Annotated in this window: 97 protein-coding genes, 2 tRNA genes, 5 pseudogenes and 1 riboswitch (1 of these 105 running past the window's edge); of the genes and pseudogenes, 43 read left to right on the top strand and 61 right to left on the bottom strand. The window is 71.6% G+C overall.

Annotated elements, in window-relative coordinates:
• The 4 genes from ABD371_RS28525 to ABD371_RS28510 form a co-directional block, all read left to right on the top strand.
• Positions 1 to 188 carry the end of an acyl-CoA dehydrogenase family protein gene (locus ABD371_RS28525; protein WP_344483016.1) on the top strand. Its footprint begins 952 nt before the window's first position, so only the last 188 of its 1,140 coding nucleotides appear in the window; its start codon lies off the left edge, out of view; its stop codon occupies positions 186 to 188.
• An 81-nt stretch (positions 189 to 269) separates the two neighbouring features.
• Positions 270 to 965, top strand: a complete 696-nt coding sequence (locus ABD371_RS28520) for a transglutaminase-like domain-containing protein (RefSeq protein ID WP_344483012.1) — start codon at positions 270 to 272, stop codon at positions 963 to 965.
• Positions 965 to 1,633 (top strand): phosphoribosylanthranilate isomerase, encoded by a 669-nt coding sequence (locus ABD371_RS28515; protein ID WP_344483009.1) that lies wholly within the window; start codon positions 965 to 967, stop codon positions 1,631 to 1,633. Before ABD371_RS28520 ends, ABD371_RS28515 begins: the two co-directional genes overlap by 1 nt.
• A complete protein-coding gene (locus tag ABD371_RS28510) occupies positions 1,630 to 2,346 on the top strand; it encodes a beta/alpha barrel domain-containing protein (RefSeq protein WP_344483006.1) in 717 nt (238 codons plus the stop codon). The genes ABD371_RS28515 and ABD371_RS28510 overlap by 4 nt, the downstream gene beginning before the upstream one ends.
• Before the next feature lie 6 nt (positions 2,347 to 2,352).
• On the opposite strand, the gene ABD371_RS28505 is transcribed toward ABD371_RS28510, so the two are convergent.
• Positions 2,353 to 2,949: a hypothetical protein gene (locus ABD371_RS28505; RefSeq protein WP_344483003.1), complete on the bottom strand. Its 597-nt coding sequence runs from the start codon at positions 2,947 to 2,949 to the stop codon at positions 2,353 to 2,355.
• Between the two features lie 144 nt (positions 2,950 to 3,093).
• On the opposite strand from ABD371_RS28505, the gene ABD371_RS28500 reads away from it, so the two are divergent.
• The 4 genes from ABD371_RS28500 to ABD371_RS28485 all read left to right on the top strand — a co-directional run bounded on the left by ABD371_RS28500 (position 3,094) and on the right by ABD371_RS28485 (position 6,303).
• Positions 3,094 to 3,879, top strand: a complete 786-nt coding sequence (locus tag ABD371_RS28500; RefSeq protein WP_344483000.1) for a TetR/AcrR family transcriptional regulator — start codon at positions 3,094 to 3,096, stop codon at positions 3,877 to 3,879.
• 130 nt (positions 3,880 to 4,009) lie between these two features.
• Complete coding sequence (locus tag ABD371_RS28495; RefSeq protein ID WP_344482997.1) at positions 4,010 to 4,870, top strand: NAD(P)H-binding protein; 861 nt, start codon at positions 4,010 to 4,012, stop codon at positions 4,868 to 4,870.
• 75 nt (positions 4,871 to 4,945) lie between these two features.
• Positions 4,946 to 5,389: an ester cyclase gene (locus ABD371_RS28490; RefSeq protein ID WP_344482994.1), complete on the top strand. Its 444-nt coding sequence runs from the start codon at positions 4,946 to 4,948 to the stop codon at positions 5,387 to 5,389.
• Positions 5,390 to 5,415: 26 nt separating this feature from the next.
• On the top strand, positions 5,416 to 6,303 hold the full coding sequence (locus ABD371_RS28485; RefSeq protein WP_381734968.1) for an MBL fold metallo-hydrolase: 888 nt from the start codon (positions 5,416 to 5,418) through the stop codon (positions 6,301 to 6,303).
• A 132-nt stretch (positions 6,304 to 6,435) separates the two neighbouring features.
• Here the strand turns inward: ABD371_RS28485 and ABD371_RS28480 are convergent, their stop codons facing one another.
• The 3 genes from ABD371_RS28480 to ABD371_RS28470 are packed head-to-tail and all read right to left on the bottom strand — an operon-like array spanning position 6,436 to position 8,600.
• Complete coding sequence (locus ABD371_RS28480) at positions 6,436 to 7,320, bottom strand: NmrA/HSCARG family protein (RefSeq protein ID WP_344482987.1); 885 nt, start codon at positions 7,318 to 7,320, stop codon at positions 6,436 to 6,438.
• Positions 7,317 to 8,192, bottom strand: a complete 876-nt coding sequence (locus ABD371_RS28475; RefSeq protein ID WP_344482984.1) for an SDR family oxidoreductase — start codon at positions 8,190 to 8,192, stop codon at positions 7,317 to 7,319. Before ABD371_RS28475 ends, ABD371_RS28480 begins: the two co-directional genes overlap by 4 nt.
• 3 nt (positions 8,193 to 8,195) lie before the next feature.
• Complete coding sequence (locus ABD371_RS28470) at positions 8,196 to 8,600, bottom strand: ester cyclase (protein WP_344482981.1); 405 nt, start codon at positions 8,598 to 8,600, stop codon at positions 8,196 to 8,198.
• On the opposite strand from ABD371_RS28470, the gene ABD371_RS28465 reads away from it, so the two are divergent.
• Together ABD371_RS28465 and ABD371_RS28460 are read left to right on the top strand one after the other, a co-directional pair.
• Positions 8,547 to 8,834 carry a hypothetical protein gene (locus ABD371_RS28465; protein WP_344483098.1) on the top strand — a complete coding sequence of 96 codons (288 nt, stop codon included), beginning with the start codon at positions 8,547 to 8,549 and terminating at the stop codon, positions 8,832 to 8,834. The genes ABD371_RS28470 and ABD371_RS28465 overlap by 54 nt on opposite strands.
• A 3-nt stretch (positions 8,835 to 8,837) precedes the next feature.
• Positions 8,838 to 9,698, top strand: a complete 861-nt coding sequence (locus ABD371_RS28460) for a class I SAM-dependent methyltransferase (RefSeq protein ID WP_344482978.1) — start codon at positions 8,838 to 8,840, stop codon at positions 9,696 to 9,698.
• A 67-nt stretch (positions 9,699 to 9,765) separates the two neighbouring features.
• Here ABD371_RS28460 and ABD371_RS28455 read toward each other — a convergent pair whose 3' ends face one another.
• From ABD371_RS28455 to ABD371_RS28445, 3 genes are all read right to left on the bottom strand, one after another.
• A complete protein-coding gene (locus tag ABD371_RS28455; protein ID WP_344482975.1) occupies positions 9,766 to 10,539 on the bottom strand; it encodes an SDR family NAD(P)-dependent oxidoreductase in 774 nt (257 codons plus the stop codon).
• A gap of 10 nt (positions 10,540 to 10,549) precedes the next feature.
• Entirely contained in the window at positions 10,550 to 11,614 is a 1,065-nt protein-coding gene (locus ABD371_RS28450) for a serine hydrolase domain-containing protein (RefSeq protein ID WP_344482972.1), read from the bottom strand.
• 129 nt (positions 11,615 to 11,743) lie between these two features.
• The gene (locus tag ABD371_RS28445) at positions 11,744 to 12,196 is read right to left on the bottom strand and encodes a nuclear transport factor 2 family protein (RefSeq protein ID WP_344482969.1); all 453 of its coding nucleotides are present in this window, start codon (positions 12,194 to 12,196) and stop codon (positions 11,744 to 11,746) included.
• A 156-nt stretch (positions 12,197 to 12,352) separates the two neighbouring features.
• Between ABD371_RS28445 and fabG the strand changes: the two genes are divergently transcribed.
• From fabG to ABD371_RS28430, 3 genes are all read left to right on the top strand, one after another.
• The gene (fabG, locus tag ABD371_RS28440) at positions 12,353 to 13,138 is read left to right on the top strand and encodes a 3-oxoacyl-ACP reductase FabG (protein ID WP_344482966.1); all 786 of its coding nucleotides are present in this window, start codon (positions 12,353 to 12,355) and stop codon (positions 13,136 to 13,138) included.
• 20 nt (positions 13,139 to 13,158) lie between these two features.
• A complete protein-coding gene (locus ABD371_RS28435; RefSeq protein ID WP_344482963.1) occupies positions 13,159 to 14,112 on the top strand; it encodes an aromatase/cyclase in 954 nt (317 codons plus the stop codon).
• 508 nt (positions 14,113 to 14,620) lie between these two features.
• Positions 14,621 to 15,442, top strand: coding sequence for an AfsR/SARP family transcriptional regulator (locus tag ABD371_RS28430; protein ID WP_344482960.1), 822 nt, complete (start codon positions 14,621 to 14,623; stop codon positions 15,440 to 15,442).
• A gap of 152 nt (positions 15,443 to 15,594) precedes the next feature.
• On the opposite strand, the gene ABD371_RS28425 is transcribed toward ABD371_RS28430, so the two are convergent.
• Positions 15,595 to 15,668: transfer RNA gene (locus ABD371_RS28425), tRNA-Thr, on the bottom strand.
• A 215-nt stretch (positions 15,669 to 15,883) separates the two neighbouring features.
• On the opposite strand from ABD371_RS28425, the gene ABD371_RS28420 reads away from it, so the two are divergent.
• Positions 15,884 to 17,407 (top strand): MFS transporter, encoded by a 1,524-nt coding sequence (locus ABD371_RS28420; protein ID WP_344482957.1) that lies wholly within the window; start codon positions 15,884 to 15,886, stop codon positions 17,405 to 17,407.
• Between the two features lie 31 nt (positions 17,408 to 17,438).
• Here the strand turns inward: ABD371_RS28420 and ABD371_RS28415 are convergent, their stop codons facing one another.
• The 10 genes from ABD371_RS28415 to ABD371_RS28370 form a co-directional block, all read right to left on the bottom strand.
• The gene (locus tag ABD371_RS28415) at positions 17,439 to 18,995 is read right to left on the bottom strand and encodes an alpha/beta hydrolase (RefSeq protein WP_344482954.1); all 1,557 of its coding nucleotides are present in this window, start codon (positions 18,993 to 18,995) and stop codon (positions 17,439 to 17,441) included.
• Between the two features lie 187 nt (positions 18,996 to 19,182).
• Positions 19,183 to 20,388: a DNA polymerase III subunit delta' gene (locus ABD371_RS28410; RefSeq protein WP_344482951.1), complete on the bottom strand. Its 1,206-nt coding sequence runs from the start codon at positions 20,386 to 20,388 to the stop codon at positions 19,183 to 19,185.
• A 109-nt stretch (positions 20,389 to 20,497) separates the two neighbouring features.
• Positions 20,498 to 23,698, bottom strand: a complete 3,201-nt coding sequence (tmk, locus tag ABD371_RS28405; RefSeq protein ID WP_344482948.1) for a dTMP kinase — start codon at positions 23,696 to 23,698, stop codon at positions 20,498 to 20,500.
• Positions 23,699 to 23,959: 261 nt separating this feature from the next.
• Positions 23,960 to 26,878: a type I DNA topoisomerase gene (gene topA, locus ABD371_RS28400; RefSeq protein WP_344482945.1), complete on the bottom strand. Its 2,919-nt coding sequence runs from the start codon at positions 26,876 to 26,878 to the stop codon at positions 23,960 to 23,962.
• Between the two features lie 231 nt (positions 26,879 to 27,109).
• On the bottom strand, positions 27,110 to 27,307 hold the full coding sequence (locus ABD371_RS28395) for a hypothetical protein (RefSeq protein WP_344482942.1): 198 nt from the start codon (positions 27,305 to 27,307) through the stop codon (positions 27,110 to 27,112).
• A 292-nt stretch (positions 27,308 to 27,599) separates the two neighbouring features.
• Positions 27,600 to 29,129: a DUF7059 domain-containing protein gene (locus ABD371_RS28390; protein WP_344482939.1), complete on the bottom strand. Its 1,530-nt coding sequence runs from the start codon at positions 29,127 to 29,129 to the stop codon at positions 27,600 to 27,602.
• Positions 29,130 to 29,263: 134 nt separating this feature from the next.
• Entirely contained in the window at positions 29,264 to 29,824 is a 561-nt protein-coding gene (locus tag ABD371_RS28385) for a small secreted protein (protein ID WP_344482936.1), read from the bottom strand.
• A 227-nt stretch (positions 29,825 to 30,051) separates the two neighbouring features.
• Entirely contained in the window at positions 30,052 to 32,460 is a 2,409-nt protein-coding gene (locus ABD371_RS28380) for a sodium-translocating pyrophosphatase (protein ID WP_344482933.1), read from the bottom strand.
• Positions 32,461 to 32,740: 280 nt separating this feature from the next.
• On the bottom strand, positions 32,741 to 33,178 hold the full coding sequence (locus tag ABD371_RS28375; RefSeq protein ID WP_190120847.1) for an ATP-binding protein: 438 nt from the start codon (positions 33,176 to 33,178) through the stop codon (positions 32,741 to 32,743).
• 91 nt (positions 33,179 to 33,269) lie between these two features.
• A complete protein-coding gene (locus ABD371_RS28370) occupies positions 33,270 to 33,623 on the bottom strand; it encodes an STAS domain-containing protein (protein ID WP_190120848.1) in 354 nt (117 codons plus the stop codon).
• Between the two features lie 79 nt (positions 33,624 to 33,702).
• On the opposite strand from ABD371_RS28370, the gene ABD371_RS28365 reads away from it, so the two are divergent.
• Positions 33,703 to 36,177 (top strand): DEAD/DEAH box helicase, encoded by a 2,475-nt coding sequence (locus ABD371_RS28365; protein ID WP_344482928.1) that lies wholly within the window; start codon positions 33,703 to 33,705, stop codon positions 36,175 to 36,177.
• A gap of 171 nt (positions 36,178 to 36,348) precedes the next feature.
• Here the strand turns inward: ABD371_RS28365 and ABD371_RS35895 are convergent.
• The 7 genes and pseudogenes from ABD371_RS35895 to ssd all read right to left on the bottom strand — a co-directional run.
• A pseudogene (locus tag ABD371_RS35895) lies at positions 36,349 to 36,546 on the bottom strand (Rv3654c family TadE-like protein); the annotation flags it as partial.
• 95 nt (positions 36,547 to 36,641) lie between these two features.
• Entirely contained in the window at positions 36,642 to 36,986 is a 345-nt protein-coding gene (locus tag ABD371_RS28355) for a TadE family type IV pilus minor pilin (RefSeq protein ID WP_381734941.1), read from the bottom strand.
• A 58-nt stretch (positions 36,987 to 37,044) separates the two neighbouring features.
• On the bottom strand, positions 37,045 to 37,254 hold the full coding sequence (locus ABD371_RS28350; RefSeq protein WP_344483087.1) for a DUF4244 domain-containing protein: 210 nt from the start codon (positions 37,252 to 37,254) through the stop codon (positions 37,045 to 37,047).
• A 25-nt stretch (positions 37,255 to 37,279) separates the two neighbouring features.
• Positions 37,280 to 38,005 carry a type II secretion system F family protein gene (locus ABD371_RS28345; protein ID WP_381734971.1) on the bottom strand — a complete coding sequence of 242 codons (726 nt, stop codon included), beginning with the start codon at positions 38,003 to 38,005 and terminating at the stop codon, positions 37,280 to 37,282.
• A gap of 41 nt (positions 38,006 to 38,046) precedes the next feature.
• Positions 38,047 to 38,895 (bottom strand): type II secretion system F family protein, encoded by an 849-nt coding sequence (locus ABD371_RS28340; RefSeq protein WP_381734943.1) that lies wholly within the window; start codon positions 38,893 to 38,895, stop codon positions 38,047 to 38,049.
• A complete protein-coding gene (locus ABD371_RS28335; RefSeq protein WP_344482919.1) occupies positions 38,892 to 40,040 on the bottom strand; it encodes a TadA family conjugal transfer-associated ATPase in 1,149 nt (382 codons plus the stop codon). The genes ABD371_RS28340 and ABD371_RS28335 overlap by 4 nt, the downstream gene beginning before the upstream one ends.
• Complete coding sequence (gene ssd, locus ABD371_RS28330) at positions 40,037 to 41,137, bottom strand: septum site-determining protein Ssd (protein WP_344482916.1); 1,101 nt, start codon at positions 41,135 to 41,137, stop codon at positions 40,037 to 40,039. The genes ABD371_RS28335 and ssd overlap by 4 nt, the downstream gene beginning before the upstream one ends.
• Positions 41,138 to 41,603: 466 nt before the next feature.
• On the opposite strand from ssd, the gene ABD371_RS28325 reads away from it, so the two are divergent.
• On the top strand, positions 41,604 to 42,500 hold the full coding sequence (locus ABD371_RS28325; protein WP_344482913.1) for an HAD family hydrolase: 897 nt from the start codon (positions 41,604 to 41,606) through the stop codon (positions 42,498 to 42,500).
• A gap of 319 nt (positions 42,501 to 42,819) precedes the next feature.
• Here the strand turns inward: ABD371_RS28325 and ABD371_RS28320 are convergent, their stop codons facing one another.
• Complete coding sequence (locus ABD371_RS28320; protein ID WP_344482910.1) at positions 42,820 to 43,668, bottom strand: Fic family protein; 849 nt, start codon at positions 43,666 to 43,668, stop codon at positions 42,820 to 42,822.
• Positions 43,669 to 43,770: 102 nt separating this feature from the next.
• On the opposite strand from ABD371_RS28320, the gene ABD371_RS28315 reads away from it, so the two are divergent.
• Positions 43,771 to 44,766, top strand: a complete 996-nt coding sequence (locus ABD371_RS28315) for an ATP-binding protein (RefSeq protein ID WP_344482907.1) — start codon at positions 43,771 to 43,773, stop codon at positions 44,764 to 44,766.
• On the opposite strand, the gene ABD371_RS28310 is transcribed toward ABD371_RS28315, so the two are convergent.
• Entirely contained in the window at positions 44,744 to 46,114 is a 1,371-nt protein-coding gene (locus ABD371_RS28310; RefSeq protein ID WP_344482905.1) for a polysaccharide deacetylase family protein, read from the bottom strand. The two genes, ABD371_RS28315 and ABD371_RS28310, sit on opposite strands and share 23 nt — an antisense overlap.
• A gap of 281 nt (positions 46,115 to 46,395) precedes the next feature.
• Between ABD371_RS28310 and ABD371_RS28305 the strand changes: the two genes are divergently transcribed.
• The 6 genes from ABD371_RS28305 to ABD371_RS28280 all read left to right on the top strand — a co-directional run bounded on the left by ABD371_RS28305 (position 46,396) and on the right by ABD371_RS28280 (position 54,681).
• Positions 46,396 to 48,732: a bifunctional SulP family inorganic anion transporter/carbonic anhydrase gene (locus ABD371_RS28305; RefSeq protein ID WP_344482903.1), complete on the top strand. Its 2,337-nt coding sequence runs from the start codon at positions 46,396 to 46,398 to the stop codon at positions 48,730 to 48,732.
• Between the two features lie 349 nt (positions 48,733 to 49,081).
• Positions 49,082 to 51,037 carry an acetate--CoA ligase gene (acs, locus tag ABD371_RS28300; protein WP_344482901.1) on the top strand — a complete coding sequence of 652 codons (1,956 nt, stop codon included), beginning with the start codon at positions 49,082 to 49,084 and terminating at the stop codon, positions 51,035 to 51,037.
• 358 nt (positions 51,038 to 51,395) lie between these two features.
• Entirely contained in the window at positions 51,396 to 52,790 is a 1,395-nt protein-coding gene (nhaA, locus tag ABD371_RS28295) for a Na+/H+ antiporter NhaA (RefSeq protein ID WP_344482898.1), read from the top strand.
• 80 nt (positions 52,791 to 52,870) lie between these two features.
• Positions 52,871 to 53,326 (top strand): phage holin family protein, encoded by a 456-nt coding sequence (locus ABD371_RS28290; protein ID WP_344482895.1) that lies wholly within the window; start codon positions 52,871 to 52,873, stop codon positions 53,324 to 53,326.
• Between the two features lie 114 nt (positions 53,327 to 53,440).
• Positions 53,441 to 54,373 carry an alpha/beta fold hydrolase gene (locus ABD371_RS28285; protein ID WP_344482890.1) on the top strand — a complete coding sequence of 311 codons (933 nt, stop codon included), beginning with the start codon at positions 53,441 to 53,443 and terminating at the stop codon, positions 54,371 to 54,373.
• Between the two features lie 119 nt (positions 54,374 to 54,492).
• On the top strand, positions 54,493 to 54,681 hold the full coding sequence (locus ABD371_RS28280) for a hypothetical protein (RefSeq protein WP_229868378.1): 189 nt from the start codon (positions 54,493 to 54,495) through the stop codon (positions 54,679 to 54,681).
• 29 nt (positions 54,682 to 54,710) lie between these two features.
• Here the strand turns inward: ABD371_RS28280 and ABD371_RS28275 are convergent, their stop codons facing one another.
• The 3 genes from ABD371_RS28275 to nth form a co-directional block, all read right to left on the bottom strand.
• Positions 54,711 to 55,910 carry a MarP family serine protease gene (locus tag ABD371_RS28275; RefSeq protein ID WP_344483081.1) on the bottom strand — a complete coding sequence of 400 codons (1,200 nt, stop codon included), beginning with the start codon at positions 55,908 to 55,910 and terminating at the stop codon, positions 54,711 to 54,713.
• Between the two features lie 121 nt (positions 55,911 to 56,031).
• The gene (locus tag ABD371_RS28270) at positions 56,032 to 56,832 is read right to left on the bottom strand and encodes an NUDIX hydrolase (protein WP_344482882.1); all 801 of its coding nucleotides are present in this window, start codon (positions 56,830 to 56,832) and stop codon (positions 56,032 to 56,034) included.
• Positions 56,833 to 56,878: 46 nt separating this feature from the next.
• The gene (gene nth, locus ABD371_RS28265) at positions 56,879 to 57,814 is read right to left on the bottom strand and encodes an endonuclease III (protein WP_381734949.1); all 936 of its coding nucleotides are present in this window, start codon (positions 57,812 to 57,814) and stop codon (positions 56,879 to 56,881) included.
• 246 nt (positions 57,815 to 58,060) lie between these two features.
• Here nth and ABD371_RS28260 point away from each other — a divergent pair, with 246 nt between their 5' ends.
• A complete protein-coding gene (locus tag ABD371_RS28260) occupies positions 58,061 to 58,735 on the top strand; it encodes a Crp/Fnr family transcriptional regulator (RefSeq protein ID WP_190120864.1) in 675 nt (224 codons plus the stop codon).
• Between the two features lie 103 nt (positions 58,736 to 58,838).
• Here the strand turns inward: ABD371_RS28260 and ABD371_RS28255 are convergent, their stop codons facing one another.
• The 5 genes from ABD371_RS28255 to sp36 all read right to left on the bottom strand — a co-directional run bounded on the left by ABD371_RS28255 (position 58,839) and on the right by sp36 (position 62,424).
• Positions 58,839 to 59,723 carry an SPFH domain-containing protein gene (locus ABD371_RS28255; RefSeq protein ID WP_190120865.1) on the bottom strand — a complete coding sequence of 295 codons (885 nt, stop codon included), beginning with the start codon at positions 59,721 to 59,723 and terminating at the stop codon, positions 58,839 to 58,841.
• 151 nt (positions 59,724 to 59,874) lie between these two features.
• Positions 59,875 to 60,705, bottom strand: a complete 831-nt coding sequence (locus ABD371_RS28250) for an MBL fold metallo-hydrolase (RefSeq protein WP_344482873.1) — start codon at positions 60,703 to 60,705, stop codon at positions 59,875 to 59,877.
• Positions 60,702 to 61,565, bottom strand: coding sequence for an NUDIX hydrolase (locus ABD371_RS28245; protein ID WP_344482871.1), 864 nt, complete (start codon positions 61,563 to 61,565; stop codon positions 60,702 to 60,704). The genes ABD371_RS28250 and ABD371_RS28245 overlap by 4 nt, the downstream gene beginning before the upstream one ends.
• Before the next feature lie 209 nt (positions 61,566 to 61,774).
• A complete protein-coding gene (locus ABD371_RS28240) occupies positions 61,775 to 62,263 on the bottom strand; it encodes a RidA family protein (RefSeq protein WP_344482869.1) in 489 nt (162 codons plus the stop codon).
• A complete protein-coding gene (gene sp36, locus ABD371_RS28235) occupies positions 62,260 to 62,424 on the bottom strand; it encodes a Sp36 family protein (RefSeq protein ID WP_190120869.1) in 165 nt (54 codons plus the stop codon). The genes ABD371_RS28240 and sp36 overlap by 4 nt, the downstream gene beginning before the upstream one ends.
• A gap of 178 nt (positions 62,425 to 62,602) precedes the next feature.
• On the opposite strand from sp36, the gene bagA reads away from it, so the two are divergent.
• Together bagA and ABD371_RS28225 are read left to right on the top strand one after the other, a co-directional pair.
• On the top strand, positions 62,603 to 63,565 hold the full coding sequence (gene bagA / locus ABD371_RS28230; protein ID WP_344482865.1) for an ATPase BagA: 963 nt from the start codon (positions 62,603 to 62,605) through the stop codon (positions 63,563 to 63,565).
• Positions 63,562 to 65,058: an ArsA family ATPase gene (locus tag ABD371_RS28225; protein ID WP_344482863.1), complete on the top strand. Its 1,497-nt coding sequence runs from the start codon at positions 63,562 to 63,564 to the stop codon at positions 65,056 to 65,058. Before bagA ends, ABD371_RS28225 begins: the two co-directional genes overlap by 4 nt.
• A gap of 92 nt (positions 65,059 to 65,150) precedes the next feature.
• On the opposite strand, the gene ABD371_RS28220 is transcribed toward ABD371_RS28225, so the two are convergent.
• The gene (locus ABD371_RS28220; protein WP_177149633.1) at positions 65,151 to 65,495 is read right to left on the bottom strand and encodes a WhiB family transcriptional regulator; all 345 of its coding nucleotides are present in this window, start codon (positions 65,493 to 65,495) and stop codon (positions 65,151 to 65,153) included.
• A 493-nt stretch (positions 65,496 to 65,988) separates the two neighbouring features.
• On the opposite strand from ABD371_RS28220, the gene ABD371_RS28215 reads away from it, so the two are divergent.
• The gene (locus tag ABD371_RS28215; RefSeq protein WP_344482861.1) at positions 65,989 to 68,367 is read left to right on the top strand and encodes a transglycosylase domain-containing protein; all 2,379 of its coding nucleotides are present in this window, start codon (positions 65,989 to 65,991) and stop codon (positions 68,365 to 68,367) included.
• A gap of 124 nt (positions 68,368 to 68,491) precedes the next feature.
• On the opposite strand, the gene ABD371_RS28210 is transcribed toward ABD371_RS28215, so the two are convergent.
• On the bottom strand, positions 68,492 to 68,956 hold the full coding sequence (locus tag ABD371_RS28210; protein ID WP_344482860.1) for a GatB/YqeY domain-containing protein: 465 nt from the start codon (positions 68,954 to 68,956) through the stop codon (positions 68,492 to 68,494).
• Positions 68,957 to 69,098: 142 nt separating this feature from the next.
• On the opposite strand from ABD371_RS28210, the gene ABD371_RS28205 reads away from it, so the two are divergent.
• From ABD371_RS28205 to ABD371_RS28195, 3 genes and pseudogenes are all read left to right on the top strand, one after another.
• Positions 69,099 to 70,025: a metallophosphoesterase gene (locus tag ABD371_RS28205; protein ID WP_344482859.1), complete on the top strand. Its 927-nt coding sequence runs from the start codon at positions 69,099 to 69,101 to the stop codon at positions 70,023 to 70,025.
• A 109-nt stretch (positions 70,026 to 70,134) separates the two neighbouring features.
• A tRNA-Pro gene (locus ABD371_RS28200) sits at positions 70,135 to 70,208 on the top strand.
• Between the two features lie 150 nt (positions 70,209 to 70,358).
• Positions 70,359 to 70,730: pseudogene (locus ABD371_RS28195) on the top strand (transcriptional regulator); the annotation flags it as partial.
• Here ABD371_RS28195 and ABD371_RS28190 read toward each other — a convergent pair.
• Positions 70,730 to 71,231, bottom strand: a pseudogene (locus tag ABD371_RS28190) (IS5 family transposase); the annotation flags it as partial. The pseudogenes ABD371_RS28195 and ABD371_RS28190 sit on opposite strands and share 1 nt — an antisense overlap.
• 80 nt (positions 71,232 to 71,311) lie before the next feature.
• Entirely contained in the window at positions 71,312 to 71,602 is a 291-nt protein-coding gene (locus tag ABD371_RS28185; RefSeq protein WP_344482857.1) for a hypothetical protein, read from the bottom strand.
• A 197-nt stretch (positions 71,603 to 71,799) separates the two neighbouring features.
• Here ABD371_RS28185 and ABD371_RS28180 point away from each other — a divergent pair, with 197 nt between their 5' ends.
• On the top strand, positions 71,800 to 72,972 hold the full coding sequence (locus ABD371_RS28180) for a serine hydrolase domain-containing protein (RefSeq protein WP_344482855.1): 1,173 nt from the start codon (positions 71,800 to 71,802) through the stop codon (positions 72,970 to 72,972).
• A 280-nt stretch (positions 72,973 to 73,252) separates the two neighbouring features.
• The gene (locus tag ABD371_RS28175) at positions 73,253 to 74,263 is read left to right on the top strand and encodes a hypothetical protein (protein WP_344482854.1); all 1,011 of its coding nucleotides are present in this window, start codon (positions 73,253 to 73,255) and stop codon (positions 74,261 to 74,263) included.
• A gap of 425 nt (positions 74,264 to 74,688) precedes the next feature.
• On the opposite strand, the gene ABD371_RS28170 is transcribed toward ABD371_RS28175, so the two are convergent.
• The 7 genes and pseudogenes from ABD371_RS28170 to ABD371_RS28140 form a co-directional block, all read right to left on the bottom strand.
• Positions 74,689 to 75,897, bottom strand: coding sequence for a damage-control phosphatase ARMT1 family protein (locus tag ABD371_RS28170; protein WP_344482853.1), 1,209 nt, complete (start codon positions 75,895 to 75,897; stop codon positions 74,689 to 74,691).
• Between the two features lie 118 nt (positions 75,898 to 76,015).
• Positions 76,016 to 76,567, bottom strand: a pseudogene (locus tag ABD371_RS28165) (type I-E CRISPR-associated protein Cas6/Cse3/CasE); the annotation flags it as partial.
• A gap of 104 nt (positions 76,568 to 76,671) precedes the next feature.
• On the bottom strand, positions 76,672 to 77,526 hold the full coding sequence (cas5e, locus tag ABD371_RS28160) for a type I-E CRISPR-associated protein Cas5/CasD (RefSeq protein ID WP_344482851.1): 855 nt from the start codon (positions 77,524 to 77,526) through the stop codon (positions 76,672 to 76,674).
• A complete protein-coding gene (locus ABD371_RS28155) occupies positions 77,523 to 78,872 on the bottom strand; it encodes a type I-E CRISPR-associated protein Cas7/Cse4/CasC (protein ID WP_344482848.1) in 1,350 nt (449 codons plus the stop codon). The genes cas5e and ABD371_RS28155 overlap by 4 nt, the downstream gene beginning before the upstream one ends.
• Positions 78,869 to 79,465, bottom strand: coding sequence for a type I-E CRISPR-associated protein Cse2/CasB (gene casB / locus ABD371_RS28150; RefSeq protein WP_344482845.1), 597 nt, complete (start codon positions 79,463 to 79,465; stop codon positions 78,869 to 78,871). Before casB ends, ABD371_RS28155 begins: the two co-directional genes overlap by 4 nt.
• Entirely contained in the window at positions 79,455 to 81,050 is a 1,596-nt protein-coding gene (locus tag ABD371_RS28145; RefSeq protein WP_344483072.1) for a type I-E CRISPR-associated protein Cse1/CasA, read from the bottom strand. The genes casB and ABD371_RS28145 overlap by 11 nt, the downstream gene beginning before the upstream one ends.
• Before the next feature lie 125 nt (positions 81,051 to 81,175).
• Positions 81,176 to 81,367 (bottom strand): hypothetical protein, encoded by a 192-nt coding sequence (locus tag ABD371_RS28140; RefSeq protein ID WP_344482842.1) that lies wholly within the window; start codon positions 81,365 to 81,367, stop codon positions 81,176 to 81,178.
• Between the two features lie 158 nt (positions 81,368 to 81,525).
• Here ABD371_RS28140 and ABD371_RS28135 point away from each other — a divergent pair, with 158 nt between their 5' ends.
• Entirely contained in the window at positions 81,526 to 85,437 is a 3,912-nt protein-coding gene (locus tag ABD371_RS28135) for a hypothetical protein (protein ID WP_344482839.1), read from the top strand.
• Here the strand turns inward: ABD371_RS28135 and ABD371_RS28130 are convergent.
• Both ABD371_RS28130 and cobN read right to left on the bottom strand, forming a co-directional pair.
• Entirely contained in the window at positions 85,386 to 86,354 is a 969-nt protein-coding gene (locus tag ABD371_RS28130) for a hypothetical protein (RefSeq protein WP_344482836.1), read from the bottom strand. The two genes, ABD371_RS28135 and ABD371_RS28130, sit on opposite strands and share 52 nt — an antisense overlap.
• A gap of 67 nt (positions 86,355 to 86,421) precedes the next feature.
• Positions 86,422 to 90,057: a cobaltochelatase subunit CobN gene (cobN, locus tag ABD371_RS28125; protein WP_344482833.1), complete on the bottom strand. Its 3,636-nt coding sequence runs from the start codon at positions 90,055 to 90,057 to the stop codon at positions 86,422 to 86,424.
• A gap of 54 nt (positions 90,058 to 90,111) precedes the next feature.
• Positions 90,112 to 90,187: riboswitch (cobalamin riboswitch) on the bottom strand.
• Between the two features lie 114 nt (positions 90,188 to 90,301).
• Between cobN and ABD371_RS28120 the strand changes: the two genes are divergently transcribed.
• From ABD371_RS28120 to ABD371_RS28110, 3 genes are all read left to right on the top strand, one after another.
• Positions 90,302 to 91,819: a precorrin-3B synthase gene (locus ABD371_RS28120; RefSeq protein WP_344482829.1), complete on the top strand. Its 1,518-nt coding sequence runs from the start codon at positions 90,302 to 90,304 to the stop codon at positions 91,817 to 91,819.
• A gap of 349 nt (positions 91,820 to 92,168) precedes the next feature.
• Positions 92,169 to 92,795: a precorrin-8X methylmutase gene (locus tag ABD371_RS28115; RefSeq protein ID WP_344483069.1), complete on the top strand. Its 627-nt coding sequence runs from the start codon at positions 92,169 to 92,171 to the stop codon at positions 92,793 to 92,795.
• Positions 92,792 to 94,291 (top strand): precorrin-2 C(20)-methyltransferase, encoded by a 1,500-nt coding sequence (locus ABD371_RS28110; protein ID WP_344482826.1) that lies wholly within the window; start codon positions 92,792 to 92,794, stop codon positions 94,289 to 94,291. The genes ABD371_RS28115 and ABD371_RS28110 overlap by 4 nt, the downstream gene beginning before the upstream one ends.
• A gap of 105 nt (positions 94,292 to 94,396) precedes the next feature.
• Here the strand turns inward: ABD371_RS28110 and ABD371_RS28105 are convergent, their stop codons facing one another.
• Complete coding sequence (locus ABD371_RS28105; protein ID WP_344483066.1) at positions 94,397 to 95,224, bottom strand: cobalt-precorrin-6A reductase; 828 nt, start codon at positions 95,222 to 95,224, stop codon at positions 94,397 to 94,399.
• A gap of 23 nt (positions 95,225 to 95,247) precedes the next feature.
• Between ABD371_RS28105 and ABD371_RS28100 the strand changes: the two genes are divergently transcribed.
• Positions 95,248 to 96,372 (top strand): cobalt-precorrin-5B (C(1))-methyltransferase, encoded by a 1,125-nt coding sequence (locus tag ABD371_RS28100; protein WP_344482823.1) that lies wholly within the window; start codon positions 95,248 to 95,250, stop codon positions 96,370 to 96,372.
• 39 nt (positions 96,373 to 96,411) lie between these two features.
• Here the strand turns inward: ABD371_RS28100 and cobM are convergent, their stop codons facing one another.
• The 4 genes and pseudogenes from cobM to ABD371_RS28080 form a co-directional block, all read right to left on the bottom strand.
• On the bottom strand, positions 96,412 to 97,161 hold the full coding sequence (gene cobM / locus ABD371_RS28095; RefSeq protein ID WP_344482820.1) for a precorrin-4 C(11)-methyltransferase: 750 nt from the start codon (positions 97,159 to 97,161) through the stop codon (positions 96,412 to 96,414).
• Complete coding sequence (cbiE, locus tag ABD371_RS28090; RefSeq protein ID WP_344482818.1) at positions 97,158 to 98,459, bottom strand: precorrin-6y C5,15-methyltransferase (decarboxylating) subunit CbiE; 1,302 nt, start codon at positions 98,457 to 98,459, stop codon at positions 97,158 to 97,160. Before cbiE ends, cobM begins: the two co-directional genes overlap by 4 nt.
• A gap of 135 nt (positions 98,460 to 98,594) precedes the next feature.
• Positions 98,595 to 99,287 (bottom strand): SRPBCC domain-containing protein, encoded by a 693-nt coding sequence (locus tag ABD371_RS28085; RefSeq protein ID WP_344482815.1) that lies wholly within the window; start codon positions 99,285 to 99,287, stop codon positions 98,595 to 98,597.
• A 39-nt stretch (positions 99,288 to 99,326) separates the two neighbouring features.
• A pseudogene (locus tag ABD371_RS28080) lies at positions 99,327 to 99,614 on the bottom strand (ArsR/SmtB family transcription factor); the annotation flags it as partial.
• Positions 99,615 to 99,759: 145 nt separating this feature from the next.
• Between ABD371_RS28080 and ABD371_RS28075 the strand changes: the two are divergent.
• The 3 genes from ABD371_RS28075 (at position 99,760) to ABD371_RS28065 (ending at position 101,593) form a co-directional block, all read left to right on the top strand.
• A complete protein-coding gene (locus tag ABD371_RS28075; protein WP_344482809.1) occupies positions 99,760 to 100,335 on the top strand; it encodes a TerD family protein in 576 nt (191 codons plus the stop codon).
• A gap of 149 nt (positions 100,336 to 100,484) precedes the next feature.
• Complete coding sequence (locus ABD371_RS28070) at positions 100,485 to 101,195, top strand: 4'-phosphopantetheinyl transferase family protein (protein WP_344482806.1); 711 nt, start codon at positions 100,485 to 100,487, stop codon at positions 101,193 to 101,195.
• Positions 101,196 to 101,290: 95 nt separating this feature from the next.
• Positions 101,291 to 101,593 (top strand): DUF6191 domain-containing protein, encoded by a 303-nt coding sequence (locus tag ABD371_RS28065; protein ID WP_344482803.1) that lies wholly within the window; start codon positions 101,291 to 101,293, stop codon positions 101,591 to 101,593.
• A gap of 45 nt (positions 101,594 to 101,638) precedes the next feature.
• On the opposite strand, the gene ABD371_RS28060 is transcribed toward ABD371_RS28065, so the two are convergent.
• Positions 101,639 to 102,487: a class I SAM-dependent methyltransferase gene (locus tag ABD371_RS28060; RefSeq protein WP_344482800.1), complete on the bottom strand. Its 849-nt coding sequence runs from the start codon at positions 102,485 to 102,487 to the stop codon at positions 101,639 to 101,641.
• A gap of 91 nt (positions 102,488 to 102,578) precedes the next feature.
• On the opposite strand from ABD371_RS28060, the gene ABD371_RS28055 reads away from it, so the two are divergent.
• Both ABD371_RS28055 and ABD371_RS28050 read left to right on the top strand, forming a co-directional pair.
• Positions 102,579 to 104,405 carry a S9 family peptidase gene (locus ABD371_RS28055; RefSeq protein ID WP_381734974.1) on the top strand — a complete coding sequence of 609 codons (1,827 nt, stop codon included), beginning with the start codon at positions 102,579 to 102,581 and terminating at the stop codon, positions 104,403 to 104,405.
• Positions 104,406 to 104,432: 27 nt separating this feature from the next.
• A complete protein-coding gene (locus ABD371_RS28050; RefSeq protein WP_344482794.1) occupies positions 104,433 to 105,188 on the top strand; it encodes an SURF1 family protein in 756 nt (251 codons plus the stop codon).
• Positions 105,189 to 105,285: 97 nt separating this feature from the next.
• On the opposite strand, the gene ABD371_RS28045 is transcribed toward ABD371_RS28050, so the two are convergent.
• The 7 genes from ABD371_RS28045 to ABD371_RS28015 all read right to left on the bottom strand — a co-directional run bounded on the left by ABD371_RS28045 (position 105,286) and on the right by ABD371_RS28015 (position 112,148).
• Entirely contained in the window at positions 105,286 to 106,707 is a 1,422-nt protein-coding gene (locus ABD371_RS28045; RefSeq protein ID WP_344482791.1) for a hypothetical protein, read from the bottom strand.
• Entirely contained in the window at positions 106,704 to 107,276 is a 573-nt protein-coding gene (locus tag ABD371_RS28040; RefSeq protein ID WP_190121373.1) for a SigE family RNA polymerase sigma factor, read from the bottom strand. The genes ABD371_RS28045 and ABD371_RS28040 overlap by 4 nt, the downstream gene beginning before the upstream one ends.
• A 643-nt stretch (positions 107,277 to 107,919) precedes the next feature.
• Positions 107,920 to 108,978, bottom strand: a complete 1,059-nt coding sequence (locus ABD371_RS28035; protein ID WP_344482787.1) for an aspartate-semialdehyde dehydrogenase — start codon at positions 108,976 to 108,978, stop codon at positions 107,920 to 107,922.
• Positions 108,975 to 110,246 carry an aspartate kinase gene (locus ABD371_RS28030; RefSeq protein ID WP_344482784.1) on the bottom strand — a complete coding sequence of 424 codons (1,272 nt, stop codon included), beginning with the start codon at positions 110,244 to 110,246 and terminating at the stop codon, positions 108,975 to 108,977. Before ABD371_RS28030 ends, ABD371_RS28035 begins: the two co-directional genes overlap by 4 nt.
• Before the next feature lie 251 nt (positions 110,247 to 110,497).
• Positions 110,498 to 111,154, bottom strand: coding sequence for a DUF5063 domain-containing protein (locus ABD371_RS28025; protein WP_344482781.1), 657 nt, complete (start codon positions 111,152 to 111,154; stop codon positions 110,498 to 110,500).
• Positions 111,147 to 111,746: a recombination mediator RecR gene (recR, locus tag ABD371_RS28020; RefSeq protein ID WP_190120902.1), complete on the bottom strand. Its 600-nt coding sequence runs from the start codon at positions 111,744 to 111,746 to the stop codon at positions 111,147 to 111,149. The genes ABD371_RS28025 and recR overlap by 8 nt, the downstream gene beginning before the upstream one ends.
• A 66-nt stretch (positions 111,747 to 111,812) precedes the next feature.
• Complete coding sequence (locus ABD371_RS28015) at positions 111,813 to 112,148, bottom strand: YbaB/EbfC family nucleoid-associated protein (protein WP_344482775.1); 336 nt, start codon at positions 112,146 to 112,148, stop codon at positions 111,813 to 111,815.
• A 306-nt stretch (positions 112,149 to 112,454) separates the two neighbouring features.
• On the opposite strand from ABD371_RS28015, the gene ABD371_RS28010 reads away from it, so the two are divergent.
• The coding region (locus ABD371_RS28010) for an SLATT domain-containing protein (protein ID WP_344482772.1) at positions 112,455 to 113,105 on the top strand (651 nt) is incomplete at its 3' end.

Here is a 113,105-nt window from a genome sequence, read left to right as displayed (position 1 = left end):
TGGCCAAACTGGTTACCAGTGAGGCGAATGTCGCCTCCGCCCTCGCCGCCCTGCAGATTTTCGGCGGCAACGGCCATATGGCCGAGTACGGCATCGAGGCGGAGCTGCGCAACTCGGTCGGCTCGACGGTCTACTCGGGCACCTCCGAGATCCAGCGCAACCGCATCGCGTCCCTGCTCGGCCTGTGAGCGGGTCCGCTCCGCCGGTGGCACACCGCCCACCCGCGCCCCTGCCCGAAGCTTGAGAACCACGAGCGGAGAGACGTCACCGTGACGACCCGGAACACCGAGGATCCCAGCACCCTGCGCGCCACCCTCTTCCTCGATCACACATCGCCCGAGGTCCACGACTTCGTCGCGGACGCCCTGCCGGCCGGAGCGACCACCCCCACCGCACAGGCCGTCGCGCTCTACTACGCGGTGCGCGACTCCGTCCGCTACGAGGTGTACGACGCCGATCTGTCCCGTACCGGGCTGCGGGCGAGCACGGTGGCACGGACCCGCGTCGGCATGTGCCTGCACAAGTCGGTGCTGTACGCGGCCGGGCTGCGGTCGCTCGGCGTCCCGGCCCGGCTCGTCCTGGCCGACGTACGCAATCACCTGGCCTCGGATCGGCTCATACAGCTGCTCGGCGGCGATGTGTTCCACATGCACTGTTACGCCTCCGTGTTCCTCGACGGCCGTTGGGTCAAGGCGACACCGGTGTTCAACAAGGCGCTGTGCCGGCTGTACCGGCTGACGCCGCTGGAATTCGACGGCACCGCCGACAGCCTGCACCACTCCTTCGGCCCGGACGGCCGCCGTCACATGGAATTCCTCCGTCACCACGGGGAGTTCAACGACCTTCCGTACGAGCGGGTCCTCGCCGATCTGAGGGCGGCACACCCGAGGCTGCTGAGCACGGACGGCAGCGGATTCGCCGAGGGTTCGCTGGTACGGGAAGCCGAGCCGCCGGGGGCCGGATAGTGCTGGTCAAGTTCTGCGGTGCCACCACCGCGGCCGAGGTGACGGACATGGCGGCGGCCGGGGCCGATCTGGTCGGACTGTGGCACGGCGTGCCGGGCGGCCGGTCCGAGCTGACGGCCGCCCGGCTTGCCCGGCTGTCCGCGCTCGCCCTGGACACCGGGCGGCTCAAACCGGTGCTGGTCACCTTCTCGTCCGACGTCCGAGCGCTGCTGGCGGTGGTGGCGATGTCCCGGGTGCCTTGTGTGCAGTTGCACGGCTTCCAAGCCCCCGGGACCGTGCGCGCGCTGCGCCGGGACGGGCCTTCGGGCCTGGAGATCGTCAAGGTTCTCCATCTGCGTCGGGGCGCATGCCTGGAGGAGCGGCTGACCGGTGCCTACGAACGCGCGGGTGCCGACTGCTTCCTGCTGGACACCGTCAGCTCCGACGGCCGGATCGGGAGCACCGCGCAGCCCTTGGACGACATGGCCGTGTCCGCCCTCGCCGACCGCACAGGACTGCCGTTCCTGCTGGCGGGCGGCCTCCACAGCGGCAATCCGGCCGACTTCGCGGGTGCCCGTGCGCACCCCCGCTTCCTCGGTATCGATGTCGACTCAGCGGCGCGTGCCGACGACGGCCTGCTCCGAGCCGACCGAGCGTCCGTCATCGCCCACGCCTGGAGAGCCGCATGAACAACCGCTTCACCGACGCGCTGGCCAAGGCCGACCGGCCACTGATCATGGAGATCAAGCGGCAGGACGCCGACGGCCGGGATCTGCTCGGCGCTCGTGGGGTAGCCGAAACGGTCGAACGGTTCGAGGCCGCGGGCGCGCCCTGTCTCTCGGTGGTCACGGGGCACTGGTTCGGCGGCTCGGAGAACCTGCTGAAGGACGTCGCCGCCCGTACCGCGCTGCCGCTGCTGCGCAAGGACTTCATCACCAACGGGCGTCAGCTGGAGCGGACCCGGGAACTAGGTGCCTCCGCCGTCCTGCTGACCGCCAGGGTGCTGCCGGCGACGGCACTGGCCCGGCTGACCGATCGTGCCCTGGAGCTCGGGCTGACCCCGTTCGTGGAGGTCGCCGACGAGGCGGAGGTCGCGCTCGTGCGGCGCGGATCCGCATGTGTCGTCGCGGTCAACAACAAGGACATCGCCGCCCGGGAACGGCTGCCGGGCGACCCGGCCCGCAGCCGGACGTTGCTGCCGTCGGTGCGTTCCACGGGCACACGTCTCCCGGTCAGTGCGAGCGGGATCGCCGACCCGGTGACGGCGGCCCGGCTGATCGACGAGGGATTCGCCGGGCTGCTCATCGGTACGGGGCTGTTGCGGGCCCCCAGTGTGACGGCCTGGTGTGCCGCTTTCGACGCCGCGCGGAAGGTTCCCGCCCGCGGCCGGCCGGGCGACTGACCTGCTTCAGCGCCGCCTGCTACCGGCCTGGGCGCGACGGCCACGGGCGGTGCGCCCCCAAGGCTTGTAGATCGAGATCACGGCGGCCACGGTGAGCAGGACGAACAGCGCGGGGACGCTCCACAGGAGGAAGTCGGCGACCCAGCCGGGGTTCGGCGGGCCGTCGCCCACATCGGCCGTCCGCTCCGTGGCCGTGGTGACGATCGGATGGATCACAAACCACGCGAAGATCGTCATGAACAGGGTGATGACCCACTTGACGACGATCCACCAGTGCAGCATCAGCCCCCACTTGGTACCGCAGGAGAGCAGGATGCCGGTGACCGCCGCGGTGACGCTGAAGACCGTCACACAGGTGTCGTCGAACACGTACATCGCGTAGTAGACGCCCTTGGCGACGGCGGGGTCGTCCGTGGTGTACCCCATGGTCCCCAGGACCGCCATGGCCAGCGACAGCCCCACCCAGCCGACCGACGTGACGACATGGATGACCAGTGTCAGCTTTCGCGCTCTGCGGCTGAGCTCGAAGCGTTTCTTGGCGGGATGCTGCCGGCGCGCGCCGGGCGGGCCCGCCTTGACGGCCTTGACGGTTTCCGCGGGCACAACGGGAGTGGAAGAGGACAAAGCGTCGCCTCGCTTTCTGCTGGCTCGGGGTGTTGTGTCGAGCGGCGCTAAACTCTTTACGTTGTAAGGAAAACTCGTTACAGCGTACAGGATTACCACTCCGATGTGAGGTCAGGAACCCGAATGACCGAAGGAAACGACCGGATGGATCCGGCGCGCGCCCTGGCCCTGTTGTGGCGTGAGGGACGGGAGCCGGCCCGGCCGGCCCGCGGCCCCCGCCAGGGACTCACCGTCGACCGCATCGTGCGGACCGCGATCGCCATCGCCGACGCCGAAGGGCTGGCCGCCCTGTCGATGCGCAAGGTGGCCAAGCCGCTCGGCGTCTCCGCCATGTCGCTCTACACGTATGTCCCGCGCCGCGCCGAGCTGGTCAACTGCATGCTCGACGAAGTCCTCGGCGAAGCGCCCTCGCTCGAATCCGCCGGCGACTGGCGGCAGGCCCTGGAGCTCTACGCCCGGAGCAGCATGGACATCGCCCGGCACCACCCGTGGGTACCGCCCCTGGTCTCGTCGCGGATGCTGATGGGCCCCCATGAGACCGCCATGTGGGACGGCGTGCTCGGCGCTCTCTCCGGGGTGGGCCTGGACGAGCGGGAGATGCTCTCCGTCGTCCATCTGCTGAACGGCTATGTGCGCGGCGCGGCGCAGCAGTCGGCCGATGCCGAACAGGACGCGCGGCGCTCCGGCCTGAGCTACGACCAGTGGTACGAGCAGACCGGACCGCTGCTGGAGCGGAGGATCACCGCCGCCCGCTTCCCGGCCCTCACCAGGATCTGGAAGTCGGGTGTCTTCGAGGAGCCGGGCGAGGGGCTCGGGCCCGACAGCGGCTTCGAGTTCGGGCTCCAGCGCATCCTCGACGGTATCGAGCAGCGCATCGCCGACCGCGCCGCGGGACGCGCGGACCGCTGAGAAACCCTCCGCCGCCCGCGGGGCCGGCGCTCCAGCGAGCCTCAGGGGGCGCTCCAGTCCAGTTTCCGACCCTGGTCGGGCAACGGACGAAGAAGCCCCGCGGATCTGGGGCCGACAGGGCGGAGCGAATGTGACGGTTTTGGTGACAGGGGCCACAGGATCCGTGGGCCGCCTGGTGATCGACCTCCTGCTCTCCGCAGGCGTACCGGTGCGGGCACTGACCCGGAACCCGGCTGCCGCCGCGCTGCCGGCCGGAGTCGAGGTCCACGAGGGCGATCTACGGCACCCGCACACCCTGCGCGCGGCGCTGGGGGGCGTCGAGCGCCTCTACCTCTTCCCCGTTCCGGAGAGCGCCCGCGAGGTGGCGGCCATCGCGAGGGAGGCCGGTGTGCGGCGGATCGTCGTCCTCTCCTCGTCCTCCGTACTGGACACCTCGGGCGACAACCACAGCGGAGAGCACCACCGCGCTGTGGAGCACGCCGTCGAGGAGTCCGGTGTCGAGTGGACCTTCGTCCGACCCGGCGAGTTCGCGGCCAATGTCCTGTGGAGGTGGGCCGACTCCGTCCGCACCGAGGACGTGGTGCGCGCCCCCTACGGCGACGCCCCCCGAGTGCTGATCCACGAGGCCGACGTCGCCGCCGTGGCCGCAGCGGCGCTGCTGGAGGACGGGCACGCCGGGCGCTCGTACGTCCTCACCGGCCCCGAAACGATCACACAGGCCGACATGGTGCGCGCGATGGCCGAGGCCATCGGCCGCCCCCTCGCCTTCGAAGAGATCACACCCGAAGAGGCCAGGCAGTCCATGGGCACGTTCATGCCCTCGGCGGTGGTCGAAATGGTGCTGGGCTACCTGGCCGACGCCGTCGCCCACCCGCCCGTCCCCGTGGACACCGTTGAACGCGTCACCGGCCGTCCGGCCAGGACGTTCGCCCAGTGGGCGGCCGATCATGCCGCCGATTTCGCTCCGCGGCGCGAGAAGCCCTCCGCATAGCGGCCGGGCTCCCGGCCCGCTCAGCCCCTCCAGTTTCCCACCGCTCCACCTCCACCGATCCGGAAGGAAACCAGCATGTCCACCAGCCTGACCGGCAAGTCCGTCCAAGAACGCAACAAAGAGCTCGCCCTCTCCATGGTCGCGAGCTGGAACCGCGGGGAGGTCCAGGGAATCGTCAAGCACTGGTCCCCGGACGTCCGGCACTTCTCCGAAGACCGCCCTGTGCCCTCTGAGCCCATGATCAAGGCGATGGAGGGCGCCCTCGTCGGCTTCCCCGATCTGCACCTGGAGGTCAAGTCCATCGTCGCCGAAGGTGACCGCGTCTGCCTGCGGATCACCGTGACGGCCAGCCACCAGGGCGAGTTCCTCGGAAAGGCCCCGACCGGGCAGGCGGTGTCCTGGTTCATGTTGGAGGAACTGCTCTTCAACGAGGCCGGGCAGGTCATCGAGCACTACGACGTCGCCAACTACCTCCCGATGCTGGACAAGCTCGGCCTCGCCCCGTCCCACCAGCTGTGACCACGGCGGTCGGGGCCGTCCCGCACATGGTCGAGGTCGCCGAGGGAGTCCACGCGTACATACAGCCCGACGGCGGCTGGTGCCTCAACAACGCGGGGCTCGTCGTCGGCGACGACGGCCAGAGCCTGCTGGTGGACACCGCGGCCACCGAGCACCGCGCCCGGCTGCTGCGCACCGAGGTGCTGTACCGGTCGGCGGCCCCGCCGCGCGCCGTGGTGAACACCCACTTCCACGGCGACCACACCTTCGGGAATTCCCTCTTCCCCGAGGCACTGATCGTGGCCCACGAGCTCACGCGGACCGAGATGGACTCGGCCGGGCTGCGCCTCACCGGGCTCTGGCCCGAGGTGCGGTGGGGCGATCTCTCCATAGCCCTCCCCGACATCACCTACCGGGAGTCGATGACGCTGCACATCGGAGGGGTGCGCGCCGATCTGGTCCACATCGGGCCGGCCCACACCACCAATGACACCGTCGTCTGGCTGCCCGAACGGCGTGTCCTGTTCACCGGTGACCTCGTGATGTCCGGCGTCACCCCGTTCTGTCTGATGGGATCGGTCTCCGGATCGCTGCTGGCGATGGAGCGTCTCCGGGCCTTCGGCGCCGAGACGATCGTCCCCGGGCACGGCCCGGTCGGCGGCCCCGATCTGATCGACCGCAACGAGGCGTACTTCCGCTGGCTCGAGGAGAATGCCCGGCGGGGTGTCGCCGCCGGCCTGTCCCCGCTTCAGCTCGCCCGTGACATCGGGCCGAACCCGTTCCACCTGCTTCTCGACCCGGAGCGTTTGGTGCCGAATCTGCACCGCGGCTACGCGGAGGCACACGGCGCGGCCCCCGGCAGTCCCCTCGATGTCGGCGCGCTCTTCCAGGAGATGTCCACGTACAACGGCGGTCTGCCCGACTGCCACGCCTGAGCGGCGGCCCAGGCCCTTGTCGTCGGTGGCGGACGCGCGGACCGCCACCGGCGAAGAGCCAGGACCCCGAGGAACCAAGCACCTCGCCCCGGACAGGCAGTCCGCCTGTCCGGGGCAGTGTGGTGTCTTCCGCTAACTGATCTCGATGCCTTTGAGATAGCTCGCGAACGTCATCAGCCCCGGGTTCTCGGCCCGCAGAGCGGGGATGTCCGCACGGTAGCCGTACTGCTGGAGCCACTCGAACATCACGGATATCTCAGAGGCGTTGGGAATGTGCGGATTGGCCGCGACCGCTCCCAGGGGAAGTGACTCGAAGCGCGCCGGCAGACCGGTACGTTCCGCGAAAGCCTCGGCCACCTCGGTCGCCGTCAGCTCGTCACCCGCGATCTCCACCGCCCGTCCCAGATACTCCTCCGGCCGGTCGAATGCCTCCGCGGCGAAGTACCCGATGTCATCAGCGGAGATGAGCTGCACCCGGGTATCGGGTTTCAGAGCCAGCCGGACCACCAGGGTGCCGTTCTCCCGGGTCATGGGGTGAGAGGCGAAGTTGTCCATGAAGAACGTCGGGCGCAGCACGGTGACCGGAGCTCCAAGTCTCCGGAGGTACCGCTCGATACCCCGTTTGGAGTCAAAGTGGGGTACGCCGCTGTGACGTTCCGCGCCTCCCACCGAGCTGTAGACCACATGGCCCACTCCAGCGGCCAGGGCCGCCCGTGCCACGGCGCGGCCCTGGCGGACCTCGCCGCCCAGCCCCGCCGGCGTCATGAAGGTCTGCACCGAGAAAACACCGCTCACACCGTCCATCGCGGCACACAGGGAGTCCTCGTCATCAAGGTCACCGCGGACCAGGGTCACCCCGAGTTCCGCCAGCCGACCGGCCGCGACCGAGTACGGGTCGCGTACCAGGGCCACCGTCGCACGGCCCCGGCGCACGAGTTCGCGCACCACTGCGCCGCCCTGCAGGCCGGTCGCCCCCGTCACGAGGACCGGACCGGGGAGATCCCTGCCGCCGGTCATGGCGTACCCCCCTGAGAGGGAACCGGGCGCTCTGGCACGAACAGCGCCGCATTGTCCGCGGCCCACCGCCGATACGGGCGCGGCCGGCGCCCGGTGAGCTCACGCACCGCCGTCGTCGGCTCCGCCCACGGCACCTCGGGGCTGCGCAGCGCCGCGACATTGGTGACCGCGGCCGCGCGGTCGCCGGTGATTCTGGCGAAGACCTCCACCACCTCTTCGGCCGGTGCCACCGAGAAGTCGAGTTCCCGGCCGAGGACTGTGCCGAGGATCCGCGCCTGCTCACGCGAGGTAAGCGTCTGAGGGCCGGTGAGCAGATACGACCGGCCCTCGTGACCGCTCCGGGTGAGCGCCGCGACGGCCGCCGACGCGATGTCGTACTCGTCGACGGGGGCCCCCGGGGTGTTCCCGATCCAGCAGCGCACCGAGGCGTTCTCCCGGATCGTACTGATCCACCAGGAGGTATTCGCGTGGAACGGACCAGGGCGCAGAAAGGTCCAGGCAGCGCCGGAGTGGAGCACCGCGTCCTCGGCCGCCCGGTGCTCGTCCGCGATGCCGTGCGGCACCGGATGCTCGACGCTCGCCGACGACAGCAGCACGATCCGGCGCAGGCCCGCCCTCCGCGCCGCCGCAGAAACATTGGCGGCTTCCTCCGCCACATCGCCGGAGAGCACGATCAGCGCCGCGGAGACACCGGTGAACGCCTCTTCCAGCGCGGCCGGGTCGGCGGGGCTGCCCGCGACCACGCCGACTCCCCCGGGCAGATCGGCCTTCTCCGGCCGACGGCTCATGACGACTACGCTTCGCCCCTGTTCGAGGAGTTGCCGGGTGGCCTCGCCGCCAACCTTGCCGGTGGCTCCGGTGACCAGAATCATCGGTCACGCCCTCCAGCCCTGGGGTTCCGGCCACGGCGAGCCCAGCTGTCGATACGTGCTCTGGTACTCGGGCCAGTCGCGATGGTCCCGGATCTTCCCGTCGACGAACCGGATCAGATGGATCTGCTCGCCGGAGAAGACCCGCCCGGTCGGGGCCAAGCCGACCAGATCCCCCACATGCCGGCCGTAGAGCACCAGATGGGCCCGGACCCAGTCGCCGCGCTCCTCGATCCGTACCTCTTCGAGCCTGGCCTCGTCGGAGAATGTCATCCGCAGCCATTTGACGGCCAGGGCGAAGGACTCCGGTCCACGGAGATCCATGTGCTCCAGCGTGGCCGGGTTCAAATATTCGTGATGAATATATTCGCCGACGTCTTCCACTTCTCCCGTGTTGTACGCGTTTATCATGCGCCGAACAGCATCCGCCTGACCGCTCATCACATTCCCTCTCGCCTACATGATTTCCATGCCATCCTGCGGCAGCGTTCAGCCACAGACAAGTATCAAATTCACCTCAATATCCGCCCTCCAAAACAACTCAAGCAATCATTGAGCGATTTTCAGCATGGTTTCCAGTGGAGCCCGTGGCCGGGCCTGGACGATGAGGGCTCCCGCTTGATTCGCCGCAGGAAACCGGAGTGAGAAATGGAAACCGCCGCTTACAAAATGAAAGTCACCGACGCCTTCAACGAAGCCGCGTCCACCTATGACCGGATGGGCGTCGAGTTCTTCACCCCCATGGGCCGGCGGCTCGTGGAACGGGTCGGTCCCCGGCCCGGGGACCGGGTGCTTGACATTGGCTGCGGACGAGGTGCCACCCTGCTGCCCGCGGCGCGGCTGATCGGTCCGACGGGCCACGCCCTGGGCATCGACATCGCACCCGCGATGGTCGAGGAGGCCCGGCGCGAGGCAGACCGGCAAGGCGTGGGAAACGTCGAACTGCGGGTGATGGACGGCGAGCACCCCGACCTGCCCGCCCGCTCCTTCGACCTGGCGCTCGGCAGCTACAGCGTGATCTTCCTGCCGGACGCACGGGCCGCGCTCGCCCGCCACGCCGCTCTGCTGACCGACGGCGGCCGGATCGGCTTCACCAGTCCGGTCTTCACCCGTGACACCTTCCCCTTCCTGCCCCCGATGTTCACCGAGCTGATTCCGCTGAGCCTGCTCGGGCACCTGCCCGAGTCCTGGCACCCGGAGCGACTGCACCGGCAGCTGCACTCCTGGCTGGAGCACCCGGCCGACCTGGAGGCAGCCCTCGTACAGGCGGGTTTCACGGATGTGGAGATCGCCGACGAGCCGGTACCGATGACCGCGGTCTCCGGTGACGCGTGGGTCGACTGGTCGCACACCCAGGGGATGCGGCTCCTGTGGCAGCACCTGCCCGAGGCCGAGGCCGCAGCGCTGCGCACCCGTCTCGTCACCGCCCTTGACGCTCTCCGCGACGGCGACGGCCCGGTATCGATCGCGGTGCCGGTCCGCTATGTCACCGCGAGGGTCGCTCGCTGATCCGGCGCACGGAAGAGGGCGGAGGGCCGGGTGACCCCGGCCCTCCGCCCCCGAGGCGCGCCTGCCTTCAGGTCACCGAGAGCGCTCCGTCCACCGCCAGCACGGCACCGTTGGCATATCCGGCCTCGGGCCGGGTCAGCTGCACGATCCACCAGGCGATGTCCTCCGGCCGGCCGACCCGGCCGGCCGGGATCCGCTCAGCCATCTGCGCCAGGAAGGTGTCGTAGGCCGCGGGAGACATCCCCGCCCGTACCCCGACGCCGGTGTCGACCACCCCGGGAGCGATGCCCACGCAGCGGATGCCACGTGGCGCGAGCTCCACGGCCCAGGTGCGGGTGAGGAAGTCCAGGGCAGTCTTGGCCATGCCGTACACGGAACTCTCCGGCCAGGCCCGGTGGCCGAGCGCACCCGCAGAGCCGACGTTCACCACCGTGCCCCGGGTCGCCTCCAGGGCATCCAGAGCGCGCTGGGTCAGAAAGAGCGGAGCGATCAGATTGGTGCCCATCTGAGCCTCGACCGTGGCACGGTCGAGATGCTCAAGCGACGCGAACCCGGCGACGGCGGCGTTGTTGACGAGGACATCGATCCGGCCGAACTCCCGCAGGGCGGCCGAGACGATGCGCTCGGGCGCCTGCGGCGAATGAACATCGGCGGTGAGCCAGCGAATCCCGCCGCGCCCCTCGGCGCTCTCCTTCAGGGGTGCCTCCGAGCGGCCGACGATCAGCACTCGGGCCCCGTCCTCATGGAACGCCCGGGCCGTCGCACGGCCGATTCCGGTGCCGCCACCTGTGACAACGACGACTTTCCCAGCCTGGTCCGCCTCCTGGGCGGAAGGGGACATGAGGGCGACCTCAGAAGCAGACAGCGGTGTTGACACCGCGGATGACGGCCTGTTCGGCTTCCTTGCTGAAATCCTCGTTCAATGTGATCGACAGCTGGACCCGGATTCCCAGGTCGGGTGTGGTCGCCGCGAACGTGGCATACCCGGGAATTCCCGCCCCATGCCCCCACAGATCCAGATCCTTGTCGTTCTGGAGCTTCATCAGCCCCAGGCCGTAACCGATTCCCATGGGAAGGTCCCTGATCATCTCACCGGGCAATGGAGTGGTCATTTCCTTGAACTCCGGCTCCGCGAGCAGCTCCCCGCCGAACAGCCCGACCAGGAAACGGTCCAGATCGGCCGTGGTCGAGATGATCTCGCCCGCACAGCCGGCCTCGGAGGGGTTCATCAGTGTGACGTCCTCCGTTCGGCCGCCGATCCGCATATAGCCGCGGGCATGCGGTCCGGGGATCTCCGGGGCGTCCCCGGGCAGCGTGGTCTCCTTCAGCCCGAGCGGCTCCAGGACACGCTCGCGGATCTCGTCGCGGTACGAACGGCCGGTCACCTTCCCGATGAGCAGACCGATGACGAAGTAGTTGGTGTTGCAGTAGCCGAACTCCTGTCCCGGTTCGAACTCCAGCGGCTTGCCGGCTGCGATGGCGATCAGGCTCTCCGGCTCGTAGTGGTTGTAGCGGTCGCGCAGAAAGCGGTCACCCGGCTTCTGGAACGAGTCGGCGTAGTTGTAGAGACCGCTGGTGTGCTGCAGCAGATTGCGCACGGTGATCCTGTCGCCGCTCGGCAGCAGACCCGGGAGGTAGCTCTCCACGGTGCGGTCCAGCTCGATCCTGCCCTCGGCGACCAGTTGCAGCACCACCACGGAGACGAACGGCTTGGTGATGCAGGAGATCCGGAACCGGCCGTCCTCGGGGACCGGCCGGTCCGTTCCCAGTTCCGCGACGCCGGAGGTCACGACGAAGGTGTGCTCCTCCCGGGTGACCCGGAACTGCACCCCGGCCGAGCCCAGCTCGACCAGCCGGTCCGCCTCGCGCTGGACTGCCTTCTTGTGGGCCAGGGCCTCCGGCCCGTCAATGGTCATCTGTGACATTTCGGAACACCCCAATGTCGTATGGCGATTGATTGCTTCCCTCTGGGCCCGGACAGCAGGGCCTGAAGGGAGACTGGCCGCCCGCGATGGAGGCGCGCACGCGAGCCGCTTGAGCCTCGCTCAGGCAAGGTCGTCGCGGGAGACCCTGCGGGTGGCGACCTGGAGTGCGCCGTCCACCCGGACCAGCCCGTCGTCGCAGACGCACACCCGGTGCACCCGCGACTCCCCGCCCAGCCGCGAGGCATACACCGTCGTATAGGAGCGCACACTGAGCGAACCGTCCGGCTGCTCCTCCACATGGGACATCCCCATGAAGTGCCGGTGGCGAGTACCGCTCTCCGCCAGTTGGGCCGCGGTACGCCGGGCAGCCTCGGCCAGGCCCGCCCGTCCGGCCACAGGCTCGGGCAACGTCGGTACGTCAAAGGTGGCGGCCTCGGTGAAGGTGGCCGCCCACTCGTCGCACGCGCCCTGGTCCAGCAGCTGCATCTGCTGGGCGTAGAACTGCTGCACCTCCGCGTACAGAACGGCGAACGCGCTGGTGGCCTGCGGTCGGGCAGCGGCATGGGTCGTCATGGACATCTCCGTTCGGTTGTTTCCGCCACTCTCCGGCACACGGGTGGAGCGAGCTTCGAAGACGCCTCAAGCCCCTCCCTCAAGTGCCCCCCGTCCGAGCTTCAAGCGATCAGGGACAGAGTCGGCCCCACCATCGCCGCTTCTGGAGGTAGACCGATGACGACAGCGACAAACCCGGTATCCCTGGTCACCGGAGGCACGAGCGGCATCGGCCTCGCCGTGGCCCGGGACCTGGGCCGCCGCGGACACCGCGTCTTCCTCTGCGCCCGCACCGAGAGCAAGGTCGGGCAGACCGTCGAAAAGCTGCGGGCGGAGGGCCTGGAGGTGGCGGGCGCGGCGGCCGACGTACGCTCCTCGGACTCCGTGGCGGCCCTGGTCCGCACCGCGGTCGGCACCTTCGGCCCGATCAACGTCCTTGTCAACAACGCAGGACGCAGCGGCGGCGGTCCCACCGCGGGCATCACGGACGAGCTCTGGAACGACGTCATCGACACCAATCTGAACAGCGTCTTCCTGATGACCCGCGCGGTGCTCACCGCCGGAGGCCTGGCGGAGGCCGGGTACGGCAGAGTCATCAGTGTCGCCTCGACCGCGGGCAAGCAGGGCGTGCTGCTGGGCGCTCCCTACTCCGCTTCCAAACACGGCGTCGTCGGATTCACCAAGGCGCTGGGCAAAGAACTCGCCCCGGCGGGCATCACCGTCAACGCCGTGTGCCCAGGCTATGTGGAGACCCCCATGGCCGAACGGGTCCGCCAGGGCTACGCGGCGGCCTGGGGCACCACGCAGGACGACGTACGCGAGCGGTTCGAGGCGAAAATCCCGCTTGGCCGCTACTCCACCCCCGAGGAGGTGGCGGGCCTCGTCGGCTATCTGACCACCGAGCAGGCCGCCTCCATCACCGCTCAGGCGCTCAACGTCTGCGGCGGACTGGGCAACTTCTGATGCTGAGAGAGGCTGTTGGGATGTCTGCTGGACGAGTTCACCGTACGGAACACTCGATCGATGTGGCCGCCCCTGCGGGCGTCGTCTACGGCATCGTCGCCGACGCGGTCGGATGGCCGCTGTACTTCCCGCCCAGCGTCCATGTGGAGCGGGTGGAGTCCGCGGGCCGGGAGGAGCGGCTGCGCATATGGGCCATGGCCAACGGCCAGGTGAAATCCTGGTCCTCACACCGGGTCCTGGACCAGGAACGGCGACGGGTGGAGTTCCGTCAGGAGCGCTCCGCCGCGCCGGTGAAGTCCATGGGGGGAACCTGGAGCGTTGAGCCACTGGGTGCCGAGAAGTCGAAGCTGGTTCTGCTCCATGACTTCACGGTCGAAGGCGACTCCGCGTCGGACGTGGCGTGGGTCGAGCGGGCGACCGACACCAACAGTTCGGCCGAGCTGGAGAACCTCAAGAAGCTCGCCGAGCGCTGGACGCGCCTGGACGACCTGACGCTGTCTTTCAAGGACTCCGTCCACGTCGCCGGCCCCGCCGACGCTGTCTACGATTTCCTCCACCGGGTGGGCGACTGGCCGGACCTGGTCCCGCACGTCTCACGAGTGAAGGTGGTGGAGGAGGAGGGAGTCCAGGTGATGTCCATGGACACTCGCACCACGGACGGCGCCACCCACACCACCGAATCGGTCCGCGTCTGCTTCCCGCGGACCGGCCGCATCGTCTACAAGCAGACGGTGACACCCGCGCTGATGTCGGCCCACACCGGCGAGTGGCAGATCGTCCCAGACACGTCCGGTGTAACGGTGACCTCGCACCACAGCGTCATCCTGCGCGAGGAGAACATCAAGCAGGTACTCGGGGAGGGCGCCGACATCGCAGAGGCCCGCCGGTATGTGCGCGAGGCCCTCGGCAGAAACAGCACCATGACGCTCAACCTCGCGAAGAGTCACGCGCAGAGAAGCACTTCCGAGGTCTGACCGATAGCACTTCACGTGGTGAGCCTCGCGAGCGAGTCTCACCACGTGAGACATCACCCTCCCCCCGGACATGAACCGAAAGACCTGGTAAAAGAATTAAGAATTCCCTTACATTCCGTCGGCCGGAAGATCGACGGAAGGCAGGGTTCCACTCGGACGACGAACACCCATATACCACCACTCAAATGCCTTGGCGAGCATCCAGCACCACATTCAGGCCACGCCCACGAGGATGCGGGCACGAAAACTCTCGACCAACAGGCCTCCCACCAGGAGCTTCACCTCCCCCACGGGCAGCCTCACCGGCCTGATCACCCCGTAATAGATCAGCCCACAATCAAACAGACCCTCAAAGAATCACTCGGTGAATTCAAAGCGGATAGGCCGTCGAACCCCTACGAATGGACAAGGAATGAGCGCCACCGGGGCCCGGACACTTCACCCTTGACATGATCTTCAGGTTCATCGTTGACTTGGCCCAGTAGACGAGGAAACGGGGGAAAAAACTGTGCACATTCAGATTCTGGGCCCATTGGGAGCGACCATCCGTGGAAAGTCCATCGTTCCGAGTGCGGGCAAGCCTCGGCAGATCCTGGCACTCTTGGCACTCCGCCCGGGCAGGGTCATACCGGTGTCCACACTTATGGAAGAAATCTGGGGAACGGAACCACCCGCGAGCGCATTGACCACACTCCAGACATACATACTCCAGCTTCGCCGGCACCTTGAAACCGCGATGAGCCCGGACTCCTCGGACACCGCGAAGGACGTGCTCGTCACCCGGCACGGCGGCTATCTTCTCCAGGTCGAGCCGGCCTGCACCGATGTACGCGAGTACGAACGACTGGTGGCGACCGCGCAGAGCGCCTTCGACCAGAACCGGGACGAACCGGCTTCCGCCACGTTCCGCGAGGCGCTGGCCCTGTGGCAGGGGCCCGCGCTTGTCGATGTACGGGTCGGGCCGATCCTGGAGATCGAGGTCATGCGGCTGGAGGAGTCCCGGCTGCTCGTCACCGAACGGCGCATCGATGCGGATCTTCGACTGGGTAGACACGCGCAGCTGATCGCCGAACTGTACGACCTGATCTCACGCCACCCGCAGCACGAAGGCCTGCACTCCCAGGCGATGGTGGCGCTCTACCGCTCAGGCCGCCAGGCAGGCGCCCTCCATGTGTACCGCCAGTTACGGAAGCGCCTGATAGAGGAGCTGGGCGTGGAGCCCTCACCTCAGCTGCAACGCCTCCATCAGGCAATCCTCACCGTCGATCCGCGTCTTGACGTGTTCACGAGTTCCCGCCCTGGCTCCACCTTCGATTTCTACGCGGCCTGAGCGGGCTGGAGGCCCGGGGCCCGACTCGATGGCCCCACCCCGGCCCCGGCCTCCCGAGCCACGCGGGCGATCCTCCGGGCACGGCTCCACCCCACAGCCCCGGAAAAACGAAAAACCCCAGGTCACGGCGAGTGAGTCCTGAGGTTCTTCAGAGCCGCCTTCGGGATTCGAACCCGAGACCTACGCATTACGAGTGCGTTGCTCTGGCCAACTGAGCTAAGGCGGCAAACTGCCGATAGAGCCGTCCCCACAGAGGGAGGTTCTCATCAGCAGCGGCACCAAGTCTACAGGCTTGTTTCGGGTGCCACGGACCACCCCGGAGCGGTCTCGCGGGGCTGCGACCTGGCTCTCGACTTGCACACGGCGGGGGAGATCCCTCAATACTGGCCGAGAAGTACATAGGCGGGCATAGCGCTACTTTCACCCCGAAGGGATGGAGCCGTGGCCCAAGCCGTGAACTCCGGGGGCAGCACGGAGGACAGCCCGGGGGCCGGGCGGTGGGCGGTGCTCGCCGTGTTGTGCGCGAGTCTGCTGTTGGTGGCGATGGACGCGACGATCTTGAATGTGGCGCTGCCGTCGCTCATCGACGATCTGCGGCCGAGCGCGATCGAGCAGCTGTGGATCATCGATGTGTACGGGCTGGTGCTCGGCGGGCTCCTGGTCACCACGGGGGCGGTCGGGGACCGGTACGGGCGGAAGCGGCTCTTCATCGCGGGAATCGTGATCTTCGGGCTGGCGTCGGTGGTCGCCGCGACCGCCGAGACCACGTGGCAGCTGATCGGTGGGCGGGTGCTGCTGGGGATCGGGGGCGCGATGGTGATGCCGTCGACGCTGTCGCTGATCAGGAATGTCTTCGCGGACGCCCGGGAGCGCGCCCTCGCCATCGGGATCTGGGCGGCGGTCGCCGGGGCCGGGGCCGCGATCGGGCCGCTGGTCGGCGGGGTGCTGGTGGAGGAGTACGGGTGGGCGGCGGCCTTCTGGGTCAATGTTCCGGTGGTCGTGGTGACCGTGGTCGCCGGGCTCTGGCTGCTGCCCGAGTTCAAGGACGCCGGGCACGGGCCGCTCGACCGGGTGGGGGCGGTGCTGTCGGTCGTCGGGATCGTGGCGCTGGCCTGGGGCATCAAGCACGTGGCGAAGGGGAGCCCGGGCGCGGTGGACATCGTGGTGCTGGCGGCCGGGATCGCGGCCCTGTGGCTCTTCGCCCGCCGACAGCTCACGCTCGCCGATCCGCTGCTGGACGTGCGGCTCTTCAAGAACCGCACCTTCACCGCCGCCGCGCTGGTCATCCTGATGGCGATGCTGGCGATCGGCGCGGCGCTCTTCCTGGTCTCGCTCTGGCTCCAGTACGTCCACGGCTACTCCCCCTCCCAGGCCGGGCTGCGCACGCTGCCCGCCGCGCTGGCCATGCTGGTCGGGGCGCTGCTCGCGCCGTGGGCGATGGAGCGGGCCGGGGTCAGAACGGTCATGGCGGTGGGGCTGAGCGGGGTGGTCGCCGGTTTCCTGGTGCTCGCGCTGTCCCCGGAGCCCACCACGTACGGCTATGTCGCCGCCGTGCTGGTGCTGCTCGGACTCGGCGACGGGATGGCGATCACCACCGCCTCGTCGGTGCTGGTCTCCTCCGTCCCCGCCGAGCGCGCCGGGCAGGCGGGCGCGGTCTCCGAGACCAATTACGAGCTGGGCGTCGGCCTCGGGGTGGCGCTGCTCGGCTCGATCCACGGCGCGGTGTACGCCTCGCACATGGCCGGGCAGCCGGAGCCGGCGCGCGAGTCGATCGGCGGGGCGTACGAGCTGGCCACCAGCGAGGGCGGCGGCGCGGGCGAGGCGGTGCTGGCCGCCGGGCGGGCCGCCTTCGACAGCGCGCTGACGACCACGGCGTTCGTCTCGGTCGGGATCGTCGGCGCCGTCACCCTGCTGGTGGTGTGGCTCGTACCCGGTGGCCTGCGCGCCAGCGCCGGCCACCACTGACGCCGGCGGACGCGGGCGGACACGGGCGGGCTCAGCGGCAGCGCTTGCCCTTCGGCGGAACCGTGCCTTCCAGCAGATAGGCGTTGATCGCCGTGTCGACGCAGTCGCTGCCCCGGCCGTACGCGGTGTGGCCGTCGCCGTCGTAGGTGAGCAGCCTGCCCGAGGAGAGCTGCGAGGCGAGCCCGCGCGCCCAGGCGTACGGCGTCGCCGGGTCGCGGGTGGTGCCCACGACCAGGATCGGGGCCGCGCCCTCGGCCTCGATGCGGTGCGGCTTCCCGGTGGCCGGGGTGGGCCAGTACGCGCAGTTCAGGGCGGCCCAGGCGAAGCCCCGGCCGAAGACGGGCGAGGCCTTCTCGAACTCTCCGAGCGCGGCCGAGGCCTGCTTCGGGCCGGTGAAGGCGGGCGGCAGGTCCAGGCAGTTCACGGCGGCGTTCGCGTACATGAGGTTGGAGTAGGAGCCGTCGGGGTCGCGCTCGTAGTAGCTGTCGGCGAGGGTCAGCAGGGCGGCTCCGTCGCCCTCCATCGCGGCGGCCAGCGCCTCGCGCAGCTGCGGCCACGCGCCCTCGTCGTACATCGCGGCCAGCACGCCCGTGGTAGCCAGCGCCTCGCCCAGCTGCCTGCTCTCCCCGGTGGGGACCGGCCGCGCGTCGAGTTCGGCGAAGAACTCCTTGAGCCGGGCCGAGGCGTCCCGCTCGGAGCCGGTGCCGAGCGGGCAGTCCGCCCGCTCGACGCAGTCGGCCGCGAAGGACTGGAACGCGGTTTCAAAGCCGGCCGTCTGGTCCCGGTTGACCTGGCGGGCGGGGAGCGCCGGGTCCAGCGCGCCGTCGAGCACGAGCCGGCCGGTGCGGGCGGGGAACAGCTCGGCGTAGGTCGCGCCGAGGAAGGTGCCGTACGAAGCGCCCACGTACGTCAGCTTCCGGTCGCCCAGCACGCCCCGCAGCACATCGAGGTCGCGGGCCGTCTCGACGGTGGAGACATGCGGCAGGACCGTGCCGGAGCGCTTCGCGCAGCCCTGCGCGAACTTCTGGAACGCGCGGGTGAGGAGGGTGGTCTCGGCGGCGTCGTCCGGGGTCTGGTCGGTCTGGGTGTACGCGTCCATCTCCTTCCCGTCGAGACACTCCACAGGCTCGCTGCGCGCCACCCCGCGCGGGTCGACGGCGACCATGTCGTAGCGGGCGCGGACCGGGGCGGGGTAGCCGATGCCCGCGTACATCTGGAGATAGCCGACGGCCGAGCCCCCGGGGCCGCCGGGGTTGACCATCAGGGAGCCGAGCCGCTTCCCGGGGCCGGTGGCCCGCTTGCGGGCGACGGCCAGCCCGATGGACTCGCCGCCGGGCTCGGCGTAGTCGAGCGGCACCTTCAGCGAGGCGCACTGGAAGCCGGAGGCCCCGCACTCGCGCCAGGAGAGCTTCTGCTGGTAGTACGGACGGAGCTTCTCGGGCGGCTCGGCGACGGGCACGGCCCCCGCGCTGTCAGGGGTGGACGCCGAGGCACTGGACGAGGAGCCCCCTCCCGTGCACCCGGAGGCCAGCAGGGCCGCTGCGGCCACCGCGAGGACGGAACTGCGGAATGTGCGCCTTGGGTCCATCCCCGGAGCGTAGGGGACGATGCGCGAGGAATGCCGTTTTCCGCCCGGACGGGTGAAGCGCGTCGTTGACGAGGGGAGGGGACGGGGACAGCGAGTACGGGGGACGGGCGTGCGGTACGGGCCCGGCGGGGCCGCCGACGCGGACGGCAGGCGGACGTCGGCCCGGGGAGCGTCGGCCCGGGGAGCGTCAGCCCGCGCGCAGGGCCATCGTCATCGCCTCGACCGCCAGCAGCGGGGCCACATTCGCCTCCAGCGCGCCCCGGCAGGCGACCACGGCCTCTATCCGGCGCAGGGTCCGCTCGGGGGTGGAGCCCCGGGCGATCCGGTCGAGCGCGTCCCGTACGTCGCCGTTGGCGATGGCGATCTCCGAGCCCAGCTGAAGCGCGAGCACATCGCGGTAGAACCCGGTCAGATCACTGAGCGCCAGATCGAGGCTGTCGCGCTGGGTACGCGTCTTGCGGCGCTTCTGCTTCTCCTCCAGCTCCTTCATCGCCCCGGCGGTGCCGCGCGGCATCCGGCCGCCCTGGCCCGCGCCGAGCGCCGCCTTCAGATCCTCGGTCTCCTTGACGTCGGTCTCCTCGGAGGCCTGCTTGGAATCCTCGGCGGCGGCGTCGATCAGCTCCTGGGCCGCCTTGAGGCACGCGCCGACGTCGTCGACCCGCAGGGGCAGCTTCAGCACGGTGGCCCGGCGGGCGCGGGCCCGCTCGTCGGTGGCCAGCCGGCGGGCCCGGTCGATGTGCCCCTGGGTGGCCCGCGCGGCGGCCTGGGCCCGCTCGGGCTCGATGCCGTCGCGGCGGATCAGCACATCGGCGACGGCCGAGACCGGGGGCGTACGCAGTGTCAGATGGCGGCAGCGGGAGCGGATCGTCGGCAGCACGTCCTCCAGCGAGGGCGCGCACAGCAGCCACACGGTGCGGGGAGCGGGCTCCTCCACGGCCTTCAGCAGGACATTGCCCGCGCCCTCGGTGAGCCGGTCGGCGTCCTCCATGATGATCACCTGCCAGCGGCCCACGGCCGGGGAGAGCTGGGCGCGGCGGACCAGGTCCCTGGTCTCCTTCACTCCGATGGAGAGCAGGTCGGTGCGGATGACCTGGACATCGGCGTGGGTGCCGATGAGGGCGGTGTGGCAGCCGTCGCAGAAGCCGCAGCCGGGGATCCCGCCCAGGGCCCGGTCGGGGCTGACGCACTGGAGCGCGGCGGCGAACGCGCGGGCGGCGGTGGCCCGCCCGGAGCCCGGGGGGCCGGTGAACAGCCACGCGTGCGTCATCTTGGAGGTGTCGGGGGCCTGCTCGCCCTCCGCCACGGCGGTGACCAGCGCATCGGCGTCCCGCGCGGCGGCGGCGAGCTGCTCCTGCACCCGCTCCTGACCGACGAGGTCGTCCCACACGGCCATCTGACGTCACCTGCCTTGTGTGCTGCCCACCCGCCATGGGCTCCCCATGGCTCTCCCATTGTGGGGCAGAGGTCTGACAACGCCTTCCCGCCGGCTGCCCCGGACCTGCTCAGCGCCGCCGGGGGCGGCCGTCCTCGTCGTCGCGCGGGCCGCCCAGCAGCTCGTCCGCCAGCGTCGGCAGATCGTCGAGCGGGGTCTCCTCGGCCCAGTCCGAACGCCGGCGCGGACGGCCCGTCTCCGGGTCGATCTGCGGAAGCTCACGGGTGCGGTCGTTGGAACCGCCCGAACCCCGCCCATCGCGCCCGCCCCGCTCGTCCCGCCCGCCCCGCCCGCCGCCCTGCTCGTCCCACTCGTCGCGGAAGAACCCGGGCGGCACCCGGTCCGCCGGCCGCTCGTCGCGCACCGCCGGAAGGATCGCGGTCTGCTCGGTCGGCGAGAAGGACGGATCCGGTGCGAAGGCCGCATCCGGCTTCGCCGGAACCCTCGGCACCTGCTGGGTCTCGTCGTCCGGCCGGACGACGGGCGTGGCCACGGTGGCCGCGTCGGCCGACGGATCCCTGTCCCCCGGCCGCACCACCGGCGTGGTCACGGTCGTCTCATGGGCCGCGGCCTCGGCAGCCGCCGCCGCCTTCACCGCCGCCGCCTTCGCGGCGGCCCGCTCGCGCTCGGCCTCCCGCTCCGCCTCGCGCCTGGCCTCCTCGACGGCCGCCTGTCGCGCCTCCTCGGCGCGCAGCAGGGCCTCCTCCGCCCTGCGCTGCTTCTCCAGCCGGCGCTCCTCCGCCTCGGCCCGGAGCCTGGTCTGCTCCTCCGCGAGCTTGCGCAGCCTCTCCTGCTCGTCCAGCCGGGCCTGCTCCTCCGCCTCGCGCCTGCGGCGCTCCTCGTCGGCGAGCCGGCGGGCCTCCTCGGCGCGCTGCCGGGCCTCCTCCGCGAGCCGTTCGGCCTCGCGCTGCCGCGCGGCCTCCTCCTCGGCCTTGCGGCGGGCCTCCTCCTCGGCGCGGAGCTTGGCGAGCTGCTCCTGGCGCTCGCGCTCCAGCCGCTCCTCCTCCGCCTTGCGCGCGGCCTCCTCCTCGGCCTTGCGGCGGATCTCCTCCTCGGCCTTGCGCCGCGCCTCCTCCCGGGCCCGGATCTCGGCCTCGGAGAGCGGAAGCATCCGGTCCAGCCGATGGCGTACTACCGTGGTGACGTCCTCCGGGTCCTGCCCGGCGTCCACCACCAGATAGCGGGCCGGATCGCTCGCCGCCAGCGTCAGAAAGCCCGCGCGGACCCGACGGTGGAACTCGGCGGGCTCCGACTCCAGCCGGTCGGGGGCCTCCGTGAAGCGTTCCCGCGCGGTCTCCGGGGAGACGTCCAGCAGGACGGTGAGATGCGGTACGAGGCCGTCCGTGGCCCATCGGGAGATCCTGGCGATCTCGGTCGGCGCGAGATCGCGGCCGGCCCCCTGGTAGGCGACCGAGGAGTCGATGTACCGGTCGGAGATCACGATCGCGCCCCGCTCCAGCGCGGGCCGGACCACCGAGTCGACGTGCTCGGCGCGGTCGGCCGCGTACAGCAGCGCCTCGGCGCGGTTGGAGAGACCGGCGGACTCCACGTCCAGCAGGATCGAGCGGAGCCGCTTGCCGATCGGGGTCGCGCCCGGCTCGCGGGTGACGACGACCTCGTGGCCCTTGTTCCGGATCCACTCGGCGAGCGCCTTGGCCTGGGTGGACTTGCCCGCGCCGTCGCCGCCCTCCAGGGCGATGAAGAAGCCCTTGGCGGAGGTGGCCTGGGCGGGGTCCGCGCCCCCGCGGAGCGCCTCGCCCAGATCGCGGCGGAGCGGCACCCCGGCGCGGTCGTCGGTCTTGGCGAGGACGACCGCGGCGACCGGCAGCAGCAGCGCGCCGGCCAGCATCAGGGCGAAGGCCGCGCCGCCGTGGGCGAAGACGAAGTCCCCGGCGGCGAGGCGGTGCGGTCCGATCGCGGCGGCGAGCAGCGGGGCGGTGATCGCGCCGAGCGCGACGGCGACCCTGACGACCGCCTGGAGGTGCTCGGTGGTCCTGGCCCGCCGGGGGGCCTCGGACTCCTGATCGATGAGGGCGTGGCCGATGTTGGCGGCGACGCCCGCCGACGCTCCGGCGAGCAGCGCGAGGAAGAGGACGGTCGCGGTGTCCGGGACCAGTCCCATCGCGAGCAGCGCGATTCCGGTGGCGGCGAGCGCGAGGGCGAGCAGCCGCCGGCGGGACAGGGTGGGCAGTACGGACTCGGCTCCCCGGATGCCCACGGCCGTGCCGCCGGTCAGCGCGAGGACGAGCAGCGCGAAGGCGACGGGCCCGCCGCCGAGGTCGACGGCGTGGAGCACGGAGACGGCGACGGCCGCCGAGATCGCCGCCGCGACCGCCGCGCAGGCGAGGACGAAGACCGGCAGGGCACCGGTGCGCCCCTTGTCGGAGCCGCCCTGCGGGGTGGACGGACGGCGCAGGCCCTCCAGCGGCGAGCGGGGGCGCGGGGTGGCCGCGCCGGGCAGTTCGACGAAGGCGAGGATCGCGAGGGAGGCGGCGAAGAGGCCGGCCGCGACATAGGAGCCCAGGGCGGCCTGGTGCAGCGAGAACCACTCGATGCCGGTGCCGAGCAGATTGCCGATCAGGGTGGCGACGAGCAGGACGGCCGCTCCGGCGGGGACGGCCGCGAACGCGGTGCGCAGCCACAGCCGGCGCAGTACGTCGAGATGGTCGGGGAGCGGCCGTACGGCGGCTCCCTCCAGCGGCGGCGCGGGCAGCAGCGCGGGGGCCGCTCCCTCGCGGGCGACGGTCCAGAACCGTTCGGCGGCGGCGAGGACGAAGACACTGCCCAGCAGGACCGGGACGGCCGCGCCGGGCGTCCAGTCCAGCCACAGCGGGGCGACGATCAGCAGCGCGAGCCGTACCCCGTCCGCGCCGATCATGGTCCAGCGGCGGTCGAGCGGCCCCTTGGCGGAGGTGAGCGCGGTGAGCGGGCCGAGGAGCACGGCTCCGAAGAGCACCGTCGCGAGGACGCGCGCGCCCAGCACGGCGGCCACCGAGAAGGCCGCGCCGCGGTATCCGCCGCCGAAGGTGCCTTCCGAGACGGCGGCCTGAAGGGTCAGCAGCAGCAGGACGAAGACGGCGACGGCGTCTCCCACGCCTCCGGCGGCCTGGGCGTTCCAGAGCCTTCGGAGCGGCGGGATTCTCAGCAGGGCGCGCAGCGCCCGCTCGCGGGAGTCCGCGGTGAGTGCGTCGGAGTCGTCGGTACCGGTGATGGTCTCTGCGACGGGGCTCACGACCGCCTGCTGATCGGCTGGCTGCTCGGATCGCGTCATCCGCCCAGCCTATCCGGACCGCGCCGCTGCTCGCGGGGGTGCGGGAATACGCCAAGGGGCGGCGGACGGTTCCGGGCGGCCCGCCGTCACCCCTCGCACGCCGCCGGGAGCACCCCGTACACATCACCATGGAACACCGCTTCCGGTGCACAAGCGGCGGGATCGGCCGTTACGGGGTGATCCCGGACGGGTGGGCGGGCCGGCCCGTGGCAGGGGACCGGCCGCGCTCCGTGCTCGCCCGTTCGTTCATTCGTTCGTTCGTTACTGGTCGGACGCCTTCGCCGAAGCGGCCGTCTTCTTCACGGCCGTCGCCTTCTTCGCGGTGGTCGTCTTCTTCGCGGCCGTGGTCTTTGTGGCCGTGGTCTTCGTGGCCGTGGTCTTCGTGGCGGCCGTCTTCTTCGCCGCCGTCTTCTTGGCGGTGGCCGTCTTCTTCGCGGCGGTCGCCTTCTTCGCCGGGGCCTTCTTCGCCGTCTTCTTGGCGGGTCCCTTGGCGCGCTTCTCGGCGAGCAGCTCATAGCCGCGCTCGGGAGTGATCTCCTCCACGCTGTCGTCGGTCCGCAGGGTGGCGTTGGTCTCGCCGTCGGTGACATACGCCCCGAAGCGGCCGTCCTTGACGACCACCGGGCGCTGGCTGACCGGGTCGGTGCCCAGTTCCTTCAGCGGCGGCTTGGCGGCGGCCCGGCCGCGCTGCTTGGGCTGGGCGTAGATCGCGAGTGCCTGCTCCAGGGTGATGGTGAAGAGCTGGTCCTCGCTCTCCAGCGAGCGGGAGTCGGTGCCCTTCTTCAGATACGGGCCGTACCGGCCGTTCTGCGCGGTGATCTCCACCCCGTCGGCGTCGGTGCCGACGACCCTGGGCAGGGACATCAGCCGGAGCGCGTCCTCCAGGGTGACCGTGTCCAGCGTCATCGACTTGAAGAGGGAGGCCGTGCGCGGCTTGACCGCGTTCTTGCCCGTCTTGGGGGTGCCCTCGGGAAGGATCTCGGTGACATACGGGCCGTATCGCCCGTCCTTGGCCACGATCTCGTTGCCGGAGACCGGGTCCGTGCCCAGCGCGAAGTCACCGCTCGGCTTGGCCAGCAGCTCTTCCGCGTACGCCACGGTCAGCTCGTCGGGGGCGAGATCCTCGGGCACATCGGCGCGCTGGTGGCCCTCGGAGTCCTTCTCACCGCGCTCGATGTAGGGGCCGTACCGGCCGACGCGCAGCACGATGCCGTCGCCGACGGGGAAGCTGGAGATCTCCCGGGCGTCGATCGCGCCGAGGTCGGTCACCAGCGCCTTGAGGCCGCCGAGGTGGTCGCCGTCACCGCCGCCCGTGGCGGAGGACGTACCGGAGGACGCGCCCCCGGCCGTCGTCGTGGCGGCCGTGCCCTGGGCCTCGCCCGCGCCGAAGTAGAACCGCTTCAGCCACGGCACCGCCTGGGCCTCGCCCCGGGCGATGCAGTCGAGGTCGTCCTCCATCTTGGCGGTGAAGTCGTAGTCCACCAGCCGGCCGAAGTGCTTCTCCAGCAGATTGACCACGGCGAAGCTCAGGAAGGACGGGACCAGCGCCGTCCCCTTCTTGAAGACGTAGCCGCGGTCGAGAATGGTGCCGATGATCGAGGCGTAGGTGGAGGGGCGGCCGATCTCGCGCTCCTCCAGCTCCTTGACCAGGGAGGCCTCGGTGTAGCGGGCGGGCGGCTTGGTGGCGTGGCCGTCGACCGAGATCTCCTGGGCGGCGAGCGCGTCGCCCTCGGCGACCTGCGGCAGCCTGCGCTCGCGGTCGTCCAGCTCGGCGTTGGGGTCGTCGGCACCCTCGACGTAGGCCTTCATGAAGCCGTGGAAGGTGATGGTCTTGCCGGAGGCGGTGAACTCCACGTCCCGGCCGTCCCGCGCGGTGCCGCCGATGCGGACGGTGACCGAGTTCCCGGTGGCGTCCTTCATCTGGGAGGCGACGGTCCGCTTCCAGATCAGCTCGTAGAGCCGGAACTGGTCGCCGCTGAGCCCGGTCTCCGCCGGAGTGCGGAAACGATCACCCGAAGGGCGAATAGCCTCGTGCGCCTCCTGGGCGTTCTTGACCTTCCCGGCGTACACCCGCGGCTTCTCGGGAAGGTAGTTCGCCCCGTACAACTGCGTGACCTGCGCCCTCGCGGCCGTGACGGCGGTCTCGGAGAGCGTGGTGGAGTCCGTACGCATATAGGTGATGAAGCCGTTCTCGTACAGCTTCTGCGCGACCTGCATGGTGGCCTTGGCCCCGAAGCCCAGCTTGCGGGAGGCCTCCTGCTGGAGCGTCGTCGTACGGAACGGGGCGTACGGGGAGCGGCGGTACGGCTTCGACTCGACGGAGCGGACCGCGAACGCGGCGTCCTCCAGCGCGGCGGCCAGGGCGCGCGCGTTCGCCTCGTCCAGGTGGAGCACCCGGGTCTGACCGGCCTTGATCGCGCCGTCGGAGCCGAAGTCGCGGCCCTGGGCGACGCGCTGTCCGTCGACCGTGTTCAGCCGGGCGATCAGCGAGGAGGGGTCGGACGCGTCGCCGGCGCGGCCGGTCGAGAAGGTGCCGGTGAGGTCCCAGTACTCGGCGGAGGTGAACGCCCTGCGCTCCCGCTCCCGCTCCACGACCAGCCGGGTCGCGACGGACTGCACCCGGCCGGCCGAGAGCCGGGGCATGACCTTCTTCCACAGGACCGGGGAGACCTCGTAGCCGTAGAGGCGGTCGAGGATCCGGCGGGTCTCCTGGGCGTCGACCATGCGCTGGTTCAGCTCGCGCGGGTTGGCCACGGCGTCGCGGATGGCGTCCTTGGTGATCTCGTGGAAGACCATCCGGTGGACGGGGACCTTGGGCTTGAGCACTTCGAGCAGATGCCAGGCGATGGCCTCGCCCTCGCGGTCCTCATCGGTGGCGAGGTAGAGCTCGTCGGACTCGGCGAGCTGCTCCTTGAGCTTCCTGACCTGAGCCTTCTTGTCGGCGTTGACGACATAGACCGGCTGGAAGTCGTGCTCGACATCGACACCGAGGCGGCGCACCTCACCGGTGTACTTCTCGGGCACCTCGGCCGCGCCGTTCGGGAGGTCGCGGATGTGCCCGACGCTCGCCTCGACGACATAGCCCGGGCCGAGGTAACCCTTGATCGTCTTCGCCTTGGCGGGCGACTCGACGATCACGAGGCGTCGGCCGCCCTGTGCGGTCTCGCTGGTCGGGGACAACTTCGCTCTTCTCTCCGGTCGGCACTCGGTGGCGGACACGGCCGAACGCGCTGGTGGCGGACGGCTGTGGCGCTGTGATGCTGCTGCGTGGTGCTGCTGCCGCTGCGGAGTGTGACGGTACAACCCGCCCCTGTGTCAAACGGCAAAAGCCCGCAACGGCCACTCGAACGGTAACCCGAGTCCGGCTATTCCTGCCGCCCGGACCGGTACGAGGGTGTCCGGGGCGCTTTCTCAGAGCCGGCCGAAGCACCACGCGCCGAGGGCGAGGGCCACCACCGAGGCGGTGGCGGTGAGGGCCGCGGCCCGGCCGGGGCTCACCCCGTGGGCGACCGGCGCGCGCTGGGCCAGCCGCACCCCCGTCCACAGCAGCAGTGCGGCCCCGAACAGCCCGAACGCCGTTCCCGCGAAGATCGTCGGCCCGCTCTCCATGTCCGTACCCCGTCTCTCTCCCGATGCCCAGGCGGTGCGGGGTCGCCCCCGGGGCCGAGGCTGGCACCTCCGGGCGTCGGGGGCACGACATCGGGGTGAACGGCGCGCGGGTTCACCCGGGCGGGGGCGGGACGGGCCCCGCCGGGGGAGAAACGGGGAGCAGGCGGGCGGCGGCATCGGACCGTAAACAGAATATTGGCCGATTTGCCCTCAATGGACGGCGTGATTTACCCACTGGCCCGGGGGCTGCGGGCGCTCACGGGCGGGGCGGGGCGGCGGCCCCGTCGGCGGGTCAGGCGGCGGGCCGGCCGGCCGGCAGCAGGAACCCCTCCTCCACCAGCAGCCGGATCGCCCGCGGGGTACGGTCCCGCAGCAGCACCGGGTCCTCGTCGATGAGCTGGGCGATGGCGTCCAGGATCCGCCCGGCGCTCAGCGTCCCGTCGCAGGCCCCGGCGAAACCGGCGCCCACCGTGTCGACCTTGGTGGCCCGCCGCATGCCCCGGTTCTGCCGGAGGACGACATGCTCGGGGTCCTCCTCGCCCGGGAGCCCGACCTGCTCCTGCGTGATCCCGGGGGCCAGTGTGAACCGGTCGGCCAGCAGGGCGGCGTCGTCGTGTGCGCGGAGGTAGTCCTGCCGGGCGAAGTGGGCGAGGACGGTCTCGCCGAGCGGCTGCTCCACGGGGTGCGGCCACTCCTCGACGAGGATCGAGGGCCGCTCCGCGCCGGACTTGCGCAGGGTGATCCAGCCGAAGCCGACCGCCTTGGTGCCGCGCGCCTCGAACTCGTCGAGCCACTCCTCGTACCGCCGCCGGTACCGCTCGGGGTCGCCCCGGTGGTCGCCGCTGTCGCGCAGCCACAGCTCGGCGTACTGCGTGATGTCCTGGACCTCGCGCTGCACGATCCAGGCGTCGCAGCCGCCCGGGATCCAGGAGCGCAGCCGGTCCTGCCACTCCTCGCCCTCGATGTGCTGCCAGTTGGCGAGGAACTGGGCGTATCCGCCGGTGTTCAGCCGGTCCCCGGCGCGCTGGACGAGGGAGCGGCACAGATCGTCCCCGCCCATTCCGCCGTCCCGGTAGGTCAGCCGGGCCCCGGGGGAGATCACGAACGGCGGGTTGGACACGATCAGGTCGAAGGTCTCGTCGCCGACCGGGTCGAAGAGCGATCCCTCGCTCAGCACGGCCTCCGGGGCGGCGGAGAGCGCGAGGGTGAGCCGGGTGAAGTGCAGGGCACGCGGGTTGAGATCGGTCGCGGTGACCCGGGTGGCGTGCTGCGAGGCGTGCAGCGCCTGGATGCCGGAGCCGGTGCCGAGGTCGAGCGCGGAGGAGACCGGTGTACGCACGGTGAGTCCGGCGAGCGTGGTGGACGCGCCGCCGACGCCGAGCACGACCTGCTCGTCCTGCCCGTCGGCACCGCCCGCGCCGCCGACCGCGCACCCGAGGTCGGAGACGATGAACCAGTCCTCGCCGTCGGGCCCGCCGTACGGGCGGACGTCCACGGTGGCGCGGACCTCGTCGCCGTCGCGGACCAGCCAGCCGCCGGCCAGGCACTCCTCGACGGGAAGGGCCGCCCGGGCCCGCTCGAACGGGATGGGCCGCTGGAGCAGGAAGAGCCGGACGAGGGCCGCCAGGGCTCCGTCGCCCCGGGTGGCGCGCACGGCGGGGACGGTCTCGCTGCGGGCGAGCGCCGCGTACGCGGAGGCTCCGAGCAGATCGAGCAGCCCGTCGGCGGTGAAGGCGCCGGCGAGCAGCGCCTGGCGCAGCCGGGGGGCGAGGGCGGGCGAGGGCGGGTGCGGGGCGGTGCTGGTCGTACTCACACCGCCCATTGTGGCCGCCGCCACTGACAATCGCGGCCGGGGCCCGCCCTTCCGCCCCGGCCGGAGATTTCCGGATCAGGAACCCCGTGTCGGGAACCCGGCGCCGGGAACCCCGCGTCGGGGTCCCTGACCGGGGTCCCGCGTCAGGAGCCCGCGGGGCTCTGGGCGGCGGCGGGCTTGCAGCCGGGCTGCTTGGCCATCGCCTTGCCCGTCTCGCTGGACCGCAGCTCCTCCCGGGCGCTCTGGTTCTGCTCGATCTTCGCGAGCCCGTCGGCGACGGGCCGCAGGCCGTCCGCGAACTCCTGCTGGTCGGACACGTCGAGGGCGTCGACCTGCTTCTTCAGATCGAGGTAGGACTTGGCGTTGGCGTCGTACTCGGCCGCGGCCTCCTTCACCAGCTGCTCGCCGCCCTCGACCGGCGGCGTGCCCGCCGTCCTGAAGGCCCCCGCGTACCCCTTGTAGACGTCCGAGAGGTCCTGGAAGGCCTTGGAGTCGGCGGTCCGGATGTCGCCGGGCTTGCCGTCCGAGGCGGTCGCGCGGATGAGCTGCTCCGCGTCGGCCTCCTTCTTGATCTGCGGCTTCGCGGCGTCGCAGTACTTCTTGGCCCAGTCGTCGACCGTGAATTCGTCTTCCGAGCTGCATCCCGACAGCGTGAGGACGACTACCGCAGCGCCGGAGAGTGCGGCCGCAAGCTTCTTGTTCACCGAATGGGTCCCTTCCAAGGCTCCTCGGCCCCGGAACATACACGCCGCCCGGGTGACTTCCCCATGCCGTGCACCCGGTTCATCCGCTTTAAAGCCATTTGCACCAAGGGAGAGAAGCCTCACCACCACGGAAACGACGGGCGGGCGGCGCTTCAAAACGCGCCGCCCGCCCGCCTTTTGGATCCTCTTGGTGGAGTCTCCGGCGATATGCCAGGTCTGTCGGGGTGTTACGACACCACCGCGGGATCGGGTGACTTCTTGCCCTGCTCAACGACGGTGGGCTCGGCGTCGCCCACGGCGATGCCCCTCCGCTTGGAGATGTACACCGCGCCGATGATGATCGCGATCGAGAGGACCGCCACCACCGTCCTGACCCCGGCGCTGGCGTCGTCCCCGTAGCTGAACTGGATCACCGCAGGGGCGATCAGCAGCGCCACCAGGTTCATCACCTTGAGGAGCGGGTTGATCGCGGGGCCCGCCGTGTCCTTGAACGGGTCGCCCACGGTGTCGCCGATGACCACGGCGGCATGCGCCTCGCCGCCCTTGCCACCGTGGTGACCGTCCTCGACCAGCTTCTTGGCGTTGTCCCACGCGCCGCCGGAGTTCGCGAGGAAGACGGCCATCAGGGTGCCGGTGCCGATCGCGCCCGCGAGGAACGCCCCGAGCGCCCCGACCCCGAGGGAGAAGCCGATCGCGATCGGGGTCAGCACCGCGAGCAGGCCGGGGGTGGCCAGCTCGCGCAGCGCGTCCTTGGTGCAGATGTCGACCACCCGGCCGTACTCCGGCTTCTCGGTGTAGTCCATGATCCCGGGGTGCTCGCGGAACTGCCGCCGCACCTCGTAGACCACCGCGCCGGCCGAGCGGGAGACCGCGTTGATCGCCAGGCCGGAGAAGAGGAAGACGACCGCCGCGCCGAGGATCAGGCCGACGAGGTTGTTGGGCTGGGAGATGTCCATGACGAGATTCAGGGGCGCGCCGTCGCCGACCTTCTCGCCGACCTCTCTGGCCGCGCCCGCGATGGCGTCGCGGTACGAGCCGAAGAGCGCCGCCGCCGCCAGTACGGCGGTGGCGATGGCGATGCCCTTGGTGATGGCCTTGGTGGTGTTGCCGACGGCGTCCAGGTCGGTGAGGACCTGCGCGCCGGCGCCCTTGACGTCGCCGGACATCTCGGCGATGCCCTGGGCGTTGTCGGAGACGGGCCCGAAGGTGTCCATGGCGACGATGACACCGACGGTGGTGAGCAGTCCGGTGCCGGCCAGCGCCACCGCGAAGAGGGCGAGCATGATCGAGGTGCCGCCGAGCAGGAACGCCCCGTACACGCTGAGGCCGATCAGCAGCGCGGTGTAGACGGCGGACTCCAGACCGATGGAGATGCCGGCGAGGATGACGGTGGCCGGGCCGGTCAGCGAGGACTTGCCGATGTCCTTGACGGGACGCCGGCTGGTCTCGGTGAAGTACCCGGTCAGCTGCTGGATCAGGGCCGCCAGCACGATGCCGATGGCGACGGCGACGAGCGCGAGGACCCGCGGGTCACCGCCGTGGGTGCTGATCGCGGACTCGGTGACGCCCTTCAGGTCGGCGTAGGTGGACGGCAGATAGAGGTAGACCGCCGTGGCGACCAGTACGAGGGAGATCACCGCGGAGATGAAGAAGCCGCGGTTGATGGCGGTCATGCCGCTGCGGTCGGCGCGCCGCGGGGCGACCGCGAAGATGCCGATCATCGCGGTGACCACGCCGATCGCCGGAACGATCAGCGGGAAGGCGAGTCCGGCGTCGCCGAAGGCCGCCTTCCCGAGGATGAGCGCGGCGACGAGGGTGACGGCGTACGACTCGAAGAGGTCGGCGGCCATTCCGGCACAGTCCCCGACGTTGTCGCCCACGTTGTCCGCGATGGTCGCCGCGTTGCGCGGGTCGTCCTCGGGGATGCCCTTCTCGACCTTTCCGACGAGGTCCGCGCCGACATCGGCGGCCTTGGTGAAGATGCCGCCGCCGACTCGCATGAACATGGCGATCAGCGCGGCCCCGAGGCCGAAGCCCTCCAGGACCTTGGGCGCGTCGGCCGCGTAGACGAGGACCACGCAGGAAGCGCCCAGCAGGCCGAGGCCCACCGTGAACATGCCGACCACTCCGCCGGTGCGGAAAGCGATCTTCATGGCCTTGTGCGCGACGGCCGTCAGATCCTTTGCGGGTTCTCCCTCCGCCGGTGTCGCCTCTCGCGCGGCCGCGGCCACGCGCACATTCGCCCGTACGGCGAGCCGCATCCCGATGTATCCGGTGGCCGCCGAGAAAAGCGCGCCGACCAGGAAGAACACGGAACGCCCGGCACGCTGCGACCAGTCGTCGGCCGGGAGGAGCAACAACAGGAAGAACACCACGACGGCGAAGACGCCGAGAGTGCGCAGCTGTCGTGCCAGATATGCGTTGGCGCCTTCCTGGACCGCCGCCGCGATCTTCTTCATGGAATCGGTGCCCTCGCCGGCGGCCAGGACCTGGCGCACCAGCAGCTGGGCCACGACCAGCGCGGCCAGCGCCACCACGGCGATGACAATCACGATCAGCCGATTGTCATCCGTGAGCACCGCCGCCGCGAGAGAAGCGCGGTGATCGATTTCTTGCGAGCTGAAGAGCCCCGCCATTCGTCCTCCTTGAGGTCGTTCAGAAGCCCAAGATGTGGACGGATTGTAGGGAGCGGAACACGATCAAAACAGGGCGCGGTAAACGGAATTGACCTTCAGTTGCTACTCAGCAAATGATCGCGTCCTGAAAATACCCCCGAAAGCGGTAATGGGGCGAAAGCATTGACGTGCGATCAATGATCTACATAAATGATCTGCCAAAAAGAAAAGAGGCCCTGCTCAGCAGGGCCTCTTCCAAAGCTTGAATCACCCGGGAGGCTTCCCGGGGCGGCGGAGCCCGTCAGGGGAGCACGGAGACCGGTGTCACCGGCCAGCTCATCCTGATCACTCCGCCCACGTCGGTGGAACTGACCTCCAGATCGTCGACAAGACCGCTGATGACGGCGAGACCCATGTCGTCCTCGCCGTCCGCGTCCTCTTCGGCGGCATCACGCGGACCAGAGGCGGTCCTGCCGTCGGCACCGGGACCGGGGACCTCGTCCCCGACCTCGATGGAGAACGTCTTGTCCTCATCGGTCAGCACCACCCGTACGGGAGCGGTGATCCCATGACCGCGATGGAGACCGACAGCACGGCTGCAGGCCTCTCCGACCGCGAGCCGGACCTCGTCCAGCACGGCCTCGTCGACCCCGGCCCTGCGCGCCACGGCAGCGGCCACCAACCGGGCGGTCCTGACATGCTCGGGCTGGGCACTGAAGCGAAGTTCGACGGTGGCCATGCCATCCCCCTCGGACGTACGGGCGTGCATCTCAGAGGCCCGGGCTGGATGCCCGGTGCCCCATCTCTTCTTCCGGCGGCTCCGGCCGGTGTCAGTCGGTGGCCGCTACGGCTTCCTCGACCGTGTTGTGGATCGGGAACACCTTGGTCAGACCAGTGATCCGGAAAATCTTGAGAATGCGCTCCTGGTTGCAGACGAGACGCAGCGACCCCTCGTGCGCACGCACACGCTTGAGGCCGCCCACCAGCACGCCGAGCCCGGTCGAGTCGAGGAAGTCCACGCCCTCCATGTCGACGACCAGGTGGTAGCTGCCGTCGTTCACCAACTCGACCAACTGCTCGCGCAGCTTGGGCGCGGTATAAACATCAATCTCGCCACCGACCTCGACGACCGTACGGTCGCCGACAGGGCCGGACACATTGCGAGTCGACAGGGACAGGTCCACGGATCCTCCAGCACCTTGCTATCGAGCGCCCGCCCCCTGAGGTCTCCCCGGCGGAGCCGGAGGACGGTCGCCAGCCGCGATGGCATTCAATCACTTACCAGCAGCCATGCACGACGCCTTGGGACCATTGTCCGTCACACCAGTGACACACTCGGTGCCGATGGCCAGGAATCTCCGTCCCAGACGACCCCGCGAGAGCGGGGAAACCCGCCCCACTCCCGGTGAGGTCCTCGACCGGCTCGCCGCAGGGGCGGGCCGGGCCGCGCGCATCACTCATACGGAGCACTTGCCCCCCAGGCAGGGCCGCCATGCCGTCTGGCCGCACCGCATCCGCCCAGAAGTGATCAACGCCATTCGACTGGCGGGTGTCGAGCACCCCTGGGCCCACCAGAGCGCCGCCGCCGAGCACGCCCTGGACGGCGAATCGGTCGTCATCGCCACCGGCACCGCCTCGGGCAAGTCGCTGGCCTATCTGGCCCCCGTCCTCAGCACCCTCCTGGACGGCTCCGAGGCCCCGAACGGGCGCGGCGCGACCGCCCTCTACCTCGCCCCGACCAAGGCGCTCGCCGCCGACCAGTGCCGCGCCGTGAAAGATCTCGCCGCGCCGCTGGGCAACCGCGTCCGCCCGGCGGTCTACGACGGCGACACCCCGGTCGAGGAACGCGAGTGGGTCCGGCAGTACGCCACCTATGTCCTGACCAACCCCGACATGCTGCACCGCGGGATACTGCCCTCCCACCCCCGCTGGTCCTCCTTCCTGCGCTCCCTGCGCTACGTCGTCATCGACGAGTGCCACACCTACCGGGGCGTCTTCGGCTCCCACGTCGCCCAGGTGCTGCGCCGGCTGCGCCGGATATGCGCCCGCTACGGGGCGGATCCCGTCTTCCTCCTCGCCTCCGCCACCGCGGCCGAGCCCGCCTCGGCGGCCGGCCGGCTCACCGGGCTGACCGTCCACGAGGTCTCCGACGACGCCTCCCCGCGCGGCGAACTCGTCTTCGCCCTCTGGGAGCCCCCGCTCACCGAGCTGCACGGCGAGAAGGGCGCCCCCGTGCGCCGCACCGCCACCGCGGAGACCGCCGACCTCCTGACCGATCTGACCGCCCAGGGCGTCCGCACGGTCGCGTTCGTGCGCTCCCGCAGGGGAGCCGAGCTGATCGCCCTGATCGCCAGGGAACGCCTGGCCGAGGTGGACCGCTCACTGCCAGGGCGGGTCGCGGCCTACCGGGGCGGCTATCTGCCCGAGGAACGCCGGGCCCTGGAACGCGCCCTGCACTCCGGGGAGCTGCTGGGGCTCGCCGCCACCACCGCCCTGGAGCTGGGCGTCGACGTCTCCGGCCTGGACGCGGTGCTGATCGCCGGATATCCCGGCACCCGGGCCTCGCTGTGGCAGCAGGCGGGCCGCGCGGGCCGCTCCGGGCAGGGCGCCCTGGCCGTCCTCGTCGCCCGCGACGACCCGCTGGACACCTTTCTCGTCCACCACCCCGAAGCCCTGTTCCGGCAGCCGGTGGAGTCCACCGTCCTCGATCCGGACAATCCCTACGTCCTCGCCCCCCATCTGTGCGCCGCCGCCGCGGAGCTGCCGCTCACCGGAGCCGATCTGGAGCTGTTCGGCCCGGCGGCCGGCGGACTCATGCCCCAGCTGGAGTCCGCCGGGCTGCTGCGCCGCCGCGCCACGGGCTGGCACTGGACCCGCCGGGAGCGGGCCGCCGACCTCGCCGACATCCGGGGCGGCGGCGGCCGGCCGGTCCAGATCGTCGAGGAGGCCACCGGGCGGCTGCTCGGCACGGTCGACGAGGCGGCCTCGCACACCGCCGTCCACGACGGGGCCGTCCATCTCCACCAGGGCCGTACCTATCTGGTCAGACGGCTGGACCTGGAGGACTCGGTGGCCCTGGTGGAGGAGGCCGTGCCGCCGTACTCCACCACCGCCCGCGACGTGACCTCCGTCTCCGTGCTCGAAACCGACATCGAGGTCCCGTGGGGCGAGGGCCGCCTCTGCTACGGCTCCGTCGAAGTCACCAACCAGGTCGTCTCCTTCCTCCGCCGCAAGCTCGTCACCGGCGAGGTCCTCGGCGAGACCAAACTCGACCTGCCGCCCCGCACCCTGCGCACCCGGGCCGTGTGGTGGACGGTGAGCGAGGCGCAGCTGGACGCCGCCCGGGTGAACCCGGAGCAGCTGGGCGGGGCCCTGCACGCCGCCGAGCACGCCTCGATCGGGATGCTCCCGCTCTTCGCCACCTGCGACCGCTGGGACATCGGCGGGGTGTCCGTGCCGCTCCACCAGGACACTGCGCTCCCCACGGTCTTCGTGTACGACGGCCACCCCGGCGGCGCGGGCTTCGCCGAACGGGCCTTCCACACGGCCCGCGAGTGGCTCACCGCGACCCGCGAGGCGATCGCGGTCTGCGAGTGCGAGGCCGGCTGCCCCTCCTGCGTCCAGTCCCCGAAGTGCGGCAACGGCAATGAGCCCCTGCACAAACGGGCGGCGGTGCGGCTTCTCACCGAGCTGCTGCGGGGCGCGGAAGGCGCGCCCGGCACCGCCGCCGACGGCTGAGACACCCCGTACCGCCCCGGAGCCCCCGCCGAAGCCGTATCCGTCGTACGCCGTGGTGCGGGCCCCGGGCGGATATGGATGCCGGGGCTCCGGGGGGCGGGGCGTGCCGGGCGGTCCCGCGCGGGACACGGCCCTCGGGGCGTAGGGGCCGAAGCTCACCGAGGCCGTCACCTCCGCGATCTCGCCCCGCAGGGCGCACCGCACCGCCTCGGCGCCCTGCGCGTCCGCCACCTCGGCCGCCTTGGCGCAGGCGACGGCCTCGCCCAGGAGTGCGAGGTCGGCCGCCGCCAGGGCCGCCAGATCCGCCGCCGCGCCCGCCCGGTGGCGAGCGGCCACCGCCTGGCCCATGGCGAGCACGGCGGCGAACACCACGCACAGCGCCGTCGCCGCCACGGCCACCCACACCGTGGCCGAGCCCCGGTCCCCGCTCCGGCCGGACGGACGCGCCCGGAGCCCGCGCCCGGTCACGGCCCGGCTCCCACCGGGACGGAGCCGACCGTGTCCTCCGCGAGGGCGACCGCCTCTTCGGTCAGGGTCAGCGCCAGGGCGTCCGGTCCCGGAACCGCCGCCGCCACGGTGACCCGCCACAGGTCCCCCGTCCGCCGCAGGGTGACCTCGGCCCCCGCCGGGGCGGCCGAGCGGGCCGCCGCGAGCACATCGGCGTGCGGCTCGGACCGGGCCGCCGCCCGGGCCCCGGCGCGGGCCGCGTCGACGCACTGGATCTGCGCCGAGGCCGCCGTCAGCGCCCACACCAGCGCCATGGTGAAGGCCACCAGGGCGGGAAGCGCGACGGCGGCCTCCGCCGTCACCGACCCCCGCTCCTCCCCCAGCCGGCGCGAGACCGTGCGCCCCGGCCCTCGACGGCGCTCAGAACCGCGCATCGAGCGCCTGCCCGATCAGCGATTCGAGCGCGCCCGAGACCGCCCCACTGGTGACGATCTTGTACAGAACGGCGGCGAAGGCACACGCGGCGATCGTCCCCATCGCGTACTCGGACGTGGTCATCCCCGCGTCCCCGCGGCCGCGGAGCGACCAGCCGCCCGGCCGTCCGCTCCAGCGCTTGAGCAGGCGATTCATCATGAAAACCTCCAAGAATTTCCGTTTATCGACCGTTCAGGAGTCCCTCGGCGAGCCCGATCACCACGGGGGCCACCCCGACCGCCAGGAACGCGGGCAGAAAGCACAGCCCCACCGGAGCGGTGATCAGGACCTGTGCCCTGCGGCCCCGGGCCACGGCCGTACGCGCCCGGTCCGCCCGCAGACGGTGGGCCAGCCGGGAGACCGGCTCGGCCGCCGGAGCCCCCGTGGCTCCCGCCCTCTCCAGGCAGCGGGCCAGCTCCGCCGCGCCCGGTATCCGGGCGAACGAGGCCCAGGCCCGTGCCGGTTCGCCCCCGAGCCGCAGCTCCGCGGCCGTCTGTGACAGCCGTTCGCCGACCGGGCCGCCCAGCGCCTCGCCGACCGCCTCCGCCGCCTCACGCGGGCCCGCCCCGGCCGCCAGACAGGCCGCCAGCAGATCCGCCGCGAGCGGCAGCCGGGGATCCTCGGCCGGCTCCTCGTCCGGGCCCGGCGGCCGGAACCGGAGCCGACGCCGTACCCCGTAGGCGGCGATGAACCCCACGGCGACTCCGAGCGCCCCTTCGACGAGGACGCATCCGACGATCAGCGCACCCAGGGGAGGGGCCCACTCACGGACTCGCGCCCGGTGCCCGGGCCACCGCCGACGGCGGGCGCGCACCACTCCGAGCAGTGCGGCACCCCGCCCGCGCGTCCGGCGTCTCCCCCGCAGCACCGCGCCCCCGAGGCCCAGCAGAACCAGCGCGGCGAGCATCAGGACCAGCGCCGCAGGCCGCTGCGCGATCTCCCCGGCCGTCACCGCCGCCCTCCCCCGACGATCCGCGCGGCCCAGCACACCCCGGCGGCCTCCAGAGCTCCGCCGACCAGCAGGCACATCAGGCCGGCCGGGGTGTGGAACAGGACCCTCAGCGGATCGGCCCCCAGGGCCCCGCCCATCGCGAGGCCGACCGCGGGAAGCAGCGCCAGCAGACCGACGGTCGACCGGGCCCCGGCCAGCTGGCTCCGCAGATCCTCCCGCCGGTCACGGTCGGCCAGCAGAGCCGCCTCCAGCCGGTCGAGCCCGGCCGCCAGACCGGCCCCGCCCTCCACGGCCACCCGCCAGCAGGCCGCGACCCCCGCCAGGCCGTCCGCGCCCGGCTCCCGGGCGGCGTCCCGCAGCGCCTGCGGCACATCGCCCCCGAACCGGGCCGCCGCCGTCACCGCCGCCTCCCCGGCCCCCAGGGCACGGGTGTTCGCGGCGGCCCAGATCAGGGCCTGTGCGGGCTGGAGCCCGGCCCTCAGCTCGCCGGCGACCGCTCCGCACAGGGCGACGACCGCCTCGGCCCTGCGCTCGCCCTCCCTCGCCCGTCGCACCGCCTTCAGCCGCCGCCCCACCAGCGGCACCGCCACGGCCCCGGCGATCAGCGGCAGCACCGACTCGCCCAGCACCGCCAGAACCAGCGCCACCGGCGCACACAGCCACTCCCGACGGGTCCGCACCGCCGACAGCAGCCGCACCCAGGTCCACCAAGGATCCGGCTCCGCCGCACCGCCGCCCGCGAGCAGCAGCCGCGCCCGTCCCCGCCCTCGGTCCCGGCCCGCCAGCAGCAACGCCGCCACCGCCGTGCACCCCGCCGCCGCGTAGAGGGGGTCCGGCGCGATCACCGCGTCCCTCCGGTCAGCCGCCGCAGCCGCTCCCAGCCCCGCTCGCGGACGAACGCCTCCGCTCCCCACCGCAGCGCGGGAACGGTGCGCACCAGCCCCGCCGCGTCCCGCTCCAGGACGTGCAGCTCGGCGATGCGCCGCCGGCCGTCCCGATCGCGCACCAGATGGATCACCACCGAGACCGCCGCCGCCAGCTGGCTGTGGAGCGCGGCCCGGTCGAGCCCGGCGGCCGTGCCGAGCGCCTCCAGCCGGGCCGGGACGTCGGCCGCGGCATTCGCGTGGACCGTGCAACAGCCTCCTTCGTGGCCGGTGTTGAGAGCCGCCAGGAGTTCCGTCACCTCCGGCCCCCGGACCTCCCCGACGACCAGCCGGTCCGGCCGCATCCTCAGGGCCTGGCGGACCAGGTCCCGCAAAGTCACCCGGCCCGCGCCCTCCTGGTTCGCCGCGCGCGACTCCAGCCGCACCACATGGGGGTGCTCGGGCCGCAGCTCCGCCGAGTCCTCGGCGAGCACGATCCGCTCCCGCTCCCCCACGAGCCCGAGCAGTGCCGCCAGGAGAGTGGTCTTGCCGGAGCCGGTGCCACCGCTGATCAAATACGAGAGCCGGGCCTCGACCAGGGCCCGCAGCACCCGGGCGCCGCCCGGCGGCACCGTCCCCGCCGCCGTGAGCTCCTCCATCGAGAACGCCCGGGGCCGCACCACCCGCAGCGACAGACAGGTCGAGCCGACCGCCACCGGCGGAATCACGGCATGCATCCGGGTGCCGTCCGGCAGCCGGGCGTCCACCCAGGGCCGGGCGTCGTCCAGCCGCCGCTCCGCCACGGCGGCGAGCCGCTGGGCGAGCCGGCGCACCGCCGCCGCGTCCGCGAAGGTCACACCGGCGGGCTCCAGGCCGCGCCCCCGGTCCACCCACACCCGGTCGGGCGCGGACACCAGCACGTCTGTGACGGACGGGTCGGCGAGCAGCGGTTCCAGCGGGCCGGTCCCCACCAGCTCGCACCGCAGCCGCTCGGTACCGCCGAGGATTTCGGTGTCGCCGAGCAGCCGGCCCTGGGCCCGCAGGGCCGCCGCGACCCGTGCCGGGGTGGGCTCGGCCCCACTCTCCGCGAGCCGCTGCCGCACGGCGTCCAGCAGTCCGGTGTTCACGAGGCCACGCCTCCGGCCAGCGCCCGGTCCCAGAAGGCGGCGCAGAACCGGGCCAGCGGGCTCCCGGCCGGGCCCGGGGGCGCCGCCCCGTCCCGCAGCTCGGGTGGCAGGGTCTCCCAGGGCAGCTCACCGGCGAGCGGAAGGCCCAGCGAGGCGGCGACCCAGCCGTCGTCGAGCCCTGAGGCGTAAGGGCCGCGTGCCACCACACGCAGATCCTGGAGGACCATTCCGACCACGGACGCCACCCGGTTGGCCGCGGCGACCGACCGCAGCCCGCCCGGCACCACCAGCAGTCCGAGATCGAGCTGGGCCAGCGCCTCCGCCACTCCCTCGTCCACCCGGCGCGGCAGATCGACCACGACCACCCCACCACGCCTGCGGGCCGCCGCCAGCACCGAACGCATCGCCTCCGGCGGGACCAGCACCGAATCGCCGCGGTCCCAGCTGAGCACCCGCATCTGATGCAGTTCGGGCAGCGACTCCTCCAGCGCGCCGCCCGCCACCCGCCCCTTGGAGGCGGCGAAATCCGGCCATCGCCTGCCCTCGGCCCGCTCCCCGCCGAGCAGCACATCGATGCCTCCGCCGAGCGGGTCGCCGTCGATCAGCATGGTGCGGCGGCCCGCGCGGGCCGCCGTCACCGCGAGGGCGCAGGCGAGGGTGGACGCGCCCGCCCCGCCCCGGCCGCCCATCACACCGACCGTCAGCGCCTGCTCGCCGACTCCCTCGGCCGCGTCGGCGATCCGGTCGACCAGCCAGCGCTCCGCGTCGGGCAGCCGGAGCACCCCGTCGGCCCCGATCTCCACGGCGAGCCGCCAGACGTCCGGGTTGTCCTGTTCGCGCCCCACCAGCAGCACACCGCGCCTGCGGGCGGCTCCCCGGCAGCGCGCCGCGGCATCGTCCCCGACCAGGACCAGCGGGGCGCTCTCCCAGCTCCCCCGGCCCTCCGGCACGGAGTGATGGACCTCCGGCTCGGCTCCCGCGGCGGCGCACAGCCGCAGGAGATCGTCGAGGAGTTCCACGTCCTCGGTGACGATCAGAGGTCCGGTCCGCCGCTCCTCGGCGGCCGGCGCGCCCTTCGACCTGATAGATCCAGCCACGATCCCCACCCCCTGCTTAGCGCGATCCCGCTTCGTTACGAGATCGGTGATTCCTTGACTCCGCGAACTACGCGGCAGGAATCACGGTGCCGGGCACCGGAAAATCGTGTGGATCTTGCTGAAAAACTGTGGACAAGCAACCGGTTGTGAATATCCCGGTAACCCGGACCGGTGACTCCCACGCGCACCTCTTCCACTACGCACGGTGACCGTGCAGAGTGGTGGAAGGCCACCGCCGACGGTGGTCGAGAGAGCGGGGAGGGACCGTCATGGATCTCGTACGGAGCAAGAAAACGCGTCCGGACATGCGACGACCCCCGCCGGGGGGGAGAGCGGGGGTCGTCTCTCCGGCCGGCTCGGGGGGGGAGGAGCCGGACCGGGTTAGCACGGTCGCGAACGATCCGTGACTTCCATGGTGTACCCGAGAGCCTTCTCAGGCAAACCCACACGCCCCGGCGTACACCGAATGGCGGGCACCTATGCTCTGCTCGTGGATAACCACTCCTTGCCTCGCGCAGCCGCGTTCTTTGACCTGGACAAGACGGTCATTGCGAAGTCTTCGACGCTGACCTTCAGCAAGTCCTTCTACCAAGGCGGCCTGATCAACCGGCGGGCCGTACTGCGCACCGCCTATGCCCAGTTCGTTTTTCTCGCGGGCGGTGCCGACCACGACCAGATGGAGCGGATGAGGGAGTACCTCTCCGCCCTCTGCAAGGGCTGGAACGTCCAGCAGGTGAAGGAGATCGTCGCCGAGACGCTGCACGATCTCATTGACCCGATCATCTATGACGAGGCCGCCTCCCTCATCGAGGAACACCACACCGCGGGCCGTGACGTGGTCATCGTCTCCACCTCGGGAGCCGAGGTGGTCGAGCCGATCGGCGAACTGCTGGGCGCCGACCGGGTGGTAGCCACCCGCATGGTGGTCGGTGACGACGGATGCTTCACCGGCGAGGTGGAGTACTACGCGTACGGGCCCACCAAGGCGGAGGCCATCAAGGAACTCGCCGAGTCCGAGGGATACGACCTCTCCCGTTGTTACGCCTACAGCGACTCGGTCACCGATGTGCCGATGCTGGAATCCGTGGGTCATCCCTATGCCGTGAATCCGGACCGCGCACTGCGCCGCGAGGCGAATACCCGAGAGTGGCCGGTTCTCGTCTTTAACCGTCCGGTCCGGCTGAAGCAGCGGCTGCCCGTGTTCCCCATGCCGCCCCGGCCGGCCCTGGTGGCGGCGGCAGCGGTGGGCGCGGCCGCGGCCACCGCCGGACTGGTCTGGTACGCCAGCCGCCGACGCGGCGCGGCGGCCCGGGCGGCGGCGACGGCACTGGACGGCCTGGCTCATCGCTTTGCCCGTATTTGAACAGAAAAGTAAAGAACCGGAGCAAGGGGTTCCACTTCCCGGACGGCTGGAGTACAAATGAGTCAACGGCCCGCGAGACCAAGGACATCCGAGAGGATCACCTGTGAAACGCATGAAGGCCCCACGGACCGAGCATGGAAGCTGAGCACCCACGCGACGTCGACCCGTCGAATACGGGCCAGCCGCACCAGGTGACGGGCAGCAGTTCCCGGCCTGATGGGCACAGCAGATCGAGGACGCTTGGTACCTCGGCGGACATGCCAGCGGCGGTACCAATTCCGGTACCGCCGCAACCCTGCCCGGGAGTTCCCTCGAAATCTCAGGCGGCTCCGCGCTGGAGCGCCTCACAGACCGCCACGGACTCCCTGACACCCAGCTCGGCAGCGCGCCCGCAGTGCGCGATCCACGCCGCCATGCCCTCGGGCGTCCCCGACAGATAGCCGTCGAGGGCCGCGACATACGCCGCCCGCCCCTGCTCGGCATGGCCGACCTCCGCCGGACAGATCGCCTTCGGGTCGAGACCGCCCCCGATCAGGACGATCCGCTCGGCGGCCCGCGCCACCAGACCGTTGTGCGAACCGAAGGGGCGCAGCGCCAGCAGCTCTCCGTGCACCACGGCCGCGATGACCGGCGCCGGGGCCGAACTCCCCGCGACGATCAGCCCGGCAAGACCCTCCAGCCTGCCGCTCACCTCCTCCGCGCCCGGGAGAGCGGCCTCGATCAGCGGCTCCCGGACCGGCTCGCCCGCCAGCCTCGGCCGACCCACGGTCCCGTCGTCGCCGGCACCGCCCGCCGCGACCAGATGCAGCCTGGCCAGCACCCGCAGCGGCGACTGCCGCCAGACCGAGAGCAGCTGCCCCGCCTCGGCGGTGAGCCGCAGCGCGGCCCCCACGGTGCGGGACTCGGGGTCGCCGCTGAAGTCGGTCCGCCTGCGGACCTCCTCCAGCGCCCAGTCCGCACCGGACAGCGCGGCCGACCCGCGCGACCCGCGCAGCGCCGCCTCCGCCGTGACCTCACCGCTCCGCCGCCGCATGACCCGGTGCCCGTAGACCCGGTCGGTGGCCTTGCGAACGGAATCCACCGATTCGGCGACACCGGGCAGCGAGGCGAGCACGGCCAGCGGGTCGGCCGAGGGGGCGGATGAGGCGGGCGAGGCATTCGTACTCATAGCCAGCGAGGCTACGCGCCGCCCGTCCACGTCCCACCTTGGAGTGGTCTTCTTCACTCGACTTGACAGCACCAGGCAACCGAACCACTACCCTAGGTGAACATGAAGATCGCTTTCGTAGGGAAGGGCGGCAGCGGGAAGACCACGCTGTCCTCGCTCTTCATCCGCCATCTGGCCGCCAATGAAGCAGCAGTCGTCGCGGTCGACGCCGACATCAACCAGCATCTGGGGGCCGCACTCGGCCTCGACGAGGAACAGGCGGGCGCGCTGCCCGCGATGGGTGCCCAACTGCCGCTGATCAAGGACTATCTGCGCGGCTCCAACCCCCGGATCGCCTCGGCCGACACCATGATCAAGACGACTCCGCCCGGCGCGGGCTCCCGGCTGCTGCGCGTCGCCGAGGACAACCCGGTCTACGACGCCTGCGCGCGCACGGTCCGCCTCGACGACGGGGACATCCGCCTCATGGCGACCGGACCGTTCACCGAGTCGGACCTCGGGGTGGCCTGCTACCACTCCAAGGTCGGCGCGGTGGAACTCTGCCTGAACCATCTGGTCGACGGGCCCGACGAGTATGTGGTGGTCGACATGACCGCCGGGTCGGACTCCTTCGCCTCCGGGATGTTCACCCGCTTCGACATGACGTTCCTGGTGGCCGAACCGACCCGTAAGGGTGTCTCCGTCTACCGCCAGTACAAGGAGTACGCGCGGGACTTCGGCGTCGCGCTGAAGGTCGTCGGGAACAAGGTGCAGGGCCAGGACGACGTGGACTTCCTCCGCGACGAGGTGGGCGACGATCTGCTCGTCACCGTCGGGCACTCCGACTGGGTGCGGGCGATGGAGAAGGGCCGGCCGCAGCGATTCGAACTGCTGGAGGCCGAGAACCGGATGACGCTCCAGACCTTGCAGAACACAGCGGAGGACTCGTACGCCCTGCGCGACTGGGAGCGGTACACCCGCCAGATGGTCCATTTCCATCTGAAGAATGCCGAGAGCTGGGGAAACGCGAAGACGGGGGCCGATCTGGCGGCCCAGATCGACCCCGCCTTCATCCTCGGGGAGCAGTCGGCGGGCGTCAGCGCCCCGCTGCCGGCCTGACCAGAACCGGCCCGACCTGGCGCAGGGCGGCCGTGAGCCGGCTCCCGGGGTCGGCCGCCGCGCCCGGGCCCGCGGGCTCGGCGGCCGAGACCCGCTTCTCGGCCTTGGCGGGCTGACCCGCCGGGGCCACGGGCCGGGCGGCGAGGAAGGCCGTCCAGCCGCCCTTCGGGGCCTCGCCGACCTCCAGGGTGCGCAGCTTCTGAAGGACCTTCGGGTCCTGGGCGTCGAGCCAGTCGGCGAGTTGCTTGAAGGACACGCACCGCACGTCCTTCTTCACGCACACCGTGGCGATCGACTCCTCGATGGCGCGCATGTAGGTGCCGCCGTTCCAGGACTCGAAGTGGTTGCCGATGATCAGCGGGGCCCGGTTGCCCTGATACGCACGATCGAACGCCTGGACGAGACCATCGCGCATCTGGTCGCCCCAGTACTCGTGGGACGCCGGATCGCCCTTGACCGTCCCCGACTGATTGATCATGAAGTTGTAGTCCATCGACAGGGTCTCGAAGCCGCGCCCCGGGAACGGGACCAGCTGGAGCGAGAGATCCCAGAGCCCTCGGTCCTTCTCGGGCCAGATCTGGTCGTTGACACCGCTGGTGTCGTAGCGGAAGCCCAGCTCGCCCGCCGCGCGGACAAAGTTGTCCCGGCCCTCCAGACAGGGGGTACGGGCCCCGACCAGCTCCTTGTCGTAGTCGAAGGGCAGGGGTTGTTCGCCGGTCAGGCCGGAATTGGTCTTCCAGTTCTTCACAAAGGACTTGGCCTGGGTGATCTCGCTCTTCCACTCGTCGACCGACCAGGTGCCCACTCCGCCCTCCGCCCCGCAGAAGTGCCCGTTGAAGTGGGTGCCCACCTCATTGCCCTCCTGCCAGGCCGCGCGCAGCTCGCGCACGGTGGCCCTGATGCCCTCGGCGTCGTTGAAACCGATGTCGGAGCGCCCGGCGGAATGCTGCGGCGGCAGATAGAGGTCCGCCTTCTCCTCGGGCAGGAGATACACCCCGCTGAGGAAGTAGGTCATGGTGGCGTCGTACTTCTTGCCCACCTCACGGAAATGGGAGAAGAGCTTCTGGCTGTCCTCCCCCGCCCCGTCCCAGGAATACACCACGAACTGCGGGGGCGTCTGACCCGGCTTCAGCCGCTGGGGACGGAGCTGACGGGGCTGGACCCCGGTGAAGGCGGTGGAGCCGTCACCGATCATGCGCGGCGCGGCCTTGGGGGCGGCGGCGGCCTTCCTGGCTCCGGGGGTGCCTTCCTTGTCGGCGTCCGAACCGGATCCGCCGCAGCCCGCTAGTCCCGCGATCACAGCCGTGGCGGCCACACCCACGGCGACCCTCTTTGTGGCGGCCTTCATCCGCCCACCCTCTTTCATATGACTTTGTGCTTTTCGGACTGGCGTCGCCGCAGCAAAAGTCACATCGGAGGGGTCCAAGAGGGTGCGCGACGAGCCGCATTAAGCGCACTAATCACTGAATCGAGTGAAAGACTGCCCCATTTGCCCAGAAAATAAAGCCTAGGTCTTTACTCTGCATTACGATCAATTTACTGAAAGTTGAGGATCCCGCCGCTGCATGCCGTGACCCACGGCCGCGCCCCCCATTCCGCGACCGCGCCGCTCCGGAGGAGACGGGAAACATGTCCACCTGCGTCCCCACCCGCACCGAAGACCCCTCGCACAAGCCCCGGAAAGCCGGCCGGGGCGGCCCCCACAGCTCCTCGCCGACGGACGGAGGCCCCCGCCGCTTCCGCATCCGGGGCTCCGACTTCTCCGCCTCCATCGCCGTCTTCCTGATCGCGCTGCCACTCTCACTGGGCATCGCGCTCGCCACCGGCGCACCACTCCAGGCCGGGCTGGTGGCCGCCGCCGTCGGCGGAATCGTCGTCGGCCGGTTCGGCGGCGCGCCGCTTCAGGTCAGCGGGCCCGCCGCAGGGCTGACCGTCGTCACCGCCGATCTGATCCAGCAGTACGGCTGGCGCGTCACCTGCGCCATCACCGTCCTCGCGGGCTTCGCCCAACTCGGCCTCGCCGCACTGCGCGTGGCCAGATCGGCCCTCGCCGTCAGCCCGGCGATCGTCCACGGCATGCTCGCCGGCATCGGCGTGACCATCGCCCTCGCCCAACTCCACATCGTGCTCGGCGGCACCCCGCAGAGCTCCGCCGTCGAGAACGTCCGGGCGCTCCCCGCCCAGTTGGCCGCGCTGCACCCCGCCGCGATCTCGGTCAGCGCCCTGACCGTCGCCGTACTGCTGATCTGGCCCCGGATCCCGGGGCGCACCGGCCGGGTCGTACGGAAGATCCCGGCCGCGCTCGCGGCGGTGGCGGGAGCGACCACCGCCGCCGCGCTGGCCTCACTGCACCTGCCGCGCGTCGACCTCCCCTCGTGGAGCAGTCACGCCCTGCCCGGAATGCCCCAGGGGCCCGCGCTCGGCCTGGTGGCGGCCGTCCTGACCATCACCCTCGTGGCCAGTGTGGAATCGCTGCTGTCGGCGGTGGCCGTCGACAAGCTGGCGGCAGCCCGCAAGGTGCCCGACGTCCGGGTCCCGCGCGCCGATCTCGACCGGGAGCTGGCCGGTCAGGGCGCGGCCAATGTGATCTCCGGAGCGCTGGGCGGGCTGCCCATCACCGGTGTGGCCGTGCGGAGTTCGGCGAATGTCTCGGCCGGGGCCGTGAGTCGCCACTCCACCATGCTCCACGGCCTGTGGGTAGTGCTCGCCGCGCTGCTGCTGGTGCCCGTCCTCGATCTGATCCCGCTCGCCGCGCTCGCCGCGCTGGTGATGGTCGTGGGCGTCCAAATGGTCAACATCACCCATCTGCGCAGCGTGCGGCGGAACCGCGAAATGCTGGTGTACGCGGTGACGCTGGCCTCCGTCGTCGCCACCGGGGTGCTGGAGGGGGTGGCGATCGGGATCGCCGTGGCGGTCGCGGTCGCGCTGCACCGGCTGACCCGAACCCGGATCACCGAGGACGAGCAGGACGGGATCCACCGGGTGCGGGTGCGCGGGCAGTTGACCTTCCTCGCCGTGCCCCGGCTGAGCAGGGCGCTGAGCCATGTCCCGGCCGGGTCCGAGTGCGTGGTCGAGCTGGACGGCTCCTTCATGGACCACGCCGCGTTCGAGTCGCTGCACGACTGGCAGACCTCCCATGTGGCACAGGGCGGTTCGGTCGAGTTCACCGGCCGGTCCGGGTCCAGGATCAGCGAGCCCGCCTCGGAGACCCACGGCTGCTGCCGGCCCTGGACCCCCTGGCGGAACCACCACTGCGACGGCCGTCCCGAGCGCGACACCGCCCACCCTCTGGCGGACGGCGTCAGCTCCTTCCAGCGCGACACCGCCCCGCTCGTGCGGGACGAGCTGGCCCGGCTGGAGCGCGAGGGCCAGCGCCCCTCGCAGCTCTTCCTCACCTGCGCCGACTCCCGCGTGGTCACCAGCATGATCACGGCGAGTGGGCCCGGAGATCTGTTCACCGTGCGGAACATGGGCAATCTGGTTCCCCTGCCCGGCGTGGAGGGCGACGACTCGGTGGCGGCGGCGATCGAGTACGCGGTGGATGTGCTCCAGGTGGACTCGATCACCGTCTGCGGACACTCCGGCTGCGGAGCGATGCAGGCCCTGCTCTCCGCTCCCCCGGTGGGTGCGCACACCCCGCTGCGGCGCTGGCTGCGGCACGGGCTGCCGAGCCTGGAGACGATGAGAAGCAGGCACCGCTCCTGGGCGCGGATCTCCGGGCGGCTGCCCGCCGACGCGGTCGAGCAGCTCTGTCTGACCAATGTGGTGCAGCAGCTGGAGCATCTGCGGGCCCATGACTCGGTCGCCCGGCGGCTCGCCGAGGGCACACTGCGGCTGCACGGGATGTACTTCCATGTGGGCGAGGCCCAGGCCTATCTGCTCGCGAGCAGCGACGAGCATGTCTACGACGCGGTCTTCGACCGGGTAGCCCCGGCCTCCTCGTCCCTCGCGAAGGCCCGCGTCTGAAGCGTCCGAAACCGCCCCGGCCCGGGAGGGACCGTTCGGAATCAGCCATCCGGGATCGGCTGTCCGGTGGAAGTCCGGAAGAAATCCGGACCGGATGTGAACCGAACCCCCGGGCCGTCCGTGAGTACGGGTGGCCCCTCCTTCCCGCCGCCCGGGAAGGAGGGGCCACCTCTTGACCCGTCAGAACCGCCCGTCCCCGACGCCCCCCCCCACGAGGGCTCGGCCGCCATCCTGAAACCCAATAGGTCTAAACCAATTATCGGAAGGCTCTTGTCACCCGGCCCTCCGGCTGGTGAGCTATGGCGTCGGACACATACGCACAGAGGACGCCCTGGGAAAGGGAGATGTCGTGAGCAACGAAAGCCTGGCCAACCTGCTCAAGGAAGAGCGGCGATTCGCGCCGCCGACCGAGCTGGCCGCCAACGCCAATGTGACAGCGGAGGCGTACGAGCAGGCAAAGGCGGACAGGCTTGGCTTCTGGGCCGAGCAGGCGCGGAGGCTCACGTGGGCCACCGAGCCGACCGAGACCCTCGACTGGAGCAACCCGCCCTTCGCGAAGTGGTTCGCGGACGGCGAGCTGAACGTCGCGTACAACTGCGTGGACCGCCATGTCGAGGCCGGAAACGGCGACCGGGTCGCGATCCACTTCGAGGGTGAGCCCGGAGACAGCCGGGCCGTCACCTACGCCGAACTCAAGGACGAGGTCTCCCGCGCCGCGAACGCCCTGACCGAGCTGGGCGTCCGCAAGGGCGACCGGGTGGCGGTCTATCTGCCGATGATCCCCGAGGCCGCCGTGGCGATGCTGGCCTGCGCCCGCATCGGCGCCGCCCACTCGGTGGTCTTCGGCGGCTTCTCCGCCGACGCCGTCGCCTCCCGCATCCAGGACGCCGACGCCAAGCTGGTCATCACCGCCGACGGCGGCTACCGCCGGGGCAAGCCGAGCGCGCTCAAGCCCGCGATCGACGAGGCCGTCGCCAAGTGTCCGCAGGTCGAGCACGTACTGGTGGTCCGGCGCACGGGCGAGGACACCGCCTTCACCGAGGGCCGTGACGTCTGGTGGCACGACATCGTGGCCCGGCAGTCCGCCGAGCACACCCCCGAGGCCTTCGACGCGGAGAACCCGCTCTTCGTCCTCTACACCTCCGGCACCACGGGTAAGCCCAAGGGCATCCTCCACACCTCCGGCGGCTATCTGACCCAGGCCGCCTACACCCACCACGCCGTCTTCGACCTCAAGCCGGAGTCGGACGTCTACTGGTGCACCGCCGACATCGGCTGGGTGACGGGCCACTCGTACATCGTCTACGGCCCGCTGGCCAACGGCGCGACCCAGGTGATGTACGAGGGCACCCCCGACACCCCGCACCAGGGCCGGTTCTGGGAGATCGTCCAGAAGTACGGCGTCACGATCCTCTACACGGCGCCCACCGCGATCCGGACGTTCATGAAGTGGGGAGACGACATCCCCGCCAAGTTCGACCTGTCCAGCCTGCGGGTGCTCGGCTCGGTCGGTGAGCCGATCAACCCCGAGGCCTGGATCTGGTACCGGGAGCACATCGGCGCGGGCACCGCCCCCATCGTGGACACCTGGTGGCAGACCGAGACCGGCGCGATGATGATCTCGCCGCTGCCGGGTGTCACCGAGACCAAGCCCGGCTCCGCCCAGCGCGCGCTGCCCGGCATCGCGGCGACGGTCGTGGACGACGAGGCCAACGAGGTGCCGAACGGCGGTGGCGGCTATCTGGTCCTCACCGAGCCGTGGCCGTCGATGCTGCGCACCATCTGGGGCGACGACCAGCGGTTCATCGACACCTACTGGTCGCGCTTCGAGGGCAAGTACTTCGCCGGCGACGGTGCGAAGAAGGACGACGACGGAGACATCTGGCTGCTCGGCCGGGTCGACGACGTGATGCTCGTCTCCGGGCACAACATCTCGACCACCGAGGTCGAGTCCGCGCTGGTCTCGCACCCCAAGGTCGCCGAGGCGGCGGTCGTGGGCGCGGTCGACGAGACCACCGGACAGGCGATCGTGGCGTTCGTCATCCTGCGCGGCACGGCCTCGGAGGACGAGGGCCTGGTCGCGGAGTTGCGCAACCATGTGGGCACCACCCTCGGCCCGATCGCCAAGCCCAAGCGGATCCTGCCGGTGGCGGAGCTGCCCAAGACCCGCTCGGGCAAGATCATGCGCCGTCTGCTGCGCGATGTCGCGGAGAACAGGCAGCTGGGCGATGTCACCACGCTCACCGACTCCTCCGTGATGGATCTGATCCAGACCCGGCTGCCGGGCGCTTCCTCGGAGGACTGACCCGACGCTCCGCGTCACACGGCGAACACCCCGCACGGGCACCCGGCGCCACAGCGCGCCGGGTGCCCGCGCGCGTTTCCGCCGACCGCGCCCCCTCGTACCAGCGCCCCACGCCCCTTCGTACTCCGGCGGACAGCCCCGTACACCCAAACGCGCCAATGGCCCGCTTTGCCCATAAAGTAAAAACAAGTGAAGATCACCGGATATGCCCACCGCACCCCGCGATCGGCGCCCCTGAGGGCTTGCGCCCTTGGGTAAGGTAATGACCGCGTCAATAAAGCGACAAGAAAACTAGGTGCGCCGGGAAGTCTGGTCGGCATGTGCTTCGCCCTGCCCGACCGACCGGAGGTTCCCCCGTATGGCCGCCGCACCCAGCCCCCGTAAATTCCTCGGCCGGCTCCCGCTGCCCGAGCGCACCTTCGTGACCGATGCCCTGCGCACCGAGACCGTGGGCGGCGTTCTTCTCCTCATCGCCGCCATCGCCGCGCTGATCTGGGCGAACACCCCCCTCAGCGGCAGCTACGACGCACTGCGCGACTTCCACATAGGCCCGGCGGCCCTGGGCCTGGATCTGTCCATCCAGCACTGGGCCGCCGACGGACTCCTCGCGATCTTCTTCTTCGTCGCGGGCATCGAGCTCAAGCGGGAGCTGGTCGCCGGTGAGCTGAGCGACCCCAAGGCCGCCGCGCTCCCCGTCATCGCCGCGATCTGCGGCATGGCCGTGCCGGCGCTCGTCTACATCCTGGTCAACACCGTCGGCGGCGGCTCCACCGACGGCTGGGCCGTCCCCACCGCCACCGACATCGCCTTCGCCCTCGCCGTGCTCGCGGTCCTCGGCGCCTCGCTGCCGTCCGCGCTCCGGGCGTTCCTGCTGACACTCGCCGTCGTGGACGACCTCTTCGCCATACTGATCATCGCCGTCTTCTTCACCAGCGAGCTGAACTTCGCGGCCCTCGGCGGCGCGGTCATCGGCCTCGCCGTCTTCTGGGTGCTGCTCCGCAAGGGCGTACGCGGCTGGTACATCTACATCCCGCTGGCCCTGGTCATCTGGGGGCTGATGTACAACAGCGGCGTCCACGCCACCATCGCGGGCGTCGCCATGGGTCTGATGCTGCGCTGCACCCGCCGCGAGGGCGAGGAGCACTCCCCCGGTGAGCACATCGAGCATCTGGTGCGCCCCCTCTCGGCGGGGCTGGCCGTACCGCTCTTCGCGCTGTTCTCCGCCGGCGTCGCCGTCTCCGGCAGCGCCCTCGGCGATGTCTTCACCCAGCCGGAGACCCTGGGTGTCGTCCTCGGCCTGGTGGTCGGCAAGGCCGTCGGCATCTTCGGCGGCACCTGGCTCGCGGCGCGCTTCACCCGGGCGGAGCTGAACGAGGAGCTGGCCTGGCCGGATGTCTTCGCCGTCGCCACCCTCGCCGGAATCGGCTTCACGGTCTCCCTGCTCATCGGCGAACTCGCCTTCGCCGGGGACTCCGCGCTCACCGACGAGATCAAGGCGTCGGTGCTGGTCGGATCGCTGATCGCCGCCGTGCTCGCGGGCATTCTGCTCAAGCTCCGGGTGCGCACCTACCGGGCTCTCGTCGACGCCGAGGAGCGCGACGAGGACCAGGACGGCATCCCCGACGTCTATGAGCAGGACAATCCGGAGTACCACGTGCGGATGGCGGAGATCTACGAGAAGAAGGCCGCCGAACACCGCCGGCTTGCGGAAGTCGCGGGGGCGTCGCGCGGCGACGACGGCGGTCCGGCATGATCTGATGTCGGACCCGGGAAGTTTTCCGGGACGTGACGAGGAACAGAAGAGTCTCGGACCCCAGGAGAGAGGGAGCAGCGATGAGCGACCCCGGCAGCAGTGCCGAGCGCAGTCTCGGGCAGCTGGTCGCCTCGGCGACCGCCGAGATGTCCGCCCTTGTGCACGATGAGATCGCACTGGCCAAGGCGGAGCTGAGACAGGACGTCAAACGCGGCGCGATCGGCTCCGTGGCCATAGTCGTCGCGGGGGTGCTCGCACTCTTCTCGCTGCCCGTGTTCAGCTTCGCGGCGGCGTACGGCATCCATAATCTGGGACTCGGTCTCGCCTGGTCGTTCCTGATCGTGGGCGGGGCGTTCGTGGTGCTGGCCGTGGTGCTGGCGCTGCTGTCGATCTCCAAGTTCAAGAAGGTCAAGCCGCCGGAGCGGTCCATCGCCTCGGCGAAGGAGACGGCGGCCGTCCTCCAGAACGCCAAGCCGCACCCCCGGGGCACGGCGCTCCTTCCGGAGCCCCACCCGCAGGAGCGGATCCCGGCCTGACCCCCGGCCGGGTCCCTGGCCGGATCCCCGGTCCGCGCGCCGCGAGGGGAGCCCGTCCCCCCGCCCGGGCGGACGGGAGAACACGAAATGCTCGGGTATGGCACGCTCGTCAGCATGACGGCCCCTGAAACCGGTAATGGCAGCCCCGTGCGCATCGATGGGCCCTGGACCCATCGCGACGTGGCGGCCAATGGCGCGCGCTTCCACATCGCCGAGATGGGCGACGGGCCGCTGGTGCTCCTCCTCCACGGTTTCCCGCAGTTCTGGTGGACCTGGCGGCATCAGCTGCCCGCGCTCGCCGACGCCGGTTACCGGGCGGTGGCGATGGATCTGCGCGGAGTGGGCGGCAGCGACCGTACGCCGAGGGGGTACGACCCCGCCAACCTCGCGCTCGACATCACCGGTGTGGTGCGCTCGCTCGGCGAGCCGGACGCGGCGCTGGTCGGTCATGATCTGGGCGGCTATCTGGCGTGGACGGCGGCGGTGATGCGGCCGAAGCTGGTGCGCAGACTGGCGGTGTCCTCGATGCCGCATCCGCGCCGCTGGCGCTCGGCGATGATCTCGGACTTCTCGCAGAGCCGGGCCGGATCGTACATCTGGGGCTTCCAGCGGCCGTGGCTGCCCGAGCGGCAGCTGGTCGCCGACGGCGGCGCGCTGGTGGGAGAGCTGATCCAGGAGTGGTCGGGCCCCACGCCGCCGGAGGAGTCCGCGCTGGAGGCCTACCGGCGGGCCATGTGCATCCCGTCGACGGCCCACTGCTCGATCGAGCCGTACCGGTGGATGGTGCGGTCGATGGCCAGGCCGGACGGGATTCAGTTCAACCGCCGGATGAAGCGCCCGGTACGGGTGCCGACGCTGCATCTGCACGGCTCGCTGGATCCGGCGATGCGCACCCGCAGCGCGGCCGGCTCGGGCGAGTATGTGGAAGCGCCGTACCGCTGGCGGCTCTTCGACGGCCTCGGGCACTTCCCGCACGAGGAGGATCCGGTGGCGTTCTCGTCGGAGCTGATCAACTGGCTCAAGGACCCGGAGCCCGACCGCCGCTAGCCTTGGCTGCGCACAGGCGGCGAACACTTGTCCCACGAACAGCCAATTGCCCGGCGCATAGGCCAATTGGGCACTCCTGGCACGATTACCGACCTTGGGGCACGGGCACACGTCCCGGTATGGGCTTGACGTACGACTACGGTGACGCGGCACGCAACCGTCGCTCGGCCAATGGGTCGAGCACTCATGACAGCGATGGCCCGCGAGGCCAGAGCCATGATGACGCCGGGCAGGGGATAGGGATTCCCCGCATTCTCAGGCGTCGCGCCCGCTGGGTGTCCGCACGTCTGCGGCACACCCTCCACTGACGGGCCCGGGGCCCCTCGGGCCCCGGGGCCTACAGCGCGCAGCCCTGGCTGTCCACCTCTTGATTGGCCGACAGGCCCGCCGAGATGTCTTCGGCGATCTCGTCCACCGTCAGGGCGTAGCCGGTCTCCGGGTCGTCGAGCGACCGGGCGAAGATGACTCCGTAGACCTTGCCCTCCGGGGTGAGGAGCGGTCCGCCGGAGTTGCCCTGGCGGACGGTGGTGAACAGGGAGTAGACGTCGCGGCCGACGGTACCCCGGTGATAGATGTCGGGGCCGTCGGCGTTGATCCGGCCGCGGACCCGGGCGGAGCGGACGTCGTACGCGCCGTTCTCCGGGAAGCCGGCGACGATGGCACCGTCACCGCTGCGGGCGTCAGGCCTCGCGAACTCCAGCGGCTCGGCCCTGAGGTCGGGCACGTCGAGTACGGCGATGTCGCGCTGCCAGTCGTAGAGGACGACCTTGGCGTCGTACAGCCGCCCCTCTCCGCCGATCTGCACGGTCGGCTCGTCGACCCCGCCCACGACATGGGCGTTGGTCATGACCCGGCGTTCGCCGAAGACGAACCCGGTGCCTTCGAGGACCTTGTTGCAGCTCTGCGCCGTGCCGACGACCTTGACGATGGACTTCTGGGCGCGGGCGGCGACGGGGCTGCCGACGAGCGCCGGGTCCGGGGGCTCGACCTCGGTGATCGGCTCATTGGCGAAGCGGCTGAAGACCTGCGGCAGGCCGTTCTGCGCGAGAACGGAGGAGAAGTCGGTGAACCAGGTGGATGCCTGATCCGGCATCACCCGGGAGACACCCAGCAGCACCTTGGAGCTGCGGACCTCCTTGCCGAGCGTGGGCAGCGTCGTCCCGGCGAGGGCGGAGCCGATCAGCCAGGCGACCAGCAGCATGGCGACCACATTGACCAGCGCGCCGCCGGTGGCGTCCAGGACGCGCCCCGGTGACCAGGTGATGTACCGGCGCAGTTTGTTGCCGAGGTGGGTGGTGAAGGCCTGGCCCACCGAGGCGCAGACGATCACGACGACGACGGCTATCACCGCGGCGGTCGTGGACACCTCGGAGTCGTTCGTCAGTTTGTCCCAGATCACGGGCAGCAGATAGACCGCGATCAGCCCGCCGCCGAGGAATCCGATCACCGACAGAATGCCGACGACGAAGCCCTGGCGATAGCCGACGATCGCGAACCACACGGCGGCGACCAGCAACAGGATGTCCAGCACGTTCACCGTCATTTGCCTCGCAGATTCTTCGCCTTCGTCACCGGACGGTGGGTCCGGCGCGCCCCCTGGGTCCGTGCCCGAACCGTGGCCGGTGCCTCCACCGCACGTGGTTCGGGAGCTCAGCCTGTCATGCGTGCCAGTCCAGCGGGAGCTTCCGATTCCGGTCCCAGGGGCGCTCCCAGCCGGCGTGGTGCAGGATCCGGTCGATCAGACCGGCCGTGAAACCCCAGACCAGAGCCCCTTCGACGGTGAAGGCCGGGCCGAGGTGGCCCCGGGGGTGCACGGCGTTGGCGCGGTTCGCCGGATCCGTGAGATCCGCCACGGGGACGGTGAAGACCCGCGCCGTCTCGGCGAGGTCGACCGCTCCCACCGGGCTGGGGGTGTGCCACCAGCCCAGGACGGGGGTGACGATGAACTGGCTCACCGGGATGTAGAGCCTGGGGAGCACGCCGAAGAGCTGCACCCCGGACGGGTCGAGTCCGGTCTCCTCCTCGGCCTCGCGCAGCGCGGCCCGCAGCGGCCCGGTGGTGGCCGGGTCGCCGTCCTCGGGGTCGAGCGAGCCGCCGGGGAAGGCGGGCTGGCCCGCGTGCGAGCGCAGGGTGCCCGAGCGCTCCATCAGCAGCAGCTCGGGGCCGGCTGCGCCCTCGCCGAAGAGGATCAGTACGGCGGACTGGCGGCCCCGGCCGCTCTCGGGCGGCAGAAAGCTGCTGAGCTGCTGGGGTTCAAGGGTGTCGGCGGCACGGGCCACGGGGCTCAGCCACGGGGGCAGGCCCTCGGCGGTGACGGTGATCTCCGCGTCGGACGGGGTCCGGCACGCCCCGGGCACGGGCACGGCCGCGCCCTGTGGCGCGGGGCCGTGCGCGGACGGCCCGCCGCGCGGGCCGGACCCGCCGGCCGGGCCGTTGCACGTCTCTTCCCCTGTACGCATGGGCACCCCCTCGTTCACAACGCCCCGGGGCGCTCGGATCGTTCCGTCACCCGGTCTCCCCCGGGGTGGCCGCCGGCCGCGCCGGTGCGCCCGGGTAGTCCGGGGGCGGGCTCAGCCGCTGGCCCGGCTGGCCGCCCATCTCGTACTTCAGAAGCTTCTGGGCCTTCTCGGGGTCCGTCTCGCCCTCGCCGTACGAGGGACAGAGATGCGCGATCGGGCAGGCTCCGCACGCGGGCTTGCGGGAGTGGCAGATCCGGCGGCCGTGGAAGATCACCCGATGGGAGAGCATCGTCCACTCGGATTTCGGGAAGATCTCGGCGATCTCCGCCTCGACCTTCACCGGATCCTCCTGGGTGGTCCACTTCCAGCGGCGCACCAGCCGGCCGAAGTGGGTGTCCACGGTGATCCCGGGGACCCCGAAGGCATTGCCGAGGACCACGAAGGCCGTCTTCCGGCCGACGCCGGGCAGGGTGACCAGATCCTCCAGGCGGCCGGGGACCGTACCCCCGTAGGAATCCCGCAGGGCGGCGGAGAGGCCCAGCAGCGACTTGGCCTTGGCCCGGAAGAAACCGGTGGGGCGGATGATCCCCTCCAGCTCCTCGGGGTCGGCCGCGGCCAGATCCTCGGGCGTGGGGTACTTCGCGAAGAGCGCCGGGGTCGTCTGGTTCACCCTCAGGTCGGTGGTCTGGGCGGAGAGGACCGTGGCGACGAGCAGCTCGAAGGGGTTGCGGAAGTCCAGCTCCGGATGGGCGTACGGATAGATCTCGGCGAGTTCGCGGTTGATCCGGCGCGCACGGCGGACCATGGCCAGCCGGGACTCGGGCTTGGCCCCGGATCCCCGCGACACCGACCGGACTGGCGTTTTAGACTGATGTGCGGCTTTTTGGGCGCTGGTCGATGACTGTTCGCCCACAGCGGAATCATCTGGGGAGGAGACTCCTCCAGCCCCCTTGGCCTGCGCTCTCACCGGTGAGTTGGACACCCGGCAAGCCTACGGTCCACCACTGACATCCGCCCCGGTCACCGGTAATCCGGACCCAATCGGGCCCCTGCCGCACGAACAGACTCTCCCGTGCGTCAGACTTGTTGTGATTGATCGCACGAATATTTACTTTGCCAGGGGCCCGCAGTGGACAGACTGTCCTACGCGGTGTCCCCCTGACCGGCACTGTACGGTCCGGCATCATGGGGGCCACGGTCCCTGAGCAGGTCGACAAGGAGAGAACTCGTGGACGACGTTCTGCGGCGCGCCCCGCTCTTCGCGGCGCTCGATGACGAACAGGCATCGGAGCTCCGCGGCTCGATGAGTGAGGTGACGCTCGCCCGTGGCGACGCGCTCTTCCACGAGGGCGACCCCGGTGACCGCCTCTATGTGGTCACCGAGGGCAAGGTGAAGCTCCACCGCACGTCCCCCGACGGCCGCGAGAACATGCTCGCCGTCCTCGGCCCGGGCGAGCTGATCGGCGAGCTGTCCCTCTTCGACCCGGGTCCGCGTACGGCCACCGCCACCGCGCTGACCGAGGTCAAGCTGCTCGGCCTGGGCCACGGCGACCTCCAGCCCTGGCTGAACGCCCGGCCCGAGGTGGCCACCGCGCTGCTGCGCGCGGTCGCCCGCCGGCTGCGCAAGACCAACGACCAGATGTCCGACCTGGTCTTCTCCGATGTGCCGGGCCGGGTCGCCCGCGCCCTCCTGGATCTGTCGCGCCGCTTCGGCGTGCAGTCGGAGGAGGGCATCCACGTCGTGCACGACCTGACCCAGGAAGAGCTGGCCCAGCTCGTCGGCGCCTCCCGCGAGACCGTGAACAAGGCGCTCGCCGACTTCGCGCAGCGCGGCTGGCTGCGGCTGGAGGCCCGCGCGGTGATCCTGCTGGACGTGGAGCGCCTCGCCAAGCGTTCCCGCTGACCAAAAACGCGTACACACGCGATACGGCGAAGGGCCGCCCGGAAACCTCCGGGCGGCCCTTCGCCGTATCGCCTCCGGGGCCGTGAGCGCCCCGCAGGGCGGCTCAGCCGCGCTTGCCGTCCACGATCACCGGGGTGTCGCCGCCGTCGCCGCAGGGCACCGCGTAGACCGGGTTCTTGGCCGCCGCCTCCTTGAAGGCGTCGATGCACTGGTTCATGAGGACCTTGTCGCTGAGCGAGTCGTTGAGGATCTTGTTCGCCCGGGCGATGCCCTCGGCCTCGATCCGCCGGCGCTCCGCCTCCGCCTCCGCCGTGCGCGCCGCCTCGGTCGCCCGCTCGGTCGACTGCTGCTGCTGGATCTTGCGGTCGATCTGGCCCTGGAGCTGGTCGGACGGCTTCACATTGCGGAGATTGACCGTGGTCACATCGATGCCGCGCGGGGCCAGCCGCTCCTTGATCAGATCACCGATCTCGGTGTTGATCTTCTCTCGGGCCGAGGAGTAGCCCTGCTCGCTGGTGTGGCGGGCGAAGACATTGCGGATGATCTCCCGGCTGTCCGGGAAGACCAGCCGCTGCTGGATGGCCCCTTCGCTGCCCGCGAGCTTGTACAGCTCGACCGCCTTGGCGGGCGTCACCGCCCACTTCACGGTGACCTCCACGTACATCACGCCGCCCTGCTTGGAGCGGACCTCGACCACGTCCTTGTCGGAGAGGTTGAGGTCGACGGGACGGGTGGAGAAGGTGGTGACGTTGGTGAACGGCGAGGTGATGTTCATGCCCGAGGTCATGGGCGAGCCGACCTTGCCGAAGGTGACCGGCACGCCGACCTCGTAGGCGCTGATCACATGCACACAGCTGGCCACACCGGAGAAGAGGCCGGCTATCAGCGCGCCCAGAGCGCCGAACTTGAGCGCCTTGCGCTCAAGGCTGCGGCCGACGAAGAACAGCGTCACCGCCGCGATGGTGAGCAGGACGAACAAGACGAACACGGAGAACCCCCCAAAGAATGCCAAAGGTAAGCGGAGCGTAAAGCACTCGTCAGAGCTTCCGACGCCCGGGGGGCCGCACCGGTTCTCCGCCCGCCGCGCCCGGAGCCCGGACCGCGGCCCGGCCCCGGCCGGAGGGGCACGGCGGACGGGCTCAGATCAGCCCGCGCTCCCGCAGATACGCCAGCTGCGCCAGCACCGACAGCTCCGCCGCGGGCCACAGGGACCGGTCCACGTCCGCGTACACCCGTGCCACGACCTCCGGGGCCGTACGGAGGCCCTCCTCGGCCGCCGTCTCCACCTGGGCGAGCCGGTGCGCACGGTGGGCGAGGTAGAACTCCACCGCGCCCTGGGCGTCGTCCAGCACCGGCCCGTGGCCCGGCAGGACCGTACTCACCCCGTCGTCCACCGTCAGCGAGCGCAGCCGCCGCAGCGAGTCGAGGTAGTCGCCGAGCCGGCCGTCCGGATGGGCGACCATCGTCGTCCCGCGGCCCAGGACGGTGTCCCCGGTGAGCACGGCCCGGTCGGCCGGCAGATGGAAGGAGAGGGAGTCCGAGGTGTGCCCCGGAGTGGGTACGACCCTCAGCTCCAGGCCTCCGACCTCGATCGCCTGCCCCGCCGTGAGCCCCTCGTCGCCGAGCCGGAGCGCCGGGTCCAGGGCGCGGACGCCGGTGCGGGTCAGCTCCGCGAACCGCCCCGCGCCCTCGGCGTGGTCGGGGTGGCCGTGGGTGAGCAGCGTCAGGGCGATCCGTTTGCCCGCCCGCTCGGCGGTGGCGACGACACGGCGGAGGTGTACGTCGTCCAGCGGGCCCGGGTCGACGACCACGGCGAGATCGGAGTCCGGCTCGGAGAGGATCCAGGTGTTGGTGCCGTCGAGGGTCATCGCCGAGGGATTGGGAGCGAGGACATTGACCGCCCGCGCGGTGGCGGGCCCGGAGAGCACACCGCCGCGCGGCTGCCCCGGCAGAGACGCCGCATCGGTCACCGTGAGCCCCCTGCCGGAATGTGCTTGGTGAATTCCTCGTGCCCCGGCCAGCTGAGCACGACTTCCCCGTGCTCCACCCTGGCCCTCGCCAGGACGGGCGTCAGATCCTGTCCGGCCGCCGCCGCCAGCGCCTCGGCGACGGTGCCGTACGGGAGAAGGGATCTGAGCGTGGCCACCGTCGGCGGCATCATCAGCAGCTCGCCCCGGTCGTACCCGGCGATCGCCTCCTCGGGGCGGATCCACACCGTACGGTCCGCCTCCGTCGAGGCGTTCCGGGTGCGCTGCCCCTCGGGCAGGACCGCGACAAAGAACCAGGTGTCATAACGGCGCGGCTCGAACTCCGGGGTGATCCAGCGCGCCCAGGCTCCGAGCAGATCCGAGCGCAGCACCAGCCCCCGGCGGTCCAGGAAGTCGGCGAAGGCCAGCTCCCGGTCGACCAGCGCCCGCCGGTCGGCCTCCCACTCCTCCCCCGTGGTGTCGCCGATCACCGTGTCCGGGGTACGGCCCGCCAGCAGCACCCCCGACTCCTCATAGGTCTCTCTGACCGCGGCGCACACAATGGCCTGGGCCGACGCCTCGTCCACCCCGAGCCGGGCGGCCCAGACCGCGAGGGAGGGCCCGGCCCAGCGGACCGGGCGCGCGTCGCGGGCGTCCACACCGCCGCCCGGATAGGCGTACGCGCCTCCCGCGAAGGCCATGGAGGCGCGTCGGCGCAGCATGTGGACGGCGGGGCGGTCCGGTGCGCCGCGCAGCAGCAGCACGGTCGCGGCCCGTCTGGGCGGAGCGGGGGTGAGTTCGCCGTCGGCGAGTGCGCGAATCCGGTCCGGCCACTCCGGTGGGTACCACTGACCATTGGGCATGGCCGGATGCTAAACGCTCGCACCCGGATGTTCGAGGGGTCACCCTCGCGTGCCCGCCGCCGACGGGCGGGCACGGATGTTTCACGTGGAACACGCGCGGCCCGGTGTCCCGCCACCGTAGCGCCCGCCGTCGCGCCCGCCGGGAAACGGCGGGCGCGTGGACGCCACGACACCGGAGGCGTGCCGCCGCGCGGCGGCGTTCCGGCCCGTCAGTCCTGAAGGAGTTCCACCTGGAGCTCGACCTCGACCGGAGCGTCCAGCGGAAGCACCGCGACCCCCACCGCGCTGCGCGCGTGGACGCCCTTGTCGCCGAGCACCTCGCCCAGCAGTTCACTCGCACCGTTGAGGACGGCGGGCTGGCCGGTGAAGTCCGCGGCGGACGCCACAAAACCGACGACCTTCACCACTCGCGCGATCCGGTCCAGATCCCCGGCGACCGACTTCACGGCGGCCAGGGCGTTGAGCGCGCAGATCCGGGCGAGCTGCTTGGCCTCCTCGGCGGTGACCTCGGCCCCCACCTTCCCGGTGACCGGGAGCTGACCGTCCACCATCGGGAGCTGGCCCGCCGTGTAGACGTACGGCCCCGAGACGACGGCCGGCTGGTACGCGGCCAGCGGCGGCACCACGTCCGGGAGGGTCAGGCCCAGCTCCGCGAGCCTCGCCTCGACCGCACCGGAGGTGCCGGGCGCACCGGTCACGAGGACTTCTCCCGCTTCAGGTAGGCGACGAGCTGCTCGGGGTTGTTCGGTCCGGGAACGACCTGGACCAGCTCCCAGCCGTCCTCGCCCCAGGTGTCCAGGATCTGCTTGGTCGCGTGCACGAGGAGGGGCACGGTGGCGTACTCGAATTTCGTGGTCATGAAGCCAGACTGTAGCCGCACGGATGAGCGCCTCCGCGCCCAGCCAGGGGACGCCGCCCGAAGCCGTCCCCGCACTGCCCGCCGCCCGCCCGCCGGGACGGGCGCGCCCGTCCCGGCGTGACGCAGCACGCACACGACTCGTGCGTAGCGCGGGGCCCGACTGGTTAGGCTCGAATGTGTGAGCAGGCTCCAGGTCGTCAGCGGCAAAGGCGGCACCGGTAAGACGACGGTCGCCGCCGCCCTCGCGCTCGCCCTCGCGACCGAGGGAAAGCGGACTCTTCTCGTCGAGGTCGAGGGGAGACAAGGCATCGCCCAGCTCTTCGAGACGGAGGCCCTTCCGTACGAGGAGCGGAAGATCGCCGTCTCCTCCGGCGGGGGCGAGGTCTTCGCGCTGGCCATAGACGCCGAGCGGGCGCTTCTGGACTACCTCCAGATGTTCTACAAGCTCGGCGGCGCGGGGCGCGCGCTCAAGAAGCTCGGCGCGATCGACTTCGCGACGACCATCGCCCCCGGGGTTCGCGATGTGCTGCTGACCGGCAAGGCGTGCGAGGCGGTGCGCCGGCGTACCAAGCAGGGCTCCTACGCTTACGACTACGTCGTCATGGACGCGCCGCCCACCGGTCGCATCACCCGGTTCCTCAACGTGAACGACGAGGTGGCGGGACTGGCGAAGTTCGGCCCGATACACAACCAGGCCCAGGCGGTGATGCGGGTGCTGAAGTCGCCGCAGACCGCGGTCCATCTGGTGACCCTGCTGGAGGAGATGCCGGTCCAGGAGACCGCCGACGGCGTCGCCGAGCTGCGGGCGGCCGATCTCCCGGTCGGCAAGGTGATCGTGAACATGGTGCGCCCGCACATCCTGGACGAGGAAGCGGTGCGCAGCGCGGCGGGCGACCGGCGCGGGGAGATCGCCGAGGTGCTCGCGGCGGCCGGGGTGAGCGGTGCCTCCGAGCTGGTCACCCCGCTTCTCGAACAGGCGGCGGACCACGCCCAGCGGGTGGAGCTGGAGCGGGAGCAGCGGGCCGCGCTGAATCAGCTGGATCTGCCGTCGTACGAACTCCCGCTGCTGAGCGAGGGGGTCGATCTCGCCGGGCTCTACCAACTGGCGAGGGAACTGCGGAAGCAAGGGACCGGTTCATGACCCTGGACGCGTCGGTGACGCCTCTCGAAGTCGACTCGCTCATCGACGACCCGGCCACCCGCATCATCGTGTGCTGCGGTTCGGGCGGCGTCGGGAAGACGACGACCGCAGCCGCCCTGGGTGTGCGCGCCGCCGAGCGCGGCCGCCGGGTGGTCGTGCTGACCATCGACCCGGCCCGGCGGCTGGCCCAGTCACTGGGGATCGACTCGCTCGACAACACCCCGCGCAGGGTCAAGGGCATAGCGCCGGGCGGCGGCGCGGCCCCGGGTGGCTCGGCCTCCGGCGGCGACCGTCCCGAGGGCGACCGTCCCGAGGGCGAACTGCACGCCATGATGCTCGACATGAAGCGGACCTTCGACGAGATCGTGGAGACGCACGCCGATCCCGAGCGCGCGCGGGCGATCCTGGAGAACCCCTTCTACCAGTCCCTGTCGGCCGGTTTCGCCGGTACGCAGGAGTACATGGCGATGGAGAAGCTGGGCCAGCTCCGGGCCAGGGACGAGTGGGACCTGATCGTGGTCGACACTCCGCCCTCGCGCAGCGCGCTGGACTTCCTGGACGCGCCCAAGCGGCTCGGGTCGTTCCTGGACGGGAAACTGATCAAGCTGCTGGCGGCCCCGGCCCGGATGGGCGGCCGGGCGGGCATGAAGTTCCTCAATGTCGGTATGTCGATGATGACCGGGACACTCGGCAAGCTGCTGGGCAGTCAGCTGCTGCGGGACGTACAGACCTTCGTGGCGGCGATGGACACGATGTTCGGCGGCTTCCGGACCAGGGCGGATGCCACCTACCGCCTGCTCCAGGCTCCCGGCACGGCTTTCCTGGTGGTCGCGGCACCGGAGCGGGACGCGCTGCGGGAGGCGGCGTACTTCGTGGAGCGGCTGGCGGCCGAGGAGATGCCGCTGGCCGGGCTGGTGCTCAACCGGGTTCACGGCAGTGGCGCGGACCGGCTCTCTGCGGAGCGGGCCCTTGGCGCGGCGGAGATCCTCGCGTCGGAACTCGCCCAGGAATCGGGGTCGGAGGACGCTTCCGGACCCGCTGGATCCGCTCCGGAAAATGAGTCAAAAAATCTTGACGACGGTGGCATTGTCGATCAGGGGGGAGGGAAGACTGATGTTCGTGAGGCCACGGACGCCTCTCCCGAAGCCCCGACCGTGGATCACACCCCCGCGCATCCCCCTGCGCACACCCCCGAGCCCGACCACCGCCCCGTCGACTCCGGCACGCCCGCCACGGCGCGCCCTGGCAGCCCTGGTACAGCAGACGACCACAGCACCGAGCAGCTGACGGCCGGCCTCTTGCGTCTGCACGCCGAAAGGATGCAGGTACTCGCACGCGAACAGCGCACACGCGACCGCTTCACCGCGCTTCATCCCGAGGTGGCCGTGGCGCAAGTGGCCGCGCTCCCCGGTGATGTACACGATCTGGCAGGCCTTCGGGCCATCGGAGACCAGCTGGCAACCGGCACCACACCGCCGGTCGAGGCCGTATAGGCCGTATCGGCGGCACCGGGTTCTCATAAGACCGACGCTCCGCGGGATCGTCCGCGTCGATTCGGTCCGGACGGCGTTCCGGGCCCTCGCTTCTACCCGACCGCCGCGTACGTCTCGTATGTCTCGTCGTCATCCAGCCCGACGGGCAGAATGCCCGCGCTGCGCTCGTACTCCGTACGCGCGGTCTCCAGGAGCCTGCGCCAGGAGGTGACCGTGGGACGCCTGCGCAACAGAGCGCGCCGCTCCCTCTCGGTCATTCCGCCCCACACGCCGAACTCCACTCGGTTGTCGAGGGCATCGGCCAGGCATTCGGTCCGTACCGGGCATCCGGTACACACCGCCTTGGCCCTGTTCTGCGCTGCCCCTTGTACGAACAGTTCATCCGGATCGGTAGTGCGGCAGGCTGCCTGCGCACTCCAGTCGGTAACCCAGCCCATCCCGGCGCCGTCCTCTCCCGAATCGAGGCTCCCCCACGGCGGCAGCGGCATATTCACCGCTGCCAGTTGAGGACGTTACGGAAGGCGGACACAGCGCAACACCCCCTTCGGGCCCAATCTTGAATGGCCCGAACGGACTATGCGTATGCGGCAGATCACCCAGGGGAGTGAGCTGAAGGCATACCGGATCAATCCCTCGAACCGGGGCATATTGGCCCAGCCGGGATCGCCATCGGTCGACGCATAATGCGGATTCAGCTTAAATTCGGACATGGAGTGCCGGATTCCGCTTCCGCGGTCGTCACTGCCATAGTGACTACGGGCGTTGCGGGCGAGGCACAGAAGCGTTGCTACGAAATTGCTACAAACGCGTCGCGACCTGCCGTGGATTCCAGGAATACCTTGATGCGGAACCACACTGCTGTGACAGTTGAGAGCAGCTTAGGCCAAGGCCTATACGTGTGTCCGGCGAATGAGAACGTAGGCTGACTTCATGCCAAAGAAGCGCTCGGGCGGCGGTCTGACCGGGACCCAACAAGCCGCCAAGTTCCTCGGTGTCAGCGTGCTCGCCGGAGCGGTGCTCGCGGGCATCGCTCTGCCTGCCGCCGGGGTGCTGGGGCTCGCGGCCAAGGGGACGGTCAAGGGGTTCGACGAGATCCCCGCCAACCTCAAGCGGCCCCCGCTCAGCCAGCGCACCACCATCCTGGATTCCCAGGGCGGCCAGATCGCCACGGTCTACTCCCGTGACCGCACGGTCGTCCCGCTCAAGGACATCTCGCCGTACATGCAGAAGGCGATCATCGCGATCGAGGACTCGCGCTTCTACGAGCACGGCGCGATCGACCTCAAGGGCGTCCTGCGCGCGCTCAACAAGAACGCGACGAGCGGCGGGGTGGCCGAAGGCGCGTCCACGCTGACCCAGCAGTATGTGAAGAACGTCTTCGTGGAGGAGGCGGGCGACGACCCGGACAAGGTCGCCGCGGCCACCCAGCAGACCCTCGGCCGCAAGATCCAGGAGCTGAAGTACGCGATCCAGGTCGAGGAGGAGCTGGGCAAGAAGAAGATCCTTGAGAACTATCTCAACATCACCTTCTTCGGCCAGCAGGCCTATGGCGTCGAGGCCGCCTCCCAGCGCTACTTCTCCAAGGCCGCCAAGGATCTGAAGCTGGAGGAGGCGGCGATGCTCGCCGGCCTCGTCCAGTCCCCCAGCCGCTACGACCCGGTCAACGACTCGGAAGAGGCCGCCAAGCGCCGCAATGTGGTGCTTCAGCGAATGGCCACCGTCGGCGACATCTCGCAGGCGGACGCCGACCGGGCCAAGGCGAGCGACATCAAGCTCAAGGTCAGCAAGCCGAAGAACGGCTGCATCACCGCGGTCAACGGCGCGGGCTTCTTCTGTGACTATGTGCGCGAGGTCTTCCTCTCCGACCCGGTCTTCGGCAAGACCAAGGAGGACCGGGCCAAGGTCTGGAACCGCGGCGGGCTCACGGTCAAGACCACGCTCGACCCGCAGGCGCAGAAGTCCGCCCAGGAGTCGATAAAGGATCACGTCAACCAGTCGGACCGGGTCGCCACCGCCGTGACGATGGTCCAGCCCGGTACGGGCAAGGTGCTGGCGATGGGCCAGTCCCGGCCGTACGGCTTCGGCAAGAACGAGACCACGATCAACTACTCGGTCGACAAGAAGGACGGCGGCTCGAACTACGGCTTCCCCGTCGGATCGACCTTCAAGCCGTTCGTGGCCGCGGCGGCCATAGAGGAGGGCAGGCCGGCGAACCAGGTGTACTCCTCTCCGTACCAGATGCCCTATCCGGCGTCGATCACGACATGCAGCGGCAAGCCGTGGGTCAACACCATGGGCGCCAAGCTGGAGAACGAGAACTCGGCCGAGGTCGGACCGTATCCGCTCCGTGAGGCCATGGAGATGTCGGTCAACACCTACTTCGTCCAGATGATCCAGGACATAGGGCTCTGCCCGGTCGTGGAGATGGTCGACAAGCTCGGAGTGGTGCAGGGCGACGGGACCAAGCTGCCGGTGGCCCCCGCGCCGCTGACGCTCGGCTCGACGGGTATCTCCCCGCTGGTGATGGCCGGCGCGTACGCGACCTTCGCCAACCGCGGCACGTACTGCACCCCCACCGTCATCGAGTCGATCCGCACGGCGGACGGCAAGAGCCTCGCGGTGCCGAAGAGCACCTGCGAAAGGGCGATGGACGAGCAGACCGCGGACACGATCAACACGCTGCTGAGCGGTGTGGTCGACTCCGGAACCGGCCAGAAGGCCGGCCTCCAGAGCCGCCCCAACGCGGGCAAGACGGGCACGACGGACGGCCGGAAGAACGCCTGGTTCGTCGGCTACACCCCGAACCTCTCCGGAGCGGTGTGGGTGGGCAGCCCCAGCCAGCAGGTGGAGATGATGAACATCACCATCGGCGGCCGGTGGCACTCCAAGGTCTTCGGCGGCGAGGTCCCCGGGCCGATCTGGCGGGACGCGATGACCGGCGCGCTGGAGGGCAAGGAAGGCACCCCGTTCAACACGGTGACGATCCCGGACGCCCCGAAGGCCGACAAGCCGGACGAGGACTCCGGCGACGGTGACGGCGACTCGGACGGCGAGGACCGCGACCGGGGCGGCAATGGCAACGGCAACGGTTCGCAGGACGGCAAGCCCGGCGACGGGGGCAACGGCGACTTCCCCATTCCGGGGATCTCCCTGCCCACGAACGCCATCGGCGGCGGCGACATCCAGGGTGCCACCGGCAACGCGGCCAACCAGGGACCGACGGGCGGGGCCGCCAATCAGGGGCTGACCGGCGGCGACGGCGACGGTGAGGGCCAGGACCGCTCCGGCACCAGCGCCGGCTGGGACTGACCGGCTGATCGGCTGATCGGCAGCCGTACGGCAGGAACACGGAAGGGCCCGGATCTCTCAGGAGATCCGGGCCCTTCCCCGTGGTCGGAGCCGGTCCGCCCGGGACCGGTCCGCCCGTAAGTGATCAGCCGGCCAGGAGGCGCTTCACCGTGGCGGCGACCCGGCCGCCCTCGGCGCGCCCGGCCACCTGCGGGTTCACGATCTTCATGACCGCGCCCATGGCCCGCGGCCCCTCGGCCCCGGCCGCCTTCGCCTCCTCGACCGCCCGCGTCACGATCTGCTCCAGCTCCTCGTCCGCCAGCTGCTGCGGCAGATACGCGTCGAGGATGACCCCCTCCGCCTTCTCCCGCTCGGCCTGCTCGGCCCGACCGCCCTGCGCGAAGGCGTCCGCGGCCTCGCGGCGCTTCTTCGCCTCCCTGGCGATCACCTTCTGCACCTCGTCGTCGGAGAGCTCACGGGCGGTCTTGCCCGCGACCTCCTCCTTCGCGACGGCGGTCAGGGTCAGCCGGAGGGTGGAGGAGCGCAGCTCGTCGCGCGCCTTGATCGCTTGGGTGAGGTCTTCCCGAAGCCTGGACTTGAGCGTGGTCATACGAATGAGTGTGTCAGGTGAGGGCCGGGGGTGCCGCGCCATTTCGCGGCCGTGCCCGGTGTCGCGACCCTCCCGATCAGCCGAAGATCACTAAAGCCGCCCGGGCCGTCGCCCGGGTGAGGTGGTCTGCGACGATGGACGTATGCGCGCACGCTATGGAGTCCCCCTGGCCATCACGGCAGTCGGCGCGGCCGGCATCGCCTACGCCGCCGGCTTTGAAGTCCGCTCGTTCCGCCTGCGGCGGGTGACCGTCCCGGTGCTGCCGAAGGGCATGCGTCCGCTCCGGGTCCTCCAGGTCTCCGACATCCACATGGTCAGCGGCCAGCGCAAGAAGCGCGCCTGGCTCCAGTCGCTCGCCGGCCTGCGCCCCGACTTCGTGGTCAACACCGGCGACAACCTCTCCGACCCGGAGGGTGTCCCGGAGCTACTGGACGCGCTCGGCCCGCTGATGGAGTTCCCGGGGGTGTACGTCTTCGGCTCGAACGACTACTACGGCCCCACGCTCCGCAACCCGGCCCGCTACCTCTTCGAGAAGGTCCAGGGCCGCCACGGCCTCAACGGCAACGCCCCGGCCGTCGGTGTGGTCCACAACCCCTGGGAAGAGCTGCGCGACTCCTTCGACACCGCGGGCTGGGTGGGTCTGAACAACACCCGCGGACGGCTGAAGCTGGACGGCCTGGAGCTGGCCTTCACCGGCCTCGACGACCCGCACATCAAGCGCGACCGGTACGACGAGGTCGCCGGCGGCCCCGAGCGGGACGCGGACCTCTCCCTCGCGGTCGTCCACGCCCCCTACCTCCGTGCCCTCGACGCCTTCACCGCCGACGGCTACCCCCTGATCCTGGCCGGCCACACCCACGGCGGCCAGCTCTGCATCCCCTTCTACGGCGCGCTGGTCACCAACTGCGACCTGGACACCGACCGCGTCAAGGGCCTCTCCACCCACCAGTCCGCGGGCAACCTCTCCCACCTCCACGTCTCCGCCGGCTGCGGCACCAGCCGCTACACCCCCGTCCGCTTCGCCTGCCCCCCCGAGGCCACCCTCCTCACCCTGGTCCCCCGCACCTGACCCGGCCCCACCGCGCTCTTTCGGGCCGCGCGGGCGCGCGCGAAAGCGGATTTCGCCTGGGAGCGCCGGTGGGCTAAAGTAATCGATGTCGCCACGAGAGTGATGACATCGGGGTGTAGCGCAGCTTGGCAGCGCGCTTCGTTCGGGACGAAGAGGTCGTGGGTTCAAATCCCGCCACCCCGACAGCTGAAACACCAGGTCAGGGGCCTGATCCGCGAGAGCGGGTCGGGTCCCTGACTCGTTTCCTGGGTCTCTCGGGAGCCAGCTGCCTGGGGCGGCTCCCACTCCAGCAGGTCTTTGGTGAGCACCCCGTGCCGTCGGGTCGAAAGCCTCGCGCTTCGCAGCGCTCGTACCGGCGGGGACGACGCCTTCGGTGCCTTCATCCTGGCCAAAATGGGAGTTCACGTCTCCGAGGCCGGACGCACGGCCGAGCGAGTCGATCTGATCTCGACCGGGCATCGACAGCGCTCCCCGCACGCTGGCGCCCTCCGCTCAGTGCTTCCTCTGCCTACACAGGGCCGAGGCGCTGTCGCGCGACGGCGATCGTCAGAGGGCCGGCATAGCCCTCAAACGCGCCGCTTCCCTATGGGAACGTCAGACGACGGGTGACGCCCCGGGACAAGGCCGTCCGTTCCAGCCGGCTGGCCGAGGCCCGGCTGGAACGGTGGCGACCTGGACGGAGCACTGGACGCCGCGGACTATGGCACCGCGTTCCGCCGAAGGTGTTCACGGATGGCCCGCGACGAATACGCCTTGTCGGCCAACACGGCACTGGCCGGGTCCGGGGCCGTCCACGCCGTCGGGGAACGCGCAGCAGGGCCATCACATCAGCGAAGGCAGGCGCGTCACCGGCCTGTCCGGCGGTGAGGTGGAAAGGAAGAGGCCGGCAGTTGCCGTCGGCCGCGAGATGGATCTTCGTGGTCAGCCCGCCGCAGGACCGGCCGATGGCATGGTTGTCCGGCTCGTCGGCCGGGGCCCCTTTTTGCGGGCTCCAGCCGCGTGCTGGTGGGCTCGCACGATCGTAGAGTCCACCGCGATGACCCAGTTCAGTTCCTCGTCGACGTCGGCCTGTGCCAGAAGCGCGGAGAGCACCCGCTCCCACATGCCGTCCACGGACCACATCCGCAGCCGGTTGCAGACGCCCCGCCGGTTGCCGTACTTCTCCGGCAGCTGCACCCACTGTGCCCCGGTCTGAAACTTCCAGGAAGCAACGGCTCGATCTGCGCCCACTGCGCATCAGTCAACGGCGCATCCGGGCAAACAATCAGGCGACGCGGAAGGAGCGGCTACACGCAGCTGGTGCCATCGGCGCTGCCGACGGTTGCCCACCAGTCGATCACTCGGGCTGCCATCGCGTCCGGTCGCAGGTCCAGAGGGTCAAGACCGAAGTGATCCTCCAACTCTTGCCGCAGAAATGCACCAATATCCGCCTGGCCCGCTCCACCTCGGAGGCGCTGGAGCAGAGGGGCGAGCATGCAGTCGTACTCGTCTTGCACGTCGTCGGCGACGCCGATCGGGTCCCACTCATTGAGCAGATGCCGCAGGTCGTTCTCCGTGGCGTCGGTTCCAGGTCGCATCGCTCCAGGGTGCCACCCGGGAACCGCCGTCATCACTCGCCCCCGCCGTGATCCAAACGAAACCGCCTAGGGCCGTCCCGGCTGTCCGGGAATTCCGCGAGCGTCTCCAGGCAGTGCCCGTGGCGGCCTGAGCGCCGATGTTCGGATCAGGAACTTGCCCCTCGGAGCAGGCGTCTGTGAGGGCCAGGATGGGCGGCATGACGGTGATCAACGGTGAGGTCGCGGCAGGGTTCGAGCCGGTACGGGAGGCGTTCGCGGCGAACTTCGCCCGGCGCGAGGACATCGGCGCGGCGGTCTGCGTCTACCAGGACGGCTGCCCTGTGGTGGATCTGTGGGCCGGGGTCGCCGATCCGGACACCGGCCGCCCGTGGGAACGGGACACCCTTCAACTCGTCTACTCGGCGACCAAGGGAGCGACCGCCACGGCGGCGCATCTGCTGGCCCAGCGTGGCGCGCTGGACCTGGACGCCCCGGTGGCCGAGTACTGGCCGGAGTTCGCCGCGAACGGCAAGGCGGAGATCCCGGTGCGCCGGCTGCTCTCCCACCAGGCCGGCCTGGTCGCCCTCGACCGGCCGGTACCGATGGCGGAAGCCCTGGCCTGGCACCCCATGACGGTGGCCCTGGCCGCCCAGCGCCCGCAGTGGGCTCCGGGAACGGCGCACGGGTACCACGGCCGGACCTGGGGCTGGCTCGTCGGAGAGGTGATCCGCCGGGTGTCCGGCCGCACGCCGGGCCGCTTCTTCGCCGAGGAGATCGCCGCACCGCTCGGGCTCGACTTCTTCATCGGACTGCCAGCCAATGAACGCGATCGGGTCAGCCGCATGGTGTACCGGAAACCGGACATCGACCTCACCACCGTGCCCGAGGAGTCGATCACCGAAGACCTCCGCGACCTCGTCGCCGCCTGGCGCGACCCGAACTCGCTCAGCAACAGGGCGTTCGCGGTCACCGAACCGGCGAACATCGACTTCGACTCCCCCGAGGTCCAGGCCGCGGAACTCCCCTCGTCGAACGGCATCGGCACCGCGCACGCACTGGCGCGCATGTGCGCCGCGCTGATCGGCGAGGTGGACGGAGTACGCCTGCTCACCCCGGAGACGCTGGCCTCGGCGATCGAAGAGCAGGCCGGCGGACAGGACCAAGTGATGGTGGTGCCAAGCCGCTTCAGCTCCGGATTCATGCTGCCCACTGAGGACATTCCCCTGACCGGACCGGCCGCCTTCGGTCACACAGGCCGCGGGGGCTCACTCGGCTTCGCCGATCCGGAGCACGGCATCACGTTCGGCTATGTCATGAACCACATCACCGGAGGATCCGACGACTCACGAGCGACCACTCTGGCCGAGGCGGTGAGAAGGTCGCTGGCCTGATTTCTCCGTGTAGTCGGATTGAGCTCGGGAGCCCTGCAGGAACGACCTTGTGGTCGGCGTTTGCGAGCACGGCGACAGTTGGCGTCATGGAGTAGCCAACCGGTTACGCTATGCTCTGGCTGGGCGACCACGCTCGCCGTTACGTCGGACCTGGGTTCCTCCCGCAGCTGCCCAGGGTTGAGGGCGCAAAGTGCCGTCGGGCGCGCGTGATGAAAACTGTTGTTCCTCCTATGGGGCGCAGCGGGCGGGAGCGCTGAGGCACGCCCAACGGGAGCCGAACATGACCCTTGACAGGGATATCGCCACGCTCGCGCGCCGTATCCAACGCAAGTCCGGGCGCATCATCCCCTTCCAAAACGCGCGGTTGATCGCCGCGCGCGATCTGGGCGGGCTGCCCGTCCACACCATGGCGCCCAAGGAGCGGATCCCGCTCCGCGCCCAGTACACCGGGGAGAGCAAGGCGGCCGCCCGATCCGCGATCAGAAGCGACACTCACGGACTGGGCCTGGACCACTGCTCGGACGAACAGCGTGCCTTCCGAGCCCTACTGGCGCTCGCGCTTTTCAACGGCAACGTGTACACCGGTCCGACGGCGAGGTGGAACTACTCGGTTGTCGCCTCGTACGACCCGGTGATGTCGCCCCGCAGGGACCAGTTGGTGATGGTGGCGGAGCGCGCCCCGGAGAACGTGGCCACCCGGCTGATGCCCACCGTGGGAGCCGGCTCACGCGGCGTCCCCGGACTACGGCACGAGGTCAGCTACACGTGTCATGGAGGGCGCTCCGTCTGTCTGCGCCATCTGCCCACCGGTGCGCTGCTGACCATCACCGGTGACCCGGCCGGATGTGAGCGCGGCAACAGGCGCAGTCACGTGCCCCTGCACCCCTATCTCACGCTGGGCAACGACCTCACCGCGCACGAGCGCCGCGCACTGGCAGCGGTCCCCCCGATCTCGGAGGAAGCAACCACTCTGCTGGCAGGTCTCGTTTCCCGCTACAACTTGGTTGACAGACGTGGCCACTGGGCGACCAGTCTGTCCTGGGACCCTCTGGGGCGCCCCGGAGTCGAACGCCGGAAGGAGCCAGAAGTGATCCGGCACGGTGCCGTACATCGGCTCTGGGGTGCCGGCGACTCATGGGAGTTCCGCTGGACCGGCTATCCCGTACCCCGCGACCTGGCTCTGGCCCTGACCCACCCGGAGGCCGGGGTCAAGGGCGCGGAATCTACCCGCCACGGTGACGTCCACCGGGTGGTTCTGGGCACCGCCTCACTCGACCTGTGCGCCGGCTGATCCATGCCGTTCCTCGCCGACTACCTGGGGTCCGCACCCGTACTGGTGGCTGCCGTTGCCCTCGGTGTCCTTCGCTTCATGATTCCGAAGGATTCTCGCCATCGACTGGAATTATGGAAGGCCGTCCTCGAACATCGACGCCTGCGTTGGCAGGTGACGGAGCGCCGTCGCGGAATTCGGAGGTCCGGCAAGATGGGCCAACCGGATCTTCCTCCTGAAGCAGAGCGAGGCGGCAGTCACTGATCAGCTCAGCAGAGGCGAATACGGGAATGAGGCTGACGCCGCGACCCTGTTGCACGAGCTGAGTACCGGTCTGCAAACGGCACGCGGCACTCAGCGACCAACTTGGCACCTCTGCCACCTCGCCGTCCGTTCGGCTGAGGTTCACGGCCGGAAAAGAGAGGCCGTCTTCGGCGAGGCCGGATCTACCGCCGGACCTGGATCAGGGCATGAGTGCCGCTCGTACGCCAGGCGCTGCCGGAGCGCTCCAGGGTGTCCAGGGTCTTCTGGTCCAGGCCCGTGATGACGTCGGATTTGAGGGTGCGGAGGGCCGCGACGGGTGTGGGGAAGTGGGCGCTGAGGTCCGCGAAGGGGGTTGTGGGGTCCCACAGGCGGTCGCCGACGAGGCGGCGGTAGTTGAGGTCGCCTTTCAGGATGGTCAGGGTGGCGGTGGAGAGTTCCTCGCGGAGATCGGGGGGCATGTCCGTGTAGGGCAGAGGGGCGCAGAAGAAGGGGTGGGTGCGGATTTCCAGGTGGTCGGTGGCGATGGCCGTCCGGAGACGGTCGCCGATCGCGCCGGGCTCGCCGGGGGCGTGGGTGAGGCGGTGGAGGGAGTCGATGACGTCGGCTGTCATGGCGTCGGAGACGTAGTAGGGGTGGGGCTTGACGTGGAGGGTGACACGGGTGGCGTGGTGGTGGGTGAGGAGGTGGTCGATGAGGATCAGGTCGGGGAGGAGTTCTTGGCCGGAGTTGTCGGCCACTACGGCGACGGTGGAGCCGGCTCCGGTGGGGAGGAGGTGCCACAGGGTGGATGCGTCGTCGGCGACGAGGTCGTGGGTGGCGGTGCCGGGGTTCTCCTCTGTGACGCGGAAGCCGAGGTCGGCGCGGTTGCCCCAGAGGGAGGCGTGGAGCAGGGCGGTGGCGCGTTCGTGGGCGGGGGTGGAGGGGAGGGTGTTCAGGGCTTGGAGTTGTTCGTCCACTGCCGGGGCGCGGAGTTCGGCCTGTTTGAAGGGGGCGAAGGGGTCGACTCCCTGCCAGGGGCCGGGGCCGAAGTATTCGACGGCTTCGAGGAGCCGGCGGTAGAAGTAGCTCTCGGCCCAGAGGAACGGGGCGTCGAACCACGGGCGGCCGAAGTACTCCCGGCCCCATTCCGCCCACTGCTCGTGGTCGTGCGCCGAGGGGTCCGAAGGGGCCGAGGGGTCCGAGGGGGCGAGCGGTTCGACGACGCCGTTGGTGATCTCGTCCAGCAGGGTGTCGAGGGCGCTGTGCTGGCGGCGGCTGTACGGGAAGGCGTCTCGTACGCGCTGGATGAGGGCGGGGTGGCGTTTGGCCAGGACTTCGCGGGCGAAGGAGCCGGGCTGGTCGCTCAGGACGACCGGTGCTTCGTGGGGGGTGTGGGAGGGGTTCTCCGCCATGGTGTTCAAGCCTTTCGCCGGCCGCTCGTGAGTACTTGATCTCCAGGGTCCCTGATGAGCGGACCAGAATCAGGCCGCAGCTGTAGGCGCGGGCGTGGCCGATGCCGCGGGTGAGGGCGGTGACGAATACCTGGGGGTCGGTGATGGTGAGGGTGCCTTTGATTTCGGCGCGGGCGAGGCGGAGGCCTTTGTGGGGGGCTTGGCTGGAGGCTTTGGGGAGCATGCGGAGGGCGAGGTGGTCGGGGTCGGTGTCGGCGCCGATGCGGGTGACGCCGTCGGGGGCGACGGGGGGTTCGCCGAGGGGCTGGAGGCGGCGGGTGAACCAGGATTTGACGTGTTCGGGGCGGGTGTGGGGGATGCGGGTGCCGCGGGTTTTCTCGGGGGAGCCGGGGGCGGGTGGGCGGTTGTGGACGGGGTTGACGACGGTGCGGAAGTCGACTTTGTCGCCGGTGTGGAAGGTGCGGTCGACGGTGAGGGAGTGAGGTTTCTCGGCGAGCGCGGCGCGGGGGAGGCGGTGCCAGTCGCCGGGGACGGCGGACTGGACCACCAGGGAGAGCTGGGCCTGTCGGAGATCGACGGTCCAGGTCGAGAGGATGCCCATCTGCGAGCGGGCGTCGCGGCTGCCATCGTCCACCCAGCCCGCGAAGCCGCTCATGACGGTCCGGTGCATGTCCTGGGCGTCGATCAGGGACTTGGCGGCGAAGGGATGCCGGGCATCCAGGGCGAGCAGGGTCTGTGTGGTGACGAACCGGGCTGCCCTGTCGGGTGTGGTGTTCACTGGATGATGTCCCATTCGCCGGCGTGCTGATCGATGGTGATGCGGTGGCGCGTCTCCCACCGGAGGCCGTGGACGGGGCCGTTGGCGTCGAACCGTACGGGCTGGTCGGAGATGGGGCCGACACCCGGGAGGGGGTGCGGGCTCTCGATCCAGGCCCAGGGGCGGGCGCGCGTCGACGGGGCGGCCGTCACACCGGCGGCGGGGAGGAGCGGTTTCGCCCGGAAGGCTTCCGCCAGGGTGCCCGGCACGATGCCCAGGGCCAGTTCGCCGGAGGGCGGACAGGACTTGCGGCCGAGCCAGAGCAGGCGCTTGGGGTGTTCCAGGGCGTGGGCGATCCGCTCCAGGAGCGCGAGGTCGGGGTGTTGGAGGCCGACCAGGAAGGCGGCGTCGGCGAGGTACCAGCGCTCGGTGAGCATCGCGTTGCGGCGGACCTCGCCGGAGACGAGGGCGCCCGAGACCGGGTCGGCGGCGATCTTCTTCGGCGCGCCGTACCAGGAGTCGAGCGTGTGGCGGCCGAATGTGCCGGTGACAATGCCGGTGTCCGGGTACGCGGCCGTCGCCCGGCGGTGGTCGGTCGCGAGGTCGCGGGGGCTGAGGGGATAGGTCCCCCCGCCGACGGTGTGGTAGTCGCGGAGCGGGGTGCCGGGGTGGTCGGCGCGTACGCCGAAGAGGGTCTCGGCCAGCTCTCCGAGGGGCTGGTCGCGGTGGAGTCCGAGGGCCGCTGCGCACAGTCCGACGACGCCGGACTTGGTGGGCCGGGGGTGTGTGTCGCGGAGGGCGAACCGGCCGGAGACGCCCCAGGACTGCAAGGGGCCTGCCAGCCGGACGAGCAGGACGTACGGCTGGGTCATGGGGTGAGGTCCTCGGCCCGCTCCACCACGGTCGCCGAGGCGGACAGTCCCGGCTCCTGGAGGAGGGCGTCGATCCGGGGGTCGTACGTGAGGATCCGCGAGGTACGGAGATCCTCGCGGCGGCGGCTGACGAAGGCGTGGTGGCGCAGGAGCCTGCGGACCGCCGCGGGGCCGGCCGGGCCCTCGCCGCCGGCGCTCTCGGGGGACTCGTCGACGGGGAGCTGGAAGGCCGCTGCGTAGTTGTAGGGGCGTTCGCCCTCGAACGCGAGGACCAGGGCGGGGAGGGAGCCGGTGGAGGCGGTGGAGTTCTTCTTGGCCTCCGGGAACGCTTCCACGAAGCCGTTGACGAACTCCTTCTCGGCGTCGGCCGCGGCCTCCTCCGCCTCGTCCTCCGTCATTCCGGCGATCCGCAGATTGACGCGGAGCTGGGTACGGTCGAGAACGGCGTGCCGGTAGAAGGTCCCGGAGATCAGGGACTGGTATCCCGTCATGCCCGCACCGGCGTCGTCCGCCGCGTCAAGGAAACTGAGGGCGTTCCGCTTGCGGTCCAGTCTCGCGTCGTCGGCCGCCGCGTAGAAGTCGTCGATCTGTTCCGCTTCATGGACGGTGAAGGCGTGGCCGCTCTGCACCGCCCCGTCGACGTTGGGCGAGTCCGCGATCTCGGCGAGGAAACGTCCGTAGAGGGCGATGTCCACGGCGTCGCGGGGCGCGATGGCGAGGAGGACGGCGTCGCGCGTGGCCTTGGGGAGGGGCGGGGGCCTGGTGGCGGCGGGTTCCGCGGTGGCGCTCTCCTCCTCCGGGGGAGGTCCGGCGTCGGACTTCTTCCTGGCCGGCCGGCGGGACTTTCTCAGCGCCTCCGCCTGGACCAGGAGGTATCCGTCGCGCCACGCCCTGAGGTCGTCGGCGTTCCCGGCGATGTGGCCGGCGATGCGCGAGCCCGCGTCGGCGGGCGCGAAGATCAGGACCTTCGTCAGATGGGCGACCGTCTTCTTGCTCGGGTCGCCGAACTTCAGGCCGCTCGCCTCGATGACGGCGCGCGCCGTGGCGACGGCCTCCTCCCGCTCCCAGCCGTGGGCGGACTCCAGTTCCCTGGCCGTCAGCAGCGCCCACTCCCGCGTACGGATGCCCATGCTCCGGCCGGCGAGGGGGCCGAGGCCCGCGTTGGCGCGGTTGCGGGCGTAGACGCGCTCGGCGCGCCGGCGTGCCTGGCTGGTGATCATGTGGCGTTCGGCCCCGCCGTAGACGAGGCTTTTGGGCTGCCCGTTCTCGTCCCGCACCGGGAGGACCGCGACGAGGGTCTCCAGGAGGTGCAGGGAGAGGAACTGGCTTCGAGGGGCCTCGGTCACGTGGTCGCGTCCTTCCGCGTCATCGTTGTCTTCCGTGTCGCCGTCTTCCGCGCCGCCGGGGTGTGGAACTCGACCGACCACTCGTAGGCGATACGCGCCCTGCGGTCGTGCCAGCGGATCAGGTCCTCGGTGAGTTGCGTCCAGGAGGGCGGGGGCTGGTCGCAGGACCGGAGTCTGGTGATCGTGTGCTGGAGATGACGCCAGGGGATGCGGCGGCTGGCGACGACGCGGTCCAGGAGGCGCTGCGCGCCCGGGTTGTCCGGGCCGCGCCCGGTGCCGTCGCCGATCCGGCGGGCGGCGGCACCGAGGCGGCCGTGGCCGTACGAGGGCGTCGGTCGGCCCTGGTGGTAGATCGCGAAGAGGAAGGCCACCCGCTCGAACAGCTCGCGGTGGTCGTCCCCGCCGTACCAACCGGCCCTGATGTGGGCGTTGGTGGGGTTTCTGGCGCGGCGGAGGTCGGCGAGTGTGCCGTACTCGCGGTTGCGGACGAGGGTGGTGAGCCAGTTGGTGAGGGCCGCGCTGTCGTGCGGGAGGGCGCTGCGGAGGGTGAGGCCGTCGGAGGGGTCACCGGGTTCGCTGTCCTCAGTCGTCATGCGCGGTCTCCCCTCGGAGTTCGGCGGGCGCTCTGGCGCTGTCCATGTCCTGCTCGAAGCGCCGCTCGGCGCGGGCGCGGGCGCGGTGCCCCCTGTCGTTGGGCGGGAGCGGGTCGAGACGGTGGGTGAGATGGGTACGGGCGGAGGTCATCAGGGTCCGGGCGTAGTCGGCGAGAGGGGCCGAGACCGGGTCGTCGTCGTCCACCAGCCCTTCTTCGATCACCTCGTCGAGGAGCTGGTAGAAGGGTTCGGCGGCCGAGGGCCAGAACTCCCACCGGGCGTCGAAGCGCGCCACTTGCGCCCCGTCGGCGGCGTGCGCGGACGGATGGGCGGTCTCCGAGGCCACGACGGCCGCGCGCTTCAGGCTCCACGCCACGTACTCGGCGACGGCCGAGCCCCGGCGGGACGCCCGGTGCAGATGGCGCTCCATGCCGGGGGCGTACGGGTAGCTGCCCTGCGTCCAGGCGACCGGCAGGGCCTGCTTGGTGAGCAGGCCCACGGCCCACAGCTGGTACGGAGCGCCCGGCCCCCTCTTCCCGCACGGCAGGGAGCGGAGCCGGGCGTAGAGGCCGGTCTCGCTGTCCTTCACCGCGCCGTACAGGGCGTGCGCGTCCCGCCACTGCGCCCTGGTGGGGGACGGCCACAGCGGTTTCTCCTCCCCGCCCAGGGTCGTGCCGAGGACCGCGTCCTGAAGGTGACGTTTCAGGTCGAGTTCGAGGACTTCGCCCGCGCCGATCAGTACGCGGTCGACGACGATCCGGCCGTCCGCGCCACGGTCCGGGCGCAGGAGGACCGAGCGGCCGAGGGCGCTGTGGAGGTCGGCGGAGCCTCTCGGCACCCTGGGCGTGGCCTTCTCCGCGAACCCCCGGCGGGAGGTGGTGCCGTCGCTCCACGAGGTGTTGAGGGGGGTGCCGGGGCCCTCGGGCGGATGGAGATTGAGCCGCAGCGTCTCGCCGAGCGTGCGGCCGAGCGCCACGACCCGGATCCGGCCCTGGAGCCGACCGGCGGCCAGGTTGGTGATCCTCGGGCCGAGTTCCCTGCCGGACATCCGGGCGCGGCCGTAGGGGGCGTACACATGCTGGGTGAGCAGCGCGCGGAAGGCCTCGGCCACCGGGAGCGGGTCGTCGTACTCAAGGTGGTGGTGGTCGAAGTGCTGGTTGTAGTCACCGGCGTACTCGATGACCAACTGGGCCGGACCGGTGCCCTGTTCGTCGAGGAGCGGGGCGAGCGCGGAGTTCTGGCTGAGCGGGACCTCGGGGTGGAAGAGGTCCCACGCGCCGGCGGGCTGGGCCGCCAGCCACTCGGACGCGCCGCCGAGATCGTGCTCCTCGGCGATCCAGGTGCGCCACTCCCCGGGCGAGGAGGGGCAGGTGCCCGAGGCGAAGCAGATGGCCAGCAGATATTCGATGACGGCGACCGTCTCGCCCGGGGTCGTGCCGTCGATGGTGCTCAGCCGGTCGGCCTCGGCGAGCAGGGCGCACAGGGAGTGGTGGGCGGTGGCCCCGTCGAGGGTGACGGTGGGGACGCAGGGCTGGTGTCGGGGGTCCCAGCGGGGGCGGGGTTCGGCAGGGTCGGAGGTTTGCACTTCGGACAATGCCTGACTACCGCTTTCTGGACATGGCCGGCGGACCAATGCGGTGACGTTCCGGAACAACAGGAACGACAGGAACGCTAACAGTTGGTGATCGGAGGGGTGGTTGATTCGGCGAATCATCCCGACCGCCGCCGCCGGAGCAGAATCGTGAGCGTGGAGCGGGCGTCGCGGCGGCGTTCCGGGGTCGGGGCCAGGACCGAGATGAGGGCGACGGCGGACAGGACGCCTCCGTACAGCAGGCCGCCGGTGGCGGTGACAGCGGCCGTGACCGCGGCGGTGTCGTGGAGGAGTTCGGGGAGCGGGGGCATGGGGAGCCTTTCGTTCGAGGGCCGGGAGGGGCCGGGCGAAGCGGTGGCTCACAGAGTCGGGCGGGGGCGCGGTGTGCGGATAGATTCCGTCCCTCGCGGGGAGTGATGGACGCAGGTCAGAGGCGGGTTCTTTGACGGGGCAGGGGGGAGGGACGGCGATGGAGGGGAGTGGGGGATCGCCGCGTGAGCGGCTCGGGGCGGCGCTCAAGGGGCTGTTGGAGGAGTCGGGGCTGAGCCTGCGTGAGGCCGTGGAGATCGGCGGCGGGTTCAGCCTCGGGGTGACCACGCTGAGGGAGTGGCGGGACGGGAAGTCGGCTCCGGCGGCGGGGAAGGAGGCTGTCTTCCGGGAGCTGGTACGGAAGTTGGAGGCGGCGGCCGGTCGGGCGGCCCTCAGCGCGGCCGAGTGGGAGGACGTCCTCCGGGCGGCTCGGGCGGAGGCGGTCCGGAGGAAGCGGGCGGGGCACTTCCTCCGGGGGCGGGACGCCGAGGACAAGCCCTTCGTACGGGCTCATCTCCCGGAGCTGAGGGCCCGGGAGGGGCTGGTCGGGCGGGGGGCCGAGCGGAAGGTGATGCGTGACTTCGTCAGGGCGTCGGGGCCGGGGGCGGAGCCGTATCTGTGCTGGCAGGCGGAGTCGGCGGTGGGGAAGACCGCGCTGCTCGCCGACTGGGTGGAGAGACCGCCACAGGGGGTCGATCTGCTGAATTTCTTTGTCTCGAAGGCGCGGGGCACCGATACCTGTGCCGCGTTCGTCGCGGAGATGGGGGAGCAGCTCCGGGCTTTCCCGGGGCTGGGCGAGCGTTCCGTTCCGGACTCCCCCGACCCTCGGCAGTGGGCCGCCTTCTTCAACAGCGTCACCGCGGAGAGCGGGCGGAAGCTCCTGCTCGTGGTCGACGGCCTCGACGAGGACGTGGCATGGGGCGGCCCCGGGCGGAGCATCGCGGCGCTGCTTCCCGTACGGCCGGACGCCGATCTGCGGATCATCGTGTCGGCTCGGCGGAGTACGCCCGTCCCCGGCGATCTGCCGGCCGCGCACCCGCTGCGGTCGCGGCGGCACTTCCGCGTGCTGGGTCCGTCCGCGCGGGCGGCGGAGATCGGGCGGGCGAACCGGGTGCGGGAGGTGGCGCGGCTGGGGGCGAGCGGCCCGGGGAGGAGGGTGCTGGGGCTGCTGGCGGCGGCGGGCGAGGGGCTGCGGGCGGTGGATCTGGCGGAGGTGGCCGGGGTTCCCGCCGAGGGGATCGAGCGGGTTCTTCAGGACGCGGACGGGCATCGGGTCCTGCTGGAGGATCCGGTGGCCGGTACGTACGCCCTGGGCCACGCCGATGTCCTCCGGTCGGTACGGGAGGAACTCGGGCCGGTGGAGATGGCGCGCCACACCGGGCTGCTGCACACGTGGGCCGGTGCCTGGCGTACGGCGGGCTGGCCGGAGGAGACGCCGCCCTATCTGCTGACGGGGTACGCGCGGCTGCTGGACGACCCCGTTCGCCGCGGGGAGTACGTCCTGGACGCCCGCCGACAGACACGGCTCGCGGCCAGGGCCGGGCACGAGGCGGTCCTCGCGCAGGTGGAGGCGGTCGGAGAGGGGTTCGACGCGGAGGCCACAGGCCCGGACGCCACGGGCCCGGAGGCCACAGGCCCGGAGGAGCTGGCGCGGGCGGCGCGGCGCGCCGTCTCGGTCGCTCTCCTGCGGGGCGGGGCGCGCCGGGTGGAGGCCCTGGCCCCGGTTCTGCTGGTGCGGCTCGGTGAGGTGGACCGGGCGCGGGCGCTGGCCCGGTCCGCCCCGGGTCCGGTGGTCCGGGCGGCGCGGCTGGCGCGGGTCGCGGTGGAGGTGGGGCGTACGGGACGGCCGGGGGCGGCGGCGATCGCGGAGGAGGCGGCCCGGTGGGCGGGCCGCGCCGACCGGGGGCTGCCGCGCCCGCCCCGGGACGCCGACGCGTACGCGGAGCTGGCCGAGGCCGCCCACGCGCTCCTGGCGGTGGACGAGACGGGTGCCGCGCGGGCGCTGCTGCGGGCGGTGGTCCTCGGCGGGGAGGCCGATGTCGAGACGCTGGTGGCGGCGGCGCGCGTGCTCTCCGAGGGCGACGACCGCGACTGGGTGGCGGCGGTGGACGCGGACGCGGACCGCTTGAGCTCGGGCGATGCCCGGGCGCGGGCCGCCGCGGTGGAGATCTGGGCGACGATCGCCCGCGGGCTGCGCTCCCACCGCGTCCACGCCAGGTCGCGCATCGTGGCGCTCTGCGAGGAGCTGGACCCTGTGGACGGGCCGGCGGACGGGCCGGCGGACGGGCTGGCCGCGGTGGACGTCCGGGCGCTCGCCGCGTGCGCGCTGGCCAGGGGTACGAAGAGGGCGCCCGGGCTGCTGAGGGCCGCGCTGGATCAGCTGTCCGCCGCGCTGGCGGACCCGGCGGCCCTCTCCCCCGCCGATCGGGCCCATCTGCGGCGGGACATCTCCACCACGCTGGAGCGCCTCGGCCGGGCCGTGCACGACACCGGTGCCGGCCGGGACTCCCTCGCCCGGCTCGGGGAACTGGTCGCGAAGCACCGCGAGGAGCTGCGGACCGGCGTGCTCGGCGACGATCTCGCGGAGCGGGCCGAGGCGAACATCGCGGCGGCCGAGGAGCGCGGGGCGGCGGCGGACGCCGCGTACAGGGAGCGGGAGAAGGAGCGCCGCAGGGAGGAGCGGAGGAACAAGGACGCGGGCAGGGAGGCGATGCGGCGGCTGCGGGAGGGGAAGCCCGCCGTCGAACCGGAGCCGAAGCCGAAGCCGGTCCGGTCCCGCCCGTCGCCGCGAGAGCGGCCCCGGGCCCACCCCGTACCGGACGGGGACGGCCATGAGCCGGAGCACCTCGTCCTGCTCCGGCGGTCCGAGCGGTCCCTGCGGGACGGCGACCTCGCGCACGGGCGGGAGCTGCTGGAGACGGCCATCCGCTCCGCGCCGCCCGTGCGGGGACCGGCCGCCGGTGACGGCTGGACTCCGGCTCTCTTCCGGGGGCTCGGCTCGGTCGGGGAGTTCGGCGAGGCGGAGAGGCTGGTGCGGTTCGTCACGGAGCCGGGGAGCCGGGCGCGGCATCTGGCGGCGCTGTCGCTGGGGTGCGCCCTGGGCGGGGAGGGCGAGGCGGCCGGGTGGTACGCCCGGGAGGCGGCGTGGCTCGTCGGGGACGACGGGCTCGATCCCGTGACGCGGAGAGCGGTCGCCCAGGCGCTGGCCCACGCCGGGGAGGAGGCCGGGGCCGAGGAGATGGCGCGGCGGACCGTACCCGGGGAGAAGGGGCAGCCGGAGATCCGCCGGTCGCTCGCCCTCGTCGCCGCCGGACTCGCGCGGCGGGCCCCCGGGACGGCCGCCCGGCTCGTCGAGCCCGTGGTGGAGGCCCTGGAGCGGAGGGCCGGGACGGGGAGCCCGGTCGGCCCGCTCCCCCGGCTCGCGGAACTGCTGCTCACACTCCCCGATGTCCGGCGGCCCGGTCCGCGGCTGCGCGGGGCGCTCGAAGCGGCCTCCGCCTTCGTGGAGAGACCCCGTCAGCAGTGGGACCCGAGGGCGGTGGTGGTCCTCGTCCTGCTGGTGAGGCTCGGGTGCTGCCCGGAGCGGGCCGACCGGGCCGAGGCGGCGGACGAGTGGCTGCGGACGCTGCCGGGACTTCCAGGCCTGCCGGCGGAGCGGATTCCGTACGCCGAACTGGCCGTGCTCAGGGCCGTGGAGGGCGATACGGCCGAGGCCCGGCGGCTGGCCCTGGCGGCACCGGCCCGGGGCGGGCGGCGGGCCGCGGCGTCGGCCGCCGTCGCCACTCGGCTGGCGGGCGTGCCCGTCGTACTGCCCGCCGACCGCGCGCCGGAGGAGGACAGTACGGTCCGGCTCTGTCTGGCGCTCGCCCACGCGGCGGGGGACGGGACGGCCCCCGCCGAGGAGGCGGCCCGGGCGCTCGTGCGGGAGCTGCTGGCGGGCGAGGGGTGGGCGTGCGCGGTCCCGCTGCTCTCCCGGCTCGCGCCCCGGGCGCTGGTGCCGATCGGGGAAATGGTGCGGGCCTACGGCATCGGTCGGCTGGGGCCGCCGGGACCGTGGGAGCCCCTGTCGTAGCTGTCGTAGCTGTCGAACCAGTGCGGTCCGGAGTAGCCGGGGGCCGAGAGCAGATGGTCGTGGACGCATTCGGCGAGGGAGCCGTCGAAGCGTTCCCATGCGTCGCCGAAGTCGCCGCTGTTGGTGAGGATGGGCCAGCGGTCGGGGTCGGGGTGGTCGACGAGCCAGTAGAAGGCGAAGCGCTGTTCGGTGTGGGCCCACTGGAGGAGGCCGCCCGGGGCGGGGTGGAGCCCATGAGGGGCCCACAGTTCGTCGCCGCTCCGTTCGGCGAAGTGCAGGGAGGAGTTGTGCCAGTCGACGAGGTCGAGGGCGAGTTCGCCCGCGCCCGGCACCATCACCGTGAGGTATCCGTCGAAGTCGCCCGGTCCGAAGCGTTCGGCGAACTGTTTGTACTCGGTGGGGAGCGGTGTGCCCAGAAGGGCTTCGGTGGCGGGCCAGTCCACCGGGTGGACGGCTTCCCGCGTCCATTCGGTGGCGGCGGCGAGCAGGTCCAGCCAGGAGACGCCGGAGGGGGCGCGCGGGGGCGGGGGCGGGCGTTCGGCGAGGAGGAGTACGAGAGCAGGGCCGCCGTCCGCGCGGAGGGTGCCGCAGCCGATCCACTGGTCGCCGTTGGCCCAGGCGCGCATCTCGGTCACCCGGTCGCCGAAGGGGGTCAGCAGCGGCAGACCGGTCCGTTCGGTGACGGTCGGGTCGGTGAAGCCGCCCATGGCGAGATTGCGCGCACCGCCGTAACGGCCGGTGAGCAGCTCGGAAAGGGCCCGGAGGTCGAGACCGGTCGCGAGGGCGAGGCAGCGATGGCCCGCGGGGTGCCCGGGCCGGGGACAGACGAGCGGTGCCGCTGCCTCGCCCCGGCGGTCGTCGGCCGGCGGGAGCGCGTCGAGGCTCCGCAGAAAGTCCTGTTCGGCTGTTCCGTCCATGACGGACGAGTCAAACACACATGCCCCGGGAGCCGAACGGCCCCCGGGGCATGCGCGGTTGGGCCGGTCAGTCGTCGGACTCCAGGTCCCCCTCGGACTCCAGATAGACCTGGCGCAGCGCCTCGAGCACGGCCGGGTCGGGCTTGGCCCACATGCCGCGCGACTCGGCCTCCAGGAGGCGTTCGGCGATGCCGTGGAGGGCCCAGGGGTTGGCCTGCTGGAGGAAGGCGCGGTTCTCCGGGTCCAGGACATAGGCCTGGGTGAGCTTGTCGTACATCCAGTCGGCGACCACACCGGTGGTGGCGTCGTAGCCGAAGAGATAGTCGACGGTGGCGGCGAGCTCGAAGGCCCCCTTGTACCCGTGGCGGCGCATCGCCTCGATCCACTTGGGGTTCACCACGCGGGCGCGGAAGACCCGGGAGGTCTCCTCGACCAGGGTGCGGGTGCGGACGGTCTCGGGGCGGGTGGAGTCCCCGATGTACGCCTCGGGGGCGGTGCCGCGCAGCGCGCGGACGGTCGCGACCATGCCGCCGTGGTACTGGAAGTAGTCGTCCGAGTCGGCGATGTCGTGCTCACGGGTGTCCGTGTTCTTGGCGGCCACCGCGATGCGCTTGTACGCCGTCTCCATCTCGGCGCGCGCGGGGCGGCCGTCCAGCTCACGGCCGTAGGCGTAGCCGCCCCAGACCGTGTAGACCTCCGCGAGGTCGGCGTCGGTGCGCCAGTCGCGGGAGTCGATCAGCTGGAGGAGTCCCGCGCCGTAGGTGCCGGGACGGGAGCCGAAGATACGGGTGGTGGCGCGGCGTTCGTCGCCGTGCTCGGCCAGGTCGGCCTGGGTGTGGGCGCGGACGAAGTTGTCCTCGGCGGGCTCCTCCAGCGAGGCGGCCAGCCGTACCGCGTCGTCCAGCAGACCGATGGTGTGCGGGAAGGCGTCGCGGAAGAAGCCGGAGATCCGGAGCGTCACATCGACGCGGGGGCGGCCGAGTTCGGCGAGCGAAACGGCTTCCAGGCCGGTGACGCGGCGGGAGGCGTCGTCCCAGACGGGGCGTACGCCCAGCAGCGCGAGGGCCTCGGCGACGTCGTCGCCGGCGGTGCGCATCGCGCTCGTACCCCACAGGGACAGACCCACGGAGGTGGGCCAGTCGCCGTTGTCGGTGCGGTAGCGCTCCAGGAGGGAGTCGGCGAGCGCCTGGCCGGTCTCCCAGGCGAGCCGGGAGGGGACGGCCTTGGGGTCGACCGAGTAGAAGTTGCGGCCGGTGGGGAGGACGTTGACCAGTCCGCGCAGCGGCGAGCCGGAGGGGCCGGCCGGGACGAAGCCGCCGTTCAGGGCGTGTACGGCGTGGTCGAGTTCGGCGGTCGTCGCGGCGAGCCTCGGGACCACTTCGCGGGCGGCGAAGGCGAGGATGGCGCGTACCTCCTCGCTCTCCCCGGCGGGCAGGGCCGCCGGGTCCCAGTCCGCGTCGTCCATCGCCTGGACCAGGGCGCGGGCGCGCTCCTCGGCCTCGTCGGCGGTGGTGCGGGTGGCGGCGGACTCGTCGAGTCCGAGGGCCTCGCGCAGACCGGGCAGGGCGGTGGTGCCGCCCCAGATCTGGCGGGCGCGCAGGATGGCGAGGACGAGATTGACCCGGTCGGCGCCGGCCGGCGGGCTGCCGAGCACATGGAGGCCGTCGCGGATCTGCATGTCCTTGATCTCGCAGAGCCAGCCGTCGACGTGGAGGAGGAAGTCGTCGAAGCCGTCGTCCTCGGGCCGGTCCTTGAGGCCCAGGTCGTGATCGAGCTTCGCGGCCTGGATCAGGGTCCAGATCTGGGCGCGGATCGCGGGCAGCTTCGCCGGGTCCATGGAGGAGATCTGGGCGTACTCGTCCAGCAGCTGTTCGAGCCGGGCGATGTCGCCGTAGGAGTCGGCGCGCGCCATCGGCGGCACCAGGTGGTCGATGAGGGTGGCGTGGGTGCGGCGCTTGGCCTGGGTGCCCTCGCCCGGGTCGTTGACCAGGAAGGGGTAGATCAGCGGGAGGTCGCCGAGGGCGGCGTCGGGGCCGCAGGCGGCGGAGAGGCCGGCGTTCTTGCCGGGCAGCCACTCCAGGTTGCCGTGCTTGCCGAGGTGGACCATGGCGTCCGCGCCGAAGCCGCCGTCGGCCTGGCCGGCGGCTATCCAGCGGTAGGCGGCGAGGTAGTGGTGCGAGGGCGGGAGATCGGGATCGTGGTAGATCGCGATGGGGTTCTCGCCGAAGCCGCGCGGCGGCTGGATGAGGATGAGGAGATTGCCCCGGCGCAGGGCGGCGAGGACGATGTCGCCCTCGGGGTTGGCGCTGCGGTCGACGAACATCTCGCCGGGCGGCGGGCCCCAGTGCTCCTCGACCTGCTCGCGCAGCTCGGCGGGGAGGGTGGCGTACCAGCGCCGGTAGTCGGCGGCGGGGATGCGGACCGGGTTGCGGGCGAGCTGCTCCTCGGTCAGCCAGTCCTGGTCGTGGCCGCCGGCCTCGATCAGGGCCCGGATCAGCTCGTCGCCGTCGCCCGAGATCAGGCCCGGGATCTCTTCCGCCGGGCCGAAGTCGTACCCCTCGGCGCGCAGCCGGCGCAGCAGCGCGACGGCGCTGGCGGGGGTGTCGAGACCGACCGCGTTGCCGATGCGGGAGTGCTTGGTCGGGTACGCGGAGAGGACCAGCGCCAGCCGCTTCTCGGCCGCCGGGATGTGGCGCAGCCGCGCGTGGCGGACGGCGATCCCGGCGACGCGGGCGGCGCGCTCGGGGTCGGCGACATAGGCGGGCAGTCCGTCCTCGTCGATCTCCTTGAAGGAGAACGGAACGGTGATCAGCCGGCCGTCGAACTCGGGGACGGCGATCTGGCTGGCCGCGTCCAGCGGGGAGACGCCCTCGTCGTTCTCCTCCCAGGCGGAGCGCGAGCCGGTGAGGCAGAGCGCCTGGAGGATGGGGACGTCCAGGCCGGTGAGCGCGCCCGCGTCCCAGGACTCGTCGTCGCCGCCGGCGGAGGCCTCGGCGGGCTTGGTGCCGCCGGCCGCGAGCACGGTGGTCACGATCGCGCCGGCCGGGCGCAGGGCCTCGATCAGCTCGGCCTCGGGGGCGCGCAGGGAGGCGACGTACAGGGGCAGGGCGCGGGCGCCCGCGTCCTCGATCGCCGAGCAGAGGGCGTCGACGAAGGCGGTGTTGCCGCTCATGTGGTGGGCGCGGTAGTAGAGGACCGCGATCGTCGGCGCGGCGTCGTCCGTCACCCGGGCGGTGCGCTCCAGGGGGCCCCAGGTGGGGGCGGGGGCCGGCGGCTCGAAGCCGTGGCCGGTGAGGAGCACGGTGTCGGAGAGGAAGCGCGCGAGCTGTTCGAGGTTGGCCGGGCCGCCGTGGGCGAGATAGGCGTGCGCCTCGGCCGCGAGGCCGACGGGGACCGTGGAGGCCTCCATCAGCTGCGCGTCGGGGGCCTGTTCGCCGGTGAGGACGACCACCGGGAGCCCGCTGGCGAGGAGCTGGTCCAGCCCCTCCTGCCAGGCGCGCACTCCGCCCAGCAGACGGACGACGACCAGGCCCGCGCCGTCGAGCAGCGCGGGGAGGTCCTCCAGGGGCAGCCGGGAGGGGTTGGCGAAACGGTACGCCACCGGGCCGGCGGCGGCCCGGGCACTGAGCAGATCGGTGTCGGAGGTCGACAGGAGCAGAATCTCGGGGGCGTACGGGGGTCGGTCCCCGGCGGACTGATGCATGCGGCGTCTGGCCTTCCTCGGGGTTTCCGCGCCCCGGGCGGTGTCGGACGGCGGGAGTTCCTGACTCGCCCGGCCTGGCGGGCCGGGCTCACAGTGGCGGGACCGCGCCGGAATCTCACCGGGCTTCCTCCCCTGTCGCCGTCGCCGGCGATGACGGACCGGATGATCCGCTCCCCCGTATCGTAAGGGGCGCGCATTCCGTATGGGACCTACGATTTGAGTGATTATCGGTATGCTCGCGGCCATGCCCACCGCCCCCACCGGCCCACCGGCCGGGACCGTGTCCCCCTCGGACCGTTCCGCTTCCGGCTCCGGCGACGGGGGGCCCTCGGCGGCCGGAGGCGATGCCTGTCCCGGCGCGCTGCGGCTCCACACGGCGGACGACGGCGCGCTGGCGCGGGTCCGTGTCCCCGGCGGAGTGCTGACGAGCCGGCAGGCGAAGGCGCTGGCCGGGGCGGCCGAACGGCTCGGCGACGGAGTGCTGCATCTCACGTCGCGCGGGAACGTACAGCTGCGCGGCCTGGGCGCCGGCTGCGGCCAGGAGCTGGCCACGCTGCTCGACACGGCCGGGCTGCTTCCCTCGCGCGGCCACGAACGCGTCCGCAATGTCCTCGCCTCCCCGCTGTCCGGCCTCGACGGCCGGGGCGCGGGGGACGTAGGCCCCTGGCTGCGGGCCCTGGACGGGCTGCTGTGCGCCAGCGACGCGGCGCGCGGACTCTCGGGCCGGTTCCTCTTCGCCCTGGACGACGGGCGCGGCGACGTCGCCGCGCTCGGCGCGGACGTGACGCTGACGGCGGTCCCCGGGGGCGGGGCGCTGCTGCGCCTGGGCACGGAGGCCGGTACGGGGGCGCTCACCGTGCCGGGCGGGTCGGCGGCGCTCGCCGCGCTGACGGCGGCGGAGGTCTTCCTCGACGCGGCTGCCGCCGTGCCGGAAGGGTGGGGACGGGTCTGGCGGGTGGGCGATCTTCCCGGGACGGCCTCCGACGCACTCCTTCCCGAGCTGGTGTCCCGGCTGGCGCGACGGGGCGTCGGGGTTTCGCGGGGCGCGGCGGCCTCTTCGGACGTGCCGGACTTTTCGGGTTCTCCGGACGGGCCGTCGGCCGGTGTCGTCGCCGGGCCCCGGCCGGGCGCGCCCGCCGCGCTCTCGGTCCTCGCCCCGCTGGGGCGTCTGTCCGCCGCCCAGTGGCGGCTGCTGGCCGAGTGCGCCCGTACGGAAGGCGGCGACGAGCTGCGGCTGACCCCCTGGCGCGGCGTCGTCGTCCCCGGCGTCCCCGCCGCGCGGGCCGCCGAACGGCTCGCCGCCCTCGCCGCGACCGGCCTGATCACCGGGGACGCCTCCCCCTGGCACGGCGTCGGCGCGTGCATCGGCCGCCCGGGCTGCGCCAAATCCCTGGCGGACGTCCGGGCGGACGCGGCGGACGCGCTCGTCCACAGCGGTACGGACGACGGCGGTACGGACGACAGCGGTACGGGCGACAGCGGTACGGGCGACAGCGGTACGGACGACAGCGGTACGGACGGCTCGCCCGCGCTGCTGCCCGTCCACTGGTCCGGCTGCGAGCGGCGCTGCGGGCGTCCGCCCGGGGACCGGGTCGACGTGGTCGCCGCGCCGGAGGGGTACCGGGTGTCCGTGGTCCGCGCCGGGCGGCCGGACCCGGCCGTGACCCCGCCGCCCGGAAGCCCCGCCGGCCTCGCCGCCGCCGTCGCGTCGGCCCGCTCGCGCACCGCGCCGAAGGCCCCGGCCCCGGCTCCGGCTCCGTGACGACAGCGACACTGTTTCCCGGCGCGGAGTCCGCCGAACGGAAGCCGGAACCGCCGGGCGGACGAATCGCACGGGCAGCGGCGTGCACGACCGCCGCGAGCCGCCCGGAAGGTCTCCGGCCGGCCTCGCGGGCTACGGTCGGGGCGGGCGGGGTCGCACGGGCGCGGCCGGCCGGCGCCGTACACCCGCACGTACACACGTACTCGTATGCGTACTCGTACGCGCGGTCCGGCACCCCTCCGCACCCCCGCCCGCACCGCACCGCCACCATTGCGGTGGCACCTCCACACCGGCCGGGTCCGCGACCCGGCCGTCCGACGTCCCCATGAACGAGAGCGGCGAGAGCACAGTGTTCGACTACGAGAAGGACGGCGCGGCCATCTACCGCCAGTCCTTTGCCACCATCCGGGCGGAAGCGGACCTCACGGGTCTGCCCGCCGACGTCAGCCAGGTCGCGGTCCGGATGATCCACGCCTGCGGGATGGTCGATCTCGTGCGCGACCTCTCCTACAGCCCCGAGGTCGTGTCCCGGGCCCGGGCCGCGCTGCGCGCGGGCGCGCCGATCCTCTGCGATGTGGCCATGGTCGCGAGCGGGGTGACCCGCAAGCGGCTCCCGGCCGGCAACGAGGTCGTGTGCACGCTCTCCGACCCGTCCGTACCGGCCCTGGCGGCCGAACTCGGCACCACGCGCAGCGCCGCCGCGCTGGAGCTGTGGCGCGACCGCCTCGACGGCGCGGTCGTGGCCGTCGGCAACGCCCCCACCGCCCTCTTCCGGCTGCTGGAGATGATCGCCGACGGCGCACCTCGCCCGGCCGCCGTCATCGGCGTCCCCGTAGGCTTCATCGGCGCCGCCGAGTCCAAGGACGCCCTCGCCGAGCACCCGCTCGGCCTCGACCACCTGGTCGTCCGGGGGCGGCGCGGCGGCAGCGCCATGGCGGCGGCCGCTCTGAACGCGATCGCGAGCGAGGAAGAATGAGCGGCACCACCACCGGCCGGCTGTACGGAGTCGGGCTCGGCCCCGGCGACCCGTCGCTGATGACCGTACGCGCCGTGGAGATCATCGCCGAGGCGGATGTGATCGCGTACCACAGCGCCCGGCACGGGCGGTCCATCGCCCGCTCCATCGCGGCGAAGCACATCCGCGCGGACCACCTCGAAGAGGCGCTGGTCTACCCCGTCACCACCGAGACCACCGAGCACCCGGGCGGCTACCGGGGCGCGATGGAGGAGTTCTACGCCGAGGCCGCCGCCCGGCTCGCCGTCCACCTCGACGCGGGGCGCACGGTGGCGGTGCTGGCCGAGGGCGACCCGCTCTTCTACGGCTCGTACATGCACATGCACAAGCGGCTCGCGGACCGCTACGAGACCGAGGTCGTCCCCGGTGTCACCTCCGTCAGCGCGGCGGCCGCCCGCCTCGGCGCACCGCTCGCCGAGGGCGAGGAGGTGCTGACGATCCTGCCGGGCACCCTGCCCGAGGAGGAGCTGACCGCCCGGCTGGCCGCCACCGACGTCGCGGTGGTGATGAAGCTGGGGCGTACGTTCCCCAAGGTGCGCCGCGCCCTGGAGCGCGCCGGGCGGCTGGACGAGGCCCGCTATGTCGAGCGCGCCACCATGGCCGGTGAGCGCACCGCCGAACTGGCCGGGGTGGACCCGGACTCGGTCCCGTACTTCGCGGTGGCCGTGCTGCCGAGCCGGGTCGACGCCGCCCCCGCCGTGCGCGAGCGCGGCGAGGTCGTGGTCGTCGGCACCGGTCCCGCCGGGCCGCTCTGGCTGACGCCGGAGAGCCGGGGCGCGCTGGCCTCCGCCGACGACCTCGTCGGCTACACGACCTATCTCGACCGGGTGCCCGAGCGGAGCGGCCAGCGGCGGCACGGCTCGGACAACAAGGTCGAGTCGGAGCGCGCCGAGTTCGCCCTCGACCTGGCCCGGCGCGGCCGTCGCGTCGCGGTGGTGTCCGGCGGCGACCCCGGGGTGTTCGCGATGGCCACCGCCGTCCTGGAGGCCGCCGCGCAGCCGGAGTACGCGGACGTCCCCGTACGGGTGCTCCCCGGCGTGACGGCCGCGAACGCCGCCGCCGCGGCGGCGGGCGCGCCGCTCGGCCACGACTACGCCACCATCTCCCTCTCCGACCGGCTCAAGCCCTGGGAGGTCATCGCCGAACGCCTGCGCGCCGCCGCCTCGGCCGATCTGGTCCTCGCCCTCTACAACCCGGGCTCCCGCAGCCGCACCTGGCAGGTGGCCAAGGCCCGCGACCTGCTCCTCGAATTCCGCTCCCCGGAGACCCCCGTGGTCGTCGGCCGCGACATCGGCGGCCCGGAGCAGAGCGTCCGCACCGTCCCCCTCGGCGAGCTGAACCCCGACGAGGTCGACATGCGCACCATCCTCCTCATCGGCTCCTCCCAAACCCGCACCACCCCCCGCCCCTCCGGCTCCCACATAACCTGGACCCCCCGCCGCTACCCGGAGAACTGACCAGGCCCGATTCCCGCCCCGGGCCGCACCCACCGGCCCGGGCGGAGCCCAGGGGGAGTTCGAGGACGGACCCCGAGTCCTCGGGCCCCGCACCTGCCAGGTACGTCAATTCAGCCCGTCCGGGGGTCCCCCCGGGCGGAGCCCAGGGGGAGATTGAGGACGGACCCGAGCCCCCAGGGCCCGCACCCCGGCAAGCCGAGCCACCCACTCCACCGCCCCCTCCGGGTCCCCCACCACCCGCACCCCCTCCGGCCCCCCCGGCCTCCTCACCACCACCACCGGCACCCCCGCCTCCCGCGCCGCCACCAGCTTCGGCGCGGTCGCCGCGCCCCCGCTGTCCTTCGTCACCAGCACATCCACCCGGTGCCGCGCGAGCAGCTCCCGCTCCCCCTCCAGGGTGAACGGCCCCCGGTCGAGCAGCACCTCCATCCGCGCCGGGCGCGGCCCCTGCGGCGGGTCGACGGACCGCATCAGGAACCAGACCCCGTCGCAGCCGGCGAAGGCCGCCAGTCCCATCCGCCCGGTGGTGAGGAAGGCCCGTCGCCCCAGGTCCGGCAGGATCGCGGCAGCCTCCTCCAGGGAGCCCACCGGATGCCAGTCGCCGCCGGCGGCGGGCTCCGCGTCGACCCACCCGGGCCGCCGGAGCGCGAGCAGGGGAACATGGGCGGTGGCGGCGGCCCCGGCCGCGTTGAAACTGATCGTGCTCGCGAAGGGATGGGTGGCGTCGATGAGCAGCCCCACCCCGTGCTCGCGCAGCCACCGGGCGAGCCCCTCGGCCCCGCCGAACCCGCCGACGCGGACCTCCCCCGGCGGCAGCCTGGGCGCGGCGACCCGCCCGGCGAGCGAGCTGGTGACCCGGAGCCCGGGGACACCGTGGAGCAGCTCGGCGGTCCGGCGGGCCTCGGTCGTCCCCCCGAGGATCAACACATGCACAGGCACGGAGTACGGACCCCTTAATGATCAGTGAGGCGAAAGGCGGGCGCGGCGCCCAACTCAAGCACACCGGGCTGCGCCCCGGCTGGACGACCGGGGCCTGTGCGACCGCGGCGGCCACCGCCGCGTACACCGCGCTGCTGACCAGGAGTTTTCCCGATCCGGTGACGATCACGCTGCCCAAGGGGCAGACGCCGTCGTTCGCGCTGGCCAAGGAGGAGCTGACGGCGGACGGACGCGCCATGGCGGCGGTGGTGAAGGACGCGGGGGACGATCCGGACGTCACTCACGGAGCGCTGGTGCGCGCGACGGTACGGGTGCTCCCGGCCGGGTCCGGGGTGGTCTTCCGGGCGGGCCCCGGCGTGGGCACGGTCACGCTGCCGGGGCTGCCGCTGGAGGTCGGGGAGCCCGCGATCAACCCGGTGCCCCGGCAGATGATGCGCGAGCACATGGCGCTGGTCGCGAAGGCCCACGGCGGGGGCGGCGATGTGGAGATCACGGTCTCCGTCGACCACGGCGAGGAGATCGCCCGTTCCACGTGGAACCCCCGGCTGGGGATCCTGGGCGGGCTGTCGATCCTGGGGACGACCGGGGTGGTCGTGCCGTACTCCTGCTCGGCGTGGATCGACTCGATCCGGCGCGGGGTGGATGTGGCGCTGGCGGCCGGGCACTCCCATCTGGCGGCGTGCACCGGTTCGACCTCGGAGAAGACGGTGGTGGCCGAGTACGGGCTGCCGGAGATCGCGCTGCTGGACATGGGGGACTTCGCGGGCGCGGTGCTGAAGTACGTACGCCGTCATCCGGTGGGGCGGCTCACGGTCTGCGGCGGGTTCGCGAAGCTGTCGAAGCTGGCCGCAGGGCATCTGGATCTGCACTCGGCCCGCTCCCAGGTGGACAAGGGCTTCCTCGCCGAACTGGCCCGGCGCGGCGGCGCGGACCCGGCGCTGGCCGAGGAGATCGCCGTGGCCAACACCGGGCTCGCGGCGCTTCAGCTGTGCGCGGCGGCGGGGGTGCCGCTGGGCGATCTGGTGGCGGTGGCGGCGCGCGACGAGGCGCTGTCCGTGCTGCGCGGCGCGCCGGTCGCCGTCGATGTGATCTGCATCGACCGGGCCGGGACGGTGGTGGGGCGCGCCGCGCCCGCGCGCTGACGGTTCGGCGGTTCGGCGCGGCTCAGCACCGGCGGTGGCTCAGCACTGGTGCCGGTCGCGCTCCGGGGAGTAGAGGTGGCTGTCCCGGAACCCCTCCGCGCCGAGGGTGCGGCCGACGATGATGACGGCGGTACGGACGATTCCGGCGGCCTTCACCTGGTCGGCGATGTCGGCGAGGGTGCCGCGCAGGATCAGCTCGTCGGGGCGGCTGGCGAGGGCGACCACGGCGGCGGGGCAGTCCGCGCCGTAGTGCGGCAGCAGTTCCTCGACCACCCGGTCCGCGTAGCGGGCGGCCAGATGCAGCACGATCAGCGCGCCGCTGCGGCCGAGGGTGGCCAGGTCCTCGCCCTCGGGCATCGCGGTGGCGCGGTGGGCGATCCGGGTGAGGATGACCGTCTGGCCGACGGTGGGCACGGTCAGCTCCCGCTTGAGGGCTGCGGCGGCGGCGGCGAAGGCGGGGACGCCGGGCACCACCTCGTACGGCACCCCGGCGGCGTCGAGCCGGCGCATCTGCTCGGCGACCGCGCTGAAGACGGAGGGGTCGCCGGAGTGCAGCCGGGCCACGTCGTGGCCCTCTCGGTGGGCGCGGACCAGCTCTTCGGTGATCGCGTCGAGGTCGAGGTGCGCGGTGTCCACGAGCCGGGCGTCCGGGGGGCACTCGGCGAGCAGTTCGCGCGGCACCAGGCTGCCCGCGTACAGACAGACCCGGCAGTCGGCGAGGGTCCGGGCGCCCCGCACGGTGATCAGGTCGGCGGCGCCGGGGCCGGCGCCGATGAAGTACACGGTCATCTGTCGTCTCCTGCTGAGTGGGCGGCGGGCTCCCGGAGCCCGTCCGGGTGGTGCGGGTGCTTCACGGCCGCGAGCTTCACGACGGCCCATTGGGTGACCGGCATCGCCTGCCGCCACCCGGTGAATGTGCCGACGGGCACGGCGTGCGCCACCGCGAGCCGGATCAGCTCGCCGCCGTAGTGCCGGTAGCGGTCGGCCAGCAGCGCCTCGGACTCCAGGGTCACGGTGTTGGCGACCAGCCGGCCGCCCGCCGGGAGCGCCTCCCAGCAGGCGTCGAGCAGCCCCGGGGCGGTGAGTCCGCCGCCGATGAACACCGCGTCGGGGACGGGCAGCCCGGCGAGCGCGGCGGGCGCGGGGCCGGTGACGACGCGCAGCCCGGGGACGCCGAGCCGGTCCGCGTTGACGGCGATGCGCCCGGCGCGCACCGGGTCCCGCTCGACGGTGACCGCCCGGCAGGAGGGGTGCGTACGCATCCATTCGACCGCGATGGACCCGGATCCGCCGCCGATGTCCCAGAGCAGTTCGCCGGGCGCGGGCGCGAGCGCGCCGAGGGTGGCGGCGCGGACATGGCGCTTGGTGAGCTGGCCGTCGTGTTCGTACGCCGCGTCCGGCAGTCCGGGCACGGCCCCCAGCCGCAGGGCGTCCGGGGCGCGGCGGCACTCGACGGCGACGATGTTGAGCGGGTCGCCGGGCGGGTGGGGCCAGTCGTCGGCGGTGCCTTCGGCGGTGTGCTCGCGGGCCCCGCCGAGCTGTTCGAGCACCTGTATCCGGCTCGGTCCGAAGCCCCGCGCGCGCAGCAGGGCGGCGACCTCCGCCGGGGTGCCGGCCCCGGCGCTCAGCACCAGGAGCCGCCGGCCCTCGTGGAGGGCGGCGGCGAGCCGGGCCGAGGGGCGGCCGACGAGGGTGACGACCTCGGCGTCCTCCAGCGGCCAGCCGAGGCGGGCGGCGGCCAGCGAGACGGACGAGGGGTGCGGCAGGACCCGTACGGCGGCGGGGCCCAGCTCTTCGGCGAGGGCCCGGCCGATGCCGTAGTGCATGGGGTCGCCGCTGGCCAGGACGGCGACGCGGCGGCCGGCGTGGGCGGCGAGGAGGGCGGGGACGGCGGGGCGCAGCGGCGACGGCCAGGGGACGCGTACGCCGGTGCAGCGCTCCGGGAGCAGCTCCAGCTGGCGCGCGCCCCCGATCAGCACCTCGGCGTTGGCGAGCGCCGTGCGCGAGCCGTCGGGGAGGCCGGACCATCCGTCGGCCCCGATACCGACCACGGTGACGGCCGGCGGGGTGGAAGGTGCGGAGGTCACTGCCTGGTACCTCGGGTGTTCGTGGGCGTTGCGGGGGACGGAGGCGCACTTTACTGGCCGTGCGCCCCTGCTCGCGCCCCCGGCCCGGGGCCCGGCTCCCGCCCCGGCCCGCCGCCCCGTTCCGCGCCCCGGACCTCAGGCGGTCTCGGCGCTGTCCTCCGGCGGCCCGGGCGGGGCGTAGAAGGCGGTCGTCTCGCGGGCCGCCGAGGCGGCGACGTCCTCGGGCGCGCCCGAGGCGCGGTGCGCCGCGCCCCACCGCTCGGCGCTGCGGGCGATGAACTCCCTCGCCTCGTCGGAGACCTGCCACGCCGCCGGGTCCCCGACCGGGCGGCCGAGCAGATGCAGATCGAGCCCGAGCAGCGCCAGATCCCAGCCGACGCCGACCGCGCCGGGCCCGAACCGGTCCCACATCCCGGGCGGCACGACGGCGATGTGCTCCAGCTCGAAGGCGGTCCTTCCCCCGTCCTCCGGTTCGGGGGCCAGCCGCAGCTCGACCTCGCCGAAGCCGGGGCTCTCGCCGAACAGCCAGCTCACCCGGAGCAGCCGGGGCGGCTCGCAGTCCAGGATCTCGCCGCCCGCGTTGCCCTCCAGCCGGTAGTGGCCGCCGGGCCGGAGGTCGCCGCCGAGCGGGAGGAACCAGCGGCCGACCCGCTCGGGGTCGGTGCAGGCCCGCCAGACCGTCTCCGGCGGGGCGTCGAAGGCGCGCGCCAGCAGGACGGTGCGGACCTCCTCGCCCGCGGGGCCCTCGGTGTCCTCGGGTGCGCCCGCCGGGGGGCGGGTGCCGACCTCGCGGCGGACGTCGTCAATCCGGTCGGCGATCTCACTCATGTCTGTCCCTCGCTCGCTCTTCCTGTCCCCCCGGGTCTACTCCCAGCGGTTCCGGAACCCCGCCAGCCAGAGATCGGCCTCGCGCAGCGGCGCGGCCTCGACGGCGTAGAGCCGGCGGGCCCCCTCGGCCCGCACGGAGGCGCACCCGCTCTCCCGCAGCACGCGCAGATGCTGCGAGACGGCGGGCTGCGATATCCCGAACTCCGACCGGATCACCGCGGCGACCGCGCCCGACGGCTGCTCGCCCTCGGCGAGCAGCTCCAATATCCGGCGTCGTACCGGATCGCCCAGCACAGCGAAAACATCGAATACCTGCACGAATCCCACTATGCGGCGGTCACTTATATAAGTCAAAACTTATCCATCTGTGGTGCGGGACGGGAACTGAGGGGGTAGGTCGCTCGTTGGCTCGGTTGGGCACAGCAAACGTCAAGAAAGGCGCGGCCCGCGCCGGATTGCGCAGGGGATTTCCATGGGTGTCAGCCTGTCCAAGGGCGGCAATGTCTCGCTCAGCAAGGAGGCCCCGGGCCTGTCTGCGGTAATCGTGGGCCTGGGCTGGGACGTACGGAGCACCACCGGCACCGACTTCGACCTCGACGCCAGCGCCCTGCTGGTGGACGCGGCCGGCAAGGTGCTCTCCGACCAGCACTTCATCTTCTTCAACAACCTGAAGAGCCCCGAGGGCTCCGTCGAGCACACCGGTGACAACCTCACCGGCGCCGGCGAGGGCGACGACGAGCAGATCAAGGTCAATCTGGCGGCCGTCCCCGCCGAGGCCGCGAAGATCGTCTTCCCGGTCTCGATCCACGAGGGCGAGAGCCGCGGCCAGTCCTTCGGCCAGGTGCGCAACGCGTTCATCCGCGTGGTCAACCAGGCCGGCGGGGCCGAGCTGGCCCGCTACGACCTGAGCGAGGACGCCTCGACCGAGACCGCCATGGTCTTCGGCGAGCTGTACCGCAATGGCGCGGAGTGGAAGTTCCGCGCCGTCGGCCAGGGCTACGCCTCGGGCCTGCGCGGCATCGCGCAGGACTTCGGCGTCAACATCTGAGCCGACACCACCGTGCGATGACATCCGGTGTCCGGAGCGCAGGCCCTTGCGCCCGGACACCGGATGCCCGTACTCATGGATCCGGCGCGCCCTCGCGGCGCGCCGGATTCGTACGCCCCGGACCGACGGAGCCCGAGGAGAAGGCACGCATGGCGACGACCGAGCACTCCGCCGAACCCGCCGGGGGTCCCCCGGCGACCTCGCCGCCTTCGCCGCTCTCGCCGCCTCCCGGCGTGGAACGGCTCTGGCTGGGCCGGGTGCCCGCCCTCGCGGCCGAGGCCCTGGCCCATCGGCGGCTGCTCGACGGCGCGGAGTCGGCCCGTCTCGACGCCTTCCTCCGGCCCGTCGACCGCGACGCCTACGCGGTCGCCCATGTCGCCCTGCGCCGTCTGCTCGGCGAGCGGCTCGGCCTGCCGCCCGAGGCGGTCGCCCTGACCCGTAAGCCGTGCACCCAGTGCGGCGGCCCGCACGGCCGCCCCGCGATATCCGGGGACCCGGTGCACTTCTCCCTCTCCCACACCCAGGGCCTGGTGCTGATCGCGCTGGCCCCGGTCCCGGTCGGGGCCGATGTCGAGAATCTGCCCTCCGCCACGACGGTCGACGAGATCGCGGGCGAACTCCACCCGGGCGAGCGCGCCGAACTGGCGGAACTGCCGGCCGGGGAGCGGCCCCTCGCCTTCGCCCGCTGCTGGACACGGAAGGAAGCGGTGCTGAAGGCGTCCGGCGTGGGGCTCAACGAGGATCTGGCCCGCACCCATGTCGGCGCGGGCCCCCGCCCGGTCCAGGTGGCGGGCTGGCGGCTCAGCGACGTACCGGTCGATCCCGGCTACGCGGCGGCCGTGGCCGTCGCCGCCCCCTGATCTCCCCCGCGCCTCCCCGAGTCCGCCCCCGGCACACCCCGGCACACCCCGGCACACCCCGGCACGCCCCGACTTCCGCACTGGAGACCGACGCCATGGAGTTTGTAGTCTTCGCGACCCTTCCCGGGCTGGTGATCCTGCTCGTGGTCATAGCCTTCGGCGATCAGCTGCTGCGGGCGACCGGTCGCGGCAAGCGGCGGGGCCAGGTCTCCGCGACCGGCTTCGAGCAGCTGCACGCGACCTTCTCGGCGGGCAAGCAGAACGAGCTGAAGGAGCGCCGGAGCGCGCTGCTGATGAAGGACGACGAGGAGGACGGCGCACCGCCGCACCGCTCCACCGTCGATCTGGACGGCGGCCGTGCGGTGGTACGCCTCCCCAGCCCTCCGAAGGCCTCCTGAGCCCCGCCCGAGCGCCGCGCCGGGCCCGGCCGGGGTCCCCGGCGGTCAGAGGGGCCGGGTCGCCTTGAGCGAGTACATGAGCGGGATCTTCGGCTTCTCCGCCGGGAAGCGGTAGTAGCCGTCGTCGGCCGTGACGAAGTTGTCGAAGCGCGGGAAGAGCGAGACGTCGTGCTCGTGCAGGAACTCCAGCCGCAGCCCGGTGGCGCAGATCGCGCTGACGACGTCGCCGATCGGGTGCTGCCACTCCACGCTCCGGGTGTGGACCAGCTTGGCGTCCGAGTCCGTGTAGGTGTCGGTCTCGTCCTCGATCCACGGCTCGCGCGAGAAGTAGTCGTGAACCACGTGCGAGCCCGTCCCGTCGTCGAGGACGTCGGTGATCGGGTGGAACTCGGCGAGATAGAGGAATCCGCCGGGCGCGACGAGCGAGGCTGCGGTCTCGGCCCAGCTCCGGATGTCCGGGAGCCAGCTCAGCGCGCCGGTGCCGGTGTAGACGATGTCGTACACGGGGTCGGGGACGGCCTCCCGCGCGTCGTACACGTCGGCGGCGACGAACGCGGCGCGGTCCGGCCCCATGCCCAGGTCCGTCGCCAGCCCGCGCGCGGCCTCCACCGCCGGCTCCGAGAAGTCGAGACCCACCACCCGCTTCGCCCCGCGCCGGGCCCAGGCGAGCGTGTCCTGTCCGAAGTGGCACTGAAGGTGCAGCAGGGTACGGCCGGTCACCTCGCCGACCTCGGCCACCTCGAAGTCGCGCAGCACCTCCTTGCCCGCGCGGAAGGCGTCCAGATCGTAGAAGTCACTGGCGACATGGATGGGGACACGTCCGTCCCAGTTGGAGCGGTTGGCCTCGCGCCAGCCGTCGGGAAGTCCGGAATTCGAAGAGGTGGGCGTATGCATGCGTACGAAGTTATCCACAGGCTGAGGGCGACGCGAACGAATTGTCCGGCACCCGGCGCAGAATGGGGTCATGACTGAGATCACTGACCCGATGCCCGACTGGGAGAAGCGCTTCCGCGCACCGCGCGTCTCCCTCCCCGACTGGGCGGTGGACGCGCCCGACCGCTCCCTCTTCGTGTCGAACGCCACCGGGACCTACGAGCTGTACGCGTGGGACCGGGCCACCGGCGGACAGCGGCAGGTCACCGACCGGCCGAGCGGCACGACCGACGGAGTGCTGTCGCCGGACGGCTCATCGGTCTGGTGGTTCTCCGACAGCGACGGCGACGAGTTCGGGATATGGCTGCGGCAGCCCTTCGAGGGCGGGGAGGATGTGCCGGCCGCGCCCGGTCTCGCGCCCTCCTACTCGGCGGGGCTGGCCGTCGGGCGGCACGGCGCGTCGGTGGTCGGCCGCTCCACCGACGAGGAGGGCACCACCGTCCATGTGGTGCGCGAGGGGGCCGAGCCGGTCGAGATCTACCGGCACCGGGAGTCGGCCGGGGTCGGCGATCTGTCCCACGACGGGACGCTGATCGCGATCGAGCACACCGAGCACGGCGACGCGATGCACGCGGCCCTGCGGGTGGTGCGGCTCGACGGCTCCCCGGTGGCCGAGCTGGACGACACGGAGGGCGGCACCCGGGAGCTCGGTCTCGAGGTGCTCGGTTTCGCCCCGGTGGAGGGGGACACCCGGCTGCTCGTGGGCCATCAGCGGCGGGGCCGCTGGGAGCCGATGATCTGGGACGTGGCCTCCGGGGAGCAGACCGATCTCGCGATCGACCTGCCGGGCGACGTCAACGCGGAGTGGTACCCGGACGGATCCGGTCTGCTGGTCGCGCACAGCTTCGAGGCGCGCGGCGAGCTGTGGCGGTACGACCTGGCCTCGGGCGGGTTGACACGGATCGAGACCCCGGCCGGGTCGGTCTCGGGGGCCACGGCCCGGCCGTCGGGCGAGGTCGAGTATCTGTGGTCCTCGGCCGCGCTGCCGCCGCAGGTGCGCTCCACCGCGGGCGGGACCGTCCTCGACCCGCCGGGGCTCAGGGCCCCGGAGTCGGTGCCGGTGGAGGACGTGTGGGTCGAGGGGCCCGGCGGCCGGGTGCACGCGCTGGTGCAGCGCCCCGCGGGGACCGAGGGCCCGCTGCCCACGGTCTTCGACATCCACGGCGGCCCGACCTGGCACGACAGCGACGCCTTCGCGGCCGGCCCGGCGGCCTGGGTCGACCACGGCTTCGCGGTCGTCCGGGTCAACTACCGGGGCTCCACGGGCTACGGCAGGGCGTGGACGGACGCGCTGAAGCACCGCGTCGGGCTGATCGAGCTGGAGGACATCGCGGCCGTCCGCGACTGGGCGGTGAAGTCGGGGCTCGCCGACCCCGAGCGGCTGATCCTGGCCGGCGGTTCCTGGGGCGGCTATCTGACCCTGCTCGGTCTCGGCACCCAGCCCGGGTCCTGGGCGCTGGGGCTCGCCGCGGTGCCGGTCGCCGACTATGTGACGGCCTACCACGACGAGATGGAGGCCCTGAAGTCGATGGACCGCACCCTGCTCGGCGGCACCCCCGAAGAGGTGCCCGAGCGGTACGAGGCCTCCTCCCCGCTGACCTATGTGGACGCGGTGCGCGCCCCGGTCTACATCTCGGCGGGCGTCAACGACCCGCGCTGCCCGATCCGCCAGGTGGAGAACTACGTGGACCGGCTGGCGGCGCGCGGCGCGGCCCACGAGGTGTACCGGTACGACGCGGGACACGGCTCACTGGTGGTGGAGGAGCGGATCAAGCAGCTCAGGATGGAGATCGACTTCGTCACCGCCCGGCTGGCCGGGGCCGGACCGGCGGGCCGGACAGCCCTCGAAGGCGCGACCGAGGGGGGCGGACCTCGGTAGCCGAAGCCCGTTCCGTACCGTGGAGGGGTGTACCGCTTCCTGCTGACGCCCCGGTGGTGGGGCATCAATGTCTTCGTCGTGCTGGCGATCCCCTTCTGTCTCTTCATGGGGACCTGGCAGCTCGGCAAGTTCGAGGAACGGGTGGACACCCACAAGGAGGCCGAGCGGGAGCCCTCCCCCGATGAGCGGGGCACGGTGCCGCTGGAGGAGCTGCTGCCGGTCGACAAGAAGACCTCCGGCCGGCCCGCCGAGGCCACCGGGGTGTACGGCGAGCAGTTCCGGGTGCCCGACCGGTCGGTGAAGGGCGAGCGCGGCGACTATGTGCTGACGCTGCTGAGGACCGACGGCGGGAAGACGCTTCCGGTGGTCCGGGGCTGGGTCGCCCAGGGCGCTCCCGCTCCGGCCCCTCCCGCCGGCGAGGTCACGGTCACCGGCTGGCTCCAGGCCTCGGAGAACATGGGGACGGACGGCGTCCACACGGCCGGCGGGCTGCCCGCCGGCCAGCTGGGGATGATCAGCGCCGCCTCGCTGGTGAACCTGGTGCCGGACGACGTCTACGACGCCTGGATCACCCTGACGGAGGCCGACGGCTCGATGGGGGCGGTGCCCGCCGCCGTCGCCGAGGGCAACGGGCTGGACATGAAGGCGTTCCAGAACCTGGGGTACACCGGCGAGTGGTTCGTCTTCGCGGCGTTCGTGCTCTTCATGTGGTTCCGCCTGGTGCGCCGAGAGGCGGAGGCGATCCGCGACCGTGAGCTGGGGCTGGAGCCCGAGTCGGTCTGATCCGCCCCCACCCGCCCCACCGCACGCCCCGGCCCCGCCGCTCTCTCAGCGGCGGGGCCGGTGTCATGACCAGGGGGCGGGGCGGATGCCCGGTTCTCTATCCCGCGCTCAGCAGGCCGGTCTGGTAGACCGTCCCCGCGCAGGCGTTGGGGATGGCCGCCTGGGCCGTCGGCGCGCCCGGATCGGCGACATGGGTCACCGAGATGCTGCCGTCCTGGAGGCCGCCGTCCTCGGTGAGGAGCTGGGCCGAGACTTCCCCGGGGGTCGAGCCTCCGGTGCCCTCGGTCGCTCCGGTCCCGTCGTCCGTGGGGGTCGGAGCCGGGGACTCGCCGCCGTCCGTGGCCGGGCAGGTCTCACTCGGCACCCAGGCGAAGCGCACCTCGTACGACTGGGTCGGCTCCAGCAGCAGCGAATCGGCCTCCAGCGACGGATCGGGCAGACCGGTCGCTGGGCCGTCCGCCGTGTGCCGGACCACGCTCACCTTGGCCGGGTCGGCCGCGCCCAGCGTCTGGACGCCGACCGCGCCGCCGCCGACCGAGCAGGCGTCGCCGGAGACGTTGGAGACACGGAAGACCCCGTACACCTTGCCCTCGGCATCCGGGAGACCGGCTTCCTGCACGGCGACGGAGAGGCGGGCGGCATCGCAGACCAGCGCGTCGGCCGGGGCCTCGCCCGGGGGCCCGGCCGACGCGTCGCCACCGCCGGTGGAGCCGCCGCCTCCGGTGTTCTTGCCCGGACGGGTGCCCGGGGACTCGCTCGGCCGGTCCTTCTCCTCGCGGTCCTTGGGCTTCTGGGGCTTTCCGGTGGGGGAGCTGCTCGCCCGGGCCGCCTTCTCCTTGGCCTCCTTCTCCCGCTCCTTCTGCTTCTCGGCCTCGGTCCCGGGACCGCCCTGGATGTTGTCGTTCCCGATCGCGACGGGGCCGGTCTTGTCGCCGCCGGACGGGTTCGACACATGCACGAAGGCGGGGATCGCCGTGCCCAGCAGCAGCGCCGCCGCGGCCACCCCGATCAGCGCCTGCCTCTTACGGGCCCGGCGCGCGGGCACCGCCTTGCGCAGATGGTCGAGAGCGCCTTCGGAGGGCGCGAGCTCGTCCACCGCGCCGTGGAACAGCCGCCGCAGGGCCAGCTCGTCCGTGCCGTCGCCCGGGGTTCCGCCCTTGAGCAGCGCGCCGAGGTCCAGCCCCTCGGTCGGCGGCTCGGCCGACCGCTCGGGCCCGGCCGCCTTCTCGGCTCCGGCCCGCTTCTCCGTACCGCCGGACCTCTCCGCACCGCCGGACTTCTCCGCACCGACGCCGGATTCCTTCACCGCGCCACCGGTCGCACCGGTCGCGGTGCCGGGTTCCTCGGCCTCGCGGGCCCGTTCCCCGGCCTGTTCCCGGGTCACGTCGTCGGCCTCGCCGCCGTCGTGCCCGGCGTCCGGCCCGTTGCCCGGCCCGTTGTTCGCCATCTTGTTCCCAGTCCGGTCGTCAAACGGCCCGTCCGGCCCGTGCGGCTCAAAGTTGTTCTTGTCGGCGCTCATGCCGAGGCCTCCATGGAGACGCGCAGCGCCGCTATGCCCCGGGAGCCGTACGCCTTCACCGAGCCGAGGGATATGCCGAGCGTCTCGGCGACCTGGGCCTCGGTCATGTCGGCGAAGTACCGCAGCACGAGCACCTCGCGCTGGCGGCGCTGGAGCTTGCGCATGGCCTTGATCAGCGCGTCGCGCTCCAGCTGGTCGTACGCGCCCTCTTCGGCGCTCGCCATGTCCGGCATGGGCTTGGAGAGCAGCTTGAGCCCGAGGATGCGGCGGCGCAGCGCGGACCGGGAGAGGTTGACCACGGTCTGCCGCAGATAGGCGAGGGTCTTCTCCGGGTCGCGGACGCGGTTGCGCGCCGAGTGGACGCGGATGAAGGCCTCCTGCACCACGTCCTCGCAGGAGGCGGTGTCGTCGAGGAGGAGGGCGGCGAGGCCGAGCAGCGACCGGTAGTGGGCGCGGTAGGTCTCGGTGAGGTGGTCGACGGTGGTGCCGGCGGCGGCCGTGTCCGTGCCCTCGCGCTGGGAGGGGATCCGGGTGGTGCGGGGCGTGGGCATCGGAGCGATCACCGGCATGCCGCCCGACGGCCGGCGTCCGCGCCCCGGGCGCGCGAGAGCGCCGCGTGCGCCCGTCGCGGTGCCGGCGCCGTCCGCCGTGCCGCGGTCACCGCGGGCCGGTGCCACTGAACTCCCGCGTGCCGATGCGCCGCGGACCGGGACCGCTGTGCCGCTCCGGAGCAGGCGCATCGGCGCGCTGCTGCGGACCGGGACCACCCCTGCGATGTCGAGTACGTCTGCCACAACTGTTGGACACGCTTCCCCCCGTCAGGGTTGTACGCGTACGCCACCGTCTTTGACGGAGTTTTATTTGCCCTCATGCGTACTCGCTTTTCCCCAATGCCCCATTTTTTACGGCACCGTATTGAGGTGACCGCGAAGACGCCTCACACCCGGCCGCTGGTTGCAGGCCCGGGGGAACGAATTCCTGGCCGCCCCACACTCAGGGCCAAATGGTACAGATCTTCGATCTGTCCACAGGCTTCCCCTGGGGCGTTCACAGATCCTACAAACCGCCGCTGACACCGCATCCACCGCAGGCCATGAGAAAGCCTGGTCAGGGCGGACCGGGACGGGATCGATCAAGGATCAACAGCCAGGAATCCGACCGGAAACCACGGACAAGACGCCAGACAACAGACATCTGACACCAGGGTTGATATCACCGGGAGAATTCGGCGGCGATCGCTTCCGCGATCTGCGCGGAATTCAGCGCGGACCCCTTGCGGAGGTTGTCGCCGCAGACGAAAAGCTCCAGCGCGCACGGATCGTCCAGCGCCCGCCGCACCCGGCCCACCCAGGTCGGATCCGTGCCCACCACATCGGCGGGGGTGGGAAAGCCGCCCGCGGCGGGATCGTCGTAGAGCACCACACCGGGGGAGGTCGCCAGGATCTCGTGCGCCCGCTCCACCGTGACCTCGCGCTCGAACCGGGCGTGGACCGTGAGCGAGTGGGCGGTGAGGACCGGCACCCGGACACAGGTCGCCGCCACCCGCAGCGCGGGCAGATCCAGGATCCTGCGGGTCTCCTCGCGCAGCCCCAGCTCCTCGGACGACCAGCCGTCGTCCGCCGGCACGCCCGCCCAGGGCATCACATTGAGCGCGAGCGGGGCGGCGAACGGCCCGAGTCCGGCCTCGCCCACGGCCCGGCGCACATCGCCGGGCGTCGAGCCCAGCTCCGTACCCGCGACCAGCGACAGCTGGGACCGCAGCGCGGCCACCGCGTCCCTGCCCTCGCCGCTGACGGCCTGGTAGGAGGAGACGACCAGCTCCCGCAGACCGAACTCGGCGTGCAGCGCGCCCACCGCGGGGATCATCGCGAGGGTGGTGTCGTGCGGGCTCGCCACGATGCCGCGCGGACGGATCCGCGCGGCATGGGGGTTGACCTCGGGGACGACCAGCGGCACTTCCGGATCGAGCCGGAAGGCGGCCGAGTTGTCCACAACCACCGTGCCCCGGGCGACGGCGACCGGCGCCCATCGCGCGGACACCTCGGCGGGCACCAGGAAGAGGGCCACATCGACCCCGTCGAGCGCCTCCTCGCTCAGCGCGAGCACCTCGCACTCCTCGCCGCGCACGGCCAGCACCCGGCCGGCCGAGCGCGGCGAGGCGAGAAGGCGTATCTCGCCCCAGACGTTCTCGTGCTGGGAGAGGATCTCCAGCATCACCGCGCCGACGGCTCCGGTCGCCCCGACGACCGCGAGCGCCGGCTTGCGGGTCATCGCCCGGTGCCTCCGTAGACGACGGCCTCGTCGCTGTCGCTGTCCAGGCCGAAGGCGGTGTGCACGGCGCGCACGGCCTCGTTCACGTCGTCGGCGCGGGTGACCACGGAGATACGGATCTCGGAGGTGGAGATCAGCTCGATGTTCACCCCCGCGTCGGAGAGCGCCTCGAAGAAGGAGGCGGTGACCCCGGGGTTGGTCTTCATCCCCGCGCCGACCAGCGAGATCTTGCCGATCTGGTCGTCGTAGCGCAGCGAGTCGAAGCCGATCGCGCCCTTCGCCTTCTCCAGCGCGTCGATCGCCTTGGCGCCGTCCGTCTTCGGAAGGGTGAAGGAGATGTCGGTGAGGGCCGTGGCCGCCGCCGACACATTCTGGACGACCATGTCGATGTTGATCTCGGCATCGGCGATGGTACGGAAGATCGCCGCGGCCTCGCCCGGCTTGTCGGGCACCCCGACGACCGTGACCTTGGCCTCGGAGACGTCGTGGGCGACTCCGGAGATGATGGCGTGCTCCACCTGCTGGTCTCCCTGCGGCTGGTTGCTGACCCAGGTGCCGCGCAGTCCGGAGAAGGACGAGCGGACATGGATCGGAATGTTGTATCGGCGGGCGTACTCGACGCAGCGGTGGAGCAGCACCTTGGACCCCGAAGCGGCGAGCTCCAGCATGTCCTCGAAGGCGATCCACTCCATCTTCCGGGCCTTGGAGACCACCCGGGGGTCGGCGGTGAAGACGCCGTCCACATCGGTGTAGATCTCACAGACCTCGGCGTCCAGCGCGGCGGCGAGGGCGACGGCGGTGGTGTCGGAGCCGCCCCGGCCGAGCGTGGTGATGTCCTTCTTGTCCTGGGACACGCCCTGGAAGCCCGCGACGATGGCGATATTGCCCTCGTCCAGCGCGGTACGGATCCGCCCGGGCGTCACATCGATGATGCGCGCCTTGTTGTGGACCGAGTCGGTGATGACGCCGGCCTGGCTGCCCGTGAAGGACTGGGCCTCGTGGCCCAGGTTTTTGATCGCCATGGCCAGCAGCGCCATGGAGATGCGCTCCCCGGCGGTCAGCAGCATGTCGAACTCACGCCCGGCAGGGATCGGGGACACCTGCCCGGCCAGATCGATCAGCTCGTCCGTCGTGTCGCCCATCGCGGAGACCACGACGACGACCTGATGGCCGTCCTTCTTGGCATCCACGATCCGCTTGGCGACGCGCTTGATGCCCTCGGCATCGGCAACGGAGGAACCCCCGTACTTCTGCACGACAAGGCCCACGTGCGCTCCTCGCTCGGTTTCTCCACCACAGCCATGTACTGCGGTCGGCTCAGTCTAACGAGCGGTCCGTCCCGATCCCGGGGCAGTCACATCGTGAGACACGTTGCTCAGGGAGTGATCACGAACCTTGCTCGGAGCGACTACTGCCCAGGCGGCGGCGGTGTACGCCGGGTTGTGCGGCGGCTCACACGAGTGCGCCCGCCGCCCCGGACCCCCGGGGCGGCGGGCGCACTCGTCGAGCGGGGGGCGGCTCAGCCGGTACGCAGGCCCAGCGGGCCCGCGATCTCCTCGGCCATCACCTTGCCGGCCTCCTCCGCCAGCGCGTCCTCGGCGAGGTCCTCGTCCGTGTCCAGCCCGTCCAGCTCCTGGAGCGGCTGGTCGAGACGGACATGGGCGACCAGCGACTGAAGGGCGCGCAGGGTCGCGGACGCGGTCGGACCCCAGTTGGAGAAGTACGAGAACTGCCACCACCACAGCGCCTCGGTGGTCCGGCCGGCCCGGTAGTGGGCGAGGCCGTGCCGCAGATCGGTGACGATGTCGGCGAGATTGTCGGAGACGCGGAACGCGACGGGGGCCTTGCGCGGCTCGTACGGGTCGAAGACCTCGGAGAACACGTCCACCGGGTCGAGCAGCACCGCGAACCGCTCGCGCAGATCGTCCACGTCCGGCTCCGGGCCGGTGTCCGGCTCGTACCTCTCGTCCGGAAGGATGTCCTCGTGCGCGCCCAGCCGGCCGCCGGTCAGCAGCAGCTGGGAGACCTCCAGCAACAGGAAGGGCACCGCGCTGTCGGGCTCGTCGCCCCTGGCGACCTCTGTGGTCGCGACGATGAAGGACTCGATCGAATCCGCGATCTGGACCGCGAAATCGGCGGGGTCCTGATGTGTCGCGTGCAGCATGACATCAGACATCGAGAAGTCGTCTCCCCTCGAAGGCACGCCCCAGCGTGACCTCGTCGGCGTATTCCAAGTCTCCCCCCACGGGCAGACCGCTGGCCAGCCGAGTGACCCGGAGGCCCATCGGCTTGATCATGCGTGCCAGATACGTGGCGGTGGCCTCGCCCTCCAGATTGGGGTCCGTGGCGAGGATCAGCTCGGTCACCGTCCCGTCCGCGAGACGGGCCAGCAGCTCACGAATCCGCAGATCATCGGGGCCCACGCCCTCGATGGGGCTGATCGCCCCGCCGAGCACGTGGTAGCGGCCCCGGAACTCCCGGGTCCGCTCAATCGCGACGACGTCCTTGGACTCCTCCACCACACAGATGACGGAGAGGTCCCGGCGCTGGTCGCGGCAGATGTTGCACAGCTCCTGCTGAGCGACGTTGCCGCAGACCGCGCAGAACCGGACCTTGTCCTTCACTTCCAGCAGGGCGTGGGCCAGCCGGCGGACGTCGGTGGGCTCCGACTGGAGGATGTGGAAGGCGATCCGCTGCGCGCTCTTGGGACCGACGCCGGGCAGCCTGCCCAGTTCGTCGATGAGGTCCTGAACCACGCCTTCGTACAACGGACTGCCTCTTCCTCTGCTCGTACAGCCCCTACGGCTCGTACGGTAGTTGTTCCTGCCCCCGCTTTAGAAGGGCAGACCCGGCATCCCGCCCAGTCCCTGGGCGAGCGGCCCCATCTTCTGCTGCTGCAACTGCTGCGCGTTCTCCGTCGCGGCCTGGACGGCGGCCACCACGAGGTCGGCGAGAGTCTCGGTGTCCTCGGGGTCGACCGCCTTCGGGTCGATCACCAGGGCGCGCAGCTCCCCGGCGCCGGTCACCGTGGCCCGGACGAGACCGCCGCCGGCCTGGCCGTCCACCTCGGTACGGGCCAGCTCCTCCTGGGCACGGGCGAGATCCTGCTGCATCTTCTGGGCCTGCTGGAGAAGCTGCTGCATATTGGGCTGGCCACCACCGGGGATCACGGTCACTCCTGTGCACTTCGACGACGGTTGTTCGGTATGCCGAGCCTACGTGGTGCCCGAGCGGCTCGCCGAACCCCGCGACGGCACCTCTTTCGAGTGAGTATCGTGCGGGTCCTCTACCTGATCACCGCCCGGGTGTGGTCGGAAATATTGGGGTTTCCGCCTCATGAGCCACCGTTCGGCGGTAGGAAAGGGCTTGCGCGACAGCATGCGTGCCATACACAAGCACACCCCGCGTCACCATCACGGTCACACAGAGTCGTACCCCCTTCGTCCATCCGTCACGTCGTTCAGAGGAGTGCCCCGGTGAGCCAGCCGGAGATGCAGCCCGGGGGGCCCGCCCGGGAGGAGCGCGGCGAGACGCCGCGCGGTGATCTGACCGGAAGGCCCTTCCCGCTCGGCGACTGGGGCGAGCCCGCCGAGCGCCTCGACGAGCTGTTCCGATGGGTCGAGTCCGGCGCGCTGCGCACCGTGGAGTGGTACCTGCGGGACCGCGTCTGGAAGCGCCGCACCGGCCGCGTCCTCCGCTCCGTCGCCGCCGCCGGCTTCGTCGCCGGGGCCGCCCTCCCCCTGACCGACCTGATCGGCGCGCTGCCCGGGGCCGCCGGCTGGGGCTATCTCGCCCTGCTCCTCGGAGCCGCCTGCCTCGCCTGCGACCGCTACTTCGGCGTCACCTCCGGCTGGATGCGCAACGTCGCCACCGCGCAGGCCGTACAGCGCCGGCTCCAGGCCCTTCAGTTCGACTGGGCCTCGGAGAGCGTCCGCGAGGTCCTCGGCCCCACCGAGGGCACCGCCTCCGAGGCCGCCGAGCGCTGCCTCGGAGTGCTCCGCAGATTCTCCGAGGACATCACCGACCTCGTCCGCACGGAAACCGCCGACTGGATGCGCGAATTCGCCGGGACCCCGCCCCCGCTCGCCCTCCACTCCACCCCCCTCCCCTCCCCCACCCGCCCCACC

The organism is Streptomyces amakusaensis (assembly GCF_039532665.1).
GTDB lineage: Bacteria > Actinomycetota > Actinomycetes > Streptomycetales > Streptomycetaceae > Streptomyces > Streptomyces amakusaensis.
This window is presented reverse-complemented; position numbering and strand designations above follow the sequence as displayed.

What these genes read in the sequence shown, in the direction of transcription:
- ABD371_RS28510 (WP_344483006.1), top strand. Translation starts at nt 1,630, where the DNA reads ATGAACAACCGCTTCACCGACGCGCTGGCCAAGGCCGACCGGCCACTG.
- ABD371_RS28500 (WP_344483000.1), top strand. Translation starts at nt 3,094, where the DNA reads ATGACCGAAGGAAACGACCGGATGGATCCGGCGCGCGCCCTGGCCCTG.
- ABD371_RS28490 (WP_344482994.1), top strand. Translation starts at nt 4,946, where the DNA reads ATGTCCACCAGCCTGACCGGCAAGTCCGTCCAAGAACGCAACAAAGAG.
- ABD371_RS28485 (WP_381734968.1), top strand. Translation starts at nt 5,416, where the DNA reads ATGGTCGAGGTCGCCGAGGGAGTCCACGCGTACATACAGCCCGACGGC.
- ABD371_RS28480 (WP_344482987.1), bottom strand. Translation starts at nt 7,320, where the DNA reads ATGACCGGCGGCAGGGATCTCCCCGGTCCGGTCCTCGTGACGGGGGCG.
- ABD371_RS28475 (WP_344482984.1), bottom strand. Translation starts at nt 8,192, where the DNA reads ATGATTCTGGTCACCGGAGCCACCGGCAAGGTTGGCGGCGAGGCCACC.
- ABD371_RS28465 (WP_344483098.1), top strand. Translation starts at nt 8,547, where the DNA reads ATGAATATATTCGCCGACGTCTTCCACTTCTCCCGTGTTGTACGCGTT.
- ABD371_RS28470 (WP_344482981.1), bottom strand. Translation starts at nt 8,600, where the DNA reads ATGATAAACGCGTACAACACGGGAGAAGTGGAAGACGTCGGCGAATAT.
- ABD371_RS28460 (WP_344482978.1), top strand. Translation starts at nt 8,838, where the DNA reads ATGGAAACCGCCGCTTACAAAATGAAAGTCACCGACGCCTTCAACGAA.
- ABD371_RS28455 (WP_344482975.1), bottom strand. Translation starts at nt 10,539, where the DNA reads ATGTCCCCTTCCGCCCAGGAGGCGGACCAGGCTGGGAAAGTCGTCGTT.
- ABD371_RS28450 (WP_344482972.1), bottom strand. Translation starts at nt 11,614, where the DNA reads ATGACCATTGACGGGCCGGAGGCCCTGGCCCACAAGAAGGCAGTCCAG.
- ABD371_RS28445 (WP_344482969.1), bottom strand. Translation starts at nt 12,196, where the DNA reads ATGACGACCCATGCCGCTGCCCGACCGCAGGCCACCAGCGCGTTCGCC.
- fabG (WP_344482966.1), top strand. Translation starts at nt 12,353, where the DNA reads ATGACGACAGCGACAAACCCGGTATCCCTGGTCACCGGAGGCACGAGC.
- ABD371_RS28435 (WP_344482963.1), top strand. Translation starts at nt 13,159, where the DNA reads ATGTCTGCTGGACGAGTTCACCGTACGGAACACTCGATCGATGTGGCC.
- ABD371_RS28415 (WP_344482954.1), bottom strand. Translation starts at nt 18,995, where the DNA reads ATGGACCCAAGGCGCACATTCCGCAGTTCCGTCCTCGCGGTGGCCGCA.
- ABD371_RS28410 (WP_344482951.1), bottom strand. Translation starts at nt 20,388, where the DNA reads ATGGCCGTGTGGGACGACCTCGTCGGTCAGGAGCGGGTGCAGGAGCAG.
- tmk (WP_344482948.1), bottom strand. Translation starts at nt 23,698, where the DNA reads ATGACGCGATCCGAGCAGCCAGCCGATCAGCAGGCGGTCGTGAGCCCC.
- ABD371_RS28395 (WP_344482942.1), bottom strand. Translation starts at nt 27,307, where the DNA reads ATGGAGAGCGGGCCGACGATCTTCGCGGGAACGGCGTTCGGGCTGTTC.
- ABD371_RS28390 (WP_344482939.1), bottom strand. Translation starts at nt 29,129, where the DNA reads ATGGGCGGTGTGAGTACGACCAGCACCGCCCCGCACCCGCCCTCGCCC.
- ABD371_RS28380 (WP_344482933.1), bottom strand. Translation starts at nt 32,460, where the DNA reads ATGGCGGGGCTCTTCAGCTCGCAAGAAATCGATCACCGCGCTTCTCTC.
- ABD371_RS28375 (WP_190120847.1), bottom strand. Translation starts at nt 33,178, where the DNA reads ATGGCCACCGTCGAACTTCGCTTCAGTGCCCAGCCCGAGCATGTCAGG.
- ABD371_RS28365 (WP_344482928.1), top strand. Translation starts at nt 33,703, where the DNA reads ATGGCATTCAATCACTTACCAGCAGCCATGCACGACGCCTTGGGACCA.
- ABD371_RS28350 (WP_344483087.1), bottom strand. Translation starts at nt 37,254, where the DNA reads ATGAATCGCCTGCTCAAGCGCTGGAGCGGACGGCCGGGCGGCTGGTCG.
- ABD371_RS28345 (WP_381734971.1), bottom strand. Translation starts at nt 38,005, where the DNA reads ATGCTCGCCGCGCTGGTTCTGCTGGGCCTCGGGGGCGCGGTGCTGCGG.
- ABD371_RS28325 (WP_344482913.1), top strand. Translation starts at nt 41,604, where the DNA reads ATGGCGGGCACCTATGCTCTGCTCGTGGATAACCACTCCTTGCCTCGC.
- ABD371_RS28320 (WP_344482910.1), bottom strand. Translation starts at nt 43,668, where the DNA reads ATGAGTACGAATGCCTCGCCCGCCTCATCCGCCCCCTCGGCCGACCCG.
- ABD371_RS28315 (WP_344482907.1), top strand. Translation starts at nt 43,771, where the DNA reads ATGAAGATCGCTTTCGTAGGGAAGGGCGGCAGCGGGAAGACCACGCTG.
- ABD371_RS28310 (WP_344482905.1), bottom strand. Translation starts at nt 46,114, where the DNA reads ATGAAGGCCGCCACAAAGAGGGTCGCCGTGGGTGTGGCCGCCACGGCT.
- ABD371_RS28305 (WP_344482903.1), top strand. Translation starts at nt 46,396, where the DNA reads ATGTCCACCTGCGTCCCCACCCGCACCGAAGACCCCTCGCACAAGCCC.
- nhaA (WP_344482898.1), top strand. Translation starts at nt 51,396, where the DNA reads ATGGCCGCCGCACCCAGCCCCCGTAAATTCCTCGGCCGGCTCCCGCTG.
- ABD371_RS28290 (WP_344482895.1), top strand. Translation starts at nt 52,871, where the DNA reads ATGAGCGACCCCGGCAGCAGTGCCGAGCGCAGTCTCGGGCAGCTGGTC.
- ABD371_RS28285 (WP_344482890.1), top strand. Translation starts at nt 53,441, where the DNA reads ATGACGGCCCCTGAAACCGGTAATGGCAGCCCCGTGCGCATCGATGGG.
- ABD371_RS28280 (WP_229868378.1), top strand. Translation starts at nt 54,493, where the DNA reads ATGGGCTTGACGTACGACTACGGTGACGCGGCACGCAACCGTCGCTCG.
- ABD371_RS28270 (WP_344482882.1), bottom strand. Translation starts at nt 56,832, where the DNA reads ATGCGTACAGGGGAAGAGACGTGCAACGGCCCGGCCGGCGGGTCCGGC.
- ABD371_RS28245 (WP_344482871.1), bottom strand. Translation starts at nt 61,565, where the DNA reads ATGCCCAATGGTCAGTGGTACCCACCGGAGTGGCCGGACCGGATTCGC.
- sp36 (WP_190120869.1), bottom strand. Translation starts at nt 62,424, where the DNA reads ATGACCACGAAATTCGAGTACGCCACCGTGCCCCTCCTCGTGCACGCG.
- ABD371_RS28225 (WP_344482863.1), top strand. Translation starts at nt 63,562, where the DNA reads ATGACCCTGGACGCGTCGGTGACGCCTCTCGAAGTCGACTCGCTCATC.
- ABD371_RS28220 (WP_177149633.1), bottom strand. Translation starts at nt 65,495, where the DNA reads ATGGGCTGGGTTACCGACTGGAGTGCGCAGGCAGCCTGCCGCACTACC.
- ABD371_RS28215 (WP_344482861.1), top strand. Translation starts at nt 65,989, where the DNA reads ATGCCAAAGAAGCGCTCGGGCGGCGGTCTGACCGGGACCCAACAAGCC.
- ABD371_RS28210 (WP_344482860.1), bottom strand. Translation starts at nt 68,956, where the DNA reads ATGACCACGCTCAAGTCCAGGCTTCGGGAAGACCTCACCCAAGCGATC.
- ABD371_RS28205 (WP_344482859.1), top strand. Translation starts at nt 69,099, where the DNA reads ATGCGCGCACGCTATGGAGTCCCCCTGGCCATCACGGCAGTCGGCGCG.
- ABD371_RS28185 (WP_344482857.1), bottom strand. Translation starts at nt 71,602, where the DNA reads ATGCGACCTGGAACCGACGCCACGGAGAACGACCTGCGGCATCTGCTC.
- ABD371_RS28180 (WP_344482855.1), top strand. Translation starts at nt 71,800, where the DNA reads ATGACGGTGATCAACGGTGAGGTCGCGGCAGGGTTCGAGCCGGTACGG.
- ABD371_RS28175 (WP_344482854.1), top strand. Translation starts at nt 73,253, where the DNA reads ATGACCCTTGACAGGGATATCGCCACGCTCGCGCGCCGTATCCAACGC.
- ABD371_RS28170 (WP_344482853.1), bottom strand. Translation starts at nt 75,897, where the DNA reads ATGGCGGAGAACCCCTCCCACACCCCCCACGAAGCACCGGTCGTCCTG.
- cas5e (WP_344482851.1), bottom strand. Translation starts at nt 77,526, where the DNA reads ATGACCCAGCCGTACGTCCTGCTCGTCCGGCTGGCAGGCCCCTTGCAG.
- casB (WP_344482845.1), bottom strand. Translation starts at nt 79,465, where the DNA reads ATGACGACTGAGGACAGCGAACCCGGTGACCCCTCCGACGGCCTCACC.
- ABD371_RS28140 (WP_344482842.1), bottom strand. Translation starts at nt 81,367, where the DNA reads ATGCCCCCGCTCCCCGAACTCCTCCACGACACCGCCGCGGTCACGGCC.
- ABD371_RS28135 (WP_344482839.1), top strand. Translation starts at nt 81,526, where the DNA reads ATGGAGGGGAGTGGGGGATCGCCGCGTGAGCGGCTCGGGGCGGCGCTC.
- ABD371_RS28130 (WP_344482836.1), bottom strand. Translation starts at nt 86,354, where the DNA reads ATGGACGGAACAGCCGAACAGGACTTTCTGCGGAGCCTCGACGCGCTC.
- cobN (WP_344482833.1), bottom strand. Translation starts at nt 90,057, where the DNA reads ATGCATCAGTCCGCCGGGGACCGACCCCCGTACGCCCCCGAGATTCTG.
- ABD371_RS28120 (WP_344482829.1), top strand. Translation starts at nt 90,302, where the DNA reads ATGCCCACCGCCCCCACCGGCCCACCGGCCGGGACCGTGTCCCCCTCG.
- ABD371_RS28110 (WP_344482826.1), top strand. Translation starts at nt 92,792, where the DNA reads ATGAGCGGCACCACCACCGGCCGGCTGTACGGAGTCGGGCTCGGCCCC.
- ABD371_RS28100 (WP_344482823.1), top strand. Translation starts at nt 95,248, where the DNA reads ATGATCAGTGAGGCGAAAGGCGGGCGCGGCGCCCAACTCAAGCACACC.
- cobM (WP_344482820.1), bottom strand. Translation starts at nt 97,161, where the DNA reads ATGACCGTGTACTTCATCGGCGCCGGCCCCGGCGCCGCCGACCTGATC.
- ABD371_RS28085 (WP_344482815.1), bottom strand. Translation starts at nt 99,287, where the DNA reads ATGAGTGAGATCGCCGACCGGATTGACGACGTCCGCCGCGAGGTCGGC.
- ABD371_RS28075 (WP_344482809.1), top strand. Translation starts at nt 99,760, where the DNA reads ATGGGTGTCAGCCTGTCCAAGGGCGGCAATGTCTCGCTCAGCAAGGAG.
- ABD371_RS28070 (WP_344482806.1), top strand. Translation starts at nt 100,485, where the DNA reads ATGGCGACGACCGAGCACTCCGCCGAACCCGCCGGGGGTCCCCCGGCG.
- ABD371_RS28065 (WP_344482803.1), top strand. Translation starts at nt 101,291, where the DNA reads ATGGAGTTTGTAGTCTTCGCGACCCTTCCCGGGCTGGTGATCCTGCTC.
- ABD371_RS28060 (WP_344482800.1), bottom strand. Translation starts at nt 102,487, where the DNA reads ATGCATACGCCCACCTCTTCGAATTCCGGACTTCCCGACGGCTGGCGC.
- ABD371_RS28055 (WP_381734974.1), top strand. Translation starts at nt 102,579, where the DNA reads ATGCCCGACTGGGAGAAGCGCTTCCGCGCACCGCGCGTCTCCCTCCCC.
- ABD371_RS28045 (WP_344482791.1), bottom strand. Translation starts at nt 106,707, where the DNA reads ATGAGCGCCGACAAGAACAACTTTGAGCCGCACGGGCCGGACGGGCCG.
- ABD371_RS28040 (WP_190121373.1), bottom strand. Translation starts at nt 107,276, where the DNA reads ATGCCGGTGATCGCTCCGATGCCCACGCCCCGCACCACCCGGATCCCC.
- ABD371_RS28035 (WP_344482787.1), bottom strand. Translation starts at nt 108,978, where the DNA reads ATGACCCGCAAGCCGGCGCTCGCGGTCGTCGGGGCGACCGGAGCCGTC.
- ABD371_RS28025 (WP_344482781.1), bottom strand. Translation starts at nt 111,154, where the DNA reads ATGTCTGATGTCATGCTGCACGCGACACATCAGGACCCCGCCGATTTC.